Source organism: Paenibacillus sp. Mc5Re-14, from assembly GCF_001049835.1.
Classification (GTDB): Bacteria; Bacillota; Bacilli; order Paenibacillales; family Paenibacillaceae; genus Paenibacillus; species Paenibacillus polymyxa_C.
Map to the genome: position 1 here is coordinate 4,436,952 of NZ_CVPD01000001.1, position 115,343 is coordinate 4,552,294.

Consider the following 115,343-nt stretch of genomic DNA (forward strand, 5'->3'; position numbering starts at 1 on the left):
ACAGAAATCGGAGCCACCGGGTTTGTACCGTTTTTATCCGAGCGTACGGTCGTACAGTATGATGCCAAAAAGGAAGGCAAGCGACTGGAGCGTTGGCGCAAGATTGTGAAGGAAGCGGCTGAGCAAAGCCATCGTAACCGAGTTCCGGAAATTAGCGCACCCCTGACGTGGAAAGAACTTCTGGCTTCTTTTGCTGGGTATGATTTGATATGTTATTGTTATGAAAAAGAGCAGGGTCGGCAGCTACGGGATGTAATCCAGCCTTTCGCAGGACAATGGGCGTCCACAGACAAGCCGCGTGTGCTGGTAGTTGTGGGCCCGGAAGGCGGCTTTACTGAAGCGGAAAGCCTAGAGGCCGAGCAGGCCGGGGCACAGTCTACAGGACTGGGAAGACGTATTTTGCGTGCGGAGACCGCAGGTATGGTTGCATTGGCATGCATTTTATATGAGACAGGAGAAATGGGAGGGGTTTAATATGCCATCAGTGGCATTTTACACATTAGGTTGTAAGGTAAACTTTTATGATACAGAAGCGATCTGGCAGCTGTTCAAAAAAGAAGGTTATGAGCAGGTGGATTTTGACGAGCAGACCGCTGATGTCTATTTAATTAATACATGTACGGTTACGAACACCGGTGATAAAAAAAGCCGTCAGATCATTCGTCGCGCGATTCGCCGAAATCCAGATGCCATTGTGGCAGTGACGGGCTGTTACGCTCAAACTTCTCCAGCTGAAATTATGGATATTCCAGGTGTTGATCTTGTTATTGGTACGCAGGACCGAGATAAGATTATTCCGTTTGTAAAGGAGATCCAAGAGTCGCGTCAACCCGTAAACGCGGTGCGTAATATAATGAAGACCCGTGTGTTTGAGGAAATGGATGTACCTGATTTTGCTCATCATACCCGCGCGTTTCTAAAAATTCAGGATGGCTGCAATAACTTCTGCACCTTCTGTATTATCCCGTGGTCGCGGGGCTTATCCCGCAGCCGTGATGCGGCGAGCATTATCACACAGGCGCGTCAACTGGTGCACGCAGGCTACAAGGAAATCGTACTCACGGGTATCCATACGGGTGGTTATGGCGACGATATGGATAATTATGACCTATCCGATCTGCTGTGGGACCTGGAGAAAGTGGAAGGGCTGGAACGTATTCGTATCAGCTCGATTGAAGCCAGCCAGATTGATGAAAAAATGCTGGACGTGCTGAAACGCTCCAATAAGCTGGTTCGCCATTTCCACATACCGCTTCAAGCAGGGGACGATACCGTGCTGAAACGGATGCGCCGCAAGTACACGACAGAAGAGTTTTATAACAAAATGCTTATGATTCGAAAAGCAATGCCAGATGTAGCGATTACAACAGATATAATTGTCGGCTTCCCTGGAGAAACGGACGAAATGTTCCGCAATGGCTATGAGCTGATGAAAAAAATCGGTTTCTCGGAAATGCACGTGTTCCCGTATTCCAAGCGTACTGGAACGCCTGCGGCGCGTATGGAGGATCAGGTTGACGAGGACGTGAAAAATGCACGTGTGCGTGAGCTGATTGAACTGTCTGAGCAAATGCAGCTGGCATATGCTGAGAAGTTTGTTGGTCAGGTGCTGGAAGTTATTCCTGAAGTAGCCCCTAAAGGGACAGAAGATAGCGGCATACTCTACGGTTATAGTGACAACTACATTCAACTGGTGTTTGAAGGTAATAAGGATCTGGTTGGTAAGGTGTGCCGCGTGAAGCTGACGAAGGCAGGCGTTAATGAAAGTGAAGGCCAATTGGTCCGCGTATTGGAGAATGGGCTGCAAACAGCTTTGTAAAACAAAAAGAGCCTGAACAGGCAATAGCGATGGCCAACAAGGATTTCGCCTTTCCTTACAGAGAGGACGGAATCCTTGTTGCGCAAGGAAAGGAGATTACAGGATGGCAGCAAGAAAGGAAATTTCCGCAGGTGGCGTAGTGTTCCGCAAACAGGAGGAGCAACTTGAAATTCAGCTGATTACTGACCGATATGGCAAGATATCTTTGGCTAAAGGCAAAATGGAACCAGGTGAAACAATCGAACAAACAGCTCTACGTGAAATTCGTGAGGAAACAGGGCTGAACGGGCGAATTATTCAGCATGTGGATATGATTGCTTATACGTATCAGCACCCTGAATATGGGGAAGTGGACAAGGAAGTTCATTATTATCTCGTAGAGGCACTGGATGGGAATTTACAGGCACAGATTGAAGAAATCAAAGGCGTCGCATGGCATACGCCCGAAGAAGCTTGGCGTCTTCAGCGCCAGGGTGGATATGACAACAATGATGTCATTCTAAGCAAGGCGCTGTCCATGTTAGGAATTAACGTTTAGTTCTATGGAGGGACATACGCTCCTCTATACGTGTCCATATAGGTAAATAACAGAGGGGCAAGGCAAGCAGAGAGCTGATGACGTTAAACAGGGTTTGGGCATGCGCTACCTTGGCACCGGGCTCGGTAGATATCCAGGTGGCGACCATATCCAGTCCAGGGATCAACGGCATAAAGAGCAATGCCCCGCCTACGTTCAACAGCACATGGGACCAGGCCACAAATTTTCCAGACACGCTGCCGCCAACAGCGGCAATCAGGGCAGTCACGCAGGTGCCTACATTGGAGCCAATGACGATGGCGATCCCTACATCGACTGGTAAGGCACCCGCAGCAGCCAGGCTAATCGCCATACCAATGACGGCTGCGCTGCTGTGAACCAGTGCGGTCAGGCAGGCACCCGCAGCGAAGGCCCACCACATGTTGGCTGCAGCATGATCAAGAAACCAGCGGAATAGTCCGGCCTGTTCAATCCAGGGGCCGACGGCTTGCATCACACGGATACCTGCCAGAATCAGCGAAAATCCGGCAAAGACGAGGCTGATAAATTGTACAGCCTGTGGGCGGCTGAGCCCATTGGAGCTGGGGGAAGCTCCGGCAGCTGCATACTGGCGGCCAGCGACCGTTTCTCCCCACAGAACGGCAGTGCCCCAGCAGAGCAGTGAACCGCATAGCAACGGAACAGCCAGCTTGCCGAGCTGGAGGCCCATCAGCTCGGTCGTCAGACAGGTGCCAATATTGGTGCCGAGAATGATACCGAGCGTGCGGCCGTAGGTCAACAGCCCGGCGTTGACCAGTCCGATCGTCAGCACCGTTACGGCGGTGCTGCTTTGCAGTAGGGCGGTAATGCCTGAGCTGAACAGCATTCCCCGCCAAGGGGAAACCGTAGCCCGGTTTAGCCAGCGGGTAAGGAAGGGGCCAGCCAAATGCCGAAGGGCAGCTTCCATCAGCTTCATTCCGCCTAAAAAAATAAGCAGCCCACCGCACAGTGGGAGTATAACATGTATGAACACGGGCATAGCCCCCTTTTCTAGGTGAAAATACTTATGTAACAGCCTATGATCTGTCAAGGACAGCCATGACAAGCATGGTTGAGCAGTTTTTCACGGAACAATAATTTTGAAGTATCTTCACAAGCTTTAAAAGCGTGACGTCGATATACAGGCGGGCAGTAGCGAAGCGGTTCATTTGAATCTAGAGAAGCGCCAGTGATCGTAAGAACAAATGAACCGCGGAGCTGCGTCCCATCGAACACCACACTTTTAAGGACTTTAAGTAATCCAAGAATAGGAGTGAAGGATTTTGCCTTCAGTAATATTAGAACGTAGCCGCAAAAAAAGGCTGGAGCAAGCACACCCTTGGGTGTTTAAAAATGAAATAGCCAAGATTGAGGGTGATCCAGAAGCAGGTGATTTGGTCAACATCCTTAACCATCAAGGTCGTTATTTGGCGACAGGTTACTATAATCCTGCTTCGCAAATTACAGTGCGTGTGATGTCCTATGAGCCGCTGGAAGTGATGGACCAAAGCTTCTTTGCCCAACGTTTCCGTAATTGTTTGGAGCATCGCGAACGCTTTGTGACTGGGGGGAACGCTTATCGCTTGGTGTACGGCGAGGCTGATTTTTTGCCTGGGCTGATTGTAGACCGTTTTGGCGATGTGTTGGTCGTTCAGCTGTTAACGCTTGGCATGGATCGGCGCAGGGAAGAAATCAGAGATGCACTTGTTGAAGTCATGGGGCCAGTTGGTATATATGAGCGTAGTGATGTATCCATCCGCGAGCTGGAAGGGTTGGAACAGACGAAGGGGCCTTTGTACGGCGATTGCCCGCGCCATGTGGTGGTGACGGAAAATGGCTTACAAATCAAGGTCGATATCGAAGAGGGCCAAAAGACTGGCTATTTCTTTGACCAGCGTGAAAATCGCGCAGCCATCGCGCCGTTGATGACAGGTTGGGGAGCGCGTAGCGGAATTACGTTACAAGAAGTAGCTGCAACCCCAGGTGATGACGCCACAACGGTCATGAAGCCTGTGAATAAAAGTGGTAAGGTGGTTGAATTCCCATTTTGGGACGGTGCAACTGTATTGGAATGTTTTTCACATACAGGTAGCTTTACGCTCAATGCGTGTAAACATGGTGCGAAAAAAGTAACTTGTCTGGATATTTCTGAACATGCGATTGAAAGTGCTCGGGATAATGTGAAGCTGAACGGTTTTGAGGATCGCGTCGAGTTTGTCGTCGACGATGCTTTTCAATATTTACGTAATCAGGTGAAAGGTGTAGAGGAGCGCACCGCGCGAGCGGGGGGCAAAGGAGATACATCCAAGCCGCTGACTGCGGGTGGCGGACGCACCTTTGACGTAGTTATTCTGGATCCGCCAGCTTTTGCCAAAACGAAGAGTGCTGTCAAAGGAGCTACACGTGGATATAAAGATATCAACCTTCATGGGATGAAGCTTGTCAATGAGGGCGGTTATTTGGTAACGGCGAGTTGTTCGTTCCATATGCGGCCAGAGCTGTTTTTGGACACGATTAAGGAAGCGGCTGCAGATGCCGGCAAAATCCTCCGACTGGTAGATTGGAGAGCGGCAGGGAAGGACCATCCTCAAATTTTAGGTGTGGAGGAAGGTCATTATTTGAAATTTGCCATCTTTGAAGTGCGCAGCCGGACACGGCTGTAGACTTCATACCCTTGTTAAAGTTAATCTATTTTTAGGCGATAAAGATAACTAGGTGAAACAAACTCATTTTTAGTATAAATCAGTCCTGTAGAGAAGGCTTGCACCAAGCCATCCTGCGGGACTGTTTGTTTTTGAGAAGGGCTCAATTGCTACAACATGGCAAACGTACGTTCTTTTCTCCTTTGCCTGATATGCTATACTGTTTAATAGAATGTTTTTGGTTGGAAAGGAGGCCGCATTATGTCGGTCCGCTTATTGATTGGCCGCTCTGGTAGTGGTAAAAGCACGTTAATCCGTAATGAAATGACGTCTATGTTACGCGAGGAGCCGCTAGGTAAGCCTATGCTGTTACTTGTGCCTGAGCAATCGTCATTTGCTTCAGAGCATGCGTTGCTTACAGAAGCCGGAAACGGTATTCAGGGGTCGGTGCGCGCCCAGGTGATGGGATTCCATCGTCTTGCCTATTTAGTCATGCAGGAAACAGGGGGTTCAGCCCTGGTGCCTGTAACAGAAGAAGGCAAGAAGATGCTTTTATATAAAATTATTCGTCGTCGCAAGGATGAACTGAGTTTGTTTAAGGATTCGGGAGACCAACTCGGTTTTGTGGATCGGTTGAATACGTTGTTTACAGAGTTAAAGCAGTACGGAAATGATGCTCGGTCTGTACCGGAACAACTGGAGAGAATGCATGCTGCGGGGGAGTCCGCCCCGATATTAAGAGGCAAGCTGAAGGATATCAGCCTAATCTATGAGGATTTTGAACGGGAGCTGACGCTTAAATATATCGATGGTGAAGATACGCTTCGCATGCTAACAGAACAGATTGCACAGTCTTCACTTATACGCGGAGCAGACATTTGGATGGATGGCTACCGAAGGTTTACACCGCATGAATATAAGGTGGTGGAGCAGCTTATGCTGCACGCCTCCTCGCTGACGGTGGCGTTGACCTGTAACCGCAGCTACGAAAGCGGCCAGCTTCCGCATGAGCTGGATTTGTTTCATCCTTCGGCGGCTACCTACGTCAAGCTTAAAGGAATGGCAGACGAGCTGATGATTGAAACGCAGACACATTTATTACGTCCCGATCCGATGCCGAGATTTAAGGAGCGTCCAGCGTTGGCGTATTTGGAGGCTAATTTCGAACATCGTACAGGGCTGCGGAATCAGGAACAGCGGATGCGGCTACAGCAGCTACGAGAGCAATGGGCAGATACACAACCGGAGGGCATAAAGCTGTATGCTGCGGCAAATCGCCGTGCCGAGCTGGAAGGAGCCGTACGCGAAATGCGCCGCTTGGCCCGTGAAGAGGGCGCGCGTTATCGGGAGATGGCCCTGTTTGTGCGTCATATTGAAGATTATGAGCCATGGGTGGAACCGATATTCAAGCAATATCAGGTCCCGGTATTTTTGGATCAGCGGAGAAGTATACTTCATCATCCCTTAGTGGAATTGATTCGGGCTTCACTGGATATCGTGCAGCGACGCTGGCGATATGAGGATGTATTTCGTGCGGTCAAAACAGACCTTCTATTGCCGCTGGACGGTCGAGTGAGCCGCGAGCAGATGGACCGTCTGGAAAACTATGTGCTGGCCTGTGGAATACAAGGCAGCCGTTGGACAGATGGCCGGGCATGGCAGGCTGTACCCAGTTTGTCGCTGGAGCTGGAGGAACAGGAACGGAACCGTCAACGGGATGAAACGCTGGATTTGATGGAGTTGTGCCGAGATGTGATTGTGACGCCTTTACATGCTTTTGAGAAGCGTATGGGTAAGGCACGAACGGCGCTTGAGAAGTGTGAAGCCGTGTATCTGTTGCTGGAGGATGCAGAAATTGGTCACAAGCTGAACGCCTTCATTCATCAGGCAGAGGAATCAGGAAATCCTGAGCAGGCGAAGGAGCACCGCCAGGTATGGGATGCGGTGCTTGAATTGCTGGATCAAATCGTCGAAATGATGGGTGATGAGAGACTGGATACTGCTTTGTTTGCGGGTGTGCTGGAAACGGGATTGGCTGAGTTCCGTATGGGGCTTGTTCCACCGGCTCTGGATCAGGTACTGGTCGGAAATACGGACCGTACACGTGTGTCCGGTATTCAACATGCCTTTGTGCTAGGGATGAACGAAGGAGTAATGCCGGCTGTGTTCCATGAGGATGGTGTGCTGAATGAGCAGGAACGTACGGCATTGAACGAACAAGGCGTAGACCTGGCACCAGATATGACAAGACGTCTGTTGGACGAACGCTTTCTCGCTTATACGGCCCTTACCTCAGCCGGTAAAAGCCTATGGATGAGCTATGCGGTGACTGATGAAGAAGGCAAGCCATTGCTGCCGTCAGAGTTAGTGCGACATGTGCGGCAACTGCTTCCTGGTCTGGATGAACGTCCACTGGCCGGATACCCTTTGCCTGGAGACGCTTGGACGACGCAATGGGAGTATGCTTCCCATCCGTCTGAGGCATTGCCGCAGCTCATTGCGCAATTACGGCATTGGCGGCGTGGCGGTGATATTTTATCTCCCTGGTGGGAGGTGTATAACTGGTATGCCAGCCAGCAGGGGCGTGAGAAGGACAAGCTGCGTCAGCTGTTGACCTCACTTTTTTACGAAAATCATGCCGAAATGCAGAAGGAAACGAGTCGCCGTCTATATGGCAGCAAGCTGCGCACCAGCGTATCTCGTATGGAACGTTTTGTCGCATGTCCATTTTCTCACTTTGCCTCTCACGGTCTTCGTTTGAAGGAACGTCAAATGTATCGTCTGAAGGCTCCGGATATCGGACAATTATTCCACGCAGCGCTTGGTGAGATGGCGATCAATCTGCGTGAACGCAATGTCAGCTGGGGAAGTCTCAGCACCGAGGAATGTCGCCAAGAGGCGGAAAGTACGGTGGAGCGTTTGGCACCTCGTCTGCAAGGCGAGATTTTAATGAGCTCCAAGCGGTATGGCTATATTTTGCGCAAGTTGAAAGACATCGTGAGCCGTGCTTCGCTAATTTTGGGTGAACATGCACGGAGAGGTAGCTTTGAGCCGATTGGGCTGGAGTTGGACTTCGGACCAGGTCAGCCGCTTCCTCCGTTAAGCTTCCGACTAGATAACGGCGTTGTGATGGAAATTGTCGGACGAATTGACCGTGTGGATGTGGCAGAAGGAGAAAAAGGATTACTTTTGCGTGTCATTGATTACAAGTCCAGCCAAAAGGATCTTAAGCTGCACGAGGTGTATTACGGCTTGTCCCTGCAAATGCTCACGTACCTGGATGTGCTGTTGAATGCGGCGGAGGAATGGTTGGGCGAGACTGCTTATCCGGCGGGTACACTGTATTTTCACGTCCACAATCCGATGCTGCAATCACCTAATGGCCTTAGCGCAGAACAGGCTCGTCAGGAGCTTTTGAAACGCTTTAAGATGAAGGGATTGTTGCTCGCGGATCGGGATGTAGTTGGGCAAATGGATACAGCATTGGACAAGGGATATTCCTCTATTTTACCTGTTGCGGTGAAAGCAGACGGCAGTTTTTATAGCAGTGCTTCCGTTGCTTCGCCTGAACAGTGGGATAGCCTGCTAGCTTCGGTGCGCAATAACATTCGGACAATTGGTACACGGATGACAGAGGGCGATGTGGCCATTGAACCTTATCGTATCCAGCAAGAGACGGCATGTACCTTCTGCTCTTTTAAGCCTGTTTGTCAATTTGATGACAGTCTGGAAGGCAGTGGTTACAATCAATGGGTTAAACCGGGTAAGGATCAGGTCTGGGATCTGCTCGGTCATACACAGGAAGGGAAAGGAGGAATGAAGCAATGATAAACACGTCAAACGCTAAAGGCTTGCCAAAGCCGGAAGGAAGCATGTGGAGCGATGATCAGTGGCGTGCCATTTCGGAGTCTGGTAACAACATGCTGGTCGCGGCAGCGGCGGGTTCTGGTAAAACAGCAGTGCTGGTAGAGCGCATTATTCGCAAAATTGTCGATCCCCAGCTCGGCTTCAGTGTGGATCGGTTACTGGTGGCGACCTTTACGAAGGCTGCAGCCGCTGAAATGCGTCAACGGATACGCGAAGCCCTGGAACGTGTGCTGGAACAGGAACCGGAAAGTGAACATGTGCGCCGACAGCTATCGTTGTTGAATCGGGCTTCAATAACGACGCTTCACTCTTTTTGTATGGAGGTCATCCGCAGGCATTATCAGGCCATTCCTCTTGATCCCGGCTTTCGGATTATGAATGAGCATGAAACAGAATTGCTGCGCCAAGAGCTATTAGAAGAACTGTTTGAGGAGAAATATGAGGCCCATGATGAAGGCAGCACATTCCGCAGATTGGTCGACTGGTTTAGTGGAGAACGCACCGATGATGCCATGTATGTGCTTGTTCAGCGGTTGTATGATTTTTCGCAAAGTCATCCTTGGCCGGAGCATTGGCTACGGGAGACGGCAGCAGCATTTCGTGTACAGGATGTAGCAGCTTTGGGGGAGACGCCCTGGGTTCGCAGTATTTTGGCGGATGCTGCACTTTCGTTGCGCGGAGCAGCGAGTTTGCTGGAACAGGCGTATGAAACAGCTATACAGCCTGGCGGTCCTGCACCCTATGCCATGACGCTGCAAGAAGATGCGGCGATGGTGAAGGAATTGCTGCAGGAGCTGGAGACACAGCCGTGGGCATCCTTGTATGATCATTTTCAGGCAGCGTCCTTTGGTAAGCTCAAGCCAGTCAAAAAAGATCAAACCGAGCCTGCATTGCAGGAACGGGTTAAGACGCTACGCGAGGCTGCTAAGAAAATGATTACAGATATGAAGGCTTCCCTGTTCGGTAGGAGAGCAGAAGCTTATTTGGAGGAACTGCATGCGACGGCTCCTCTGATGGACGAACTGGTGGAGACCGTGATTGCTTTCGGGGAACGATTTCAACAGCACAAGCAGTCAAAAGGACTGGTGGATTTCGGTGATTTGGAGCATTATTGTCTCAAAATATTAAGACATCCCGACTCCACTCCGTACAAGCTGCTCCCTTCCGATGCTGCACTTGAATACAAGGCACAGTTCGACGAGGTGTTGCTGGATGAGTATCAAGATACGAATACCGTACAGGAAGATATCGTTAGACTGGTATCACGCGAGGAACCGGGTAACCGTTTTATGGTGGGAGACGTGAAACAGAGTATTTATCGGTTTCGACTGGCCGAGCCAGGGCTGTTTTTGAATAAGTATCAACGGTACGGTATGCAGGAGCAGGAAGATGGCTTTTTGATTGATCTGGCGCGTAATTTTCGCAGTCGGGAGGAAGTTGTCGATGCGGTTAATTTGGTGTTCCGCCAGATTATGAGTGTGGATGTAGCGGAAATTGAATACGATGAACGAGCATGGCTGGTGCACGGCGCGTCTTATCCCGAGAAGACAGAGCAGGAAGCTGCGTCTGCATACGCACCTGAGCTGCTGTTAGTTGATAAAGGTGGACGTGGTCTTTCCGAGACTTTGGAGCTACCTGAAATGGGGGACGAATCGGCTTTACAGGAAGGTGAGCTGGCCGAGCTTGCGGAGCTCGAAACGGCACAGTTAGAGGCTCGTGCGATCGCGCAACGGATTAAGGAGCTGACTGGAGATACTGGACAACCACTGTTGATTTACGATAGGGGATTAAAAGCCATGCGTCCAGCAGTCTACGGTGATATTGTCATTTTGCTTCGTTCAGCAAGCGTATGGGCTCCCTTAATTGTCGAAGAACTGCGGCTTGAGGGCATTCCAGCCTCTGGAGAGCAGACGACAGGCTTTTTTAAGGCAACGGAAGTTGAAGTGATGTTGTCCCTCCTGCACATTATTGATAATCCGCAGCAGGACATCCCGCTTGCATCCGTGCTTCGTTCGCCAATTGTCGGCTTGACCGAAGATGAACTGGCACAAATTCGGCTAGAGAAGCCGGATGGATTATTTTATGATGCATTGCTGGCGGCAGCAGGGACTGAACAAGTCGAGCAGAGTGTAAAAGGGACCTCTGCTGACGTATTGGAGATGGATCTTTTCACTGAGGACTCGCTATCTCCACCCCACTCTGTCCATAGGGACGACGGCAATACGTTGTCTGCCCGACTACGTTCATTTTTGCGTAATTTGGACGCATGGCGGCAGGAAGCCAGACAAGGCAGCTTAAGTGCATTGATTTGGAATGTGCTGGAGGAAACAGGATATCTGGATTGGGTGGGTGGATTGCCTGGCGGCTCACAGCGTCAAAGCAACCTACGGGCCTTATATGACCGAGCGAGACAGTATGAGACTTCTACGTCCAACCGTGGCTTGTTCCGATTCCTGACCTTTATTTCCCGTCTGCGGGAGCGGGGCGGTGATTTAGGATCGATCAGTGGGGGGACTGAACCCGATCAGGCTGTCCGCATTATGACCATTCATAAAAGTAAAGGACTTGAATTTCCTGTCGTGTTTATTGCGGGGACGGCAAAAATGTTTAATCAGCAGGATCTGAATGCGCCGTTTCTAATGCACAAGGAGTTGGGATTTGGTCCTAAATATGTGGAGGAACAAAACCGTGTCAGCTACCCTACGCTGCCTAATTTAGCGATCCGTCGACGCTCACAGCTGGAGCTGTTGGCTGAAGAAATGCGTGTGCTATACGTAGCGCTTACGCGTCCGCGTGAAAAGCTGATTATGACCGGAACCGTGAAGGATCTCGCTTCCCGCGCAGCGGGTTGGGCACGTGCCAAGGAGCATACGGAAACAGTATTACCAGATTATATACTGGCGGCAGGTCGTAGCTATCTGGACTGGGTAGGTCCTGCATTGATTCGGCATCCTTCTGCGATTTCGCTGAGGGAAGCGGCAGGTGATCAGGATGGGTATTATCACAGACTGGAACACATGCCGGGGGCAGACTGGTCATTTAAAATCGTAGCCTCAGAAACACTTTCTGGCTCTCGTGTGAACACGGATCAAGAAGAAGAGGTATCGGCCGAAGAGCGCCAAAAGAAAACAGAAGCACTGAGAAATGTCGAGCTAATCGAATTGAACGAAGAGAGTGAGACGGATGTTGCTGCGGCTCTTTCCTGGACCTACCCGTATGAACGGGCGGGCAAGACAGCAGCCAATACATCGGTCACAGAGATGAAAAGATGGCTGGAGATGCAGGAGATTGGATCGGACGATTGGCTGAATCTATCTTCTATCTCCCAACAAGCAGACTTACCAGAAGATCGTGAAAATTCTGACACTGGGGGCAGTCAATTACACTTGCGCAGGCCTAAGTTTATGGGGAATCAGCGACTGACTCCTACGGAACGAGGGACGGTCTATCATACGTTGATGCTGCATCTGCCCTTAGATGGAGTAATGAGCGCTGAAATTATTGAGGAAACAAAGGCTCGTTTGCTGAATCAACGCATTTTACTGGATGTTCATGCAGAGGCGCTGGATACGGATAAAATATTAAGATTTTTCTCAAGTGAGCTGGGGAGCAGAATGTTGCGTTCATCCCGTATTCAGCGTGAGCTTCCGTTTACTTATACCATGCGGGCAACCGATTACTGGAATCACAGTTTACCTGTGATGCTGCCAGAACAGAAGACAGTTACGGAAGGCGGGCAGGACGATAAAGTGCTGATGAACGGGATCATTGATTGTCTGTTCGAAACTCCCGAAGGACTGGTGCTGCTGGATTATAAAACAGACCGGGTCTCCGAATATCGTACGCTGTCACATTTAACGGACCAATATCGTTTTCAATTGGAGCTGTATGCCCGTGTGACTGAAGAGATTACAGGCAATAAGGTTGCTGAGAAATGGTTGTATTTTATAGAAGCTGAAGAGAGTGTGCGGTTGTAGTTATATATAGATAGGGAGAGGGGGAATAGCATGCGGATTTTGCATACAGGTGATTGGCATTTGGGTCGCACGTTGGAAGGGCGAAGCCGCCTGAAGGAGCAGGAGGCGTTTTTGGAAGAATTGGTGAGAATGGCTGACGACCAGCAGGCTGATTTGATTATGATGGCTGGAGATGTGTACGACTCAGTCAATCCTTCGGCCGCTGCAGAGCAATTGTTTTATGAAGCATCTGCGCGTCTTACGGCTGGAGGAAGACCGCTAGTCGTCATTGCCGGCAATCATGATCAGCCGGAAAGGGTAGCCTCGGTCACCCCGCTGGTGAGCGGGCGTGGAATTACATTGCTGGGACTGCCTCATGGGGAAGCAGTACGCGTTCGTACACCGCGAACGGGCGAAATGGCATGTATTGCAGCCTTGCCTTATCCCTCCGAGTCTCGTTTGAATGAGCTATTGTCTGAAGACGGTGATGAAACCATATTACGCGAGGCATATAGCCGCCGTGTAGGGATGCTGATGTCGCAGTTGGGTACAGCGTTTCAGCCCGATACCGTTAATTTGTCGATGAGCCATATTTATGTGCTTGGCGGGCTGGAGTCGGATTCGGAACGCCCGATTCAGGTCGGGGGAGCTTATACCGTAGATCCGTCTGCTTTGAGCATTGGAGCGCAGTATACGGCTCTGGGTCATTTGCATCGTCCCCAATATGTGAAGGGCGATGGGCTGATGCGTTATAGTGGCTCTCCGCTGGCTTATAGCTTTTCCGAAGCTGGACAAGCCAAATCGGTTTCGTTAATTGACGTGATTGCCGGCAAGCCAGCACAGGTTGAGGAATTGTATATTACCAGTGGACGCCCATTAGTGAGGTGGCGAGCACGGGGAGGTCTGGAAGAGGTATATCGCTGGCTGGATAAAGGACTGGATGCTGATGCCTTTATTGACCTGGAAATTACGCTGGATGAAGCGATGTCAATGGGAGATATTCAACGGTTGCGCAAAAGCCGTGAAGGCATCATTCATATTCGCCCCGTGTACCCAGAAATGGCTGCGGCACAGTTGGAACAGCAACGTTCAGAACTGCCGGTTCATGAGCTGTTCCGGGCGTTTTACCAACGACAGACGGGCGGAGCACAGCCGGATGACGGATTAGTACAGTTGTTTCTGGAATTGGTAGAACAGGATGATGCAAGAGACCAAGCTGAGGAGGATGAGGTATGAAGCCGATCCTTCTGAAACTGGCAGGATTGCAAAGCTACCGGGAGTCGCAAGAAATTCGCTTTGACGATTTGACTAAAACGGGACTGTTCGGAATTTTTGGTCCAACGGGTAGTGGTAAATCAACGTTGCTGGATGCCATTACGTTGGCTATGTACGGTAAAGTGGAGCGGGCGGTGAATGGTACACAAGGCATTATGAATCATGCCGAGGATACGTTGTCTGTAGCATTTACGTTTGAATTAATGTCAGCTCAAGGACCTCGCCGTTACCGTGTAGAACGACGTTTCAAACGTGCAGGAGGCGTATCGGTTAATAATACGCTTAGCCGTTTTATTGCGTATACAGAAGACGGCGAGGAAGTGCTTGCCGACAAGGTACAGGATGTGACACGCTGTGTGGAGGAGTATATCGGCCTGAAAATGGACGATTTTACGCGCGCTGTCGTATTACCGCAGGGGAAGTTTGCGGAGTTTTTATCCTTAAAGGGCAGTGAACGCAGACAGATGCTGCAGCGTTTGTTCCATCTGGAGAAGTACGGAGATCAACTTGCACAGAAGCTGAGCCGCCGTGTGAAGGACAACGACATCGCCCTGAAATCGTTGGAAGCGGAGCAGCAAGGGCTGGGAGATGCGAGTGCTGAAGCGCTTGAGCTTGTAAAACTGCGTTTTAAAGAAGCGATTGACCATGCAGAGGCTTCGCGCCGCGAGCTAGAGCGTGTTTCACGGGAGGCGGAGGCGCTGAACAAAACACGGGAACTGGTCATTGAGCTTCGCCAAAGAGTGAACGAACTGGAGGAGATGGCAAGACAGGAACCAGGCATTGCTTTGCTGGAGCGCAAGCTGCGGCAAGCATCTGCAGCGGAGGCGTTGCTACCTGCACTGACGGATTGGAAAGAAGCCGTTGCCGAAGCAGAAAAACGACAGAAGAATGCTGAACAAATGGCAGTCCTAGCTGCCTCCGCAGCGGAGGCGGCGCTTGTATCTGTGCAAGCAGATGAGCAGGCTCGGCAAGCACTTAGTGCGGAAGAACCAAAGCTGTTGCTTCGGATCGACCAACTGGAGCAGGCACTTCAACTGGAACGTGATACGGAAGTGCTGCGGACTGAACGGGAACGTTTGGCGGTCGAGCTGGCTCATAGCGAACAAACCCTTGCTGAGCATGCCGCAGGTCTCGTAAAGGAACAAGAGTTACAGACACGAGGTTTGAAGCGGCAGCAGGAGCTTCAACAGGAGTTGAAGCAAAATGAAGTGCGGGCAGATGAGCGGCGTATGCTGCAAGAGGCTGTGCAGCGGCTGCAACAGCTGGAGACAGCGAATGAGCAATGGCGTGAAGCTGAACAGGAGTATTCCACTCAGGAGAAACGGCTTGCGCTAGCAGACGAACGTTTAAAGCTAATGGAGCAGGAGACACAGGAGACGGAGGCACGGCGTTCTATTCTTGCTGCACAAGTGGCTGAAGGCATTGAGGCGTTGCTGGCGCTGGAGGCGGAAATTACAGCCGACGTGTCGGCACTGGCTGCCGAGGAGGAGCAGCTGCGTCACGAGCTCCGTGCCGAGGAGCTCGGACGTCTCGCGCAGCACCTCGCTGCCGAGCTGCGTGAAGGAGAACCATGCGCAGTGTGTGGTTCTCTACATCACCCCGCGCCTGCCACTGTTGCGGCCCATGGCGCGGATTCCTCCGCGCCGGATGAGCTGCATCGCCTGCGGCTCAGCCTACAGGAGCTGCGTCTCACGCTGCGCCAGCAGTTGCACGAGCAGCGTAGCCTGCTTGCGCAGCCCGCCGCCGCAGACAGCGGCGCTGCCGCCACAGGCGAGCCTTTTACGCCTGCGGCTGCTATGCCTCGCGGTGTCGCCGTATGGGCGGAGCGCTGTACAGCGCTGGAGCGTGCTGCCGCTGAGCTGGCAGCTCGTGCGCATACGCTGCCTGCCGAGGCACAGGCACTGCGTGAGGCGGACGCCGCCGGACAGCAGCGGCGTATCCGTGCAGCCGCCGAGCAGGAGGCGGCGGTTGCAGCACTGGCGCAGGCGCGCAGCAAGCGTGAGGTATGCACCACACGCAGCGAAGGGCTGCGCGCCAAATGGGCGGCGCAGCTGCCGGATGTCGGCCCGGACCAAGCTGCGGAGCGTTGTCGCGCTATGCAGGAGCGCGACCGGCGTGCGGAAGAGTTGCGATCCCGGCTAGAGACAAGCGTGACCTTCCTCGAAGAAAAGGCAGCGCGTGTACATCAGATACAGCAAAGCATCATCGAGGAAGACAAAATTATTATTGCCCGTCGTACAGGGCTCCAAAGTAAAGATGATTTGCTGCGTGAAAAGCTAGAACAGCTACGGAAGTGGGTTGGAGAAGGCCAAGCAGCCTCATTGCTGGAAGAAGCGACCTCACGCTTGTTGGGACTGAAAAACGGAGCCGAAGCCGCTGCACGTCGCCGTACCGAAGCGGAAGAACGTAAGCAGCAGGCCGTTCATGCTTCACTGATAGCGCGGCAGGCCTCCGACTCGGCAGAAGAAAGACGGCAGACGGCAGAATCCCGTTGGGGTATCCGTCTGGAAGCTTCCTCTTTTGCTACGGAAGCAGAGGTCATGGAATGCTGCTTGGGACCGGAAGAAGCTGCACGTTATGAGCGTGAAGTGAGTTTGCACCGAGAACGGGAGAAGGAGCTGTCTTCCCGCTTAAAGCATGTCGAAGAGCAGTTGAATGGAGCAACAGTAACAGAGGAACAGTGGGAAACGACCACTGCGAGGCTGCGTGATTGCCGTGCACGCGACGAAGAGGCGCTTCAGAATCGCGCCAAGGCTGAGCGTGATTTAGAGGACTTGCAGCGTCGGCACGTCCGCTGGATGGAGCTGGAGTCCAATCGTTTGCATCTGCGTAGTGAGGCGGAAAAAATGTCCAAGCTCCAGTCTGTTTTTCGAGGTAATGCCTTCGTTGAATATATTGCCGAAGAGCAGCTCATGCAGGTCAGCCAATCTGCTTCACGCCGCCTGCGTTTTCTGACTAAGCAGCGCTATGCGCTAGAAGTAGATTCCAGCGGTGGTTTTGTTATTAGTGATGATGCCAACGGTGGAGTCAAACGTCCGGTATCGACCTTGTCCGGCGGCGAAACGTTCCTGACCTCTTTGTCGCTTGCGCTTGCGCTGTCAGCTCAAATTCAATTGCGAGGCCAATACCCTCTTCAATTTTTCTTTCTGGATGAAGGCTTTGGAACGTTGGACCCTGAACTGCTTGACACAGTGATTACCTCGCTAGAAAAGCTGCATCACGATCAATTATCTGTTGGTGTGATTAGTCATGTGCCTGAATTGCGGGCCCGGCTCCCACGCAAGCTAGTTGTTCTTCCCGCAGAGCAGGCTGGTGGAGGCTCTCGTGTGGTTATGGAAACATTTTGAAGCAATGTGATACGGATCACAGATACAGTTTCAAACTGTTGTTATAATACAGCTAAGCCGACAAGTTAATCATACAGCACCCCGGCGGACGTATGCTGCGGAAGAAATCTTCCCGTCATACGTCCGTTCAGAGGGGCTCTGCCAAGAGCTCCCGGGGTGCTTCTTTTTTTTGTAAGCCGGAATTCGCCCAATTTGATGTAGCACATAGCCCGTTTTTGAATAACATACGGTATACATGCAAGAGCCTAGGAGGAAACAACCATGGAAAAAAGCATGACAACCGAAAATGTTACAGCATCGCAACAGATGAATGCTAAAACACTATGTCAACAGCATATGCATCGTTATGTATGCGTATGGGTAAAGGACGGGACAATGTATGACGGAATTGTAGAGCATGTGGATGATGAAAAGATATACTTAGCTGTTCCTATGGGTGGAGAAGAAATGGAGAATGTTAATCTCCCCTATCCGCCTAACAATTGTGGATGCGGCTCTCGTGCTTATGGCGGCTATGCATCTTATCCTCCATACCCTCCGTATCCTTATCCGTACCCTTACCCGGTCCCAGTACCCGCCTATGCGTACGGATTCCCATATGGACGTCGCCGCTTTAATCGTTTGATTCTGCCGCTTGCTGCGTTGACAGCGATTAGCTTACTGCCTTACTACTAATCCGATCTCCTTCGTTGCCTAACCATCGTATACTCTCTCCCGCCTACAGCTCTTGTACAGTACAAGTGGCTAGATAGGCGTATCCATACATCATCACTAAGTAAGGCTGTTTCTTCCAGTATGAAGAAACAGCCTCTTTTTCACATCTACCGTCTCAATATGCAAATGAGCTATAAGGTTACAGCCTTTGGCGAGGTTACAATGATTTATGGATGACAACTGTATGGGTACAGTTTAATGAAAAGAGGTATCCTGTTTATCTATAAACCATGTTAACATCAAGCATGTACAGAAACATAAGAAGGAATAAGCATGTAAAAGGATGTACAGAACAGACAGGAGGATATCGTGAAAAAATATGTTTCAATTTTATTAGATATAGAGCTTAAAATTCGCGAGGGACAATATAGATCTGGTTACAAGCTACCATCGGTCCGTGATGCTTCGGAGCTATACAAGTGCAGCAAAAGTACAATTCTGCGAGCTTATGCTGAACTTGAAAGGAAGCATGCCATTTATTCCATACCGCAAAGCGGATACTATGTAGTGGAAAATCCCAGCGACGTACACCATAGCGATATTTCAGACTGCGTTGATTTTGCTTCAGCATCCCCGGATTTAAATGTTTTTCCCTATCTGGATTTTCAGCATTGTCTAAATCAGGCTATTGATACCTACAAATATCATCTGTTCACTTACGGGGATTCGCAAGGATTGGAAACATTACGACATACGCTCGTCTCCCATTTGGCTGATACTCAGGTATTTGCAAAAACAGATCGGATTATCGTTACTTCAGGTGTTCAACAGGCATTAGAGATACTCGCAAAAATGTCGTTTCCCAATGGCAAAGAAAAGATTTTGGTCGAGCAGCCCAGCTACGATATTTATTTGCGTTTTTTGGAGGAAGAGAGCATACCCGTCAATACGATTGCACGGACAGCGGAAGGTCTGGATTTTCATGAGTTGGAGAATCAATTTAAGCAGGAGAACATCAAATTTTTTTATACGATGTCAAGGTATCATAATCCTCTAGGTATCTCATATAACATGGGGGAACGAAAAACGATAGCTGCCTTGGCCGCCAAATATGATGTGTACATCGTAGAAGATGACTATATGGCTGATTTGGGAGTTGATCATCTTGTTGATCCCATTTATGCATACGATCAGACAGAGCATACTATTTACTTGAAAAGCTTCTCCAAAATCATTTTCCCTGGCTTGCGATTAGGGGTTGCGGTACTGCCAGAAAGCCTATTAAGGACGTTCAGTAGCTATAAAAGATATGTTGACACATCGATTTTGTCTCAGGCAGCACTTGATATCTATATTAAAAATGGAATGTATGAACGCCATAAACACACGATATCCAAACTATATTCGGAGCGCGTTCGTATTTTGAACAAGGCGGTGGAGCGATACAATCAGACCGGGTACATCCAAACTCCAGCTGCAACCTCAGGCGTTTATACGCAGTTTAAGCTGCCGAGGACGGTGAATTTGGAACGTTTGGTACACAGCCTTAACGTCAGAAACATCAAGGTTGTAGCTGGCAAAGGCTTTTATTTATCAAGCTACAGGGAACAAGAAAAATTTTTGCGCATAAGTATCTCGCGTGCACAGCCAGACCAAATTGATCAAGGGGTTAAATCTATAATAGAGGAAGTTAGTAAGGGAAACTGGTATTAAGCCCCATTTTCCGTTATGATACATATAGAAACACAGGCATAACCAATTATGATTGGTTATGCCTGTGTTTGGTGTGGAAAATACATAACTTTGAATGCCGACAGCAAGGACTGCTTGTGTATAATTGCTGATGATCGGCTCACTGCCAAAGGAGGGTTTTGAATGGACGATCTGTTTTTGAAAATTGTAGATGGAAGTATCCCCAGCAAAAAGGTGTTGGAAACCGACAATGTGCTCGCATTTCATGACATCCAGCCTGCGGCGCCAGTACACGTGCTCATTATTCCAAAAAAATACATTCCTTCAATGAATGCTGTAACAGAGGAGGATCTTCCTCTTATCGCGGAGATCCATCGTGTTGCGGTTGAGGTTGCGAAAAAGTTAGGGATTGCTGAGTCTGGTTATCGGTTGATTAACAACTGTGGCCCGGATAGTGGACAAGCGGTAGGGCATCTGCATTATCACTTGCTGGGCGGCGCCAAATTAGGTGCCTTGACAGGTATTTCGGACTCGCATTCTTAAAAATGACAGAGCTAGTCTTTTCAGTAATGCGGAACTGACGGGAAAAAAGGTTCCTTCTATGTACTCATTTTTTCTTATAGGTTGACACCTGGTTTCCGTTTCACCTATAATAAAATTTGATGAACCGTGTTATTGCTCTTGGACGGTCTGGTCGGAGGGAGGGAAAACTGGTGTCTGAAACTAAAGTTCGCAAAAACGAGACAATTGATGCTGCACTTCGTCGCTTTAAACGTTCCATTGCTAAGGATGGCGTATTGGCTGAGGTGAAGAAACGCAAGCATTATGAAAAGCCAAGCGTAAAGCGCAAGAAAAAGTCCGAGGCTGCTCGTAAGAGAAAGTTCTAGGAGGATCTAAGTAATCATGAATTTGAGCGAACGATTGAACGAAGATATGAAGCAAGCAATGAAGAGTAAGGACAAGTTCAAACTCTCCACCATTCGAATGGTTCGTTCTACGATTAAAAATCTTGAAATAGATTTGAAACGGAATTTGGACGACAACGAAGTGCTTGATATTCTGAGTCGTGAGATCAAACAGCGAAAAGATGCCCTCCATGAGTTTGAAAAAGCCGGTCGTGATGAACTTGCGACAAGCACTAAAGCAGAAATAGAGATCATCGCTCAGTACCTTCCTGAACAACTTTCTGAAGAAGAAATTAAAGTTATTGTACAGCAGACCATCCAGGAAACCGGTGCTTCTTCGAAAGCCGAGATGGGGAAAGTAATGACGGCCTTGATGCCTAAGGTAAAAGGTCGTGCTGACGGTAAGCTCGTGAACCAAGCGGTTCAGCAATTTCTGCAATAAACCTGCGACAAACAGGAAAACACAACACCCTCTGTTCACAGAGGGTGTTATTTCTATACGTGTGATGCCTGCCGAAATAGAATGGTAGAAGACGTCTTTATGAAGGCGTTTTCTATGATTGTGTGAAACGTGATGCCTGTTAGGGGCGTAAAGTATTTGACAGGCGTCAGGATTAGCAATATACCCAATAATTTCACATTAAATCCTGAAAACTGTATAGTTTGTCTAACAAAGTTTGGTATGCTGTAACAAGGAGAGATCGAAAGGGGGGAAAGAAATGCATAGAGAACATCACCACTCCAGCCGCAAATTGATCTTTTTAACGTTGTGGATTATGATATCCGTTCTGTGGTTACCCTTAGTTTATTCTGGATCAGCGGCGGCTCAAACAAAGGGTGGAGCTGTGTTTGTTATACCAGTTGATCAGGAAATTGAACAGGGTCTGGGCAAATTTATGGAGCGTGGATTTGCAGAAGCAGTTGATTCTAAAGCAGGTCTGATTTTACTGGATATTAACACACCTGGCGGACGGGTAGATACAGCGGAAAAGCTGGGCAAACTGATTAAAGACAGTCCTATTCCGACCGTAGCCTATATAAAGGGTGAAGCGGCCTCAGCGGGTAGCTATATTGCGTTGAGTGCTAACAAGATTGCTATGAAACCGGGGAGTATTATCGGAGCAGCGGCGTTAGTAGACGGCAGGGGGAATGCTATTACAGACCCCAAAACGATAGCTTGGTGGAAGAGTAGCATGGCATCTGCCGCAGAAGCTGGCGGACGCAATCCTGATATCGCTAGAGGCATGGTCGACTCCAAAACGACTGTATCTATCCCGGAGATGAACTTTAATAAGGAAAATGGCCAGATCATTTCTTTAACCAGTGAGGAAGCGCTGAAATTGGGGTATGCGGATCACATTGCATCTTCGGAACAAGAAGTTATACAGTGGATGGGCTACAGTACAGATGATGTAATCCATGTGGAGCGCACATGGGCTGAAAAAGCAGCCGAGATATTGACCAATCCGATCGTGCAGACCTTGCTTTTATTTATTGGTATCGCGGGTGTAGTTATTGAGCTGCTTGTACCTGGCTTTGGTGTGCCGGGAATTTTGGGCGTACTTGGATTTGGTTTGTATTTCTTTGGTAATTATATTGCTGGCTTTGCAGGTTCGGAGACGTGGCTGTTGTTCATTATCGGTCTGGCACTGCTTATCCTTGAAATGTTCATACCAAGCTTTGGCATTCTGGGTATTTTGGGTTCCATCAGCCTTGTCGCGGGTGTAGTCCGTGCAGCATACAACATGCAGCATGCGTTTATATCTTTGGGGATTGCTTTTGCAGGGGCTGTTGCCGTGGTGGCGATCATCGCAGTTGTCTTTAAGGACCGAGGGATATGGAACCGTTTTATACTTCAGGAACGTTTAACGGCTGACCAAGGGTTTTCTTCGGTTGTGAATCGGGAAACGTTACTAGGTCAGAGGGGTGTCAGTCTGACCCCATTACGTCCAGCTGGAACGGTGCTAATCGCTGATGAGCGAGTGGATGTTGTAACGAATGGAGAGTTTATCGCCCCGGATATGCCGATTATCGTATCTAAAGTAGAAGGCGGGCGAATTGTGGTCAAGGCAGACGCAAGTGTCTAAGCAAGCTAACAACGAAGAATTAGATTAATGGAGGATGATGCGAGTGTTCGAATCGGGTATTGTCAGCATTTTGCTGATTGCCGTAGTAGCGATTATTGTATTGAGCGTGTTTTTTAGTTTCTTCCCGGTGATGCTGTGGATTTCGGCGTTGGCTTCGGGTGTTCGGATCGGTATCATTACGCTGGTAGCTATGCGGTTGCGGCGTGTCACGCCAAGCCGAATTGTCAATCCCCTCATTAAGGCTACCAAAGCTGGTCTAGGCTTGAATATCAATCAGCTGGAAAGTCATTTTCTCGCAGGGGGGAATGTTGACCGAGTGATCAATGCGTTGATTGCCGCGCAGCGGGCTAATATTCCGCTTGAATTTGAACGTGCGGCTGCGATTGATCTTGCGGGACGGGATGTTCTGCAAGCGGTCCAAATGAGCGTTAATCCGCGTGTTATTGAGACGCCTATTGTTGCTGCGGTCGCCAAGGATGGTATCGAAGTGAAAGTTAAAGCTCGTGTTACGGTGCGTGCCAACATTGATCGGCTCGTCGGCGGTGCCGGAGAAGAAACGATTATCGCTCGGGTTGGTGAAGGTATCGTAACAACGGTTGGTTCCAGTAACTCGCATAAAGACGTGCTGGAAAATCCAGATTCCATTTCGAGAACCGTGTTGTCCAAAGGTTTGGATGCAGGGACAGCATTTGAGATTCTATCGATTGATATTGCAGACGTTGATGTAGGTAAAAATATCGGTGCCTTCCTGCAAACAGAGCAGGCGGAAGCTGACAAACGTATTGCGCAGGCAAAAGCCGAAGAGCGGCGTGCGATGGCTGTAGCACAGGAACAGGAAATGAAGGCACGTGTCGTAGAAATGAGAGCACGCGTGGTGGAATCCGAATCCGAAGTGCCTCTGGCAATGGCTGAAGCGCTACGTAGCGGTAAACTTGGCGTCATGGACTATATGAATTTAAAAAATATTGAGGCAGATACGCAAATGCGTAGTTCCTTAGGCAAACCGAATGAGAACTCGGGGAATGATAACAAAAGCCGGGATTAACTAACGGGACGTAGCCTATGAATTAGGCAGTTAGGCGGTGAGTGATGAACTTTATCAGCTGGATCTTTGACCATTTGTATATCTTGATCGTGATTGGCTTTGCGCTGGTGTCCTTCTTGGGGAAAAGCATTCAAGGCGGGGATCGGAAATCTCCCCGGCGGCAAGGTATGCCTACTTTTGGTGGTGATCATGGTTCGCGCGGGTCCTCGCCCTCGCCCAGACCTTTCACAACGGAACCTGAGCAAGAGCGACGTCAGCAAGATGTTACTGGAGAATTGCAACGTCAATTTCCTAATGAGCGACGTGCGGTGATCGAAGCTCGTCGTATAGAAGAAGTAGGAGACGGGCTGGAAAAGGCAGAACGGATGGACCAAGATTCATTAGATAACGGTACGACTTTAGAGGATCGAATTCGTATTATGGAAGAAGAGCGAAGGATGGTTTTAGCCCGTCTCGATCGTATATCCAATGCGAAAGATTCGGAGGAAATTACAGATGGGCTAGAGCAAACTTCGCAAGAGAGTGGTACAGTGAATGCAACTGACCTACGCAGAGGTGTGATTTGGGCAGAGATATTAGGGCCTCCGCGTTCCAAGCGTTACATGGGTGGAGGAAGACGTTAAAATAATTGTAGATCCGTCACGGCTTTGGCTGTGGCGGATCTTTTTTTACGATGTTTTTAGCGATACATAAACATGCTGGAATAAAAAAAGACTTAACGGCAAATGCTCTAATTACCTGACAGCGAATGTGAAGATCTCATATATGCTACATTTTTCTCACATTTACTGTCATCTAAAAAGACGGCATTTTGTCTAATTTGGAATCTGATTTGTGAAAATATATTCGTGAAAAATGATCAAATGTAACAATGTGAACGAAGCTTACCAAAAGTAGTTTTCATTTTTTCTTTTTTATATATAATGTTCACAACGATAGAACTTATGAAAATTTACCCCATATTTAGCTAAAATTTGATTTATATCGAGGTGATATTACAGGGTTATACAAAAAGTAAAAATTTATGTTTAGGAGGATGGGATGGATGGGGAATAGCTTGTTCAGAAAGAAGAATATTGATCAGCTGATCGCCGCTACACGGGGAGAAAAGGCGCTTAAAAGGGAATTAGGTGCGTTCGATTTAACAATGCTTGGGATTGGAGCCATTATTGGAACGGGGATTTTTGTTTTGACAGGTACGGGAGCAGTTACGGCTGGACCGGGCTTGGTATTGTCTTTTGTGATCGCGGGGCTCGCTTGTTTATTCGCCGCACTGGCTTATGCCGAGTTTGCTTCCACTGTTCCAGTATCCGGTTCTGTTTACACTTTTACATATGCTACGATGGGAGAGCTATTGGCTTTTATAATCGGATGGGATTTAATTTTGGAATATATGTTGGCCGCCAGCGCTGTTTCTGCAGGTTGGTCGGGTTATTTTGTATCCTTTTTGAAAGGAATTGGTCTTCATATCCCGATTGAATTCACTGCTGCGCCAGGAGCTTTAAAAGACCAAACTACTTATTTTAATCTTCCAGCTTTTTTAATTTTGATGGCTATCACGTTCTTGCTTTATTTTGGGATAAAAGAATCCAAACGAATTAACAATATCATGGTTATTGTTAAAATTGTTGTCGTTTTATTGTTTATCATTGTGGCTATTAAATATGTAAAGCCAGACAACTGGACACCGTTTATGCCATTTGGGTTCAGTGGGGTGTTTGGAGCCGCAGCCCTTGTGTTTTTTGCTTTCATTGGCTTTGATGCCGTTTCATCAGCCGCTGAAGAAACCAAAAATCCAGCTCGTGATTTACCGCGTGGCATTATTTTCTCACTTGCTATTTGTACGCTTTTGTACGTGATCGTTAGCGCGATTATGACAGGTATTGTGCCGTATATGCAATTTGAAGGTATCTCCCATCCTGTGTCATTGGTTTTGCAGGTTGCCGGTCAGAACTGGGTGGCGGGTATTGTGGATATTGGAGCCATCTTGGGGATGACAACGGTCATGCTGGTAATGCTATATGGTCAAACCCGTATTATGTTTGCGATGTCACGTGACGGCTTAGTTCCTAAGGTATTGTCAAAGGTTCATTCCAAATATAAAACGCCCTATATTAACACCTTGTTTTTTGGTACTTTATCTGCATTAATGGGTGGGTTGATCCCGCTGGATGAGTTAGCAAGCTTGGTGAACATTGGAACCTTATCAGCATTTATTCTGATTTCGGTCGCTGTCATAGTGATGAGAAAAACACAACCCGATTTGCCAAGAGCTTTCCGATGTCCTGGGGTTCCATTTATTCCAATTCTGGCTATCATTTCATGTGGGGTGCTTATTCTTAATCTGAATGGTCAAACGTTTATTCGTTTTATCATTTGGCTTGTTATTGGTATTGCCGTTTACTTTTTATACTCCAGAAAAAACTCGCTTTTGAATCAGGATTCCGAAAACTAACCATTTCATACTGTGAAATTAAAAAGACAACCTTGTTTTGATATGAAAACGAGATTGTCTTTTTTTTTATGTGAATTTTAGAAATTACGGTCTTTTTTCTCTTTAATATTGCAGTTGCTACGAATTGTAAGTTTAGCCTCATAAATGCGATGACTGGATCATAAAATGTACAGTACAGATATCTGTGACGCTGGTGTAACAGCGTCCAGTGACGGTTGAGACATAGGATGAAACCGAATGGTAATAACAAGCGATTAAAAAAAGCAGCATAGCTGCCATCAAAATAATTATTTGCCGTTGGATAACAGTTATTTTGATGACAGGAAAGGAGATTTCGCCGTATGAGCCGGATGAGCCGCAAACTGCGAAAGTGGGCCAGCGAGACGTTGGAGCTTCCGCAGGACATTCTATTTGATCTGCCGCGGTTAACCCTCATCGGCAGCCGCCAGCTTTATGTAGAGAATCACCGGGGTGTGGTGGATTTCACGCCAGATCAACTCGTACTTGCACTTGCTCAAGGCAGACTAAGAGTGTCAGGCCATGATCTAATCATTACGTCTATCCTGCCAGACCAGGTAAGTGTAGAGGGACATATTACGGATATTCAAATGGAAGGAACGGAGGAAGGCTCGTGAAACATCCCGCTTTAGCAAAGCTGCGTGGCACGGTTACCCTAGCTGTCGAGGGCGAAAGTGTGGAAGCTTTCATTAATTTACTCACTGATCATCATATACCTGTTTGGAACGTGCGGCCAATGGGTACTAGACATGCAGAAATGAACCTTCTGCTGCCGCACGTCTTCCTGTTGCGTCCGCTTTTGAGAAGGACAGGCTGCAAAATGCATGTTCTCAAGCGTCAAGGACTTCCCTTCACTGCAGTACGACTCGCCAAACGTAAATTTTTTCTCGCAGGACTGGCCTTGTTCTGGATAGGCCTCCTGCTGATGTCATCGCTCATCTGGGACATTGAAGTGAAGGGGAATGATAAGCTCCCAACGGAATCTATTCTGAAAGCAGCCCGACAGGAGGGGCTTTATCCGTTTCAATGGAGCTTTCGTCTTTCCAGCCAGGACAAGCTTTCACGCGCACTCATGCAGAAGCTTCCAGAGGCATCCTGGATCGGTGTGGAAAGGCAGGGGACCTTAGTGACAATTCAGGTTGTTGAAGCTTCACAGCCTACTCCCCCGTCGCTCTACAGTCCACGTCATCTTATCAGCAAGGCGGACGCGGTGGTCACTGAAATTTTTGCCGAGCAGGGTCGTCCTGTTGTGCATAAAAATACGCGGGTCAAAAAAGGAGCTATTCTCATTTCAGGAACGCTTGGAGATGAGGAGAATCAGCAACAGGTCGTAGCCAAAGGAGAGATTAAGGGGCTTGTGTGGCATGAATATGAAATTAGTAGTCCCATGGTACGACGCAGCAGCACATATACAGGTAATAGTCACGATCGCTTGTATCTGGTGCTAGGCAACCGTGCGATACAATTGTGGGGCTATGGAAAAATACCTTATTCTACACATAAAACAACCGTTGAGCATGATCCGCTAACATGGCGTTCTTACAAACTTCCGATGGGTTGGATGAATGAAAGTGTGAGGGAGACAAAGATACAAGAGCAGAAGTTAACGGAAACAGAAGCCAAAATGTCAGGAATAGAAGGCGCACGCGCGGATATTTTAGCTAAATACGGCAAAGGAACGAAAATAATGAGCCAAAAAATTTTGCATGAGAAGAGAGAGAATGGTAAAGTTTATATGAAAGTACTTTTTGAAGTGGAACAGGATATTGCGGAAGAACTTCCGTTAGTTCATAACCAAGGAGAATGAGGCTATTTGGCAGAACAACAACGCAGCATACAAATTGCATTGAACAGTGCGGGAGAAGGTCAGGCGTTATTCGGCCCGCAGGATTCCTTTTTAAAATTGATCGAAGCAGCTATTCCAGCAAAAATAGCATCTCGTGAGGCAGAAATTAATGTTTTTGGTGATGCTCACGAAGTAGAAGTGCTCGAACAATTGTTCGATGTTTTGCTCCAGTTAATTCGTAATGGGTATATACTGACCGAAAGGGATGTCCATTATGCGATTGAGCTGGCAAAAGATCTGCGCGCTGATCAGTTGCTTGATTTGTTCAAGGGAGAAATTACGACGACGTTTCGGGGCAAACCGATTCGTGTCAAAACAATTGGACAGAAGCACTATGTAACCACGATTAAGAAACGCGATATTGTATTTGGGATTGGCCCAGCGGGTACTGGTAAAACCTATCTGGCTGTAGTGCTGGCCGTAGCTGCTCTGAAGGAAGGTTCAGTCAAGCGTATTGTACTGACTCGTCCTGCGGTGGAAGCTGGTGAGAACTTGGGCTTTTTGCCTGGAGATTTACAGGAAAAGGTTGATCCATATTTACGCCCGCTGTATGATGCCCTATACGATGTGATGGGGCCAGAACAGACGGCGAAAGCGCTAGAGCGCGGGTTGATTGAAATTGCGCCACTGGCTTATATGCGGGGTCGTACGCTGGATGACTCATTTATTATTTTGGATGAAGCCCAAAACACTACACCGGAGCAAATGAAAATGTTTTTGACTCGACTTGGCTTTGGTTCCAAAATGGTTATTACCGGCGATGTTACGCAAATTGATTTACCTCGTGGCAAAAAATCCGGTCTGATTGAAGCGAATGCGATTTTAAAAGGGATTGACGAAATAGGCTTTGTCCAGTTTGCGGAAGAGGATGTTGTTCGTCATTCCCTGGTTCAAAAAATCATCGTCGCTTATGACCGTGTTGCTGAAAATCAAGCATAAGCCCTTAAGCACGAGTATAGTGTGTATGATCAGAAAACGAATACAATGAGCAGCATAGCTGCCTTGAAAAAGATGATGGAGAGGGATTGTTTTAGATGACCTCGAAGGAATTATCTAAAGGAAAAACGTTCCAGCATAGAATGAATGGATGGAAGTATAGCGTGGCGACACGCTATCTTCTGTTTTTATTTTTGGTGGTTCTTTTTTATGTGGGTTTTGCATCCAAGCTGCTTCCCGAACGCTATGACATCCGGGTGAATCAACCGAGTGAAAAGGAAATTGTCGCTCCAATGCAGCTTCCTAACAGTAAGGCGACTTTGAAGGCCCAAGAGGAATCTGCTGAGCGCGTGCAGCCTATGTATACCATTGTACCGATCCGCAACGATAACCTGATTACCGGTATTTTGGATCGAATTGAACGGCTAAATCAGGATGATCAGGTCTCCAGAGCGGACAAGATTTCGATTTATAAGGATGAGATTCCTCAACGTGCACGGGAATTCGTGCAAAATTTTGTGAACAACAGCCGTAATGCGGATGCCTATCCAGATAAGTTGCTGGATGAGGTACTGGAAAAAACGAAAGAGCAAACGTACCGAATCCCAGAGGAGACATACATCAAAATTCCGCGACTTACATCTGAGGATATTACCGAAATGCGGCCCGTAGCCCGTGAGATTGTGACAGGGTTGATGAATGATCAAATTACGGATGCCCAGACTGCCCGAGCCAAGGTAGCTGAGCGCGTGAGTACAAGCTCGCTTACCAAACGTACCTCCCGGGAGGTTGTTCAGGAACTTGCAAGGCTTGTGATTACAGCCAACAAGTTTTATGATGATACAGCTACGAAGGACGCTAAAGTACAGGCTCGTGAAGATACACCGACAGTTTACATTAAACAGGGTGAAGTGCTCGTTAAAAAGGGTGAGATTATTACCCAGGAAATCTATACACTGCTTGATGAGAACGAGCTGCTCAAGGATAAAATCAACTATTGGCCACAATTCGGCCTGCTGATGTTGTCTATGATGCTGGCATTGGGTCTGTTTATGTATATTCGTCAATTTCAATCACGAACACGAAACTTCAAGTATAATAATGCACAGTTGCTCATGCTGGTGTTAATCTTTGTGATTACAGTGGGGGCGATGCTGTTAATTTCTATACTGCAGACTAGTGAACGATCCTATCTCGGTTATCTGGCGCCTATCGCTCTTGGAGCTATGCTTGTAACGCTGTTGCTTGACATGTCGCTGGCATTCGTATGTGCCGTTATATTCAGTATATTGGCAAGTGTTATTTTGAATGTCCGTCAGGGACAGATTTTTGATTTTAATTTTGGATTTTTTGCCCTTGTGGTCTGTCTGGCGTCGATTTTTTCCACCCACCGGGCCAGCCAGCGTTCAACGCTGTTCAAGGGAGCTATCATGGTATGCCTGTTCGGGGCTCTGGCTGTTTTTTCTCTGGCTCTGATTGACCAAGGGAACTGGACTCAAACAACGACACTCTATGGGGTAGCCTTCGCCTTTGCAGGCGGTCTGGTTACAGCGATCCTTGTTATAGGGCTAATGCCATTTTTTGAATCCACCTTTGGCATCTTGTCTGCACTGAAGCTTGTTGAATTGTCAAATCCCAATCACCCATTGCTCCGCAAGCTGCTTACCGAGACTCCTGGCACATATCATCATAGCGTAATGGTAGGTAATCTGTCGGAGGCCGCAGCGGAGGCTATAGGAGCAAATGGGTTGTTGTGCCGGGTTGGTTCGTATTATCATGACATTGGTAAAACCAAAAGGCCTTCGTACTTCATTGAAAATCAAAATGGGATGGAAAATCCGCATGATACAATAGAGCCCAAGCTGAGTAAATCCATCATTATAGCCCATGCTCGTGACGGTGTGGAAATGCAATTGGATTACAAGCTACCCAAGCCGATTCGTGATATAGCCGAACAACACCACGGAACGACATTCCTGCATTATTTTTACCACAAGGCATTGCGTGAGGCGGAAGAGCGGGGAGTGGAGCCTGACTTCACGGAGGATGATTTCCGTTATCCGGGACCGAAGGCTCAGTCGAAAGAGGCTGCTGTAGTAGGAATTGCTGATAGCGTGGAAGCAGCAGTTCGTTCCTTGCGAAAACCTACGGTGGAGCAGGTAGAATCTATGATTGAGAAAATTATTAAGAGCCGTCTTGATGATCACCAGTTTAACGCCTGTGAACTGACCATGAGGGAGCTTGATATCGTGGCCCAAACTCTCAAGGAAACAGTAATGGGGATTTTTCATTCCCGTATTGAATATCCAGAGGAAAGACCTAAGCCCGAAAGTGGAAAAGCTTAGTATTACTTGTGCATGAAGCACAGCTAAAGCATTAGAATTAAAAGGAGCGGTTGGCATGGGTCTTCAATTAGCTTGGAATAATGAACAAAACGATATGGTAATTAACGAATCGTTGATCACGCTGCTGAACACCTTATTAGAGCAGGCAGGCAAAGCGGAAGGGGTTACAGACGGTGAGGTTGCCCTTACTTTCGTGAATGATGATCAAATTCATGAGTTGAACAGGGATTATCGCGGTATTGATCGTCCCACTGATGTGTTGTCTTTTGCTATGAAGGAAACACTGGATGAAGAGCTTGAAATTATCTACGAACCGACGGAAGATAATCCATTAAATGATGTACCGGATGTTCTGGGGGATATTATTATCTCTGTACAGACAGCGCAAGCTCAAAGCGAAGAGTATGGACATTCAATTGAGCGTGAAATCGGGTTTTTGTTTGTCCACGGTTTTCTGCATCTGTTAGGTTATGATCATCAGGACGATGCAAGTGAGGCTGAAATGATGGGTAAGCAGGAAGCTGTGCTGGCTCAAGTGGGGTTGACACGGTAATGAGACGTCAGCCTTGGAGAATGACCTTTCGCTATGCCGCAGAAGGCGTGATATACGCCCTGCGTACGCAAGTAAATATGCGGATACATGTGGTTGTGGCGCTTCTTGTCATTGTAGCAGGTCTAACTCTGCGCATCTCCCGGCTCGACTGGTTATTCGTGTGCTTGGCCATTGCCATAGTCATTGTAGCCGAACTGATCAACACCGCTGTTGAAGCAGCGGTGGATCTAATCTCACCTGATATTCATCCGCTGGCCAAAGCGGCTAAAGACACCGCCGCCGGAGCCGTGCTCCTGGCAGCGGTTTTTGCTGTAATTATTGGCATATTTGTATTTTATAGACCCTTGTTGACGTTAATGAGTCAGCTGCTTTAATGAAAAATAAAATTTAGGTGCTTAATCGCGCTGGAGGAAATAAAATGGCTAAGAAACACTTTAAATCCGGCTTTGTCGCAATTGTTGGCAGACCCAATGTCGGAAAATCAACATTGATGAACCATGTCATTGGGCAGAAGATTGCCATCATGTCAGACAAGCCCCAAACGACACGGAATAAAATTCACGGCGTATATACCACAGAGGACTCACAAATTGTATTTTTGGATACACCGGGGATTCACAAGCGCCAGTCAAAGCTAGGCGATTATATGAATCAGACCGCTTTTAATACGTTGGGTGAAGTAGAGGCGGTACTTTTTCTTATTGATGCTGCTGAAGGTTTAGGCGGAGGCGACCGTTTTATTGCGGAACAGCTTAAACAAGTAAAAACACCAGTTATATTGGTATTGAATAAAATTGACCGTATAGAGCCGGAAGCGTTGTTGCCCCTAATTGAGCAGTATCGCAAGTTGTATGACTTTGCGGAAATTGTACCGATCTCGGCCAAAATGGGTAATAATGTAAATACCCTGTTGGATCAGGTTCAAAAATACTTGCCAGAAGGTCCGCAATATTACCCTGATGACCAAATTACCGACCATCCAGAGCAGTTTGTCATTGCTGAGCTGGTACGGGAAAAGATTTTGCACATGACACGTGAGGAAGTACCTCATTCTATTGCGGTTATGATTGAAGATATGAAAGTGCAGGAGAATGGTGTAGTGCATATTATGGCGGTTATTTTTGTAGAGCGTGATTCCCAAAAGGGAATCATTATCGGCAAACAGGGAGCCATGCTCAAAGAGGTAGGCAAACAAGCCCGTCAAGATATCCAAAACTTGCTAGGCTCCAAAATTTTCCTGGAACTTTGGGTTAAGGTCAAAAAAGACTGGCGTAACCAGGAACGTGTCCTTCGTGACTTGGGCTTCCATCGCGACGCCTAAAAGTAGATATCATATCTACGATCACTTTGGTTGTCAAAGGATTATACAGACTAAAATTGATATTAATCAATATGTATAGCTGTTGTAGGCATCATAAAAAAGCCGTCCGACTCTACCACTGACGTATGAATTAAATCTTTCGGTCATTCCAAGCGCCGCTCTTGTGCGGCGCTTAACTTCTCGTTATACCTACCCTTTTCTTCCAGTGATGAAATAAGGAGTGCTTTTAAAAGAGTTATTATAACTGCGTACACGTTGTAGCGGAGCGAAGGATTTGAATCTGAAGAAGCGTCAGCGTTCGCCTTTACCCCTGAATTTACTCCTTTTCTCATTGGATAAAATAAATTCAGGGGTAACAGCGATCGTAAGATCAAATCATTTGCGAAGCGGTGTCCAGACCGTACACAGTAGCCTTTTTCAACGTAATCCATTTATTTCATCGCATACTTCCCCTCTCTTCGCATCATCCTATTTTTGAGATGCAGACGTCATTTCCGAAGAAAGGATGAATACGATTGCGAGATTTTTCGTGGAAGTATTTTGCGATGACTGGAGATGTCGGTGCGTATCTGTTATATAGGGAGAGCGCCATGACAAGGGAGCAAGACACGGATGAAGGAGAGTCGGACGAGCATGAAGAAGCCCGTGAATAGTGCGAACCACTGGCTTCTTCGCGAATGTTTGGGGGAAGAAGCATGCTTTACAGGATGGAAGGAATCGTCATCCGCAGCATGGATTACGGTGAGGGGAACAAAATTATTACGCTTTGCACCGAAAGCGGAGGCAAAGTAGGTGTGCTAGTCAGAGGCGCGAAAAAATCCAAAAGCCGTCATGCCGCTTTAACGCAGCCGTTTACGTACGGTGAATTTGTTTTTTTTCGCAACACTGGCTTAGGCACGTTGAATGCCGGTGAAATTATCCAATCCCACCATACACTGCGCGAGGATATTACAAAGGCTGCTTACGCTTCCTATGCTTGTGAATTGCTCGATCGGGTATTACAGGATGAGGAAACAGGTGCATTTTGGTTTAAGCAGCTTAAAGCCTGCTTGGAGGCACTGGAGAGTGGCAAAGATCCGCTGATCGTCATGAGTATTTATGAATTTAAAATATTGCAGGCGGCCGGATATGCACCTCAGCTTGATGCTTGTATTTCAAGCGGTCAACAATGTGCTGATGAGGATATGTTTATCAGTCCGAGGTTAGGTGGGGTTTTGTGTCGGGGTTACAAGCATTTTGATCCGGCTGCGTTAAGTGTTGCTCCGCGTACATTGAAGTTGCTGCGCTTGTTCGCCCAAATAGATTTGAATCGACTCGGCAATATCGACGTGAAGGACTCCACCAAGCTGGAGATCAAACATGTCATGCGTCAGTTCATGGATATGCAGTTGGAGGTCAAGCTGAAATCCCGTAATTTCCTGGATCAGCTTGACAAGTACGACATGTGAAATGTGGTGTTCTCTTGACTGTATCACTGAAAACGTGTAATATCCTACTATATATCTCCTTTGGGAGCAGATGCATTGAACGAGAAAGTAACGAGACGTATTCTCTGTAGTTAGCGAGTTGGGGATGGTGTAAGCCCGGCGGGAATTGTTCGTGAACATGGCACTCGGGAGCGTCTGAATGGACACGGAAAAGAGGATTACGATCTGACTGGTGATGTAGGGTCGCAATCAAGTAGGGTGGAACCGCGGGAGTTAGCTCTCGTCCCTACGTCTGTACAGGCGTAGAGGCGGGGGCTTTTTGCTGTCTCTAGCAAGGCTTATGGAATAAATTAGCCCTGTACATATGAGTTTAAGGATTAGAAATCACCAACATTTTAGGGAATTGGAAAGGAAGCGTGTGCCCATGAATTTTCAGCAGATGATTTTAACGCTGCAACAATTTTGGTCTGAACACAACTGTATTATTGTACAGCCTTATGATACGGAAAAAGGGGCAGGCACGATGAACCCGATGACGTATTTACGTTCAATTGGACCTGAGCCGTGGAACGTAGCTTACGTTGAGCCTTCTCGCCGTCCGTCTGACGGACGTTATGGTGAGAACCCGAATCGCCTGTATCAGCATCATCAGTTTCAAGTGGTTTTGAAGCCTTCACCTGATAACATTCAGGAGTTGTATCTGGAGAGTTTGAGCCGTTTGGGCATTAACCCACTGGAGCATGATATTCGTTTTGTTGAAGACAACTGGGAAGCTCCGACGCTGGGAGCCTGGGGATTAGGTTGGGAAGTATGGCTGGACGGTATGGAAATTACCCAATTCACGTACTTCCAGCAAGTGGGCGGTATTGATGCCAGTCCGGTTGCGGTTGAAATTACGTACGGTATGGAGCGTCTTGCTTCCTACATCCAGGACAAAGAAAATGTGTTTGATTTGGAATGGGTTAATGGAATCTCGTACGGTGATGTTTTCCACCAACCAGAATTTGAGCATTCCAAATATACGTTCGAAGTATCTGATGTCAAAATGCTATTTACTCTTTTTAACATGTATGAAGAAGAGGCGAATAAAGCGATGGCGCAGCATCTTGTATTTCCAGCCTATGATTATGTGCTGAAATGCTCTCACACGTTCAACTTGCTGGACGCTCGCGGAGCCATCAGTGTAACGGAACGGACAGGTTTTATTATACGAGTGCGTAATTTGGCGCGCCAGGTCGCTGCGACCTATCTGGAGGAGCGCGAGAAGCTGGGCTTCCCGCTGTTGAAGAAAGGAGGTGCGGCAAATGTCTAAGGATCTATTGTTTGAGATCGGGCTGGAAGAAGTGCCTGCACGTTTTATCCCAAATGCGATTCAGCAGTTGAAGGAACGTATGACGGCGTGGCTGGACAGCTCGCGTATTGCTTACAGTGCTGTAGAGGCTTATGCTACACCTCGTCGTTTGGCGGTACTTGTTAAGGAAGTAGCGGAGAAGCAGGAAGATATTAACGAAGAAGTTAAAGGACCTTCCCGCAAAATCGCACTTGATGAAGCCGGTAACTGGAGTAAGGCTGCTCTAGGCTTTGCCCGTAGCCAAGGTGTTGATCCTGAACAGTTCACGTTCAAAGAACTTGGAGGCGTGGAATATATTTACGCGACCAAGAGCAGCATAGGTGTACCAACGGCAGATGTGCTGTCCGAAGGGTTACTACACATTTTACATGCCATGACATTCCCTAAATTTATGCGCTGGGCAAGTTATGATTTTAAATTTGTTCGTCCAATCCGCTGGTTGGTAGCCTTGTTTGGTAGCGATATTGTTAATTTGGAGATTGCTGGCGTACAGTCAGGGAATGTGACAAGAGGACATCGCTTCCTTGGACAGGAGGCCGTTGTAGAAAGTCCAGCGGACTATGTTGAAGTACTTCGCAAGCAGCATGTCATTGTCGACATTGAAGAACGTCAGTCGCTTATTGTGAAGCAGATTGAAGCACTTGCAGCCGAAAAAGATTGGACGATTGCGGTCAAGGATGATTTGCTGGAAGAAGTGCTGTATTTGGTGGAAACTCCAACAGTACTGTTCGGTGGCTTTGACCCTGCGTTCTTGAACATTCCGAAGGATGTACTGATTACTTCCATGCGTGAACACCAACGCTATTTCCCAGTGCTGGATCGCACAGGAAAGCTGCTGCCATACTTTGTTACGGTACGTAATGGTGGCAGTCAATCGCTGGAAGTCATTGCAAAAGGAAACGAAAAAGTATTGCGCGCGCGGTTGTCTGATGCCAAATTCTTCTATGAAGAAGATCAGAAGCTGGAAATTAAGGATGCCCTCTCCAAGCTGGAAAGTATCGTTTTCCACGAAGAACTGGGAACAGTTGGAGACAAAGTGCGTCGAATTCGCCGCATTGCTGATGCTCTGGCAGAGAAGCTACGTGTTTCCCCAGATACACAGGAATCGGTTAGCCGAGCAGCAGATATTTGTAAATTTGACCTTGTAACACAAATGGTCTATGAGTTTCCGGAATTGCAAGGGGTTATGGGCGAGGATTATGCCCGTAAGGCTGGAGAGAAGGAAGAAGTGGCAAGAGCGGTGTTTGAGCATTACCAGCCGCGATTCGCAGGAGAAACGGTTCCTTCAACGAACGCTGGAGCGATTGTAAGTATCGCAGACAAGATAGATACCATTACAGGCTGCTTCTCCATCGGTATTATTCCGACAGGTTCACAGGACCCTTACGCGCTTCGTCGCCAGGCAGCAGGTATCGTGCAGATCCTGTTGGATCGTAAGCTTTCGGCTACGTTGTCTGATGTGTTCAATATCGCGCTTGATGTGCACAGCAACTTTGGAAATATGAAACGTTCCGCAGATGAAATACGTAAAGAATTACATGAGTTTTTCGGATTACGCGTGAAGAAACTATTGTCCGAGACACTTCGTTATGACGTTGTAGATGCTGTGCTTTCAGCTGGATATGACGATGTTGCTTCTGTGGTTAACCGCGGGGCTGCATTAATGACTGCTGTACAAACGGGTGATGTCTTCAAGGCAACAGTTGAGTCTTTTAATCGCGTAGGTAATTTGGCTGCTAAAGCAGTTCACAAGTCAGTGAATACGGGTGAATTTACGGAACAGGGCGAGAAAAACCTATACGAAGCATGGTATGGCGCCTATGAGTCTTATTGTACAGCCTTACAGGAAGGTGATGCGACACAAGCATTGGCGCTTGCTTCATCCATTACTCCTGCGGTGACGGCGTTCTTTGACTCCGTTATGGTTATGGCTGAGGATGATGCTGTACGTAATAATCGTTTGGCATTGCTGGCTGCTATTGACTCAGAATTGAAGCGTTTTGCTGATTTTTCCAAGCTTGTAGTTTAAACGTCGGTTGTGGTAGTATGAACAACTTGAAAAAATGGGTATAAATATACGGAACGGTGTAAGAGTGATCTTGCAGCCGTTCCGTATTTTACTCGAATGCGGATACGAGATGGGGGATGCTCATGGGAGGGTCCGGAAATTTCCCGGATGTACGGATCGTTGTTGACGGGGACGCTTGTCCTGTTAAAAGTGAAATTGCAGAGACAGCTTCCCGTTTTCATATTGACGTTATTATGGTATCTTCGTATGATCATCTCATTCAGGGTAGCAAAGGCGTAAGCGTTGTTAAAGTAGACCGAAGCGACCAGAGTGCCGATCTCTATATTGCCAATCATATCCGTCGCGGAGATATTGTAACAACCAACGATTATGGTCTTGCTGCACTCGCCTTGGCAAAAGGTTGTGAAGTGATGTCTTTTCGCGGAACGATTTATCGAAACGATTCGATAGACTTCATGCTGGACCGACGCCACACTTCTGCCAAAGAACGGAAAAAAGGACGTTATGGAAAAGGTCCTAAACCGTTTACATTAGAGGATCGTGAAGTTTTTCAACATAAACTGACAAAACTTTTACTTTGCTTGCAGGAGAATGAGTAACGGTATCGAATTATATTTACGTGCTAAAGAGATGAAGGTGGTTAATATGAGTGCCGGACAAGGTAACATACCGGACGATATCATCGAGTCAGTTTTACAACATCATGATATTGTAGATACGGTAAGCAAGTACGTGCATTTGACCAAACAGGGGAAATATATGAAAGGCCTCTGTCCTTTTCATTCCGAAAAAACCCCTTCATTCACCGTGACACCGGATCGTCAGATTTTTTACTGCTACGGCTGCGGCGCGGGAGGCAATGCCATCAAGTTTATGATGGAAATCGAAGGACTATCCTTTCCCGAAGCTGTCAGGACAATGGCAGAAGAAAGTCATATTCCGCTCGGCGAATGGCAGGGACGTGATTCATCGCATCAGCATCCTGAGTTGGACAGGCTGTTGCAAGCGTATGAACTAACTTCTAAGATGTACCATTTTTTGCTTAAAAATACGGAGCACGGCAAACCAGCCATGGAATATTTGCGTTCACGGGGATTCAGTGACAAGATCATTGACCAATTCCAAATTGGCTATGCACCCAACCGATGGGATACGATCGTTCAGTTTCTAGAGAAGCGTTCTTTTGATCCTGTCGAGATGGAAAAGGGAGGACTCATTTCTCCCCGACATGAGGGTGATGGATATGTAGATCGATTCAGAGATCGTATCATGTTTCCCATTTGGAATCGAAACGGAAAAGTTATTGCCTTTGCAGGCCGTATACTTGGCGAGGGGCAGCCGAAGTATTTGAACTCGCCGGAGACCAAGCTATTTAACAAAAGCCGAACGCTGTACAATCTCCATCATGCTAAGACCTCAATTCGCAAGCTTCGTCAAAGTGTTCTTTTTGAAGGCTATGGCGATGTCATCTCGGCATGGGAAGCTGGCGTACAAAATGGAGTGGCTGCCATGGGGACTGCTCTAACGGAGCATCATGCTACGATGTTAAAGGGACTGTGCGACGAGGTTATTATTTGTTATGATGGTGACCGGGCAGGACAAGCGGCAGCGCTTAAAAATTTTCCGCTGTTGGAAAATGCGGGACTTCACGTAAAAGTAGCGTTGGTCAGCGATGGTATGGACCCGGATGATTTTATCCGGCAATACGGCGCTGAACGTTTCCAGCGCCAAATTATCGAAAGTGCTGTTTCAACGGTGAAATTTAAGCTTATATATCTGAAAAAAAACCATATACTGCAAGAGGAAGAAGGAAGAATTGCGTATTCCCGCGAAGCATTAAATGTCATTGCACCTCTGTCATCCCCGACTGAGCGGGAAGTGTATCTGCGCGAAGTATCTGCCGAAGTCAAGGTGGATTTTGAAACCTTAAAGCAAGAATGCAATTTACTCCGTCAATCCCTGCAAAAAAAACAGAACTTTGGGGATAATAACGAAAATGGGTGGAATAATGGTAGGCATAAAAAAGGGCAGGTCTCTACGCCCAATCTGTTGCCGGCTTACCATGTGGCTGAACGCAGGCTGCTTCACTGGATGATGCAGGATTTAGAAGCTGCAGAGTATGTAGAAAAGCATCTGGGGGACGCCTTTAATATTGAGGATCATGCAGCAATTGCTGCTTATCTATATGCCTATTACGCGCAAGGGAAGTTACCGGATACAAGCCGTTTTATTTCGTCTTTGCAAGACGACCGACTGGAGAAGAACGTAAGTTCGATCATGATGATGGATGCTCCAGGCGTATGGGCACCGCACATTTTGGATGATTATATTCGTCAAGTGCGAAAATTTCCATTGCAGGAGCAACTGGATTTGAAGAGGGAAGAAATGAGAACCGCTGAGCGCTCAGGTGATTTTTTGCGTGCAGCACAAATTGCAAGCGAGATTATAGCCCTAGAGAGACAATGAACACACAGAGGTCGGATGTTTCTAGGAGGAGGGAGTCGAAAGATGGCGAATGATCAGCATACTGAACTGGAGACGGAATTAACACTGGATCAGGTTAAAGATCAACTGATTGAGTTGGGTAAAAAAAGTTCCTCTCTGAACTACAAAGATATCATGGAAAAACTGTCGCCGTTTGATCAGGACCCCGAGCAAATGGATGAGTTTTATGAGCAGCTGGGTGACTTGGGGATTGAGGTTGTGAATGATAACGACGAAGAAGTTACCAGATTGCGTCAAAATGACGACCCGGAAAACAATGACGGGGATGATTTTAATTTCGATGACGATCTGAGCCTGCCTCCCGGTATTAAAATTAATGACCCGGTCCGGATGTACTTGAAGGAAATTGGTCGTGTACCGCTGCTTTCTGCTGATGATGAGGTGGAGCTTGCCAAACGGATCAATAACGGCGATGAAGAAGCTAAGCGTCGGTTGGCTGAAGCAAACTTGCGTCTGGTTGTAAGTATTGCCAAACGTTATGTTGGTCGCGGCATGCTTTTCCTGGATCTAATTCAAGAAGGTAATATGGGTTTGATTAAGGCAGTAGAAAAATTTGATTACGAAAAAGGCTTTAAATTCAGTACGTACGCAACCTGGTGGATTCGTCAGGCGATTACGCGCGCAATTGCCGATCAGGCGAGAACGATCCGTATTCCAGTGCATATGGTGGAAACGATCAACAAGCTGATTCGCGTATCGCGTCAACTGTTGCAAGAGCTGGGGCGTGAACCTACGCCGGAAGAAGTGGCTGCCGAGATGGAGCTAAGCGTGGAAAAAGTACGGGAAATTATGAAAATTGCCCAAGAACCGGTTTCATTGGAAACACCAATTGGTGAAGAGGATGACTCACATCTAGGGGATTTCATTGAGGATCAGGAAGCATTGGCGCCTGCAGATGCAGCTGCCTATGAGCTTCTGAAGGAACAACTCGAGGATGTACTGGATACGTTGACCGAACGGGAAGAGAATGTTTTGCGTCTCCGTTTTGGTTTGGACGACGGAAGAACCAGAACTCTTGAAGAAGTGGGTAAAGTGTTCGGTGTTACACGTGAACGTATTCGTCAGATTGAGGCCAAAGCGCTGCGTAAGTTGCGCCATCCAAGCCGCAGTAAGCGACTGAAGGATTTCCTCGAATAGAAGCGTAACATTGCGGACCTTCTGCGGCTTGAAGCGCGCAGAAGGTCTTTTTTTATCTCATGGCAGCCTTGGTGGAGGGGAAGAAGCTTGGACCAGGAGAAAAAACGGACAATACTGTTACATGAAATTGAGCATTGGCGGCAAAGTCGGCTGCTCCCTGAGCAATATTGCGATTTTCTGTCCAACCTGTATCGGGAAGATGAAAATCCGGCACAAAGCCAGAATCGTAACAACACCGGGCTGCTTACATATCTTCGACATGGGCATGGGATCGCCTGGCTTCTTGGTTTTGTCATTATTTCCTGCATTTGTTTGATCGGTTTTTATTTTACCGCTTTTCCGTTAGCAATGCAAATATGCTCGGCAAGTGCAGTTACTGCGATTTGCTATGGGATGGCCGCGGTTTGGCGGTCTTCCGAAAAGAGTATGAGTGCAATGTTGAGCACTTTAGGCAGTGCAATTATGCTGGGTTCAGGTGTCTGGATCATTCAGCTTCACCAAGGTGAAGCTAAGGTTTGGTTTTTAGTGCTGGTGGGTCTATGCGGTTTGATATGGTGTCTTGTGGGATTAACTTTGCGCATCAGCTTGCTTCATTACTGTGGTCTTGCTGGGCTGCTTTTAGTGTATGCGGTCCTTATAGGCCGCTATTGGCCTACAGCTACTTTAGCGATGCTTGAGGTATTTTGGATTTTACACGCAGTATTGTTGATTGGGTTAAGCTGGTGGGTACATCGCCGCTTTCCACGTTTCGCGTTGGTTTATTTTGCTATAGGCCTGACCCTAATGTTTATGGCGGAAGCAGACACGATCGTCCTGCGCCATCAAGCAGCAGGGGAAGTGATTTTTTTTAGCATATTGAAGTTGGCTTTTGTTGTAGGAATTTTATTTTGGACTCGAAAAAAATGGATTACGTGGGTGACGTCATGAAACTTTCTCAGCGATTACAATATATTTTGGAACAAATTCCTGCCGGTAGCAGACTGGCTGATATTGGCTCGGATCACGGACTACTCCCTGTGGCTGCAGTGCGCTCCGGCAGAGTATCGCAAGCTGTAGCGGGTGAGGTCAACGATGGACCATTGCGTGCGGCTCAAAAGCAGGTGGCTGAAGCAGGTCTTACAGATCGCATTGCGGTTAGAAAAGGGGACGGCTTGGCTGTAATCAAGGCCAATGAGGTAGATATTATTACGATAGCGGGTATGGGCGGAGCCTTGATCGCTTCTATTTTGGAGCAAGGAAAAGACAAGCTTGTTTCAGTGAAACAGCTTGTTTTACAGCCCAACGTGGGCGAGGATATTTTAAGGCGCTGGCTAATCAAGCATCAATGGGTATTAACAAATGAACATATTATGGAAGAAGATGGTAAAATATATGAAGTGCTGACGGCAGTACCTGCTTCAGAAAGTTCACTGAAACAGGATGACCTGTATCGGCCATGGGAACTTTCTGGTAGTTCGCTGGTACTGACAGAGGATTTGCTGATACAACTTGGACCGTTATTGGTCAAAGCACCAAATGAAATCTTTTTTTCGAAATGGCAATTGGAGATTCGCAAGCTTCAGGATGTGCTGGCACAAGTGGCTCGGTCAGATCAGGAATCTGCGCAGCATAAGCAGGAGCAATTGCGCAAGCAAATTGAACAGCTGGAGGAGGTACTTGCATGTTTGCCAAAGGACAGACAGTAATTAGCTACATGGAGCAATTGGCTCCGAAATACTTGGCAGTTCCAGACGATAGAATTGGGCTTCAACTGGGTAGTCTGCAAAAGGAAATAAAAAGCATTTTAGTAGCCCTGGATGTCAATGATGAGGTTGTTGAAGAAGCGATCCGCATAAAAGCTGATCTCATTATTGCGCATCATGCGATTATATTCCGCCCACTTAAAGCTTTGAACACGGACCAGCCTGCAGGCAGATTGTATGAAAAGCTGATCAAGAATGATATTGCTGTCTACATCAGTCATACGAATCTAGATACGGCTGAGGACGGCATGAATGATTGGATGGCAGAAGCACTGGGGATTCAAAGTGAAGGTACGCTGGAGGATGTTCACACCGAGCAATTATTCAAGCTTGTCGTTTTCGTACCCAAAACACATCATCAACGTGTACTTGATGCCGTACTGAATGCGGGAGCTGGACATATCGGCAACTACAGCCATTGTAGCTTTAACATTGATGGTTATGGAACTTTTGTACCAGGTGAAGGTACACAGCCGTTTTTGGGTGAGCCAGGTAAAATGGAACGTAGTGAAGAGGTTCGTATTGAGACCATTGTACCGCAGGGTGTACGCAATAAAGTTGTCCAAGCGATGCTGAAGGCTCATCCTTATGAAGAGGTGGCTTATGACCTGTACCCTATGGATTTGAAAGGCCGTACCTTTGGTTTGGGACGAGTAGGCAAGCTCAAGGAAGCCCGCACGTTACGGGAGTTTGTAGATGTTGTGAAAAAAGGTCTCAACGTTGAGTATGTACGTGTGGTGGGTGACTTGGACCGTATGATCAAAAAAGCAGCCGTGCTTGGGGGCTCTGGCAGCCGTTATGTGAATAAGTCGCTTTTTAAAGGCGCTGACGTATTAGTGACGGGGGATATCGACTATCACACGGCTCACGATGCCCTGATGGCAGGCATTGCTATTATTGACCCTGGACATAACGCAGAAAAGATTATGAAGCCTAAAACCGCAGATTGGATGCGTAGACGCTTGGCCGAAGATCGATACTCAACGGAAGTATATGTATCTGAAGTGAACACCGAGCCTTTTCAATTTTTGTAAAACCTTCACATCTATGAGAAAATAAAGGAGAACTATTGCATTTTTTCGTAGGGAGAGGTTGTATGCGAAAGTTGATAGCCGATTCTGTGATTCATGCCTATCCAGGGATGGTTGCAGTTGTTACTTCCCGCTATGAGGGAGTAAATAATGTCATGGCCTCAGGCTGGCATACATATATCGGATCATCACCGGGCATGTATGGCATTTCATTGAGGAAGGAAACGTATTCTTACGGACTGATTAAGAAAAGCGGAGGCTTTGGTGTTCAGTTTTTGCCTGCGCACAGATCGGAATGGATTCAGGCTGTAGGTACCTTTAGTGGTAAAGATGTAGATAAATTTCAGCAGTTTGGGATTGCATATGAGGACGGAATTTCAGTGGATGTGCCTATATTGCTGGAAGCGTATCTCGCTTATGAGTGTAAAGTCGTGGATATTCATACCTATGGAGATCATGATTGGATCGTCGGTGAAATACTGCAGACCTACCGGGATGATGAACTATTCCTCGATGAGGACGTTCCTGATTTTAGTAAGCTTTCAATTCCGTTATACGTGGGAAGGTCCGCTTATTACGTGGCAGATAATTCATTACAGAGAAAGGTACATCCTTTTTATTTGAGCAAGTAAAGAGAGAACTCTATAATTTACAATATTTTCAGGGTTGTATCATGCACGTGTTCCCTGTATACTATGTAATGTTGTTCGGAAAGTTTGACAGACAATCGCTGGTGGCATAAGCCACGAGAGGAAAGTCCGGGCTCCATAGGGCAGGATGCTGGATAACGTCCAGTCAGCGCGAGTTGAAGGATAGTGCCACAGAAATGGACCGCCGATGGCCGCTTGCGGCACAGGCAAGGATGGAACCGAGGTGTAAGAGACCCCGAGGAACGCTGGTGACTTCGTTCCTGGTAAACCCCATCTGGAGCAAGACCTAAAGGGACACAGCTTCTTCGCGAAGCAGCCTTAGCCCGAGGCGTGTCTAGGTTGGTCGCTGGAGCTGGATAGCAATGTTCGGCCTAGATAGATGATTGTCGCTTTTAGTGGGAGGGTAGTTCCCGTCTGTACCACGAATAGCACAGAACCCGGCTTACGGAAAACTTTCCCCACTGCAACACCTTAAAATGTATGAATTTATTTTTTGTTAATGACCTGTTTGCATGAGAAAATTTTAATCCAAATGTATTTATTACATTAAAAAGGGTGCTTCATATTCCTGTGGGAATCATGAAGCACCCTTTTTAATTTGCAGCCGGATTACGCAGTCCGCTATATCTATGGAATGAAGCCCCCAACATAGTCAATGGGGGCTTTATTGTATTTACACTCTCCTGACGCAAAAACGTGCAAGGACGAGGCATGTAGTCAGCGTAGCGTGCATTTGAAGCTGGAGATTAACGTACGCTTTTTACCACATTTTTCTCCATATACAGCTTCAGTGCCCGATCCAATCGGTCAACTGCTTTTGGAAGCAAGGCAGGATCGGTATGCGTGAAGTTGATTCGCATATGGTTACTGCCGCTTAAGTCAGCATAGAAGACTTGTCCAGGGACAAATGCGACCCCTTCCTGAATCGCGAGTTGCAGCAACTGATCAGAACGGAAGCCTTCAGGTAAGGTAACCCACATAAACATGCCACCAAGTGCATCATTCCAAGTGATTCCTTCCCATTGACGTTCTCTCATTAACGATGTAAGACGCAACATCCGAGTGTGATACTCAGCGGACACCGTACGTATATGTCCCTCCAAATCAAAGAAGTCCAACAGCTCATTCAAAGCACGCTGGTCAATACTGCTGGAGTGCAGATCGGCAGATTGTTTGGCATTTGCGGTCTTAACGACGATGGCTTGATCGGCTACCAACCATCCAGAGCGAACACCTGGAGCGACAGTTTTAGAGAATGTAGAAGTGTACATTACATGACCATCGCCACCTAGCTGTTGATCAATAGAAAATAGGGATGGGAAGTTAAGGTTTTCATCAAATTTGAGCCGTCCGTAAGGATCGTCTTCGAAAATCAAAGTTCCGTATTTACGGCATAGCTCAACAACGCCTGTTCTGCGTTCCATACTCCATACACTTCCTGCTGGGTTGGAGAAGGTAGGGATGACATACACGAATTTTGGCTGATGCTGTTTGATCTTGGCCTCAAGATCATCTAATTGCATACCGTTAGCGTCTGTATTTACACTTACAATGTTAGCGCCATAGGAATTGAATACCTGAAGAGCTGCCAAATAAGTAGGGGACTCCACCAATACTGTATCCTGCGGATCAAGCAACACACGTGAAACTAGATCAATGGTCTGCTGCGAGCCTGTTGTCATGAGGATGTTATCTCTGGTGACGGAGATGCCTTGGGATGACATGATTGCTGCCAGACGTTCCCGTAGAGGAATGTATCCCTCGGTTAGGCCGTATTGAAGTGCGGTAGTACCGCCGAGGCGGAATACCCGCTCATAGGCTTTAGCAACCGCTTCGACGGGAAAGAAGGCATCGGCCGGAAGGCCACCTGCGAGAGATAAAACATCTGTTCCCTGTGTCAGCTTCAAAATGTCCCTTACCATGGACGAGCCCTGAGTACGAGCCATACCCGAAAATTTGTATTCCAATCCAATCATCTCCTGTGTTCTATACTGTGCTAAGAAATTTGTTGTATTATATCGATAATGAAGTATAACAGTAAACGTCTAAATGTAACAGTTGATTTTTGGAGGGAAGGGTTCCGATGCATATTGATCTCAGCCGCAACAGCAGTGTCAAGTTATATTTACAGATTACCAAAACATTAGCGGATCGCATTCAGTCAGGGCTACTACCTCAGGGTACCAAGCTTCCCTCTATCCGTCATCTGTCCAGTCTGCTTGCGGTGAGCCCTGTAACTGTAAGCAAGGCGTATGCCGAGCTGGAGTCCATGAATCTGGTTACGTGTACACAGGGAAAAGGTTGCTATGTGGCGGAAGCTTCAGTACCGATTTATCATGAGGGGACGCAGGATTTGTCTTGGCAGATGTCGTTGATCGATTATTTGCCGCGTGCACAGTTATGGAGAAACTTTAACCATAGCCGAAAGGCTACCTATTCTTTTCATATAGCGGCAATACAGCCGGAGCTTCTTCCCACGCGCGAAATCATCGCAGATACTCACCGTTTATCCTCTGAAAATTCCGATGTAATGGCTGCATATGGAACTTTTGAAGGTGATTTAGAACTAAGAGAAGTGTTCGCAGACCACTTGAGTGAACGCGGTATACCTATAGTGGCAGAGCAACTGCTTGTGACCAGCGGAGCTCAACAGGGGATTGACCTGGTGGCGCGTACGTTTGTTGGCCCGGGAGATGTGGTCTACATGGAAGCTCCTACCTATACTGGGGCCATTGATGTGTTCACTAGTCGTGGTGCCAAAGTAATTATGATTCCGATGGACGAGGAGGGTATGCGGATTGATATTTTGACACGTCTCTGTGATACCCATCCCCCAAAATTGATCTATACCATACCTACCTTTCATAATCCTACCGGCGTAACTTTGACGATGGCCAGACGCACGCAATTACTGGATCTGGCTCAAAGTTATCACTGTCTCATTGTTGAGGATGATCCATTTTCCGATCTGTATTACAAAACTAAACCCCCACTCTCTATCAAGGCGCATGATCAGTCAGGGCATGTTGTCTATATCAAAAGTTTCAGCAAAACCGTTGCTCCTGGTTGCCGCATAGCTTGTGTAGCGGCAACTGGGAGTGTAATGGATCGTTTGGTGGCTGCCAAGTCAACTACGGATTTAGGAAGTCCTCTATTAACGCAAAAAACACTGCTACCTTTTCTCAGGAATCGACTTGACCAGCATTTTGTTTCATTGCGAGAACAAATTCGGGATCGTCTAACTGTCGCATTGAATACACTCCAGCGCTATGCTCCGCCAGAAGTTACCTGGTATGCTCCTGAAGGTGGTCTCAATGTATGGATTAAACTTCCCTCTATGGTGGATATTCCAGAATTGGAGCGGGTAGCTGACCGTGAAGGCATTTCCTTTTTGCCTGGTGCGGTGTGCTATGCAGGCGGTATGGATAGTAATCATATCCGTATTTCTTTTTCGTATACGGACAAGGAAACACTTAAATCAGGTCTGCGCAAGCTATGTAATTTGTTGGGCGATATTCTTGATCATTCGGTCATTGTGGAACGAAAGCCTATTTTATAAGGGATAATTGTATTAGGGGTTAAACATCCAAGCACAGCATATGCCTCCTTAATATGCTGTACTAATTCACCGAAAGGAGTTGCACATTATGAGTCATTGTCATTACGACCCGATCGTGTGCCCGCCGATCCAATTTGTAAATCATCAATTTTACCCACAGGTGGTACCTGTTGTTCATCCGATTGAGATCATCAATCAGGCGCATGTTATACCTGTGCCCCACCACGTATTTCCGGTGGTTGTCAAGGATCCTGGTGACCCATGCTGTCATACACGCAGTCATGGAAAGCGACCTGTCCGTACCAGTTCTAAGCGTTAAGAAAGCCTAAAAAAGCAGCCATGGAGCAACATGGCTGCTTTTTCCAAAAGGGGTATCCTAGGCTTCCAGTTTCTTTAATATGGATTTCAACTTGTCACTGAAATGCTGTGGATAGAATTGCAGGGGAACATAGGGACGCTGTGCTGCTTTCAATGCTTTATACACGTCGATTTGACCATACCCAAAATATTTGTCATGCCCTGGTGTGCCCAAATCAATTACGCTGTCTCTCATTAAATCCATTACCTCTTTATTGGTTAGATCAGGGTTAACGGATCGAATCAGGGCAGCTAACGCTGATACATGTGGACTGGCCATTGAAGTACCCGATAGTGCAGCATATTGATTCCCAGGATACGTACTGGCAATACTGGCACCTGGAGCCATGACGTCCACATAATCGCCGTAGTTAGAAAAGGATGCGCGGTGCATAGAAGAGTCTGTAGCGGAAACGGCAAATACTTCAGGGTACGCTGCTGGATAACCGGGTCGCTCTGTATTATCATTGCCTGTGGCTGCAACTAATACAACATCTTTGTCATAGGCATATTTGATCGCATCATGTAAAAATGAAGCTTGTGCATAGTTGCCCAGACTCAAATTGATGACCTTGGCCCCGTGATCAGCTGCCCATATAATACCTTCTGCAACCGAGTAAGTTGTACCGGAGCCAGATTGGTCAAGTACCTTGATCGGCATGATCTTGTTGTACCACGTCATACCGGCGACTCCCTCACCATTATTTACGAGCGCAGAAATGATGCCCGCGACATGCGTTCCGTGACCGACGTCATCATAAGGCTTTTCAGACGGGTTTACCACGTTATGCCCAGAAAGAATTTGACCTTTTAGATCAGGGTGGTCCAAATCCACTCCTGTATCTACAACCGCGACAATTACATCTTTGCTGCCTTTGCTTAGTTTCCAGCCTCTGTTGGTTTCGGTAGCAGGCAGGTTCCATTGATAGCGAGAAAAGAGCAGATCATTAGGAATAGAGCTGTCGGCATTGATAGGTGCTTTCTCATTGGTCAGATACATATAGTGAGGCTCAGCATAAAGCGGGTTCCACTTTTGTGAAAAGTATTGCTTTAGCTCTTTAAAGTTCATTTTATCCGAATGAAATACATAAGTATAACCAAGCTTACGGCCTGGTTCACAGTGCAAATCTGCTGCAATTTCCTTCAATTGTCGTGAATCAGGATTGTGACGGAAGCGAACGACAATTTCGTTTTCAAAATAATGGCTTGCATTTTCGTTGTCGTGACCCGTTTTGACCGTGATATCGTGCAATGTGTCGGGATGTACGGATTCGATTTTGTAGCTACCTTCTTTTGGATAGGGAATTAAACGCAAATTTTTGCGCTGATGCTTCTCCACGTCACGCAATACTTGCTGACTGACCAGGGCAGCAACGCCGCATGTTCCATCAGCCGATGGTTCAGCCATGATGAAATATTTACCGCCCTCAACTTGAAAAGCAGCCGATTCATAGGATTTATTTTGCATGACGGAACGACGAGCCGCAGCCAAGCTGCTTTGAATTTGAGGGTGGTTCAGCAGACTTGTCTGTGCTTTGTTGCCTGTGTAGGTGTTAGTCTTTCCGTCCCTAATGTGAATCCACTGGAGCGTATGAAGATGACTGTGTGATTGCTGCAATGTGTGGGTGAACTGTCTTTTCTGATTGGCAGTTTTACCATTCAGCTCCCGCATTACGTATTGAATATCTTGTCTTGCGTCCATCCGTGTGAGGGTATCCGTAGCGGATAGGTCCAAAGCCAACATTCCTTTTTTAAGCTGCTTCTCCTGCTGTGGTACCATCTTGGTCGTATATTCGGGCTGTGGTGTTTGGCGGTGATCGCGTGAAGGTAGCATCAGTGTGATCAGAAGCACCCCGGCAGCTGCTCCGAGCAGGGGTTTTAACCATTTTGGCCGAGACATGAAACCGTCCTCCTTGAGTATTCATAAATTTATGGTTTAGCGTGAGGAGATTGGCATGTTTTTATACCTTTCAATGCTTATTTGTGGTAGGATAAATACTGAAAATTACAGCTCTTTCGGTTAGAAGGGACTATTTTCGGGTAACCAAATTGATGAACAAGCAACAAATAAGGGGGAGCTGCCTTGATGTCAGCAGTCAACGTACAAAAATTATGTGAGTCGGCGCAGGAAAGACTGAAAACTGCCGTGAAACGTGTGGAAACATTCCTCAATGAGCATGCTCTGCCGCAACTGGCTGTGGATGGTAATGAGGAGTCCGTACTTTTTTACAAAGGTTTTTTGTCGGATCTCCGCCATGTCCTTGTTTTTTCCGAAGTATCCTATGAAAAGCTGGGTGTGGCTTTGCGCCGTGCCAACTTTGACGTCGATTTTGCGGAAAAGGCATTGTATAACGTATACCATGACTGCGTGAACAGCTTTTTTTATCCCAAAAATGAATCTTACGCAGAGGACGGACGCTATGCTTATACGGGACAAGATGCTATCCGCTTCCGTAAAACGCCAGTGCCAGCCGCCCGCGAAGTGATCATGGACATTACGAAAAACTTTGAAGAATTGCGTGATGATCTGACTTATTATGAAAGTGATTATTTGACACAGCGCCGGATGCAGACTCGTCGTACTCATGCCTAAAGCATTCAATCCAAGAAATTCATTTCTAATCAAAAACTAAAACAAGACAAGCAAGCCGCTTTCACTTGTTCCTGCCAGTTTGGAGGAGGCGAGGGGAAGCGGCTTTTTTCGTATGTCACCAACTGCCATATGCCATGAACGCATAGGTGCAGGGGAGCGGGGGGACAATGAATCCGAGGTGATGATCATGAGCCAAGAGGCCAAGCCAATCGTAAAGTGCAGCGTAGCCAATTGCCATTATTGGGGAGAAAACAACTTTTGCAAGGCAGATTTGATCATGATTGAAGTAGACGGTCATGCCGGAAAAAAATTCAAAGAAGAGTATGCGGGGGAAAGCTTTAGTTCAGATGAACGTGATAAGGCTGCAACGTCTGCTGCAACCTGTTGCCACACCTTTAAGCCGAAGTCTCTGTAAATGTATAACGCGATTCATTTCCATTTGGAGGTGCAGTTATTATGGAAGATCATGAAAACGATAAGCATAAGAATGAAGAGCATGTTAGCCGTGAACGTGTAGATTATCCTCGTCATGTTCAGGAACGCTCTGCCAAGCGCCGCCATCATCGTGAGGAATATGCAGCAGAGGTTGCTCCTGGCTCGCCAGTTGTGACCAGACATGAGAACAACGGTAAAGAGCAGGTTATTAACAATAGTGGTCGTATTTCCGGCTATATTGGGCTGGCTGCAGGTATCGCATCATTGTTTATGTGGTCTATTGTGCTGGGACCCATTGCAGCAGTTTTAGGATTTTTTGCTTATGTAAATGGCAGTAAAACAACCGGTATTTGGTCGATTGGTCTTGGCGCACTAGCAACATTGAGTTATTTTGCTTTTATCCCATTTGTGCGCTAACCCTGTTGGTTAAAGGTTCCGGTATCTTAGCTCCGCTGTCTTTTCGACAGAAACGGAGCTTTTTTTCATTAAAAAGTATGGAAGTACATAGTAAAAAGTTGTATCATAGCAATAACGACAAGCTATTTGGGATATAACAACTATAGAAAGTTGGGAACACCACATGCAAATTGATCCGCGCGTGTCCAAATCCATGTTAGACATGCAGCTGTTAAATAATATGAGTGCTACGACCCAGACGGGTACAGAGGATGCTTTTTCTGGATTGCTGGAACAAGTAGGTCAGCTGGAAACAGATAATGCTGTCACTCGAGAAAATTCAGGCGATGTTACCAGAGATGAAAACGGTTTGCTCTGGCTTCAACTGGGACCATCGAGAGGAACGACTTCGTCATTGGCAGTCTATCCTGCTTCTTCCAATACGGCAACGGATGGACCTACAAAAGCTACAGCGTATGATAGTTTGATTAATGAGGCAAGTCAGAAATACGGCGTCCCGGTAGCTTTGATTAAAGCAGTTATTGATACGGAATCTTCATTTAATCCATCGGTTACTTCTTCGGCTGGAGCCAAAGGACTTATGCAGTTGATGGACGCTACAGCTCAAGGTTTGGGAGTTAGTGACCCCTATGATCCTGCACAAAATATTGATGCTGGCGTACGCTATTTGTCTTACCAGATTAAACGTTTTAACGGACAGGAAAATATGGCGCTGGCTGCGTACAATGCAGGTCCCGGACGGGTACAGCGGCTTGGCGTAAGTAGTGATGAGCAGTTGATGTCTGTACTGGACAAGCTTCCGGTAGAAACGCAAAGATATATTTCCAAAATTCAGAATGCACGTGAAAAATATACCATCTAAGCCCTATAGCTTATAGCATAAAAGTGCGTAATTTCAATTCGATTAGGTCCGCAGACAGGATCAATATGGGGAAAGGGTGTCGCTGTAATGAAGCGGCCTTTCCCTGTTTTGGTCTTTTTTTGTTGTGGCAGTTGTGGGGCAGAAAGGAGAGTTTGATGAAATATTTTGATTATGCCGCGACAACTCCGCCTTTTGCAGAGGTGATTACAACCGTTGCCGAGGTAATGAGACGCCATTATGGCAATCCGTCTTCCATGCATCGGTATGGAGAGGATGCGGATAAGTTGATCAAGCGCTCGCGCGAAGTATGCGCTGCAGCTTTGGGAGTATCTCCTACGGAGATTGTCTTTACATCCGGGGCAACGGAAAGCAACAATCTTGCCGTTAAGGGAGCGGCTTTGCACTATCAGACCAGAGGCAAGCATATCGTGACTGTGTCGACAGAGCACCCGTCTGTGTACGAAGCTTGCAAACAGCTGACAAATTTGGGTTTTGAAGTTACTTTTTTACCTGTGGATGAGGAAGGTCATGTGAGTGCCGAACAGGTTTGCGCAGCTGTTCGTAAAGATACGATTTTAGTCAGTATCATGCATGTCAATAATGAGACGGGAAGGGTGCAACCGTTGCAAGATATCGGAGCTACACTGAAGAAGCGCTTCCCCCGTGTCCTATTTCATGTTGACGGTGTACAGGGGTTTGGAAAGTTGCTGGTTGATATCCGGGGCTGGCAGGCTGATCTGTACAGCCTTTCGGCGCATAAGCTGCGTGGACCCAAAGGTGCTGGATTGCTATTCGTCCGGGAAGGCGTAGAGCTTTTCCCATTGCTTAGTGGTGGCTCTCAGGAGCAAGGGGTTCGTGCGGGTACCGAAAATGTACCACTGCTTGTCGGTATGTCCAAGGCTGTACGGCTGGCGGGCGAACGACAAGCAGAGACTGCACGGCGCATGATCGAGTGGAGAGAACGGGTGGCCGAAGAAGTGAAAACAATCCCACAACTGCGGCTGAACAGTGGGAAAGAAGCGCCGCATATTGTCCACTTTTCGTATCCGGGCATGAAGGCCGAGGTACTGCTGCATACGCTGGAGCAATTGGGTGTGGCAGTGTCCACCAAATCGGCTTGCTCTTCAAAATTAGCCGAGCCTAGCCGGGTACTGTTGGCGATGGGCCGCAATGAGGCAGAAGCAGCCGGCGGCATACGTATCAGCTTTGGTGATGAACATACGGAACAGGATATCGACGAGCTCATACTTGCGCTTCGACAGGCTGTAGCCAAGCTGGAATCCCTTGAAAGGTGGAAACGTTAAAATGCACTATGATATGCTTTTACTTCGCTTCGGCGAATTTACATTAAAAGGGAAGAATCGGGCTCGTTTTGAGAAGGCTGTACTGAAACACGTAAAGCTGCTGCTTAAGCCTTTTCCAGGTGCTTCGTTGCGCAAGGAATTTGGACGGATTTATGTAGTTCTCGGAGGAGAGCCTTATGAACAGATCATTCAAGTGTTGCAAAAGGTGTTTGGCATCACGACGATTAGTCCTGTCAAAATGGCTCCTGTTGAGCTGGATGCTATCATTGAGACGGCTGTAGCTTTAATGCATGAGCTGAACGTAGACGAGGGAACGACATTCAAGGTAAATGCCCGCAGGGTATGGAAGGAATTCCCCCATTCTTCACAAGAGTTGAATCATTTAATTGGTTCTCCTATTTTGCGGACGTTTCAGGCATTGAAGGTCGACGTGCGTCAACCTGATATTGAGCTACGTGTGGAGGTAAGAGAGCAGGCGGCATATATTTTTAGTGATGTTATTATGGCTGTAGGGGGCTTTCCGTTAGGAACCAACGGCAAAGCTATGCTGCTGCTGTCCGGTGGAATTGACAGTCCGGTAGCAGGATGGTCATCCATGCGTAGAGGCTTGGAAATCGAATGTGTACATTTTTATAGCTATCCGTTTACAAGTGAGCGTGCGAAAGAAAAGGTTATTGATTTGGCAAAAGTATTAGCAGGCTATGCAGGCCGAATCAAAATCCACCTCGTACCGTTTACAGAGGTGCAGACGGCCTTTACACGCACTGGGCAGGATAATTTAATTATTACGCTAATGAGACGGTCTATGCTGCGAATTGCAACGATGCTGGCAGAGCGTGAAGGAGCATTGGCACTCGTGACGGGCGACAGTCTGGGCCAAGTTGCTAGTCAAACGCTATCCAGCATGAATGTGATTGGTCGTTCGACGGAACTCCCCTTGCTGCGACCTCTCGTCATGATGGATAAGCAGGAGATTACAGAAATCGCTAAGCAAATTGGCACCTACGATTTATCCATTCTCCCATATGAGGATTGTTGTACATTGTTTGTTCCTAAATCTCCCACCACCAATCCGAATTTGTGGGTAGTTCAGAAGATTGAAGCCTCTATTCGGGATTTAAATGCTTTGATCGATCAGGCTGTAGCTACAACGGAAACGGTTGTCCTTGAGGCAGGTGGAGCTGTAGAGGGGCGTAAAGAGGAAGTTATACAGGAAGATTGGTTTTAATAAAAAGGCAGACCCGCAACAATATTGGGGTCTGCCTTTTTATTTGGGTGGGGTCTTTTTTGAAACCTCTTTTAGACGGCTTTTTCTCGACGGGATACTGCTCTGCGATTTTGAAGATATCCTGTGAGCAAAATGCCAGCCATAACGGTGGCAATAAACAAGATACGCAGCGCCGGATGCTCCGTAAAGTATGGTGCCAGCTTACGTTCTTCAGTGATCATATTAGAGGCCGTATAACCAAGCACCGCCGATCCTAAATAGATAATCCAGGGGAATTTATTGATCAGCTTGATAAAAAGAGTGCTTCCCCATACAACGATCGGCACACTGATTAACAGGCCCAGCACTACAAGTAGCAAATGCTGCTGGGCCGCGCCAGCAACAGCAATAACGTTGTCCAGACCCATTGCTGCATCGGCGACAATAATGGTGCGGATAGCCCCCCATAGAGTTGTTCCTGCTTTAACTTCGGCATGATCCTCTTGGTCCACGAGCAACTTATACGCGATCCAGACTAGCATCACACCCCCGATGAGTAACAACCACGGTACTTGAAGTAACCAGAGGACCACAATAGTGGCTGCTATGCGGATGAGCAGGGCACCCCCGGTGCCGTATAGTATCGCTTTTTTTTGCGTTGCAGGAGACAGCTTTCTGGCGGCAAGCCCAATTACAATCGCATTATCTCCTGCGAGCAGAAGGTCAATAAATATCACATTAAGAAGTAGCCAAAAGAACTGAAGTACGGACATGTCAATCGTTCTCATCTCCCTGATTAAACATCCTCAAAACATTGCATGTTGTTTATGTTAATACCCGTTTTTCGGAAATACGATTCATTATATTGCTGTTTGTTATTGAATTCAAGGTTTATACTCAATCAAATTGCCATTAGTTATTACTAAATTATGACTTATTCGAAAAGCTTGCAAGCATAGCCTCGTCCAATTTCGCATACATGTAGGATGGGGGTGTTTGTACATATGGAGCATGTCATTTTGCTATTGAAAATATTAATGATTAATTTGGTGCTAAGCGGTGATAATGCAGTTGTTATAGCCATGGCGAGCAAAAACTTGCCTGCAAGGCAGCGAAGTCAAGCGATATGGTGGGGGGCAGTCGGTGCGGTCCTGCTGCGCTGTGTGTTGACTTTTGTAGCTGTCATTTTGCTGGGCATACCCTTTATTCAGGCGGCGGGCGGTTTACTTCTGTTATGGATTGCATTTAAGCTGCTGTATGAGAATGATGATCATGTAGGAGTAAGAGCGGAAACAACCATATGGAAGGCAATACAAGTGATACTATTAGCAGACTTTGTGATGAGTCTAGATAACGTATTAGCTATTGCAGCTCTAGCCAATGGGGACATTGCTATTATAGTCATTGGTATTGCAATTAGTATTCCGATTGTCGTCTGGGGCAGCAACGTGATAGCAATCTGGCTTCATCGGTTCCCGATCCTTGTTCTGCTGGGATCTGCTATCCTGGCCTTTACGGCGGGAGAAATGCTACTGCGTGATCCCAAATTGGGCATATGGTTAGCAGACTTGGGTGAGGTTATACATGCATGGTTACCGGTCTTGTTGGCAGCAGCAGTTGTCATTGCAGGAATATATCGGCAACTACGGCCCCGTCATATTTGAACGTAGTTTTTTTGGAAAACATCGGCTAAACTAGACATAGGGTTTTGCAGATGCCGGGGATTCAGCTCGGTTTTTGTAAAAATTCTATATTCATAAAAGTGCACTTAGAAACAACTACATTTAATGACTCAAAAACAAATCCAGCAAACAAAGGAGACCACGATGAATTCCGGAAAAGAGCGTATGATCGGAGTAGGCATTGTTGCCGTAGGACTGATTATTTTGTTGGGGAAATTGGGGATGTTCTCCTTCTTGGGACGCAACCTTTGGCCCTTGCTGATTTTAATACCTGGAATCGTGCTACATGCAATGTATATGATGCGTAAAGTATCACCCTTTATGTTGCTGCCGGCAGGGATTTTGTCGGTATATGGCTTCCTCTTTTTTCTCTGCAATACTTGGGGATGGCATTTAATGGGCTACTTATGGCCTTTGTTTCTTCTAGGTGTGGCGATTGGATTATGGGAGTATGCCATTAATGATATTTCGCTTTCTCGTAATGTATATACAGGGAGCGTACTATTAGGCTTGATATCGGTGCTATTATTGATTATTACCTTGCTAAGTACAGGTATCATGTATATTATTGCCGTTTTACTGATCGGAGCTGGAATCTGGTTGGTCATAAACAACCGTAGCAAACGCAACTGGTAAACCGACAAGCTGTGCAAATTTCATGGCGGTAAATTACGGAACGGGCAATAATGTCTTGCTTTATGACATATTTCTACTATAATATAATGGATATGAAAAGAGCGTCGGAATGATTTCTGACGCTTATTTTAAGGTTTTCACGCGAATCGGAGAGAGAAGCTGTCTGTATAAAGCCTGAAACATATAGAAGGCTGGCAGGGAGTGGGCCTAAAGAACGATTGTTAGCCTTGAATGAGCATTGCTTCAGGATAGAGACACTATTTTGATATACGGAAAGGATATGGATACAAACCATGCATGCAAGAGAGAACATTCGCAATATTGCGATTATTGCCCACGTTGACCACGGAAAAACGACACTTGTCGATAAGTTGCTTCAACAGTCCGGAACATTTAGAGAACACGAGGCTGTTCAGGAGCGCGCCATGGACTCCAACGATCTGGAACGTGAACGCGGTATTACGATTTTGGCTAAAAATACAGCTATCACTTACAAAGATTACCTGATTAACATTGTAGATACACCGGGACACGCCGACTTTGGTGGTGAAGTGGAACGGATTATGAAAATGGTTGACGGCGTTTTGCTGGTCGTTGATGCTTACGAAGGCTGCATGCCGCAAACGAAATTCGTACTGCGTAAAGCGCTGGAACAAAATTTGACGCCTATCGTTGTAGTAAATAAAATTGACCGTCCGGCAGCTCGTCCGGCAGAAGTCATTGACGAAGTACTGGATCTGTTCATCGAGCTGGGTGCAAATGATGAGCAATTAGAATTCCCTGTTGTGTACGCTTCAGCACTGAACGGAACTTCCAGCATGGATGCTGAAAAGCAAGATGACAACATGCAAGCATTGTATGAAACAGTGGTAGAGCATATTCCAGCTCCAACTGAGAAAGTAGATGAGCCTCTTCAATTCCTCGTAACACTGATGGACTATAACGAATACCTGGGCCGAATTGCAGTAGGTCGGGTGAACCGCGGTATCATCAAGCAGGGACAAGCGGTCACAGTTATCCAGCGTGATGGCAGCAGTAAATCAGCGCGTATTGAGAAGTTGTTCGGCTTCCAAGGACTGAAACGGATTGAAACCGATCAAGCAGGCGCGGGTGACATTGTGGCGATTGCGGGGATTAAGGACATCAACATTGGTGAAACCATTGCCGATCCAAATCATCCTGAAGCATTGCCTGTACTGAAAATTGATGAGCCTACACTGCAAATGACCTTCTTGGTTAACAACAGTCCATTCGCAGGTCGCGATGGTAAGTGGGTAACATCCCGTAAATTGCGTGAGCGTCTTCTGAAAGAACTCGAAACAGATGTCAGCTTACGTGTCGATGAAACGGATAGCCCGGATGCCTTTATTGTATCTGGACGTGGTGAATTGCATTTGGGAATCCTGATTGAAAACATGCGTCGTGAAGGTTACGAACTGCAAGTGTCCAAACCGGAAGTTATCGTTAAGGAAATTGACGGTAAAAAAATGGAGCCAATCGAACGTCTTCTCATCGATATTCCAGAAGAAAGCATGGGCGCAGTTATGGAAAGTCTGGGCTCCCGTAAAGCCGAAATGGTCAACATGATTAATAACGGTACTGGACAGGTTCGCTTGGAATTCCTGATCCCTGCACGTGGTTTGATCGGTTACACTACAAACTTCCTGACTTTGACTCGTGGCTACGGTGTAATGAACCATGCATTTGACAGCTATGGACCATTTGTTGGCGGTCAAGTGGGTGGACGTCATCAAGGTGTACTCGTGTCCACGGAAAACGGCACCTCTACATTTTATGGTATGCTGGGCGTAGAAGATCGCGGTATTTTGTTCTTGGAGCCAGGGACTGAAATTTATGAGGGTATGATCGTTGGTGAGCACACACGTGATAACGACATTGTCGTTAACATCTGTAAGGAAAAACAATTGACGAACGTTCGCTCCGCAACAAAAGATGATACGGTTAAATTGAAAACACCTGTTATCTTCTCTCTGGAGCAGGCGCTTGAATACCTGAATGATGATGAGTATTGTGAAATCACTCCAAAATCCATTCGTTTGCGTAAAAAGATCCTGAACAAAGGTGAGCGCGAGCGTGCGGAGAAACAACGTAAAACAGCACAAGCAAATATGTAATTCATAGGATTGGTCTTCGGCCACAGCGGCGACGCCCGGAAACGGGATGCGCCGCTGTATGTGTTTTAGGATTGTAAACTTGGAGAAAGCTATATTTCTCAAAACGCAGGAAAAGGTGTTGAAGCATGAGTAATCTTTCGAATGGATTGCCTCCCCGGACACAAAGCGGGAAAAAATCCGCCAAACCGAAAAAAACGAAAAAGAAAAAAAGCTTTTTCAGATCGTTTATGAAGTTTGTCTTATTTCTACTCATTATAGGTATCTTGGCAGCAGGTGGTTATACCTACTATATTTACAATCAGGTAGAGGAAGTTTTGGATACTGGAATCAACAAGGAAGTGCCCAAAACGCAATTGGCTGAGGCTAAGCCTTTGACTATCTTATTGCTTGGAACCGACTATCGCCCTGACCATCCGACTTATTTGTCAGACGTTATTATGGTAGCTACATTGAACCCTAATACAAAATCGTCTACCATTGTGTCCTTGCCTCGTGATACGCGTCTAGAAATGGATGGGTATAAGCCACGCAAGCTGAATGAGTATTATCCGGTGTTTAAGGCTAGAGAGAAAGAGTCTGGCGAAGTTGCTGAAGAGCAAATGAAGAAGATGATCGGCAAATATTTAAACATTAATATTGATTATGTAACGGTTATTAACTTCCAGGGCTTTAGAGATGTTGTAGATAATCTAGGTGGCGTAGATGTGACGGTTGATAAAAATATGTGTTACCGAGACCGTGCTGATGGTACCGATATTAACCTGACAGCTGGGGCCAAGCATTTGAATGGTGACCAAGCTCTTGATTTTGTTCGCTACCGCAAGTCGAATTGTCGTCCGAGAACAGCTGAATCTGACGACTTTGATCGCAATCGTCGACAAAATCAGGTGCTTCATTCCCTAATTGACCAAATGCAAACCTTTAACGCTTTGACCAAGTTTAGTGCAATTATTAAATCGGTTGATAAGAATATGATGACTGATATCGAGTCACAGCAAATGAAAAATATTGTACAAACCTATTGGAATATTTCCAAGCAAAATGTAAAATACAATCCTGTAGCAGGAACATGGCGTAGTCCTTATGTGTACATTGATGAGCAACAGCTCGATTTAGCCAAACAAGCGCTACAAGAGGAATTATCCAAAAAAGCAAGCGACAGCACTGAAGCTTCTTCCAATTCCTGAGTATGTATCTTTTTCCCCGCTTATGTTATACTCGCAGCGAGTAAAGCTCTTATATAGCATAAGGGGGTTGAGGTATGTCTAAATGTAAAGTGAACCCAGTCTAGGTCCAGTGAGCAATCACTGGGCCTTTTGTGTCTAATTTTAAAAATGTACAGGCTCTGAGGCTATCTTCAGCTACACTTTTCGTTGCATTATGCTGCTTTGGGGTTCTTTTTTCAGGGAATCAGCAAGTATTGGGTAGCCGGTGAATAGGTATAGGTATGAAACATGAGATTGTCCACGCCGCTTTGGAGGGGATTTAATGAAGAAAATTTTTGTGCTGGATACGAATGTGCTGCTGCATGATCCGAAAGCCATTTTTACCTTCAAAGAACATGAAGTTGTTATTCCAGCTGTTGTTCTGGAAGAAATCGACTCCAAAAAACGCAACGCGGATGAGATTGGACGGAATGCCCGTAATGTATCGCGATTGTTGGACGGGTTGAGAGAAGTGGGGCATCTTCACAGTGGCGTTCCACTTCCCCAAGGGGGAAGGCTTAAGGTTGAGTTAAACCACCGGAGTTTTTTGAAAGTTCAGGAGATGTTCGGGGAGGTTTCGAACGATAACCGGATTTTGGCAGTCGCCTTAAATTATCACTTGGAAGAACAGGAGCAGTCTGAACCGCGTTCAGTGGTGTTGGTTAGTAAAGACGTATTAGTCAGAATCAAGGCAGATGTATTGGGGCTGCTGACTGAAGACTACCTATCCGATAGAACAGGCGATCCAAGTGAGTTGTACCCCGGATACTCGGCGATACAGGTGCATCCGTCCATCATAGATGAATTTTACTCTAACCGTTTTTTACCAATCAAACCACTGAAGCTACCTTATACGCTGTATCCACATGAATTTGTTATTTTGAAAGATGAAATGGGCACTGGAAAATCAGCACTGTTGAAAGTAAATCAGGAGGCAGAGCGATTAGAACCTTTGTACTTAAGTAACGAATCGGTGTGGGGAATCAGCGCGCGTAATGCTCAGCAGCGAATGGCATTGGAACTTTTGCTTAATGACGATATCCCACTTGTGACCATTACTGGAAAAGCAGGTACAGGCAAAACGCTGCTGGCGCTAGCGGCGGGGTTACTTAAAGTAGAGGATGAGCATCGATTTAAGAAACTGTTAATTGCTCGACCTGTTGTTCCTATGGGCAAGGATATCGGTTATTTACCGGGAGAAAAAGATGAAAAGCTTCGCCCCTGGATGCAACCAATCTACGACAATCTAGAGTATCTGTTTGATGCCAAAAAATCAGGCGATATCGACAAAATTTTGATGGGCTTGGGCAGTATTCAGGTGGAGGCGCTCACTTATATTCGCGGACGTTCGATACCTGGGCAATTTATTATTGTCGATGAGGCGCAAAACTTATCCCGACATGAGATCAAAACGATTGTTTCTCGGGTAGGTGAGGGGAGTAAAATCATTCTGATGGGAGATCCGGAGCAGATTGATCACCCTTACCTGGATGCAGCCAGTAATGGCTTGACATATGTGGTGGAGCGTTTTAAGCAAGAAGGGATTAGCGGGCATATTATGCTGGAAAAAGGAGAACGCTCCAAGCTCGCGCAGTTGGCAGCTGATCTGTTATAACTTTTGATCGTTATTACAAATAATTAAGACCTCGGGAACATCCCGAGGTCTTTTGTTTTTACTTAAAGCTTAATTCGAGCTTAACTTCAAGAACGCCTTTTAAAGCATGTACTTCTGTGGCTTTGACATATGAAATAAGCTGCTGTGGGTAGAAGCCGAGATCAAAATCTTCTTCCAGCTTGTTGCGAGTCGTGTCCGGCAGTTCCAGCCCGTTAAATATCAGTCGATCTACATGAAATAGAATTGCATTTTTCGGTTCATTCTCTACCGTATAGTGACCTTCTACCCTCAATTTCATCGTTCCTTGTTGACCTTCTACCACAATCCGATCCTGCACAAAGGAGAAATTGAAGTGATTAAACAATTCATTCTCTGACTTTAAAAAGCGGTTAAATTCCTCTTCACGAATGCTTATTGTGATGATTTTTCCATTTGTAACCATGGCCCCTTGCTGTTGTTGAATGAATTGGGGCAGATCCTGCATCGCTTGAGCTAATGCTTTAAAGTGTTTATTTACCTCGTATACCCCTACATTCTCCCAGTAAGCTGTCATTTCGCCAATTAGCTTGCGTAGGGTTTCAGGGCTATCACTGGCGTTAACGCCGTCATCTACACGCGACTGGAGTTGGAGAATCCGTTTACGTTGTGCCAGTAGGTTTGTTTTAACCGTCTCCAGTTCCGTAGTTGCTTGAGCGACTTGCTGCTCTGTTTTGCGCATAAATTGATAATTGGATTCGTATTCCTGAAGCACATCCTGATCGTGACTAATTAATAATAAGTAATAATCGTACAGAGAGAGAAGTTGCTTTATACTTTTAGCCCCTAGCACTACACTCAGCAGCTTGTCCCTTTCTCCCATATAATAAGATCGCAGTACAGAACCTGCACGTTTCCGTTGTAAGTTCATTTGCTCCTGTTGATCAGCTAGACTACTACGCAGTTCCTGCTGACGCTGTAAAAGAGCCTGCTGCTCCTGACTAATTCGCTCGATTTCATGGTCGATCTCCACGATAGACAGACTATCTTGTAAAATCTGATTTTCTTCAGGAGTGGGAGCGGCCAAAGTAGGACCTACATATATGGTAGTCAGCGTCATAATGAGGGCCAGCAGGGTGCAGATCGCGATTTTTATTCGTTTATTCATTTAGTTTCCCCTTTTATGTATTCCAGAAAAAGACTAATGGTAATGTATATGATCCTTTTTTATTCTTTAACCATTCATTTTATTGTACAGCAGTCAGAGCATGCTTGAAACCCGAAACTGTTTACTTCACGTATGAGTTCTGGCAGAAATGGAAATACAATTTAGTATCAAATAGATTCTATGAACTCTACGAGAGGCATAGGAATGAATAAACAGCTTTTATACCCTATTCAAATACCGGCAAGATCGGTTCATGAAGACGGTTATTTCAGGATGTTGTTAGGAGGGCTAGAGGCATGACTGCAATAAGACAAGATGCATGGAGTGCGGAAGATGACTTGATATTGGCGGAGGTGACATTGCGGCATATCCGGGAAGGTGGAACACAGCTCGCTGCGTTTGAGGAGGTTGGACAAAAAATAGGTAGAACCTCTGCAGCATGCGGCTTTCGTTGGAATAGCTGCGTGCGCAAACGTTACGATGAAGCGATTGGCATTGCCAAAGCACAGCGCCAGAAGCGCAGTTATATTCGTAAGCAGAGCCCGGTAGGTGTATCGCAGGTGGCGGCCTTTGCCACGCTCGATCCAGTCGAAGGGGGATACAGAACAGATGGAACGAGTGAAGATACGTTATCTATTGATGCAGTAATTCGCTTCTTGCGTCAATGGAAGGGATCTATGCAGGAGACGAATCGGCAGATTAAGATGCTGGAGAAAGATTTGCGGGAAAAGGAAGAAGAATTAAATCAGCTTCGCTCCATTAATGACCGGTTGTCCAAAGAAGTGAATGATGTGCAGACCGACTATCGTGTTGTAAATGATGATTATAAAGCTCTGATTCAGATTATGGACCGTGCCCGGCGATTAGCTTTAATCACTGAAGATGAGGAAGAGCTTAAATCCAGGTTCAAAATGGACGCTAATGGGAATCTAGAGCGCATTGAGTAGCAAGATTACAATAGCTATCTAAATAAAACGTCAACTATCGCTTGGCCGTAGTTGGCGTTTTTTGTTATTTCATTGGAGTGCATATGATATAGTAGAAAAAAAGATGGAAGCGAGACGATACAAAGTGATTGATATTATTGGAGCGGGTTCGCTGGGATTGCTGTTTGCCGGGAGATTATCGGCTACGGGTGCTACAGTAAGGCTGTGGACACGAACACTTGAACAGGCACACATCATTGCTCGTGAAGGGATCACTGTGCTTGATAATGAGGGGCAGGTGGTTGTTCATGTGGCGGGGGACCAATTAAAGGTAGCGCCATTGGCAGATTGGCAACGGTTAAATTCACAGGCTCCGGCACGATGGATTATGTTTTTGACCAAACAGGGGGCGATAGGAGAAGTACTGGAACAGATCCAGCCTGTGGCTCAAACGGAAACAGATCCAGGGATTATTTGTTTGCAGAATGGAATCGGTCATATAGAACGCATCAGGCAGGCGTGGCCTAAAGCTGTAATATACCCTGCTGTGACAACCGAAGGAGCCAAGAAACAGGGGGCAGCATCCATTGTGCATGCAGGATCGGGCGTGACTGAAATTGGATTTTCGGAGGAAGGAGAGGGGGAGCACAACAATCAATTCAAACAATGTGTGCTAAATCGGCTGCTTGCAGCAGGATTTGACGTTTGCTTGTCGAAAGAAATCGAGAAAGGGATTTATCGCAAGTTGTTGATTAACGCTGTGATCAATCCACTGACAGCCGTATGGCGAGTTCGAAATGGCGAGCTGCTATCGGAGCCTGTTCGAATACATATGATGCGTAAACTATATGATGAAGGCATTCAAGTGTATGAAGCTCATGGTATCCGCTGGGAAAGTTCATGGTGGGATCAAATTATGGATGTTTGCCGGGCAACGGCAGAGAATCACTCATCTATGCTAGCTGATGTACTTGCACAGTCCATGACCGAAGTTGCTTCCATTAACGGGCAACTGGTGCAGATGGCAAATCGAGCTGGGATTAGTGCACCAACTCATGAGGTATTGTGGCAATTAATTGAAGGAATGCGGCTAAAAGAGGGGTGATCAGTTGAGTCTTATACAAGGTACTATTATCACTTTCAGTATTCTACCCTTTTTTCCGTTTTTGATCGTGTTTGCGGTATGTCGCTACATTCTTAAAATGGAAAAGAAGAAATCATTGCTTACTTCTATGGATATTACCACTTTTTTTCTGATATTTTCCGTCGCAGCACTCTTTAATGTCCTATTTACATCCCGATTCGGTTTTTATTTGATTCTACTGCTGTTGTTACTGGCATTGGGTTTAATTGGAGGAGCTCAAAACCGAATAAAAGGAAAGGTTGATGGTAAAAGATTATGTAGAGCGGTCTGGAGATTAACTTTTATGGCGATGACATTAGCGTATACTTTGTTGACTGTTGTTGGTATATTTAAAAATATATTCAATTCTATGTGATGAAATATGACATGAAATGCTGAAAAAATATGAATTAATCATGTTTTTTTGAAAAAAAAAGCTCAATTTGAAGAAATGTAATGTAGATTTTTTTGACCGCTGGTTGTATAATCTATAAACATATACCACTTTAGAACTAGGGGGAAAACGCTAGATGAAAAGGAAAAGCTTTTTAGTCCTTTTGACACTCGTTCTTGCAGTTGGCGCACTGCTCGCAGGTTGCGGCGGCAAGAATGATACCAATGGTAAGGGCGCACAAGAAAACACCTCGACTACGCCGGCCCCGGCCGACAAGCAAATTTTGCGCGTTAACCTTTCTTCCGAGCCGCCAACCTTCGATCCGGCACAAGCTCAGGATAGTCAAACCAACGCGGTTCTGAAAACTTTGTATGAAGGTCTCGTACGTATGGGTCCTGACGGCAAAGAAATCCCTGGCGTTGCTGAATCTTGGAAAATCTCCGATGACGGCAAAACCTACACGTTCAAGCTTCGTGATACTGCAAAATGGAGTAATGGCGACCCAGTCAAAGCAAGTGACTTCGTATTCGCTTGGCAACGGGTATTGGACCCTTCGACGGCTCCTGCACCTCCATATGCTTACCAATTGTACTATATCAAAAATGCTGAGGGCTACAACCTGAGCACTTCGAAATCTTATAAAGGAACAAAAATTACAGACTTTAAAGATGTAGGTGTCAAAGCTGTTGATGACCATACATTGCAAGTAGAACTGGAACACCCAACTCCTTACTTCCTGGGATTGACTTCTTTCTACACTTTCTATCCTGTAAATCCTTCTATTAAAGGTAATGACAAGTGGGCAGTTCAGAAAGATAGCATGATTACTAACGGACCTTTCACATTAACGGCTTGGGATAGCGGTCAAAAGATCGAAGTTTCCAAGAACGAAAACTACTGGGGTAAAGACGAAATCAAGTTGAGCAAGATTACAATGTCCCTTGTAAATAGTGGTGCAACTGAACTGGCTTCGTACAGAAGTGGACAACTTGATTATTCAGGTATGCCAAACGGCGAAATCCCTACTGATCAAATTACAGCTGTGAAAAACGAATTACCTAATGAATTTAAGGCTAAAGGAATTGCAAGTACGTACTACTATCTGTTTAATGTAACAGAAAAACCATTTAATAATGCTAAAATCCGTAAAGCGTTTGCGATGGCTATTCAACGCCAACCGATCGTTGAACGTGTAACAATGGGCGGTCAAATTCCTGCTTACGGCTTTGTACCTCCAGGCATCAAAGGAGTTTCTCAAGAATTCCGTAGTGAGCATAAAGATGATTTCTTCAAAGAAGATTTCACTGAAGCGAAAAAATTGCTTCAAGAAGGTATGAAAGAAGAAGGAATGACTACGCTTCCTACAGTAACAATGCTGTACAACTCCAGTGAAAGTCACCAAAAGATTGCTTTGGCAGTAGCTGATATGTGGAAGAAAAACCTTGGTGTAGATGTTAAAACTCAAAATCAAGAGTGGGGCGTATTTATCCAAACACGTAACAAGCTGAATTTCCAAATCGCTCGTGGTGGTTGGTCTGCTGACTATAATGATCCGATGACATTCCTGGATATGTGGACAACAGGCAATGGTAACAACAACTCAGGTTACGCTAACCCTGCTTATGATGAATTGATTAAAGCTGCCAAAACAGAAACTGATCCAGCTAAACGTATGGAAGATTTCGCGAAGGCAGAGAAAATTCTGGTTCAAGATGATATGGTAATGCTTCCGATCTATTACTATTCAAATGTTTCTTTAACGAAACAGAATGTAAAAGACATCGCGCTTGACTTTAGTGGAGCAATTGATTTCACAAGAGCGTATATTACACAGTAACTGAAGCTTAATTCTGAAGTTTGATAGTTACTTCGGGATATATATGTGGATTGAACCATATATATCCCGTTTTTTTTGTGTGTCCTAGTCTTTTCCATCATCATGTAACCATGCAAATAAGTAGATTGGACAGTCCAATTCTATTTCGATAAAATCGAATGGTGTCGAAAAAAATTTATGGGGGGTGTAAACGGGCAATGACGCGTTATTTGATCAGTAAATTCTTTTATATGTTGCTGTCTTTGTTCATTCTGATCTCTGCGACGTTTTTTCTCATGAAAGCAATTCCGGGTAACCCCTTCATGAGTGAAAAAGCGACTTCTCCTGAGATTCAAGCCCGGTTAATGGAACAATATGGGTTGGATAAGCCTGTATATGTCCAATATTTTAAATACTTAGGTGATATTGCTTCAGGTGATTTTGGTATTTCTATGAAAAAACTGAATCAAAGTGTAACTGACATTATCGGACAAACGTTTACGGTTTCCCTCAAACTCGGTTTTGTTGCCATAATCGTGTCGATAATTGTCGGTATCTTGCTAGGAATGCTAGCAGCTTTGTATCATCGTAGGCTCATAGATAACGTCGCTATGGTATTAGCTATTATGGGGATTGCGGTTCCCAGCTTCGTTCTGGCATCGTTAATTCAATTTTTCTTTGCTCAACAGTTAGGCTGGTTTAATGTTATGGGCTTTGAAGGCCCGATGGATTACTTCTTGCCAGTTGCGGCTCTATCTGCTTCACCGATTGCGTTTATCGCTCGACTAACGCGTTCCAGTATGCTGGAAGTGCTTCATGCAGATTACATTAAGACTGCCAAGGCTAAAGGCTTGAAACCCATTACAATTATGTTCAAACACGTTATACGTAATGCCATTCTGCCGGTTGTTACCTATGTAGGACCAATGACAGCCAATATTATTACGGGTTCGGTTGTTATTGAACGAATCTTCGGGATTGGCGGTATCGGTAAGGTGTTCGTAGATAGTATTACAACCCGTGATTATACGATGATTATGGGAGTTACTATTTTTTACGGTATTTTGCTGATGGTGGCACGTTTTATTACGGATATTGCATATGGATTTATTGATCCGCGGATTAAGCTTACTGGCGGGAAGGAGGGATAACTTTATGTCTGTTAAAGATAATGCTGTGAACTTGGATAAACTTCAGGTGAAACCGGAAGATTTCCAGAGGGTCGGAGCGGATGAAAAGCAGTCTGAAGTTATTCAGCGTGAAAGCTTATCCGCTTGGCGAGATGCTTGGGAGCGACTTCGTAAAAATAAATTGGCTATGACGAGCTTAAGCGTTTTGGTTCTCATTGTGCTTGCTTCAATTATTGGTCCGATGCTGTCGCCATACGATGACCGCACGAATGATTTGTTGAGCACCAATCTTCCTCCATCGGCGGAACATTGGTTCGGAACAGATGATCTGGGGCGTGATATGTTTGTACGTACTTGGATGGGCGCACGGATTTCATTGATTATTGGTTTGGCTGCTGCAATGATTGACTTGATGATTGGTGTAATTTATGGTGGAATTATGGGTTACTTTGGTGGCCGCGTTGATGAAATCATGAATAAATTTTCTGAAATCTTGTATTCCATTCCTTACTTGCTTGTTACAATTCTATTGCTGGTTGTACTGGAGCCAAGTATCACCACAATTATTATTGCGCTCTGTGTAACCGGGTGGATTAACATGTCGTGGATTGTACGTGGTGAAATGCTGCAACTTAAAAACCGAGAATTCGTACTTGCTTCCCGTTCAATGGGTGCTGGTGCAGGTCGTTTGTTGTTCCGTCACTTGTTGCCTAATGCAGTAGGACCAATCATTGTCACATTGACCTTGACGGTTCCAAGTGCTATTTTCTCCGAGGCATTCCTGAGCTTCCTTGGATTAGGGGTACAGGCTCCTCAGGCGTCGCTGGGTTCAATGATTGAATCAGCTCTGACAGGGTGGATGTATTATCCGTGGCGGATGCTTTTCCCAGCAGGTTTGATCAGTTTGATTATGCTTGCGTTCAACCTTTTTGGCGACGGCTTGCGTGATGCGCTTGATCCGAAGTTGAAGAAATAGGAGGTGAGATCATGGTGAGTAGCAACAATTTAATTGAGGTTGAAGGTCTTAAAAAGTATTTTAATGTTGGCAAAAACCGTGTGCTCAAAGCGGTGGACAACCTGAATTTCTATATTCGTGAGGGTGAAACGCTGGGTATGGTTGGCGAATCCGGTTGTGGTAAATCTACAGCGGGTCGTACTATTTTGCGCTTGTATGAACCTACAGCAGGTAGCGTACGTTTTAACGGCACAGATATTTACAAATTATCACCGGGTAAAATGAAAGCAATGCGTCGTGATATGCAGATGATCTTTCAAGATCCGTATGCATCATTGAACCCGCGTTTTACTGTGTCTGATATTATTGGTGAGGCACTGGATATTCACAATATGGCAGGTAGCCGTGCAGAACGTAAAAAACGGATTGAGGAGTTGCTTGATCTGGTTGGTTTGAACCCTGACCATGCAACACGCTATCCACATGAGTTTTCTGGTGGCCAACGTCAACGGATCGGTATTGCCCGTGCATTGGCTGTTAATCCTAAGTTCATCATTTGTGATGAGCCGATTTCAGCGCTTGACGTATCCATTCAGGCTCAAGTTGTCAACCTGTTAAAAGAGCTTCAAGAACGTCTGGGCCTGACGTACCTGTTCATTGCGCATGATCTGTCGATGGTCAAGCACATTAGTGATCGGGTAGCTGTAATGTATAGAGGCAGAATGGTAGAGCTTGCTGAAAGCTCTGAATTATATGCCAATCCGATTCATCCATATACGAAAATGCTTTTGTCGGCGATTCCACTTCCTGACCCGGAAGTCGAAGCCAACAAAAAACGAATTATTATGCCTGACGATCAAGGCGGACCGATTCATAACGCGTCCGATAATAAGGCAGGGGCTTATAACCTGGAAAATGCCACGCTTATCGAAGTGTCTAAAGGACATTTTGTAGCTGAACCTTACGCTTGATCTTGTTCTATATACCAACCGCCGAGTTATTCGGCGGTTTTTTTTTTATAGGAAGCTTTGACGTGGACATGGGCTTTCGGTACAATCAAGCAGTAAGGTTTTAGTGGAGACAGGAGGCAGACCCATGCAAATAGTTCCGGAAACGCTTCGCGGAGGGTCGGCTTTGGCAGAAGACTACATACAGGGTACAGGACGCGCAAGCGATTTGTATGAATATGATATTCTGCACGCCGATGCTTATGCCCAACGGGCGAAGTGGCTGGATAAGACGGAGCATCTGCGAATAAACCGTAAGGATGTCGTAGCATGTCTTCGTATATACAATGAGCAACACAACTCGCATGAGGCGGTTCATGCTTCATTGGACCGTTTGGAAAGTCCAGATGCTTTAGTAGTCGTTGGCGGACAGCAAAGTGGACTATTCACAGGTCCGATGCTGGTCATTTACAAAGCTGCTACGATTATTAAAGCAGCTAGAGAAGCTGAGGAACGGCTTGGACGTCCGGTTATTCCGATTTTCTGGATTGCTGGTGAAGATCATGACTGGGACGAGGTCAATCATACATACGTAATGGCAAAAGACCCGCAAGCAGTTAAAATCAAGCTGAATAAGCAGCCTGAACACCGTTCTTCAGTTAGTGCCATTAAAGTTGATACGGTTGAGTGGATGCAAGCGATGGCGGATATAGAGCAAAGCTTGCCAGATTCAGAACATAAGACCGATATTATGCGCATGATTGAGCAAGGTTTGACAGAGTCATATGGACTAAGTGAGGCCTTTGCCAGGCTGATGGGTCGTTTGTTTGGTGCCTATGGATTGGTGCTCATGGATTCTGCAGATCCTTTACTGCGCAAGCTGGAGACATCCGTTTTTAGACGGTTGGTTCAGCACAATGATGAGTTGGAGACAGCGTATAAGACAACCGCTACGCGGATCGTGGACTATGGTTATCATTTACAAGCGGATGTGCATGAAGGTGGTGCGAACCTTTTTTACATTCATGAAGAGGAACGCCTGCTACTTTTCAAAAAAGCTGGTTTATTCACAGATCGACGCGGTTTGGTGGCATTTACAGCGGATGAACTGCTTGAAGAAATAGATAGACACCCCGAACTTTTTAGTAACAATGTACTAACCCGTCCGCTCATGCAGGATTCACTGTTCCCGGTACTGGGATCTGTGCTGGGTCTAGGAGAAATTGCCTACTGGGCAATTACACGAGATGCTTTCGGAGTGCTCGGGATGCAGATGCCGATACTGCTGCCCCGTATGTCTTTTACATTACTGGAGCCGGGCGTGGAAAAGCATATGCTTAAGTACGAACTAACTTTTGGTCAAGTTAGAGACGGGCTTGAGGAACGGAAAAAGCAATGGATTACCACTCAAGATCAGCTTGGAATGCAGGATCAGTTTTCCGAGGCTAAGGATGCTTTTATCCGTATGTATAAACCGCTTATACAGCAGACAGGAATGATAGAGAAAGGTTTGCTACAGCTCGGAGAAACCAACTGCGAGAAAATTCTGGGGCAGATTGACTATCTGGAGGCAAAGGTGCAGGAAGCGCTGCTTCGGCAAAATGGAACAGCACTTCGCCATTGGGATCATATCGAATGGTCGCTTTTCCCATTTGGACAGCCGCAGGAGCGCGCGTATACCATCTATCATTTTCTGAACCGTTACGGTCTCGACCTGATGGATATGATTATGAACGTACCTTTGGATTTGTCGGGGACGCATCGTGTGATTTATGTATAATGATCATAAACGAATTTAACTAATATTTAGGAGGAAATAACGTATGACTTCCCATTCTCTGCAAAATAGCATTATTCACGATCTTAAATTGGCCCCTGAAGGTCATTTGAAAATTGATTGGGTAGAAGCCCATATGCCGGTATTGAACCGCATACGTCAACAATTCGAGCAAGAACAGCCTTTTGCCGGTCTGAAGGTAACGATTTGTTTACATCTGGAGGCCAAAACGGCTTATCTGGCTAAAGTGGTACAAGCAGGTGGGGCACAGGTCACCATTACGGGTAGTAACCCTTTGTCGACACAAGATGATGTTTGCGCCGCATTAGTTGAAGATGGCGTTACGGTATTGGCTAAATACAACCCAGATCCAGAGGAATTCAAGAATTTGCAAATCAAGGCACTGGAAACTAAGCCAGATCTCATTATAGATGACGGTGGCGACCTGGTTACTCTGTTGCAATCTGAACGGCCTGATCTGATTTCAACGATTCGTGGAGGAGCAGAGGAGACCACTACAGGGATTATTCGTTTGAAGGCTTTGGAAAAAGAAGGGCAGCTTCACTTTCCGATGGTGGCTGTAAATGATGCTTACTGTAAATATTTGTTCGACAACCGCTATGGTACGGGTCAGTCAGCTTTCGATGGTATTATTCGTACGACTAATCTGGTTGTGGCAGGAAGTACAGTGGTTGTGGTGGGTTATGGATGGTGTGGCAAAGGGGTTGCAATGCGTGCAAAAGGGCTGGGAGCCAACGTTGTTGTAACTGAAGTTGATCCAATCAAGGCTGTAGAAGCCCATATGGATGGTTTTCATGTATTGCCAATGGTGGAAGCTGCCAAACTGGGTGACTTCTTCATTACAGTAACTGGAAATAAAGCTGTAATTACAGGGGAGCACTTTGATGTTATGAAGGATGGAGCTGTGCTGTGTAACGCAGGGCATTTTGATGTGGAGGTTAGTAAGCCTGAGCTTGCCAAACGCTCCGAATCCATTCGCACGGTGCGTCGCAATATCGAGGAATACCGCTTTAAAGATGGACGTAAAATGTATTTGCTCGCAGAAGGGCGCCTTGTGAATCTGGCTGCCGCTGACGGTCATCCTGCAGAAATTATGGATACCACATTTGCGCTTCAGGCACTCGGCTTGAAATATGTGAATGATCGTTACAACGAGCTGGGCAAAGCCGTGATTAATGTACCTTATGAAATTGATGAGCAAGTGGCTCGATTCAAGCTTGATAGTCTGGGAATCAAGATTGACACATTAACAGAAGACCAAAAGGTCTATCTGGACAGCTGGAACGCGTAATCTATTTTTGGTCACGGTGTCTACTGCAGAAGCGGTACATTTTTAATGCAAGTGCTTGTATAGGTTGACACAATGGATAGAGAATAAGCCCTTTATTCCGTGTTGTTTCGAAACCTGATGCATATTGTCGGGGGTTCGACTTCATGGGATAAGGGGCTTTTTGGCATCTTATGACGCAGGGCTACAATAACAGACATCGTGCCATGTATCTAGAAATTATCACTTTTTCGTCATGAAAAAGAGGTCTTTGATTTTTTAAAGCGAATCTATTATGCTTAGGTGGTGGAAAGTGGGCCAAAGTGGGAGAATGGGGTAAGGGGTGACGAAACCAATGTTTATGGGGGAGTTCCAACATAGCATTGATGATAAGGGACGGCTTACTGTCCCGGCCAAGTTTCGTGAACTTCTTGGTGCCTCGTTCGTGGTTACCCGCGGGCTGGATCAATGCCTCTTCGTGTATCCCATGGGTGAGTGGGCTGTTATGGAGAAAAAACTTAAAGCACTGCCTTTGATGAAGGCTGATGCGCGGGCGTTTACTCGGTTTTTTTTCTCGGGGGCGACTGAATGCGAATTGGACAAACAGGGCAGGGTAAATTTACCGGGGAATTTGTGCGAATACGCCAAGCTTACAAAAGAGTGCGTCGTATTGGGAGTGTCCACCCGGGTAGAGATTTGGAGCAAGCACACTTGGGAGCAATATTTCAACCAATCAGAAGAAGCATTTAACGACATTGCTGAGAAATTGGTTGATTTCAACTTTGAATTGTATTTTAGGAGGTCAGCCGTTTGTTTCACCACATTACCGTACTCAAGGAAGAAGCAACACAGGCACTAAACATCAGGCAGGACGGGATTTATGTGGACTGCACGTTGGGAGGGGCAGGACACAGTTCCGTCATTGCATCACAGCTTGGCCCTGAGGGGAGGCTTATTGCCTTTGATCAGGACGACTGGGCATTGAACAATGCACGAGAGAAGCTGTCAGCCTATGAAGGAAAGATTTCATTAGTGAAATCCAACTTCCGCCACTTGCAGGACAAGCTGGCCGAACTGGGATTGCCCGAAAAAGACGGCGTCCCGCAGGTCCAGGGTATTTTGTTCGACCTGGGTGTATCCTCGCCCCAGTTCGATGAGGGGGAGCGGGGATTCAGTTACAATCATGATGCACCGCTTGATATGCGGATGGATCAGAGCAGTTCGCTTACGGCATACGAAATTGTTAATGAATGGCCGGAAGCGGAGATTGCACGGATCCTGTTTCAATATGGAGAAGAGAAGTTCTCCAGGCGGATCGCGAAGATCATGGTTGAACGTAGAATGAACAAGCCTATTCACACAACGGGGGAACTTGTCGATATTATCAAAGAAGGAATTCCGGCTGCGGCACGCAGAACCGGGGGACATCCGGCTAAACGCAGTTTTCAGGCTTTGCGGATTGCTGTGAATGATGAGCTGGGTGCACTGGAAGATACTTTGCATCAGGCAGTAAGATGTCTGGCTCCAGGGGGCAGAATTTCGGTTATTACGTTTCATTCCTTGGAGGATCGGATATGCAAGCATATTTTCAAGGAGTATTTGGCGAAAAGCATCTATCCGTCTGATTTGCCGATTCTGGATGACAAAATGGTAGGCGATCTAAAGCTGGTGAATCGTAAGCCGATTGTGGCATCAGAACAGGAATTGGAGCTTAATCCACGATCCCGGTCAGCCAAGCTGAGAGTTGCCGAAAAATTGTAAATTTAATGGAGAAGGAGAGGCGACATGGCTTATACACGCGGTAATTTGGCTGTAAAAGAAAGAGCCCGTCAGGAACAGGTTCAGCAACAACGGTATCGTGAGACCACCAAAGTCGTTACACGCCGCAGAGAGCTGCCGATTCGAGAAAAGCTGCTGTATCTATTGACACTTGTAGCATGCATTGTCATTGCGGGGACGTTGATTGGCAGATATGCTCACATTTATCAAATTAATTATGCGATTAATACAGCCAGCAAGGACATTTCCAAATTACAGACCAATATCGCCCAATTGAAGATTCAGAAGGAACGTCTGGAGAATCAGATTGTGCCGACTGCGAAGGAACAGGGATATATCGAACCAACAAGAGAGCCCATTCGTGTGGAAAAGCAGGCTGCCAAATAGTTAAGAGCATAGCATCAAGCTATGCTCTGACGTATATTTTTTTGCAGAGAGGTTTGAGCTATGGTCAAAAGAATAAAGCTTCGCACACTGCTGATAGGGGGATGTATTACCCTCTTTTTTCTTGTTCTGCTACTTAAGGTATTTTGGATTCAAGTCGTGAGCGGGGAATATTGGCATAATCAGGTAGTTACACAGATAGAAAGAGACCAGGTGATTCAGCCCAAGCGTGGAACCATAATGGACCGTAAAGGAAATGTACTAGCTACGGATGCACCGGCTTACACGGTGGTTGTCAACCCTAGCATCATTCAGGAGTATGATCTGGAGAATGAGGTTGTAGCCAAGCTGCATCAGCTACTTAAAACGCCCGAGGATGAGCTGAGAAGACATCTATCTGCAAAGGATAAAGAGGGTAACTATTTAAAAAACCGTGAGATTCGTAATGGAGGCTGGAAGGTAGACCCTGAGGTGAAAACACAGGTCGATACGTTCAAAGAGTATTTGAAGGATAAGTATGAGGTAGTTGGAGCTGTGGACACTGTTCAGGAATCCAAACGCTATTATCCGGAAAATAAGCTGGCTTCTCATATCCTTGGCTATCAACGAAAAGATGGTACTGCAGGTATGGGGTTGGAAGCTTATTACAATAAAGAGCTCTCTGGCACGGCTGGAAAGCTTCTGTATCAGCGGGATCGAAAGGGAGTTCCTCTTCAGGGATCGGAAAGTGTCTACGAGCCGGCACAAAATGGTAAAAATTTAAAGCTGACGGTTGACGATACGATTCAGTATTATATAGAGGATGCCATGCAAGAAGCTATTGCAAAATATAATCCCAAAACGATGACTGTGGTAGCGGCCGATCCTAAAACAATGGATGTTCTCGGGATGGCGACTTATCCGAATTTTAATCCCAATACATATGGGAGTACGCCTTTGGAAAATTTCCGTAATAATGCTACTCAGTCTATCTACGAACCGGGCTCCACGTTTAAGATAGTAACCTTGGCTGCTGCGGTCCAAGAAAAGGTATTTAATCCGAATGAGACCTATCAATCTGGTATGATTCGCGTCGGAGGCTGGGATATTCGTGACGTAAGCCGTAACTGGGGAACGTTAACCTATCTTCAAGGGGTCAAGCGTTCGAGTAACGTAGGTTTCGTCCATTTGGGACTTAATAAGTTGGGTGGCGAGAGGCTGAAGAAATATATCAATAACTTTGGATTCGGTATGAAAACAGGCATCGATCTTCCAAGTGAGTCTACCGGAGCTATTACATTCCATACCCAGTACAAATCCGAAGTCGCGACGGCTGCATATGGACACGGACGTGTTCAGGTAACGCCAATTCAGCAGGTGGCAGCGATCTCGGCAATTGCTAACGGTGGGAAGTTGATGCAGCCTCATCTGGTGAAGGAAATTATAAACCCAGATACAGGCGAAGTGCAGACGATTCAACCGAAGGAAGTCCGCCAAGTGATTACTCAGGAATCTGCAGCTCAGACAAGCAGCTATCTGGAGCAGGTCGTGTCTGACCAAGAAATTGGTACGGGACGTCTTGCTTATATCGACGGGTACCGTGTTGCTGGTAAAACAGGGACGGCGACGAAAGTCGTCGGAAAAGTTTACGATCATTCGAAGGATGTAGTGTCTTTTATTGGTTTTGCACCAGTAAATGATCCGAAAATAGCTGTCTTGGTTGTTATGGATGAACCTAACAAATCGGTAGGCGGCGGTACAGCAGCAGCACCTGTGTTTAAAAAAATCGTGTCCCAATCGCTGCAATATATGGGGGTTCCCAAAACAGGAACCAAAACGAATAAATCAGGTGAATCTGCAGTAAAAACGGTGAATTTGCCAACGATACCACAATTAACAGGCCAAGTGAAGAAGGATGCGCAAAATGCATTGCTCAAACAGGGGATTGCTTACGAAACGGTAGGTAAAGGCTCCAAAATTGTTCGTCAGTATCCTGAAGCAGGCGTCAAAATGAAACCGGGACAGCGCATTTATTTGCTGACTGAGGATAGTGCTAACATGACGATTCCCGATTTTACAGGTGTCTCGTTGCGTGACACACTTCAAGTTCTGACGCTTATGAAGGTTGGTGTTCAGGTAAGCGGTGAAGGGTATGTTGTCTCTCAAAAGGCACAAATGGTAAATGGCAAGCGGGTCGTCAGTGTTACGCTTCAGCCGGCCAAAGAAACAGTGACCGGAGTGAAGCCGGAGGAAACACAGGATTCGACCACTGGAGTTGCAGCTAACGAGACAGGCAATGCAACGAAAACGGAGGCCGATACTAAAACCAAAACCGATACTACTGCGGGTACTGAAACAAATGCGGGAACTCCTAAGGGAGGGATATCTGCTGTAGCAGATGAGAAAAGTGCTGCCGCGATTAAAGGCGAAGATAACTGATAGCTTGTTCTAATGTCCGTTCTTTTGAATATTCATGAGGTAAGACATGTCATGAGTATTTGAGGAACGGAGGGGGCGCGTTTGAAAAAGTCTAACGTGACCATGCGGCGTAGGCTGGTATGGGGGCTACTGGGATTGTTCGTACTGTTTGCGGCCTTGTCGATCCGGCTCGCCTATGTTCAATTGGGTAAAGGAGGCGAGCTCTCAGCCAAGGCTGAGGATTCGTGGCGCCGCAATATTCCTTTTGCCGCCAAGCGTGGCGAAATTTTGGATCGGCAGGGTACTGCGCTGACCTATAATGTCAGTTCACCGACTGTCATGGCGATACCAGTACAGATTAAGGAGCCGGAAGAAACGGCACGCAGGCTGGCGCCCTTGCTAGATATGAGTGAGGATAAAGTGCTCAAGCTGATTACCAAACGAACAGCAAGCCAAAAACTTCAGCCCGGCGGACGAAAAATTACGATGGAGAAAGCCCAGAAAATTCGTGATTTGAAGCTGCCGGGTATCGTTGTTGCTGAAGACAACAAACGTTATTATCCTTATGGTGATCTAGCGGCTCATATTCTTGGATTTACCGGAATTGATAATCAAGGGCTGACAGGTGTAGAGAAGCAGCAAAACAGCAAGCTTCGAGGAATCGATGGAAGCATCGCGTATTTATCAGACGCAGGTGGCCGCCTGATGCCTGGTTCTTCTGAAAAGTACATTGAACCGAAGGATGGACTGAATTTACAATTAACCATTGATAAATCGGTGCAATCCATTATGGAACGGGAGCTTGACCAAGCCATGGTCAAATTTCAGGCGAAGTCCGCGCTGTCTATTGCGATGAACCCCAAGACGGGTGAAATATTAGGCATGGCTGGACGACCAAGCTATGAGCCAGCGCTTTACAAGCAATATGCGCCTGAAATTTATAATCGAAATCTGCCAATTTGGATGACATATGAACCTGGTTCTACTTTTAAAATTATTACACTGGCCGCTGCCTTGGAAGAAAAGAAGGTTAATCTTAAAAATGACCGTTTCTTTGATCCGGGATATATTGAAGTCGGTGGAGCACGCCTGCGTTGTTGGAAAAAAGGTGGGCATGGCAGCCAGACCTTTCTTCAAGTGGTAGAAAATTCATGCAATCCGGGTTTTGTAACGTTGGGACAACGTCTGGGCAAAGAAACACTGTTCAAGTACATTCGCAATTTCGGCTTCGGCAGCAAAACAGGAATTGACATGATCGGTGAGGGCAATGGCATTTTGTTCAAGCTACCTCAGGTCGGACCTGTAGAGCTGGCTACTACGGCCTTTGGTCAAGGGGTATCTGTCACTCCGATTCAGCAGGTTACGGCTGTGTCGGCAGCAATCAATGGTGGCAATCTTTATAAGCCTCACATCACAAAAGGCTGGATTCAGCCCGAAACCGGAAAGGTTCTAGAAAAAGTGGAGCCGGAACTGGTGCGTAGAGTTGTTTCAGAGGATACCTCTCGACAGGTAAGGGAAGCGCTGGAAAGTGTTGTAGCTAAAGGTACAGGTCGTCCTGCCTTTATTGAGGGTTACCGGGTTGGAGGTAAAACGGGTACAGCACAAAAGGTGATTAACGGACGTTATTCTTCCTCGGAGCATATTGTATCCTTTATTGGTTTTGCTCCGGCGGATGATCCGCAAATCGTCGTCTATACTGCTGTCGATAACCCGAAAGGGATTCAATTCGGCGGTGTGGTTGCTGCGCCAATCGTGCAAAATATTTTAAAGGATGCACTGATTGCCTTGAAAATACCACCTCGTACCAATCAAATTGCCAAAGAGTACAAGTATGGGGAAAAACCGATCGAAACGGTACCTGATCTGGTAGGTGCCACTGCAGCTGATTTATACGAAGATATGAATATGAACTTTATGCTCGTGAAATCTGGGTCAGGCAAGACGGTCATAAGTCAGGCACCGAAGCCAGGCTCTCGATTGGAACGAGGATCAACGATCCGTATATATATGGGGGATTGATAGGTTCTTTTTATACCATACTAGAATAACGAGAGAGCAATGGAGGAATGTAAGATGCAGCTTCAACAATTGGCTTCACTGCTGGCCGTCTCCCGAGTGGTGGGTGACGGTACAGTGGATTGCCGAGGAATCGGGGCGGATTCACGTCGTGTACAACCGGGAGACTTATTTCTGTGCTTACCCGGTTTTACAGTAGATGGACATGACTATGCTGGGCAGGCCGTTGCGTCCGGAGCGGCGGCTTTGGTCGTAGAGAGAGAACTGGATGTGCCTGTTCCGCAGCTTGTTGTTAAGGATGCGCGACATGCCATGGCGGTTTTGGCGGATTATATGTTTGATTCACCAAGCCGCCGTATGCGCATGATCGGCATAACCGGAACGAACGGGAAAACAACGATAACGTACCTGATTGAAAAAATTATGCAGGACGCCGGGGTGAACACCGGGCTGATTGGTACCATTCAAATGCGTTACAACGGCCAGTCTTATCCGATGTCCGGCACTACGCCTGAAGCAGTAGAACTGCAACGTTATCTCGGGAATATGGCAGAGCAAGGGGTTCAATGCTGTGTCATGGAGGTATCCTCACATGCTTTGGAGCAGGGCCGTGTCAAAGGAACAGATTTTCGTACCGCTATATTTACAAACCTGACGCAGGACCATCTAGACTATCACAACACGATGGAGGAGTACCGCGCTGCCAAGGGACTTTTGTTCTCCAGACTGGGAAATGCCTTCTCGCGTGATACATCCTATAGTAAATATGCTGTTCTGAATGCAGACGATCCAGCCTCTTCCTATTTGCAGGCTCAAACTGCGGCTCAAGTGATTACCTACGGCGTGGAAAAGGATTCGGATGTACAAGCGTCTCGTATCACTATAAGTGCCAAGGGAACCTCCTTCCATGTATCCACTTTTAAAGGAGAAACTGACATTGAGCTTCGAATGGTAGGCAAGTTTAATGTGTACAACGCACTAGCAGCCATTTCAGCTGCTTTGCTGGAAGGTATCTCACTGGTAGATATCAAGCGGAGCCTGGAATCTATCGCAGGCGTGGATGGGCGCGTAGAGCCTGTTGATGCGGGTCAACCCTTTGCTGTAATTGTTGATTATGCCCATACGCCAGACGGATTGGAAAATGTCCTTCGCACCGTAAAGGAATTTGCGACTGGTAAAGTATGGTGTGTGTTTGGTTGCGGCGGAGATCGAGATCGTACAAAACGTCCGTTGATGGGAAAAATTGCTGCACGATACAGCGATCATTCGTTTATTACTTCCGACAATCCGCGAACAGAAGACCCCATAGTGATTTTGAAAGACATCGAACAAGGGTTGATTGATGAAGGTGTACCTGCCGAACGTTATGAACTGATCGTGGATCGCAGAACTGCAATTCATAAAGCTGTTGAAATGGCAAGCCCTGACGATGTAGTATTGATTGCGGGAAAAGGTCATGAGACTTACCAGTTGATTGGAAAAACGGTGCATGAATTCGATGATCGCATCGTAGCCAAAGAAGCGATAAGGGGTTTATCCAAGTGATGAAAAGAACAATCGGTCAGATTGCATCCATGTGTGGAGGAACACTTCACGCAGAGGCGGACGCCGAACGGATGGTTGAGGGCGTTTTTACAGACTCACGCAGGCCGCAGAGTCTGGGACTGTTCGTTCCACTCGTGGGTGAACGATTTGATGGACATCATTATGTTCAGCAGATCGTAAGCGAGAGAGGGGCAACAGCATATTTATGGCAAAAGGATCATGGAGCACCTCCGACTGTCAATGCTATTGAGGTCGAGGATACATTAGAAGCCCTTCAGCATCTAGCAGCTGTATACTTGCGCGAAACTGGCGTTTCTGTCGTTGGAATCACGGGAAGCAACGGCAAGACGACGACAAAAGATATTGTAAATGCTCTATTAGGCACGACTTTTAAAGTACACAAAACCGAAGGAAATTATAACAATCATATCGGGTTGCCTTTAACAGTACTGTCCATGCCGCAGAATACAGATATCCTGATTCTGGAGATGGGCATGAGTGGACGCGGGGAAATCCGTCTGCTGGCTAATATTGCCCAACCAGATGTAGCTGTCATAACTAACATTGGCGAATCGCATTTACTTCAGCTTGGTTCTCGCACTGAAATTGCTCGTGCAAAGCTGGAAATCGCAAGTGGGATTAAACCCGGTGGATTGCTTATCTATAATGGGGATGAACCACTACTTCCACAAGTGTTGGCGGAGCCTGAAACGGTCAAGCCTGAAGGATTAAAATTATTCACGTTCGGGTTAGCTGCGGACAATGATGATTATCCAACTGAAATCACTTCGGATGGAGAAGGTAGCTTATTCATAACAGCCCAATCCGGCCAAGAGGCTTTCCGGCTTCCCTTGCTCGGACAGCACAATGTTGTAAACGGATTGGCAGCGCTGGCGGTAGCACGTCATTTCAATGTGGATGCAGACCATATACGTAAAGGGTTGTCGTCTTTAAAGCTGACGGGCATGCGCATTGAGGTCGTGAAGTGTTCGGATGGACTTACGGTGCTAAATGACGCTTACAATGCCAGTCCTGCTTCAATGAAGGCTGCAATTCAGACGTTGTCTGCATATAAAACGGGTGGACGTAAAATTGCCGTGCTTGGTGACATGCTGGAGCTGGGCGTTGAGGAAAAGCAATTTCATGAAGAAATTGGGCGTTTTGCTGCAAAGCATAACATAGAGGCACTGTTTACCTATGGTGCATTAGGCGCTTCGATTGCGCAGGGTGCGCAAGGGACAATGCCAACTGCTAACGTACATGCTTATACAGATAAGCAAAAGCTGATCCAGCATTTGCGATCTTATCTCCATGCCGATGATATTGTGCTGGTTAAGGCATCCAGAGGGATGCGATTAGAAGAAATTGTGGATGCGCTGAAAAACGGTCCGCTACAGAACTGATGTTGACGAGAGGGAGACTCCCATGGATATTCAATTATTACTGCTGACGATCGTCGTATCGTTTATACTGGCGGTCATTGCCGCTCCACTGCTCATTCCGCTGCTGCGGCGAATGAAATTCGGCCAGCAGGTCCGGGATGACGGGCCACAAAGCCATCTTAAAAAGATAGGTACGCCTACAATGGGCGGTATCGTAATCTTGCTGGCTTTTACGCTGACCTTTCTAAAGTTTTCAGCTATTAAAAATACGGACTTTTACGTTCTGCTGGTTGCTACGCTCGGTTTTGGGCTGATCGGCTTTTTGGACGACTATATTAAAATCGTATTCAAACGCTCGCTCGGTCTGACTGCGCGTCAAAAGCTGTTCGGGCAGTTATTGTTTGGCGCGATTATGTGCTGGCTTCTGATTAGCAATGATCACAGCACGGCAATTGGCATCCCGGGCACCTCATGGTCATTTGATTGGGGCGGTTGGTTCTATTATCCGTTCATTATTATCATGATGCTGGCGATCAGCAACGCTGTCAATTTTACAGATGGGCTGGACGGGCTGCTGTCTGGTACAAGTGCGATTGCATTTGCTGCTTATGCCATTGTGGCGATTCAAGCAACCTCGCTTCCAGCTGCAGTTTGCGCAGCGGCCATGATTGGCGCTGTACTTGGTTTTCTCGTATATAATGCTCATCCTGCCAAGGTATTTATGGGTGACACAGGCTCGCTGGGAATCGGCGGAGCCATTGGTGCCATTGCCATCGTTACAAAAAGCGAAATTTTGTTCCTCATCATCGGTGGTGTATTCGTGATTGAAATGCTGTCCGTGGTCTTGCAGGTAGCTTCCTTTAAAACCCGTGGCAAGCGTATTTTCAAAATGAGCCCGATTCATCATCATTTCGAGCTGTCCGGCTGGTCCGAATGGCGCGTAGTTATTACATTCTGGGCTGTAGGACTGCTGTTGGCAGGACTTGGACTTTATCTCAACAAGGGGTTGTAGACAAATGAATCATCCAGACGCATACCGAGATCAGGAAGTTGTCATTATCGGTCTGGCCAAAAGCGGCGTACAAGTTGCCAAGGTGCTACATCAGGCCGGGGCCAAGCTCACAGTCAATGATAAAAAAGATAGGGAACAATGTCCCGAAGCTTCTGAATTAGAGGCTTTGGGAATTTCCGTTTTATGCGGGGGTCACCCGGAAGGGCTGATTCATCCTGGAGTGAAGCTGGTTGTCAAAAATCCAGGAATTCCTTACACGGCCCCTCCCGTACAGAAAGCTGTCGAGCTCGGCATTGAGGTCGTGACCGAGGTTGAAGTCGCCTACCATCTATGCAAAGCTCCGATTATCGGAATTACTGGCTCCAACGGCAAGACGACCACGACCACTTGGGTGGGCAAGTTGTTGGAGGCATCCGGCATGAATCCGATCGTGGCTGGTAATATCGGTACGCCATTATGCGAGGCGGCTGTGGACGCCAAGTCGGACGAGTGGATGGTTGTGGAGCTGAGCAGCTTTCAGTTAAAAGGAACAAAGGATTTCAAGCCCGCAGTAGCCTGCTTGCTCAATGTAGCTGAGACCCATTTGGATTACCACGGAGGCATGGAGGACTACGTTGCATCGAAGGCACGTCTATTTGCCAATCAAACAGCGTCGGATACCGCGGTGGTGAACTGGGATGATCCCGTCTGCCGGGAGCTTGTGCCCTATATTCAAGCGAAGCTGCTTCCTTTCTCAATGACGGAACGTTTGCAGGAAGGGGTGTTCGCTGACCCGCCATACATACCGGATGTGACGGATGATATTGAAAGAAACATCGTATACCGTGATGGAAATGGGGTACTGCATCCCATTATAGGCGTGACCGATATTGGGCTTCCGGGTCGTTTTAACGTAGAAAATGCTCTAGCTGCTTGTGCAATCGCCATTGCCGCAGGAGCAGAACCAGCAAAATTAGCGAAACCATTAAGCGCTTTTCGCGGTGTAGAACATCGGCTTGAATATGTTTTAGAACACGGTGGAGTAGCTTTTTACAACAATTCCAAAGCAACCAATTCGAAAGCGACAATGATGGCCTTATCTTCCTTTAAGCAACCCATCGTACTCATTGCCGGAGGATTGGATCGTGGCTCTGATTATGCGGAGCTTGTACCGTCCTTGCAGGAAGGTGTGAAAGCCGTTGTGCTCTTGGGGGAGACACGGCATAAGCTGGCAGATCGGGCTCGTCAGGCTGGAATAGAGCATGTCAAGGTCGTCGATAATGGGGAGGATGCCGCCGCTACGCTCGTGGAGGCTGTAAACAAGGCAGCTGAATTTGCTGAGACGGGAGATGTGGTATTACTCTCACCCGCTTGTGCAAGTTGGGATATGTTCCAATCCTATGAAGAGCGTGGACGTATTTTTAAAGAGGCGGCGCATAAATTGTAAGTAGGGGGGTTGGATAAGCCCCTACTTTTATGCAAGGGGTGGCCTCCTGATGAAACAATCTCGTCCGGCGCCAGATATATGGCTTTTCGTCTGTATTGTAAGCTTGTTAGCCATCGGCATGGTTATGGTATACAGCGCGGGCGCCGTCCTCGCTTTTCACGAGTACGGGGACTCCTACTATTTTGTTAAACGACAATTGCTGTTTGCGGGGCTCGGCCTTGTAGCCATGTACTTTACTGCCCGAACGGACTATCGGATTTGGCAGAAATATGCCAAGGTCGTATTGTTGATCTGTCTGGCTCTACTGGTTGCCGTTTTAATCCCTGGCATTGGTGTAGTAAGAGGCGGAGCACGAAGCTGGCTCGGTATTAGCTCTTTTGGCATACAGCCTTCCGAGTTTATGAAGCTGGGTATGATTCTTTTTCTCTCTCAATGGCTCAGTCGTCCTGACTATGATATTAGCTCTTTTACGCGCGGGCTGTTGCCTCCGCTTGGGCTCATGGGACTGGCCTTTGGGCTCATCATGCTCCAGCCTGATTTGGGCACAGGCACGGTAATGATGGGAGCATCCATGCTGATCGTATTTACGGCAGGCGCGCGTATGAAGCATCTTGGTCTACTGGCCTTGTCGGGGGCAGCGGGGTTTGCTGCACTGATTGCAGCTGCCCCTTATCGACTCCAGCGTATTACCGCATTTCTGGACCCTTGGTCTGATCCACTTGGCGCGGGTTATCAAATTATTCAATCGCTATATGCTATTGGTCCTGGCGGATTGGCAGGCTTGGGGCTCGGCATGAGTCGGCAAAAATATAGCTACGTTCCTGAGCCACAGACGGACTTTATCTTTTCCATACTGGCGGAGGAGCTTGGTTTTATCGGTGGAATGACGGTGCTGGGGCTTTTTTTGGTCCTTGTTTGGAGAGGGATGCGTGTGGCTATTACCATCCCGGACACCTATGGCAGTTTGCTTGCGGTAGGTATTGTCGGAATGGTGGCGGTACAGGTCGTTATTAATATTGGTGTTGTTATCGGTCTAATGCCGGTGACAGGAATAACACTGCCCTTAATCAGCTATGGAGGTTCTTCATTGACCTTAATGCTAACTGCTCTGGGCATTTTATTAAATTTATCACGTTATGCGAGGTGAACGTTTATGCGCGTCGTGTTGAGCGGCGGCGGTACTGGAGGGCATATTTATCCAGCACTTGCCGTAGCCAGACAGTGCGAAGAAATAGATCCAGACGCTGAATTTTTATACATTGGCGGTCAACGAGGACTTGAAAGTAAATTGGTTCCTCAGGAAAAAATCCCATTTGAGGCTATTGATATCACAGGATTTCGTCGCAGCTTGTCTGTGGAAAATATAAAAACAATCATGCGCTTTTTCAAAGGAGTTCGCAGGTCCAAAGCATTATTAAAGAAATTTAAGCCAGATATCGTTATTGGTACCGGGGGGTATGTATGCGGCCCTGTCGTTTATGCAGCTTCCAAGTTGGGAATACCCAGCATTATTCATGAACAAAATGCGATTCCTGGATTGACCAATGCATTTCTGAGTCGCTATGTGGATACAGTGGCTGTTAGCTTTGAAGGCTCGGAAGGAGCTTTTCCTAAAGCTAAAAATGTACTTTACACTGGGAACCCGCGTGCTACAACAGTTCGTTTGGCTAACCGGGATCGAGGATTTGCTACGATAGGGGTTCCGATGAACAGCTCGGTGGTCCTGGTGGTTGGCGGCAGCAGAGGGGCGAAGGCCATTAATGATGCCATGATTGCAATGGTTCCGCAACTTTCGCAACTGAAAGACGTCCATTTTGTATATGTGACCGGCGAATCTTACTATGAGCAAACGCTGGACAGCATACGAAATCAGATCGGCTCATTGCCCAATCATCTACACGTGCTTCCCTATATTCACAATATGCCTGAGGTACTGGCTTGTACCTCTTTAATTGTTAATCGCGCAGGTGCGTCCTTCTTGGCAGAGATTACATCGCTCGGCATTCCGTCCGTTCTGATTCCATCACCCAATGTGACGAATAACCACCAGGAGGCTAATGCTCGTACACTTGAAAAGGCAGGGGCTTCTGTCATGATCACAGAAAAGGAATTGAGTGGCCCGGCTCTGTTTCAATCTATAGCGGAAATTATGAAGGATGAGGCAAGGCGGAGCCGGATGGCGGAGTTGGCATCTGCGCTTGGTAAGCCTGACTCAGCAGATATTTTAGTAAAAGAAATGGAGCGTCTTGCCCATAAAAGGTAGTCCGCAGCGCAGATTTGGGCGGTTGTCACACACCGGACGGTATTTACATAGGATACCCTATAGATTGTGACCATCACCCAGGCTGCCGGTTTTTAGGTGAGAGCCTTATAACGATGCGGGGCAAGCAACAAGGAGGTTTCAGTACAATGCAGCAATGGATGCCATTATTAGCGGAGCATGATATCGGAAAAGTGCTGGAGCATGAACCGCTGTCCAAATATACGACCTGGAAGATCGGAGGCCCTGCGGATGCTCTTGTGATCCCGGATACCAAAGAGCAATTGGCAAGGATTTTGAAGCTGGCTAGCGAGCACGGAATTCCCTGGATGCAGTTGGGGCGGGGCTCCAACATGCTCGTCTCTGACAAAGGGATTCGGGGACTGGTGATCAAGCTGGGACCAGGCTTTGATTATGTTCGTTTTGAGGATGAACAGATCGTTGCTGGTGGAGGCGTTTCACTGGTCAAACTATGTGTTATGGCTAGCAAGCAGGGTCTGTCAGGCCTTGAGTTTGCTGGGGGGATTCCAGGATCGGTCGGTGGGGCTGTCTACATGAACGCCGGTGCCCACGGGTCTGATGTGTCACAAATATTCCAGTCCGCTGAGATTGTGCTGGATACAGGGGAATTGGCTGTGTACAATGCCGAGGATATGCATTTTAGCTATCGTCACTCCGTGCTGCATGAGCAACGTGGAATGGTGACAGAGGCAGTGTTCCAGATGAAGCGAGGGGACCGAGAGGAAATCTCAGCAGCGCTTGCGGCTTTTAAAGACCGCCGTAGGCTGACCCAGCCGCTACAGTTAGCTTGTGCAGGAAGCGTGTTCCGTAATCCACCAGGAGACTATGCTGCCCGGCTTATTGAAAGCGCAGGTCTTAAAGGTTTGAAAGCGGGAGGCGCTGAGGTATCTGTACAACATGCTAATTTCATTGTAAATACCGGTCAAGCGACAGCAGAGGACGTGCTTACCCTAATGAAGCATATTCAAAGTACAATATCATCTCAAACCGGCATCAAGCTAGTTCCGGAGGTTTTCGTAGTGGGTGAGCGGTAAACTCGGAGGTGATACATTGGACAAATTGGTGATTGAGGGAGGCCGTCCCCTGTCAGGCACCATACGTATCCATGGGGCGAAAAATGCGGCACTACCTATTCTTGCAGCAAGCTTGCTTGCACAAGGTAAGGTGGAAATTCGGAATGTCCCCCATCTTTTAGACATTAAGGTCATGCTGCATATCCTAGAAAGACTTGGTTGCACATGCCGACATGAAGAGGAAACGGTATATGTGGATACATCGTCCGTCCGAACGTTCCAAATTCCTGAGGATTTGATGAAGCAAATGCGGTCATCTATCTTTCTAATGGGGCCGCTGCTCGCCAGATACGGAGAAGTTTCCATTTACCAGCCCGGAGGCTGCGCCATAGGCGAGCGCAAAATTGATCTTCACCTGGAGGGCTTAAAAGCCCTTGGCGCAGAGATCGAGGAGAAAGACGAGCAAATTACATTTCGAGCCCGCAAGCTGATCGGCTCGGACATCCACATGGATTTTCCGAGCGTAGGGGCAACAGAAAATATTATGATGGCTGCCGCGCTGGCCGAAGGACGAACAACGATTACCAATGCAGCGAGGGAACCAGAGATTCAGGATCTTCAAAACTTTCTGAATGCCATGGGAGCCCATATTATTGGTGCTGGAACAGATACAATTACAATTACGGGGGTCAGTCAACTCAATCCTTGTACGTATGAGGTCATTCCTGACCGCATAGTAGCTGGAACGATTATGATCGCAGCGGCAGCTACACGAGGTAGTGTGTCATTGACACACTGCAATCCTTCCCACTTGTCTGCGCTGATTCACGTCCTTAGGCGGGCTGGTGTTCAAATCGGCATCTTGAATGATATAATGACCGTAAGTTGTATGAGCCGTCCTAAAGCAGTGGAGAGGATCGTTACCTCACCTTATCCGTCATTTCCGACGGATTTGCAATCTCAGGTCATGGTTTTGCTTTCTTTGGCGGACGGTTTCAGTGTCATGAAAGAGACTGTCTTTGAAAGCCGATTTAAGCATGTAGATGAACTGAATGTAATGGGTGCTGATATTACGGTCGATGCGAATGCTGCTTTTATAAGAGGGGTTTCTCGTTTGTACGGGGCTACAGTAGAGGCTACTGATCTGCGGGCAGGGGCTGCACTGGTTATAGCCGGTCTAGCCGCTCAAGGACGTACCATTGTCGAGCAGGTTCACCACATTGACAGAGGGTATGACCGGATCGAACGTCTTTTCCAGGGATTGGGTGCCCGAATGAGCCGTCAGTCTCCGGTGCCTGAGCAACTGGATTTCGTAAATTAATGCCTGTAATGTCCCTCCGTTAACGGGGGGACAAAAGGCTTTTGTGGAGAGAAGCTATGCCAAATGCTCAAATACCTGTTCTTAAAAAGAACAGAACGAAAAAAAGAACAAGCCGGAAGATTGCTATTCTTCTCATTTTGTTGTTTATTGTACTGCTCGCTGTTCTCTTTTTCCGTTCTTCGTTGAGTCAGGTTTCTGAAATTCGTTTTGATGGTAATGTATTTTCGACCCGGGAGCAACTTCTCAATCGAAGTGGTCTCGCTGTCGGAGATCAATATTTCGGAGTCAGTTCATCCGACGTCTCTGAGAAGCTGCGGGAAATTCAGTCAATTCAGCAAGTCACAGTGGACAAGCAGTTTCCGGGTATCATTACGATTCACATTAAAGAGTTTGCTACGGTAGCTTACGAGTTGCAAAGCGACGGTAGCCTGCGTGCTATTCTAGCAAATGGGACAAGCGTGGGCGTAGGAAGCAGTGGGATAGCGGTTGAAAAGCCTATTTTGACTAAATGGAAATCAGATGATCCTTACAAAGCGAAGCTGTGTGATGCTTTATCACGCATTCCGGGAGAATGGACAGCTGATATTTCGGAAATCATTCCCGCACCGATTCCTTCTTTTCCAGACCGTATAAAAATGTACACGCGTTCCCAATTTGAGGTTATTACAACCGTTTCATTGTTGAACTCTAAAATCAGCTATTTGAACCAGGTGCTAGAAACAGAAGATCCTGGTGTGATCACAATGCTGGAGGCGGATTCCTACGTTCCATTCAAACCCGATACGAGCGAAGAGGGCCAAGAAAAAGATACTACTCAGTGATGTGAAAAAATGCTAGAATTGATTTTATGGGTAATAGACTTGCCTCCTTCTTTTTTCTTCAAATTTTTATGTGACTGCAACCATAAATTGGCTTCTAAAAAATTTGTAGAAAAAAGAGGGAAAGCATGGAGTATGTTGAATATGTACAGAGTGTGTTTAAAGAACGAAATTCATTTTGGAGTCAGGAGGTGCCACAGACTTGAGCAACAATGACATCATTGTTAGTTTGGACATCGGTACATCCAAAGTTCGGGCTATTATTGGGGAAATGAATAATGGAACCTTTAATATTATTGGAGTTGGATCTGCCGACTCGGAAGGGATTCGCAAAGGTGCAATTGTAGACATTGATCAAACCGTGCAATCAATCCGTAACGCCGTGGATCACGCAGAACGCATGGTTGGTATTCAAATAACAGAAGTGTATGTGGGGATTTCAGGCAACCATATTGGTCTGCAAAATAGTCATGGCGTAGTAGCCGTGTCCAACGAGGACCGTGAAATCGGCGAGGAGGACATTGAACGTGTACTGAAGGCAGCAGAAGTAATTGCCGTACCACCGGAGAGAGAAATTATTGACGTGGTAGCCAAGCAGTATGTCGTAGATGGCCTTGAAGGAATTCAGGACCCTCGTGGTATGATCGGTGTTCGTCTCGAAGTAGAGGCTACGATAGTTACTGGAGGCAAGACCCCAATACATAATCTGTTGCGCTGCGTTGAGAAAGCCGGCCTGAGGATTAAAGATCTCGTCTTGTTGCCTCTTGGAGCTGGACAGTTGTCTCTTTCGAAGGATGAAAAGGTGATGGGTTCCGTGCTGGTGGATATTGGTGCAGGTTCTACGAATGTGGCCATTTTCCAGGAAGGAACGATTGTTGCTACATCAACACTCCCCATCGGCGGAGAATTTGTAACCAATGATATTGCCTACGGACTGAGAACCCTTACCGATCAAGCTGAAAAAGTAAAACTCAAATACGGCTGCGCTTGGTATGATGATGCAGCAGCCGATGTCGTCTTTAAAGTGACCCGTATCGGCAGTAATGTAGATAAGGAGTTCAACCAACAGGATTTGGCTGCTATTATTGAGCCGAGAGTACAGGAAATTTTTCAACTCATTCAGGCGGAAGTTAAGCGCTTGGGTTACACAGAGCTTCCGGGGGGTTATATACTTACCGGAGGCACCGTCTCCATGCCTGGTGTACTTCAGGTGGCACAAAGCGAACTGGCCGCTTCCGTAAGGATCGCTGTACCTGATTTTATCGGTGTAAGGGATCCGGGATATACGAGCGGAGTTGGTATTTTGCATAATGCTATCCGTTACTATCGCGGGAGATCGACTAGTGTTAGCAACAGTGGCGGTAGTACCAAGAAGCCGACTAGCCGAACCAAGAGCAGCAGTCCCGTTGCGGAAGGCGAGCAAAAGCAGGGGTTGATTGAACGCTTAAAAAATATGTTCAGTGAATTTATATAACGTTCATTGCTAATTATGCCAATCATGGACGGGCCATCCATGCACATTGAGGGGGAGATGGAATAGTATGTTGGAATTTGATTTTGAAATGGAGAGCTTGGCTCAAATTAAAGTGATCGGCGTCGGAGGCGGCGGCAGCAATGCAGTTAACCGAATGATCGAAAATGGAGTTCAGGGTGTAGAGTTCATTACTGTCAATACAGATGCCCAGGCGCTTCACTTGGCGAAGTCTGAGCACAAGCTTCAAATTGGCGATAAGCTCACTCGCGGTCTGGGTGCCGGGGCTAACCCTGATGTGGGTAAAAAAGCGGCTGAAGAGTCGCGTGAGCTTATTATGAATACGCTCAAAGGCGCGGATATGGTATTCGTAACTGCGGGAATGGGTGGCGGTACAGGAACCGGAGCGGCCCCTGTCATTGCTGAAATTGCTAAGGAATGCGGTGCGCTGACTGTAGGCGTGGTAACCCGACCATTCACATTTGAAGGGCGTAAACGCTCCAATCAAGCTGAACTTGGCATTGAGGGATTGAAAGAAAAAGTAGACACCTTGATTGTAATCCCGAATGATCGCTTGCTTGAAATTGTGGACAAGAAAACCCCAATGCTGGAAGCATTCCGTGAAGCGGATAATGTTCTGCGTCAGGCCGTACAAGGTATTTCGGATTTGATCGCTGTACCGGGTCTGATCAACCTTGACTTCGCTGACGTAAAAACGATCATGACGGAGCGTGGCTCCGCGTTGATGGGGATTGGCGAAGCAACGGGTGAAAATCGTGCGGCTGAAGCAGCGCGTAAGGCTATCATGAGTCCGTTGCTGGAGACATCCATAGAAGGTGCGCGTGGTGTCATTATGAACATCACTGGCGGCACCAATTTGTCTCTATACGAGGTCAATGAGGCGGCTGAAATTGTAACATCAGCTTCCGATCCGGAAGTGAATATGATTTTCGGTGCCATCATTGATGAAGACTTGAAAGAAGAGATTAAGGTTACCGTCATCGCCACTGGTTTTGAAGGTAAGCCGAGCCATCCAGCACCGGGACGTAGACCAGCAGCTAACCCAGCGGCTTCCGAAGCAACGGAAAAGTCCTCTCCTAACTTGCGTCCATTCGGTAACACTCAAAGCAGTGACCAATTGGATATTCCGACATTCTTACGTAACCGTTCACGCAATAATAATAACGATAACTAGTTTGAATTTAGAAAGCCCGCATCCTCCTTGGAGATGCGGGCTTCTTTCTGTTTTCTCCGCATTCCACACGGCCAGTGCTTCTCCTCTTTCCGACAAAATTAGTCGGACACCGTCCCCACCGTTAGACAGACTTTGAAGCGTATGACTACTATACTTAAGCCTATCCTGCAAAATGCTGGGCGGGTGAATCCTTGGTTGTTTATATCGATTTGATTTTCTTGGCCAATTTGTTTATTGATGCTGTGTTGCTAATGGCCACCGCCTGGATGAGAAAGATCCGACCCGTGTGGTGGCGATTGATGACTTCAGCTGGAATTGGCGCAATGTACGTGGTCATGATGTTTGTGCCGGAGCTGTCATTTTTGTTTACGTTTCTAATCAAGCTGGCCTTATCGGTCATTATGCTGCTGGTGGCCTTTGGTTTTGGCAGCATGCAAAAGTATCTTCGTACAATGGGTGCCTTTTACATGATCAATTTTGTAGCAGCAGGTGGCATTTTGGGGATGCATTATTTTCTCCAGAATACGGGGGATTTGTTTAATGGCATCTGGTATACCGCATCAGGTGGAATGTCTTTTGAATTAAAAATCGCATTCTGGTTTATTTTATGCGCATTTGGCGGAGTGATGCTCTTCTTTCGTATTGTGCAGTCCTCAAAGCAGCGTACAGAAAGGATGAGTGGCTTTTTGGGGCAAGTACAGGTGTGGATTGGGCAGGATCATATTGAGTGTACAGGCTTGTTGGATACAGGTAACCAACTGCATGATCCTTTGACCCGAACCCCAGTAATGGTGATGGAGGCGGCTTTGTGGGAATCGTATTTACCCGCCTCTTGGCTCCAAAAATGTTCTGAGGGTAATGCTGATCAACTAGTGATGGATCTGGGGGAGGAATCGTTCAGCTGGCAGGATCGTGTTCGTCTCGTCCCTTATCGTGGAATTAACCGAAGTCATTCCTTTATGCTCGCACTCAAACCAGATCGAGTAGAGGTGGTGATGAATGGGGTTCATTTTGTACATCATCGAGTGCTGATTGGCTTAGACGGGGGGAAGTTGTCGGCAGAGGGCAAATATCGTGCCATCATCCACCCAGAAGTGACGGTACACGAAGAAGGGGAGGCTGATACAAACCTAAAACGAGAAGCATATGCTAGAGACCATTTTACAGAATCAGGATAATGAAGAAGAGCGTAGGACAAGGTTTAAAGACGAGGAGAAACATTCAATGCTGGAATGGACGGAGCTCAGTAAGACTTAACTTGTACTATTTTCAAAAGGGGGAGAATGATATGAGGGAGCAAATGAATTTAAAAATGAAATTTAGGCTAGCATGGCAACTGCAATATTATCGTATTTTATTTTTATTCGGGCTGAAAAGTGAAGAAATTTATTATATTGGCGGTAGCGAGGCGCTCCCCCCTCCATTGACAAGAGACGAGGAAGAGTATTTGCTTGGAAAGCTTTCTTCTGGAGATGCAGCAGTACGGTCGATGCTAATCGAGAGAAATTTGCGGTTAGTTGTGTATATTGCCCGTAAATTTGAGAATACGGGCATCAACATTGAGGATCTCGTATCCATCGGTGCTATTGGGCTGATCAAAGCGGTGAACACTTTTGATCCGGAGAAGAAAATCAAACTTGCCACCTATGCATCCCGATGCATTGAGAATGAGATTTTAATGTATTTGCGTCGCAATAGCAAAACGAGAACGGAGGTTTCTTTTGATGAGCCTCTGAATATCGATTGGGATGGTAATGAGTTGTTGCTTTCCGATGTGATGGGAACGGAAAATGATACCATTTATCGTAATATTGAGGAGCAAGTAGACCGTAAATTATTGCATAAGGCACTGGATAAGCTGACGGATCGAGAGCGTTTGATTATGGAACTTCGCTTCGGTTTACAAGACGGAGAAGAGAAGACACAGAAGGATGTTGCTGACCTGTTGGGTATATCGCAATCGTATATTTCGCGTCTGGAAAAACGAATTATAAAGCGCTTACGAAAGGAATTTAATAAAATGGTATAATGCTTGGAGATATCCGGAAGCGATGGAAACGGCGAATAAAAAAATGCCCTCAGGAGATAATGTACATTAATGTTGCTCCTTGGGAGGTAAGACACGATGACCCGAAACAAAGTGGAAATTTGCGGTGTGGATACCGCTAAACTGCCGGTATTAACCAATGCAGAAATGCGCGAGCTGTTCACATCACTTCAGCAAAATAATGAACGATCAGCCAGAGAAAAATTGGTCAACGGCAATCTCCGGCTCGTCCTGAGTGTGATTCAGCGTTTTAACAATCGGGGGGAGTTTGTGGACGATTTGTTCCAGGTAGGATGCATCGGCCTGATGAAGGCGATTGATAATTTTGACCTTTCGCAAAACGTAAAGTTCTCCACTTATGCGGTGCCGATGATCATCGGAGAGATCCGCCGTTATTTGCGGGATAACAACCCGATCCGTGTGTCCCGTTCGTTGCGGGATATTGCATATAAGGCGCTTCAGGTGCGGGACAGTCTGACAAATCTGAACTCGCGGGAACCAACGATTTTTGAAATATCAGAAGTGCTAAATGTGCCTAAAGAAGATGTTGTGTTCGCATTGGATGCGATTCAGGATCCAGTTTCGCTGTTCGAGCCGATATATCACGACGGGGGCGACCCAATCTATGTGATGGATCAGATCAGTGATGACAGAAATAAAGACGTCTCATGGATTGAGGAAATCGCTCTCCGGGAAGCGATGCATCGCCTGGGCCAGCGTGAAAAGATGATATTGTCTATGCGTTTTTATGAAGGAAAGACGCAAATGGAGGTTGCCGACGAAATCGGTATCTCTCAAGCCCAGGTTTCGAGATTAGAGAAGTCGGCTATACAGCAAATGCAAAAACATGTAAAGTCCTAAAGAAATGAATGCTGGAATGATTCAGTGACAAAAACGATCCCGTGTGGATCGTTTTTGCGTTTGCAGGACATTTTTTGGGCTCTTCCACTCATATAGTGAAATAAAGGATGTGATGCGTGTGAATGCACCGGAAACGTCAGTAAGAGCCATGAAAATTTCCGAGTTTCAAACCAAGGATGTCATTAACATTGTAGATGGACGACGTCTGGGACAAATCAGTGATCTGGAGATTGACGTACGACAAGGGAAAATTGAAGCTATTGTGGTTCCGGGCAGCAGTCGATTCATGGGCTGGTTTGGAGGGGGAAGCGAATTGGTTATTCCGTGGCGCAACATTGTGAAAATTGGTTCGGATGTTGTGCTTGTTCGACTGGAGGGATTGCATGAGCCACCGGATGAAAGGGAGGAAAAGCTGTATATCGAACGTCAGGAGCGGAATGACCGACGGGTCTTTTGAACAGGAGGGACACGTAATTTAGTATGTTGTGAAGACACAGCGGCGGCTTTTTGGTACACTGGGCAGTAGAGGTGAGAACAAAATGGAACCGTTTATAGTGAATACCGAGGCTAAAGGGACTACGCCCATGCAAGATGGCAGACGTCCCGTGCCGGAGTTGTTATATATTCAATCTTGGGAGCGGCAGGTTCAGGGATTAACAGCGGGGTTTACAGGGCGTCATGGCGGTGTCAGTGAAGCGCCATACGATAGTCTGAACTGTGCGTTTCATGTAGGGGATGACCCCGAGAAAGTCATTCGCAACCGCCGATTAATTGCTGAGCAGCTTGGTTTTGCTGCTGAAGCGTGGACGTGCGGCGAGCAGGTCCACGGTAATCATGTTGCTGTTGTCCAGGCTGCTGATCGTGGGCGAGGCTTTATGGATCGTGCATCAGCTTTTCAGGACACAGATGGACTTTTGACGAATATACCAGGCATTTTGCTGACGTCCTTTTATGCGGACTGTGTCCCCCTATATTTTTGTGATCCCGTGCATCGTGTGATTGGGTTGGCGCATGCAGGCTGGAAGGGAACAGTGGCGGAGATTGCGTTGAAAATGGTACAGACCATGCAAACTGAATATGGATCTCAGCCGTCCGATATACTAGCAGCTATTGGTCCTTCCATTGGTCCTGAATCCTATGAGGTAGATGAGCATGTGATGAGCCAAATTCGGGTTTTAGAGCATGATTGCCCGGGTAATGATAAATGGGAAGGTTCTGTTTATTTCCCCTTAACGGGCGGAAAAACACTACTTGACTTGAAACAATGCAATCGACACATTATGATGAAAGCAGGAATATTGCCGAGCCATATCGAATGTACTACCTTGTGCACGAGTAGCCGTAGCGATTTGTTTTTTTCATATCGTAAGGAAGGCGGCGTTACAGGAAGAATGGCGAGTTGGATTGGTCTGGAAGAGAGGTGAGTCCTCCCGTGTCTTTGGAGGAACGAATTAAAGAAGTTAACGCCCGTATCGAAGCGGCATGTGCCCGTAGCGGACGTTCGCGTGATGAAGTAAATGTGATCGCTGTCACGAAATATGTTTCGGCGGCGGCAATGGCATCCGTATTGGATAACGACTTGGAGCATGTGGGCGAAAATCGCTGGCAGGATGCTGCAGATAAATGGAGCAAGTTGGGTGACCGGGGAACGTGGCATTTTATTGGTCATCTCCAAACGAATAAGGTTAAAGATGTAATTGGAAAATTTAAATTTATACATTCGCTTGATCGCTTATCGCTCGCTCAGGAATTGGATAAGAAGGCAGCCGCTTTGGGACTGCGAGTCAAAGCTTTTGTACAAGTCAATATTTCTGGGGAAATTTCAAAATACGGCTTATCCCCCGAGGCGGTCGCCCCTTTCTTGGAACAAATTCGCGAGTTGGAACATGTGGACGTAATCGGCTTGATGACCATGGCTCCTCATGAGGAAGACCCAGAACATACTCGACCTGTGTTTCGAGGATTGCGTGAACTGCGTGATCGGTTAAATGGACAAGCCTTGACTAGAGAACCTATCGTTCACTTGTCTATGGGGATGTCCAATGATTTTGAAGTGGCGGTTGAAGAAGGAGCGACCTGGTTGCGGCTTGGTTCCGTACTGGTCGGACGAGAGGAGGATTTTCAGTGGGCGTAATGAATAAGTTCATGAACTTTCTGGGGCTTCAGGAAGAAGAGGAAGTTATAGAGCGAGAGGTTATGAATACGCCGGAAGATCAAGAAATTGAAACCCCAAGCTTTGATAAACGTAAGAACCAGAAGGGCACGAATGTTGTCAGCATCCATTCACAGAAAAATGTGAAAGTTGTTCTATATGAGCCGCGTTCTTACGATGAAGCACAGGAAATCGCCGACCATATCCGTTCACATCGCACCGTCGTAGTTAACTTGCAACGAATTCGCAAGGATCAGGCGCTACGTATCATTGATTTTTTGAGTGGCACTGTGTATGCACTGAGTGGCGGCATTTCGAAGGTCGGTAACAATATTTTTCTGTGCACACCGGATACGGTTGAAATTCAAGGCTCCATTACGGAGATACTGGCTGACACTGAACAAGAACTTAACAGAATGAGGTGAGCTTTTCTTGATCGAGGTAATTTACTGGTTATTTCAGATTTATTCGTACATGATCATTGCATATGTCCTGCTGTCATGGCTTCCTAATGCCAGAGAGAGTGTGATCGGTGATTTACTTGCCAGGTTTGTGGAGCCGTATTTGTCTCCTTTTCGCAGGTTTATACCGCCAATCTTCGGGATGATTGATATTTCACCTATCGTAGCGCTGATTGCTTTGCGTTTTGCATCGTACGGTTTGATTTCTTTAATTGGCAATTTCGTCTAGGAGGATTTATGCGAACTGAGATTTATGAGCATTTTCACCCGGATGAACGGGATTATGTGGATCGTGCTTCCGAATGGATCAGTCATGCGGGAGCTTATCATGAGCAGAAGCTGACTGATTTTTTGGATCCGCGACAACAGTACATATTGGAGACACTTGCTTCGAAGGAAGACAAGGTCACGATTAGGGTAGATGGCGGATATACGGCTTCGGAACGAAAGCGGGCGCTGATTGCGCCCGATTATTCGTATTTGGACGATGAGGAAATGGGAATTCAGGTCCTTTCCATCTCTTCTGATGATCATAAAATTAATACCCTTGAGCACGGCGATTATCTAGGTGCCATTTTGGGGCTTGGGATCAAGCGTGGAAAAATCGGGGACATTCACGTGCTGGATGATGGGTGTCATGTGTTGGTGGCATCAGAGATCGGAGATTTTATAACCATGCATTTGCAGCAGGTACATCGTGTTCATGTTTGGACAGAACTGTTGCCAGTAGCAAGTCTCCGAACGAAGGAAGTTGCATTAGAGGCGATGGATCTGACGGTCGCTTCTTTGCGTCTGGACGGGGTTGCCAGTGACGTCTACAAATTGAGTCGCAGTAAAATATTAACACCGATTCGAGCGGGACGATGTCGGGTAAACTGGAAGGTGGAGGAGAATCCATCTACTTCACTTAAGGTTGGGGACGTTATTTCCATGCAGGGATTTGGGCGTTTCAAAGTGCTTGAAACAGACGGGATGACAAAAAAGGGTAGATTCCGTGTCAAAATTGGTAAGTTTGTATAGCTGTAGGCAGGATTCATGAGCTTTCTGTCGAAAGAATTAACCTATAGCGAAGAACTGGAACGATTTTGCTCTGTACAGTATTCACAAAACGGGGTATGATGACCGATAGATGATAATGAGCGTCGTGACGCGGAAAATGAATTTTTTGTCAATCTTATAGGAGGTGGACGGCATGCCATTAACGCCATTGGATATACATAATAAGGAATTTGCCCGCCGGCTTCGCGGTTATGATGAGGATCAGGTTAATGAATTTTTGGATCAGGTGATCAAGGATTACGAGGGCGTTATTCGTGAAAATAAAGAACTGAGCACCCAGTTGCTGAACGTACAGGAGAAGCTCGATCATTTTGCGACGATTGAGGATACACTGAGTAAGACAATTATTGTCGCGCAGGAAGCAGCTGATGAAGTTCGCAACAACGCCAAGAAAGAATCTCAACTGATCGTGAAGGAAGCGGAAAAAAATGCGGATCGTATTGTGAACGAAGCATTGTCCAAATCCCGCAAAATCGCGTTGGAGGTTGAAGAACTGAAGAAACAGGCTTCAATTTACCGAGCACGGTTTCGTACATTGGTGGAAGCACAGCTTGACTTGTTAAGCCAAGATGGCTGGGAAGCACTTGAAAACCGGGAACGCGAAGTGCTGGAACGCGAGCGTGAAATGAAAGAAATTTACTGATTTTGATTTCTGACAAACTTTTCATTAGGTCTTGTTAGGGTTGACTTTTTTCTTTAAACAGGCTATAACTGTAAATACTATACTGAATTCAACGATTATCCGTCTATTGGTTGATGGTTGTTATTCAAAGGCAACGATGTTGCTGGTTTAATATTCGATGAATTTAACATGTTTAATTCGTTGATGGGAACGAGTACGTCATGATTTGTCCCTCAGAGAGTTGGCCTTCCGGTGCAAGCCAACGTTCAGAACATGACCGAAGATCCTCCCGGAGAAGTGAGCTGAAGCGCTTAAATTTATGGCGTGTGTAAGCAATCACCGTTTGCCATGCGTTATAATGGCGCCCTGCTGAAGTTGAGTAGGGCTCAGAGAGTCGTGACAAGATCGTCTTCTTTAGACTGGTCTAATTACGGAATCAGGGTGGTAACGCGAGCACAGTCTCGTCCCTTTTACAGGGATGGGGCTTTTTTTGTTGCTTTTTTTAAGTGCGCTAGAACAATTAATGATGAGCAGAGAGGAAGTATGACGTTATGAACAGAGTGGATGTTAAAGAAAAAGCACGGTCACGTGACCTACGCATCCTGAGCAAATGGAAACAGGAGGACACGTTCCGTAAATCCATTACCAATCGTGAAGGAAAGCCTAATTTTGTGTTTTATGAGGGCCCACCAACAGCTAACGGCAAACCACACATCGGTCATGTGCTGGGTCGCGTAATTAAGGATTTCGTCGGCCGCTATCAGACCATGAAGGGATACCGCGTTGTACGTAAGGCGGGTTGGGATACGCATGGCCTGCCGGTAGAACTGGGTGTGCAAAAGCAACTGGGGATCTCTCACAAGCCTGAAATTGAAGAATACGGTGTTGAGAAATTTATTAAAAAATGTAAAGCGAGCGTGTTTGAATACGAGCAGCAGTGGCGCGATTTAACCGAAGCGATCGGATACTGGACAGACCTCGATCACCCATACATTACCTTGGACAATAACTATATCGAGAGTGTATGGAACATTTTGGCGACGATTCATGAGAAAGATCTGCTGTATCGTGGTCATCGTGTGAGTCCGTACTGCCCGGATTGTCAGACAACACTAAGTTCCCATGAAGTAGCACAGGGCTACAAAGATGTAAAGGATCTGAGTGCCACGGCCAAATTCAAGCTGCATAGCAGTGGTGAATATGTATTGGCCTGGACGACAACACCTTGGACCTTGCCGAGTCACGTGGCGCTCGCCGTCAACCCTGAGCTGGAATACGCACGTGTGAAGCAGGAAGATGGGGTATACATCGTTGCTAAAAATCTTGTTGAGACCGTAATTAAAGGTGATCATGAAGTGATTGGCACGCTATCGGGTTCAGAACTGGTAGGCCAAACCTATACCCCGCCATTTACTTATTTTCAGGTAGAGAAAGGTAACCAAATTCTGGGTGCCAAGTTCGTAACAGATTCCAGCGGTACAGGTATCGTTCATATGGCCCCGGCACATGGTGAGGATGACTATCGCGTATGTCGTGAAAATGGCGTTGGTTTTATCAACGTAGTGGATCTCCAAGGTAACTATGTAGCTGAAATCACTGATTTTGCAGGCCGTTTTGTGAAAGATTGTGATGTAGATATTGTGAAAATGCTGTCCGAAAAAGGGTTGCTGTACAGCAAGGAAAAATACGAGCATAGCTATCCGTTCTGCTGGCGCTGCGATACTCCATTATTGTACTATGCGATGGACAGCTGGTTTATCAAAACAACTGCGATCAAGGATCAACTGATTGCCAACAACAGCGAAGTTGAATGGTACCCGGGCCATGTACGCGAAGGACGCTTCGGTAAGTTTTTGGAGGAACTGGTGGATTGGAACATCAGTCGCGATCGCTATTGGGGTACACCGCTCAATATCTGGGTTTGTGAGGAAACTGGAGAACAGTTCGCACCTCATAGTATTGCTGAATTGAGAGAACGTGCAATTGGGGATGTACCAGCGGATATCGAGCTACACAAACCTTATGTAGATGATATCAAGGTTCGTAGCCAATGCGGTAAATACGAAATGACTCGCACACCGGAAGTCATCGATGTATGGTTCGATAGCGGCTCTATGCCGTTTGCACAGCATCACTATCCTTTTGAGAATAATGAAACGTTTGAGCAGCAATTTCCGGCAGATATGATCTGTGAAGGGATTGACCAGACTCGTGGCTGGTTCTATAGCTTGCTTGCGGTTTCGACGATGTTGACTGGCAAAGCTCCTTACAAAGCTGTCATGGCAACAGGCCATGTACTGGATGAGCAGGGGCAGAAAATGTCCAAATCGAAGGGTAATGTTATTGATCCGTGGGAAGTGATTGATGAGTACGGAACAGATGCTTTCCGCTGGGCATTACTGTCCGATAGTGCACCATGGAATAGCAAACGTTTTTCCAAAGGCATTGTAGGCGAGGCTAAATCGAAACTGGTAGATACGCTTGTCAATACACACGCATTTCTGACTCTGTATGCGGATATTGATGGATTTGATCCGGCACAGCATCCATTCAAGCCATCGGCACACAAGTTGGATCGCTGGATTTTATCCCGTCTAAACAGCCTAATCTTGGTTGTGGATAAAGCATTGTCTGTAAATGACTTCCTGAACTCCTCCAAAGCGATTGAGTCGTTTGTGGATGAGCTGAGTAACTGGTATATCCGTCGTTCACGTGATCGTTTCTGGGGTAACGGGCTTACAGAAGATAAGCTGGATGCGTATCGAACATTGACTGAGGTGTTGTTAACGACGGCGAAGCTGCTGGCACCGTTCACACCGCTGCTTGCTGAGGATATTTACCTCAACCTGAGCAATGGGGAAAGTGTTCATTTGGATGACTATCCGTCTGCCAATGAATCCTTAATTGATCTGGAACTGGAACGAGATATGGAAACAGCACGTCGCGTCGTTGAATTAGCACGTAATGTCCGTAACGAAACGGGTTTGAAAACACGTCAACCGTTGTCTGAATTGATTCTGTCTATGGATCAGGATTTTGACCTGAGCGGCTATGAAGAAATCATTAAAGATGAGATCAATGTGAAGCATATTCATGTTGAGACGGATGATAGCGGATTTGTTGATTTTACATTGAAGCTGAATTTGAAAGTAGCAGGCAAGAAATACGGCAAAAATGTCGGATTCCTACAAAACCTTTTCAAAGGAATGTCTGCTGAGGATACTCGTTCTGTTGTAGAAAAAGGAGTGCTGAACGTAGCTTCTCCAGAAGGGGAAGAGTTGCAAGTTACAGCTGAGGAATTGCTGGTGGAGAAAAAAGCGAAAGAAGGCTTCGCTTCTGCTTCTGGCTATGGCTTAACGGTAGCGCTGAACACAGACATTACACCTGAGCTTGAGCAAGAGGGTTGGGTACGTGAAGTGGTTCGCGCGGTACAAGACTACCGCAAAAAGCTGGATCTGCCGATTGAAAAGTATGTAGCATTGACGTTGGATGTAGACAGCGACTTGCGTCAGGCGATCGAAAGCTTCGACTCTGTGTTGCGTGAGAACGTATTGGTAACCACGGTGACATTTGGTCAAGCTGAACCAGCGGAACATGTAGAAGTGAACGGCAAAACCATCGGCGTTCATATTGGGGAATAATTACAAGCCCCCTGTCCCATAATACAATAACAGGCAGCATATAAAAACGAGCCTAAGCATCGGAAACGGGTTTCCTCCGTTACGTGCTTCGGCTCGTTTGCTGCTTTCGGGGCAGCTATGGGAAAAGGGGGATTGTGCATATGACAGCACGGTCAAGGCGCAGACAGGGAAGGAGTCTCCGAGGGATGAACGGAGAAGGGGCCGCCATAGCCTCAGAAAAGGGAATAGCAGGTGAACAGGCAGAGAAACTAAGTCGTGTGGAAAAGCTGGTGCAAGCTGTGTCAGAGCAGATGGAACGAACACGTATTGCAGATTATGCTTTGCTGCTGAATAAGCCTTGGCGATTGCTTTGGCTAAACCTAATATCAGGTGTTTCCCGAGGGATCGGCATTGCGCTAGGGTTTACTTTTTTTGCTGCTACCATTATTTATGTGCTTCAAGTGCTCGGAGCGTTGAATTTGCCGATTATCGGTGATTATATCGCTGATATTGTACGGATCGTACAGCGACAATTAGAGCTTACTACCTACTAGGCGTTTCACTTTAAAGCTTACGATTCGTCCTCGTGCAAATCTGGCTCCAGCAGACCTTCACCCTCGCCATCTTCTATATAACGCTGATAAATAGAACTACGGACAATGGATACATTTCTGCCATAAATGTCAGTAGCGACAAAGCTTTCATATGGCTCTACGAAGCCCATATTATCATCGCCGGCTTCGATTTCCATATCATCATAGCGATGGATTTCTCCACTTTCCGCCATGGCCGGAGTGTTAGAGGTCCCCCAATTTTCAACGATCTGCCAAGCATCTTCACCGTCAAAGCCGTTTTGTTCTTCACGCTCATCCAGGCTTGTTCTACCGAACGCGGGAGCGAGAAATTCTTCCTCCACCGGACGGTTGTTGGATACTTCTGTTTCAGGACTGAATTCTTTGCAATAAATGGTATAGGGAACAGCGAGCAGACGTTCATAGGGAATGGGCTTACCGCTGGCGGCGCAAATGCCATAGGTTCCCTTGTCCATAGCCATCAAGGCTGATTTGATACGTTCCAATTGAAACTCGTCATGCTCCAGCAAGGAAATATCTTTAGCTCGCTCATAGGTTTCGGTAGCCAGATCGCCTGGATGGTTATCAATGGGAGAAAGCTCACCGGTTTGATCACGTTGAGAATCGCCGAGTCCATAATGGTCGTTGCTTTGCAACCGATGCTCAATTTCCTTTTTGCGTTCCAGCAGTTCGTTACGCAAGCCTTGTAATTGTTGCTCCGTCAATGGGGACATGGAATCCTCTCCTTGTTCTAGATTTACGTGCATGCGTTGTGTCAGGTATGCTCCTTGTAGTGTGCACCGGGAAGACCTCTTTTACATAGGAAATTCTAATCAAATGTGATCGAGTTCATTCCATTCAAGGACTGTGCTCGAAAGCCTGCAGGACTCGTGGACGATCTGAGAAGGCTTATGCTACAATAAATGGGTTCGACAACGGATATAAGCGGATCGGAGTGACGAAGGACTGTGATTTATTTTGGTATTGCGCTAATTATTTTTTTGATTGATCAGGGAGTCAAATATTTGGTGGCTACGCGGATGGAATTGTACGAGCAAATACCAGTCATCGGCAATTTCTTTTTAATTACCTCCCATCGTAATCGCGGAGCCGCTTTTGGGATTTTGGAAGGGCAACGCTGGCTTTTTATCGTGATCACAATTGTAGTAGTGATCGGTATCGTATGGTACCTAAGAAAAACAGTCAGAGCTGGGCAAAAACTACTTCCTGTTGCGCTAAGTTTGGTGCTTGGGGGAGCGGTTGGTAATTTTTTGGATCGGGCTATTTCTGGAGAAGTGGTTGATTTTGCACAGTTCAATTTTGGAAGCTACACATTCCCGATTTTTAATGTGGCAGATTCGGCAATTGTCATCGGTGTTGCACTGATTATTTTGGATACATTGCTGGAATCGCGTCGGGAAAAAGGGAATGGCAATGATAGCGTTGAAGGGAAGTCATAGCATGAACGAAGTGAATGAAAATGGCGAAGCCATAGGTCTGTCTTATGAGGACGAACTGGAGGGTGAATCTCTGGAATGGACGGCAGATTCAGGGAATGTCAAAACACGTATAGACAAATACATCGCCGAAGAAATGAAGGAAGTATCTCGTTCTCAAATTCAGCTGTGGATCGGGAATGGTCGCGTACTGGTGAACGGTACGGCGGTCAAAGCGAACTACAAGCTGGCTGAAGGAGATCATATTGTATTATCGGTACCTGAGCCAGAAAGTGTAGATATTATGCCGGAAAATATTCCGCTAGATGTTGTATACGAGGATTCGGACGTTATTGTCATTAACAAGCAACGTGGTCTAGTGGTGCATCCTGCACCAGGACACTCCTCGGGAACACTGGTCAACGCACTGATGTACCACTGCCATGACCTTTCCGGCATTAACGGGGAATTACGTCCCGGTATTGTTCACCGTATTGATAAGGATACATCAGGACTGCTGATGGCGGCTAAAAATGATCAGGCCCACGCATCACTTGCAGCACAGCTTAAGGATCATAGCGTGACTCGGAAATATATTGCATTGGTCCACGGTCATTTGAGCCACGATCAGGGAACCGTAGATGCTCCGATCGGTCGTGATTCAGGTGATCGTAAAATGTTCACGGTGACGGAACGCAACAGCAAGCATGCAGTTACCCATTTTCTCGTTATTGAACGGTTGGGGGATTATACCCTGCTTGAACTTCAATTGGAGACAGGACGCACACACCAAATTCGTGTTCACATGAAATTCATTGGACATCCATTGGTTGGCGACCCTATGTATGGGCGCAGTAAAGGGATTCGTATGGATGGCCAAGCGCTGCATGCGGCGGTTCTGGGATTTAAGCATCCAACCACGGGAGAATACTTGGAATTTAGCAGACCGATCCCTCCTGATATGGAGGACATATTAACGTCCTTGCGTAGTCGCTAAAACAACGATGAACTGCTTTTCTATTCAAAAACTTGAATAAATCATTAATTTAGACCGCCTAAATGGCGGTTTTTTTATTGTGAGACAAGGAATGGGTAAAAACAACTATGGATAATTATACAGATATGATGTATATTTATTAAAGTGCTTCCGGTGGTTCCGGTTGAACGGGTGTTGACACGAGATTTTCAATCTGTCATACTTCTTGTAGTTGCGATGAACTTTGTCCAAGAGATGGTTAGCCATCTCGCACTATAAGAAGCAGGACAAAGGAAATCCTGAATAGCACCTTTAAATCAGTCCCGTGAGGCTGGCAAGGTAACGTGAATGGATCACTGATCAGTGCATCCGCTGCGGCGGTATGTCTTCAGTGTGTCCGACAGATCGGAGAACAGTGGAAGACTGTTCATACGAGACTCCTTGCCAAACTTGGGCAAGGAGTCTTTTTTGTATCCGACACGGGACCAGGTCTGAAGGGAACATCACCTGAGGAGGCTGGAAGCATGAGTAATGAAACACATGTACTTATGGATGAAATTGCGATTCGTCGGGCATTAACGCGGATTGCACATGAAATTTTGGAGAAAAACAAGGGTATCGACGATTGCGTGCTAGTAGGTATTCGAACACGCGGAGTTCATCTGGCGCAGCGCTTGGCTGAAAAAATTGCTGAGATTGAAGGCGCACCGATTCCATGGGGAGAGCTGGATGTTACAGCCTACCGGGATGACCGGAGCAGCGTTGCCGAGGCTAAAGGAAATGGAAAAGAGCTTTTGATGAATCCTGCTGACGTATCGGTTCATGATAAGAAAGTCATTCTCTTTGACGATGTGCTGTACACAGGCCGCACCATTCGAGCGGCGATGGATGCATTGATGGACTGCGGACGACCGCAAATGATCCAGCTGGCTGTGCTAGCAGATCGCGGACACCGTGAGCTTCCGATTCGTCCGGATTACATCGGCAAGAACATCCCGACCTCCAAATCTGAGGAAATCGTAGTTGCACTTCAGGAGACGGACGGTAAGGACGAAGTGACGATCATTCAGAACCGGGGGGAATAGGTATGATCACAACAGCCAGTCAACTTAGAGAACGTAGCCTGCTCGGATTAAAAGAACTTAGCCGAAATGAAATTGAGTCGATTCTGGATCGTGCTCATTATTGGGAATCACAGCCGCAAAAGCTGATTCCAGTCCTACAGTCACGCTTCGCAGCCAACATGTTTTTTGAAAATAGTACACGCACACGCTTTTCTTTTGAAATGGCGGAGAAGCGGCTCGGCGCTCAGGTTTTGAACTTTTCCGCTGCGGCTTCCAGTGTGGAAAAAGGGGAGTCCATTTACGATACTGTACGTACGCTCGAATCCATGGGCATTGATGCTGGAGTCATCCGGTTAAAGCCAGCCGGAGTGCTGCAAGAGCTTGCTGAGAAGGTTAGTGTTCCGCTGGTTAATGCGGGAGACGGCAACAATGAGCATCCAACGCAGGCTTTGCTGGATCTCTACACCATGCGCAAAACTTTCGGTGAGCTTAAAGGCTTGAGAGTATCCATCATAGGAGACATTTTGCACAGCCGTGTAGCTCGCTCGAATCTGTGGGCCTTGCAAAAATTCGGAGCCAAGGTTAGCTTCTGTGCACCGGACAATATGCAGGCACCTGAGCTTGCAACGTACGCACCTTATGTGCCGATGCAAGAAGCTTTGCAGGCAGACGTGGTCATGATGCTGCGAGTCCAGCTTGAACGGCATGCTGAAGGGATGTTGCGCTCAGCGGATGAGTACCGAGAGCAGTACGGTCTGACAGAAGAAAGAGCAGCGAGCCTTAAGTCCGGAACAATTATCATGCACCCGGCTCCAGTGAATCGGAATGTGGAGATCGACAGTGCAGTTGTGGAAAGCGAGCAATCACGAATTTTTCCGCAAATGGCCAACGGGGTTCCGATCCGCATGGCGGTTATGGAACGGGCAATGAAGCTGTAGCAGCTGTCAGTAGGATCGTAGGAAAAAGTTGCAAAAAACCTGAGCGGAGGAATATTTCAGATGAAACAATTAATTATGAATGCAAGCGTATTGAACGAGCAGGGCGAGACGGAATTAAAATCCATCCTAATCGCTGACGGAAAAATTTTGGCTATCGCAAATGCGGAAGCCGGAGTTAGCCTCATTATGGAAGAAGGGGCATCTGGACAAGAGCTCGAAGTCGAAAAAATCGACGCCCAGGGAAAGCTGGTCATCCCCGGTCTAATCGACATGCATGTGCATCTGAGAGAACCTGGCTTTGAATATAAAGAAACAATTGAAACAGGCAGCCGCGCTGCGGTGAAAGGTGGATTTACCACGATTGCCTGCATGCCAAACACACGTCCAGTGACAGACAATGTAGACACGGTTCAGCTAGTGCTGAAAAAGGGTAAGGAAGCTGGGCTCGCCAAGGTACTTCCTTACGCAGCCATCACGAAAAACGAACTGGGACGTGAGCTGACAGATTTTGAAGCGCTCAAAGCAGCAGGTGCCATCGGCTTTACTGATGACGGAGTCGGAGTGCAAAGTGCACAAATGATGAAGGATGCCATGTCACGAGCCAAAGCGCTGGATATGCCGGTCATTGCACACTGTGAAGATAACACGCTGGTTGTAGGAGCAGCAGTGACAGACGGTGAATTTGCCAAGCGTCACGGGCTCAAAGGCATACCCAACGAATCTGAGGCTATCCATGTTGGACGTGACATCCTGCTATCCGAGGCAACCGGGGCACATTATCATGTATGCCATGTAAGTACAGAGCAATCGGTGCGCTTGATCCGCCATGCCAAATCCTTTGGCATCAAGGTCACTGCTGAGGTATGCCCGCATCACTTGGTACTTTCCGATGAAGATATTCCTGGACTGGATGCCAACTGGAAAATGAATCCACCGCTTCGCTCCCCGCGTGATGTGCAGGCATGCATCGAAGGGTTGCAGGACGGCACAATTGATATCATCGTAACTGACCATGCAGCACACAGCGAGGAAGAGAAGGCAAAAGGGATGGAGCTGGCGCCATTTGGAATCGTCGGATTTGAAACAGCCTTTCCGCTGTTGTACACCAAATTCGTAGCTACCGGAAAATGGACGCTGGACTTTCTAGTACGCCGCATGACGGCTGACCCAGCGCGTGTCTTCCGCCTTGATACGGGACGTCTGGAAGAGGGAGCACCCGCTGACCTGACCATGATTGATCTGGAGCAGGAGCAGGCAGTTGATCCACAAACGTTTGCCAGCAAAGGACGCAACACTCCTTTTACAGGCTGGAAGCTCAAAGGCTGGCCGGTGAAAACTTGGGTAGACGGCAAACTGGTATGGTCTGCTGACGAAGCAAAATAATACACAACTAATTAAAAAAATAGAACCTTATAGCAGGAAACAAAATAGAGGAGTGAGACGGGATGCAGGCAAGATTGTTACTTCAGGACGGCACGCTGTTTACAGGCACATCATTTGGTGCGGAAGGTGAAAAAACAGGCGAAGTCGTTTTCAACACAGGGATTACAGGCTATCAAGAGGTGCTGACGGATCCCTCTTATTGCGGACAAATCGTAACCATGACTTACCCGCTAATTGGAAATTACGGAATTACTCGTGATGATTTTGAATCAGTACGGCCTTATGTACACGGCTTTGCTGTTCGACATTACGAGCCGGCGCCAAGTAACTGGCGTGCTCAATACAGCGTGGGCGATTTGCTGAAGGAATATGGCATCATTGGTATTAGCGACATCGACACCCGCATGCTCACCCGGATTATTCGCCATCACGGCACAATGAAGGGCATTTTGACGACTGGTTCCCAGCCGTTGGAAGAACTAAAAGAAATGATGTCCGACATGACCATAGAAGAACTGCGTAATCAGGTTCCTTTGACTTCTACTCCTCATCCGTACAGCAGCCCTGGCAACGGAGAACGGATTGTATTGATTGACTATGGTGCTAAAAGCGGCATCCTGCGCGAACTGAATAAACGAGACTGTGATGTGGTTGTCGTTCCACATGATACGACGGCCGAGGAAATTCGCCGCTTGGATCCGGACGGTATTCAGCTGTCCAACGGTCCTGGAGATCCAAAAGACGTACCGCATGCTGTACGTACGGTGGCTGAATTGCTAGGGGAATACCCGATTTTCGGAATTTGCTTGGGACACCAGTTGTTCGCCTTGGCTTCGGGAGCAGATACGGAAAAGCTGAAATTCGGACATCGCGGTGGTAACCACCCGGTGAAAGAACTGGAGAGCGGACGCTGCTTCATCACATCACAAAATCATGGCTACACAGTGAATGAGGAATCGATCCAAGGAACAGAACTTGAAGTGACGCATATTAACAACAACGATAAAACGATTGAGGGTCTTAAACATACTAAGTATCCCGCGTTTTCGGTGCAATACCATCCAGAGGCTGCGCCTGGTCCTTACGATAATGGCTACCTGTTTGACCGCTTCCTGGAAATGATCCGTGAACACAAAAGAAATCAACCAAAGCAACCGCGTCAGGCTGCTATCGCCGCCGCAGTGAGAGGAGAGCGCTAATATGCCGAAAAATACAGAACTTAAAAAAATACTCGTGATCGGTTCCGGTCCTATCGTCATTGGTCAGGCAGCAGAATTCGATTACGCTGGTACACAAGCTTGTCAAGCGCTCAAAGAAGAAGGCGTCGAGGTAGTACTGATCAACAGTAACCCGGCAACCATCATGACAGACACCAATATGGCAGATAAAGTATACATCGAGCCGATTACACTTGATTTTGTAACACAGATTATCCGCCAGGAACGTCCGGATGGTCTCCTTCCTACGCTGGGAGGACAGACAGGTTTGAATATGGCAGTGGAACTGGCTCGCGCTGGGGTGTTGGAACGCGAAAATGTTAAGCTGCTCGGAACTCAACTGAATTCAATTGAAAAAGCTGAAGATCGGGACTTGTTCCGCGACTTGATGCGTGAGTTGGAACAGCCAGTACCGGAGAGCGTAATTGTAACAACACTGGAAGAGTCATTGGAATTTGCTAACGAAATCGGTTACCCCATTATCGTTCGTCCGGCTTATACGCTGGGAGGTACAGGCGGTGGGATTTGCGCCACAGAAGAAGAATTACGTGAAACAGTCAGCTCTGGCTTACGCTACAGTCCAATCGGGCAATGCTTAGTGGAAAAAAGTATCGCAGGTATGAAGGAAGTCGAGTATGAAGTTATGCGTGACGGCAATGACAACTGTATCGTTGTCTGTAATATGGAAAACTTTGATCCGGTCGGCGTGCACACTGGGGACAGTATCGTCGTAGCGCCAAGTCAAACGCTGTCAGATCGCGAGTATCAGATGCTGCGCTCTGCTTCTCTGAAAATTATCCGCGCCCTCAATATCGAAGGCGGCTGTAATGTACAGTTTGCGCTGGATCCGCACAGCTATCAATACTACGTGATTGAGGTCAACCCACGGGTGAGTCGTTCCTCGGCACTGGCTTCCAAGGCGACAGGATATCCGATTGCCAAAATGGCGGCCAAAATTGCACTAGGCTACACACTGGATGAAATTGTGAATCCAGTAACGGGACAAACGTATGCTTGCTTTGAGCCGACATTGGATTACATCGTGAGTAAAATACCACGCTGGCCATTTGACAAGTTCATTTCTGCCAACCGCAAGCTTGGCACACAAATGAAAGCAACCGGTGAAGTCATGGCCATCGGACGTACATTTGAAGAATCTATCCATAAAGCGGTCCGTTCTCTGGAAATTGGGGTACATCGCCTGCATCTAAAGGGCGCCGATCAACTATCTGATGAGGTACTCAAAGAGCGTCTGGCTAAAGCAGATGATGAGCGCTTGTTCCTGGTAGCCGAGGCATTCCGTCGTGGCTGGAAACAACAGGACATTCAGGATGTAACCAAAATTGATTGGTGGTTCCTCGATAAGGTAGAAGGAATTGTTAAGTTCGAATCCATTATCGCTGGAGAGTCTGAGCTGTCCTCGGAAACACTTTATCAGGCCAAACGAAAAGGTTTTACCGACCGCTCCATTGCCGAGATTCGCAGTATGGGTCAACAGAAGAGTATGACAACCGAGTCTGAGGTTCGTGAATTCCGTCTAAATCAAAACCTGCGTCCTGTCTACAAAATGGTAGATACGTGCGCAGCCGAGTTTGAAGCCACAACTCCGTACTACTACTCCTCTTATGAGGTGGAAAACGAAGTGATTCCATCCAACAAAGAGAAAGTTATCGTACTCGGCTCAGGACCCATTCGGATCGGGCAAGGGATTGAATTTGACTACTCCACCGTGCACGCGGTATGGGCTATCCAAAAAGCAGGTTACGAAGCCGTAATTATCAATAACAATCCGGAGACCGTCTCTACAGACTTCAACACGTCGGACCGTCTCTACTTTGAGCCACTTTTCTTCGAAGATGTAATGAATGTCATTGAGCAGGAAAAACCGATTGGTGTCATCGTCCAGTTCGGCGGTCAAACGGCGATTAACCTTGCAGCTCCACTTAGCGCAGCAGGCGTGAATATTCTGGGTACGAGTCTGGAAAGTATCGATGAAGCAGAAGACCGGAAAAAGTTTGAACAGCTGCTGTCTCGCCTTGCTATCGCCCAGCCTAAAGGCAACACGGTCACGTCGGTAGATGAAGCGGTAGGAACTGCCCAAGCATTGGGGTATCCGGTTCTGGTACGTCCATCCTACGTCCTGGGCGGGCGTGCTATGGAAATTGTGTACTCAGATACGGAATTGCTGCGGTACATG

General features: G+C 46.8%; 97 protein-coding genes, 1 other RNA gene, 1 pseudogene and 1 other annotated feature (2 of these 100 cut by a window edge). Of the genes and pseudogenes, 93 read left to right on the forward strand and 6 right to left on the reverse strand.

Annotated elements, in window-relative coordinates; genetic code table 11:
• The 3 genes from BN1546_RS20360 to BN1546_RS20370 form a co-directional block, all read left to right on the forward strand.
• On the forward strand, positions 1-474 hold the 3' portion of the coding sequence (locus BN1546_RS20360; RefSeq protein WP_090738718.1) for a 16S rRNA (uracil(1498)-N(3))-methyltransferase. The gene continues 291 nt to the left of window position 1, outside the view; only the last 474 of its 765 coding nucleotides appear in the window; its start codon lies beyond the left edge, outside the window; the stop codon is at positions 472-474.
• 1 nt (position 475) lies between these two features.
• The gene (mtaB, locus tag BN1546_RS20365; protein WP_013372164.1) at positions 476-1,819 is read left to right on the forward strand and encodes a tRNA (N(6)-L-threonylcarbamoyladenosine(37)-C(2))-methylthiotransferase MtaB; all 1,344 of its coding nucleotides are present in this window, start codon (positions 476-478) and stop codon (positions 1,817-1,819) included.
• Between the two features lie 103 nt (positions 1,820-1,922).
• Complete coding sequence (locus tag BN1546_RS20370; RefSeq protein WP_058829904.1) at positions 1,923-2,357, forward strand: NUDIX hydrolase; 435 nt, start codon at positions 1,923-1,925, stop codon at positions 2,355-2,357.
• Here the strand turns inward: BN1546_RS20370 and BN1546_RS20375 are convergent.
• A complete protein-coding gene (locus BN1546_RS20375; RefSeq protein ID WP_013372162.1) occupies positions 2,347-3,369 on the reverse strand; it encodes a Na/Pi cotransporter family protein in 1,023 nt (340 codons plus the stop codon). The genes BN1546_RS20370 and BN1546_RS20375 overlap by 11 nt on opposite strands.
• A 289-nt stretch (positions 3,370-3,658) precedes the next feature.
• Here BN1546_RS20375 and BN1546_RS20380 point away from each other — a divergent pair, with 289 nt between their 5' ends.
• The 33 genes from BN1546_RS20380 (at position 3,659) to rnpB (ending at position 45,651) form a co-directional block, all read left to right on the forward strand.
• Positions 3,659-5,038 carry a class I SAM-dependent rRNA methyltransferase gene (locus BN1546_RS20380; RefSeq protein WP_040103303.1) on the forward strand — a complete coding sequence of 460 codons (1,380 nt, stop codon included), beginning with the start codon at positions 3,659-3,661 and terminating at the stop codon, positions 5,036-5,038.
• Positions 5,039-5,278: 240 nt separating this feature from the next.
• A complete protein-coding gene (addB, locus tag BN1546_RS20385) occupies positions 5,279-8,845 on the forward strand; it encodes a helicase-exonuclease AddAB subunit AddB (RefSeq protein WP_090738719.1) in 3,567 nt (1,188 codons plus the stop codon).
• Complete coding sequence (gene addA / locus BN1546_RS20390) at positions 8,842-12,861, forward strand: helicase-exonuclease AddAB subunit AddA (RefSeq protein ID WP_090738720.1); 4,020 nt, start codon at positions 8,842-8,844, stop codon at positions 12,859-12,861. The genes addB and addA overlap by 4 nt, the downstream gene beginning before the upstream one ends.
• Positions 12,862-12,891: 30 nt before the next feature.
• Positions 12,892-14,076 carry an exonuclease SbcCD subunit D gene (locus BN1546_RS20395; RefSeq protein ID WP_090738721.1) on the forward strand — a complete coding sequence of 395 codons (1,185 nt, stop codon included), beginning with the start codon at positions 12,892-12,894 and terminating at the stop codon, positions 14,074-14,076.
• Positions 14,073-17,462 carry an AAA family ATPase gene (locus BN1546_RS20400; RefSeq protein ID WP_090738722.1) on the forward strand — a complete coding sequence of 1,130 codons (3,390 nt, stop codon included), beginning with the start codon at positions 14,073-14,075 and terminating at the stop codon, positions 17,460-17,462. The genes BN1546_RS20395 and BN1546_RS20400 overlap by 4 nt, the downstream gene beginning before the upstream one ends.
• 261 nt (positions 17,463-17,723) lie before the next feature.
• Positions 17,724-18,137 carry a hypothetical protein gene (locus tag BN1546_RS20405; RefSeq protein WP_058829899.1) on the forward strand — a complete coding sequence of 138 codons (414 nt, stop codon included), beginning with the start codon at positions 17,724-17,726 and terminating at the stop codon, positions 18,135-18,137.
• A 348-nt stretch (positions 18,138-18,485) separates the two neighbouring features.
• Positions 18,486-19,829, forward strand: a complete 1,344-nt coding sequence (locus BN1546_RS20410; protein WP_090738723.1) for an aminotransferase-like domain-containing protein — start codon at positions 18,486-18,488, stop codon at positions 19,827-19,829.
• Between the two features lie 162 nt (positions 19,830-19,991).
• Positions 19,992-20,351, forward strand: a complete 360-nt coding sequence (locus BN1546_RS20415; protein ID WP_013372152.1) for a histidine triad nucleotide-binding protein — start codon at positions 19,992-19,994, stop codon at positions 20,349-20,351.
• A gap of 170 nt (positions 20,352-20,521) precedes the next feature.
• Positions 20,522-20,695: a 30S ribosomal protein S21 gene (gene rpsU, locus BN1546_RS20420; protein ID WP_005547957.1), complete on the forward strand. Its 174-nt coding sequence runs from the start codon at positions 20,522-20,524 to the stop codon at positions 20,693-20,695.
• Positions 20,696-20,711: 16 nt separating this feature from the next.
• A complete protein-coding gene (locus BN1546_RS20425; RefSeq protein ID WP_013372151.1) occupies positions 20,712-21,155 on the forward strand; it encodes a GatB/YqeY domain-containing protein in 444 nt (147 codons plus the stop codon).
• Positions 21,156-21,432: 277 nt separating this feature from the next.
• Entirely contained in the window at positions 21,433-22,800 is a 1,368-nt protein-coding gene (locus BN1546_RS20430; protein WP_058829897.1) for an NfeD family protein, read from the forward strand.
• Between the two features lie 43 nt (positions 22,801-22,843).
• Positions 22,844-23,845, forward strand: a complete 1,002-nt coding sequence (gene floA / locus BN1546_RS20435) for a flotillin-like protein FloA (protein ID WP_016324559.1) — start codon at positions 22,844-22,846, stop codon at positions 23,843-23,845.
• Between the two features lie 44 nt (positions 23,846-23,889).
• Positions 23,890-24,468, forward strand: coding sequence for a hypothetical protein (locus tag BN1546_RS20440; RefSeq protein ID WP_058829896.1), 579 nt, complete (start codon positions 23,890-23,892; stop codon positions 24,466-24,468).
• A 422-nt stretch (positions 24,469-24,890) separates the two neighbouring features.
• Positions 24,891-26,300: an amino acid permease gene (locus BN1546_RS20445; RefSeq protein ID WP_058829895.1), complete on the forward strand. Its 1,410-nt coding sequence runs from the start codon at positions 24,891-24,893 to the stop codon at positions 26,298-26,300.
• Between the two features lie 341 nt (positions 26,301-26,641).
• The gene (gene yqfC, locus BN1546_RS20450) at positions 26,642-26,935 is read left to right on the forward strand and encodes a sporulation protein YqfC (protein ID WP_013372145.1); all 294 of its coding nucleotides are present in this window, start codon (positions 26,642-26,644) and stop codon (positions 26,933-26,935) included.
• Positions 26,932-28,125 carry a sporulation protein YqfD gene (gene yqfD / locus BN1546_RS20455; protein WP_090738724.1) on the forward strand — a complete coding sequence of 398 codons (1,194 nt, stop codon included), beginning with the start codon at positions 26,932-26,934 and terminating at the stop codon, positions 28,123-28,125. The genes yqfC and yqfD overlap by 4 nt, the downstream gene beginning before the upstream one ends.
• Positions 28,126-28,131: 6 nt before the next feature.
• Positions 28,132-29,103 carry a PhoH family protein gene (locus BN1546_RS20460; protein ID WP_013372143.1) on the forward strand — a complete coding sequence of 324 codons (972 nt, stop codon included), beginning with the start codon at positions 28,132-28,134 and terminating at the stop codon, positions 29,101-29,103.
• Between the two features lie 95 nt (positions 29,104-29,198).
• On the forward strand, positions 29,199-31,445 hold the full coding sequence (locus BN1546_RS20465) for an HD family phosphohydrolase (RefSeq protein WP_090738725.1): 2,247 nt from the start codon (positions 29,199-29,201) through the stop codon (positions 31,443-31,445).
• Positions 31,446-31,500: 55 nt separating this feature from the next.
• Positions 31,501-31,998 carry an rRNA maturation RNase YbeY gene (gene ybeY, locus BN1546_RS20470; protein ID WP_013372141.1) on the forward strand — a complete coding sequence of 166 codons (498 nt, stop codon included), beginning with the start codon at positions 31,501-31,503 and terminating at the stop codon, positions 31,996-31,998.
• Positions 31,998-32,372, forward strand: a complete 375-nt coding sequence (locus BN1546_RS20475) for a diacylglycerol kinase family protein (protein ID WP_016324558.1) — start codon at positions 31,998-32,000, stop codon at positions 32,370-32,372. The genes ybeY and BN1546_RS20475 overlap by 1 nt, the downstream gene beginning before the upstream one ends.
• 44 nt (positions 32,373-32,416) lie before the next feature.
• Complete coding sequence (era, locus tag BN1546_RS20480; RefSeq protein WP_090738726.1) at positions 32,417-33,319, forward strand: GTPase Era; 903 nt, start codon at positions 32,417-32,419, stop codon at positions 33,317-33,319.
• 515 nt (positions 33,320-33,834) lie between these two features.
• Positions 33,835-33,972 (forward strand): YqzL family protein, encoded by a 138-nt coding sequence (locus BN1546_RS20485; RefSeq protein WP_080658633.1) that lies wholly within the window; start codon positions 33,835-33,837, stop codon positions 33,970-33,972.
• A 42-nt stretch (positions 33,973-34,014) separates the two neighbouring features.
• Positions 34,015-34,767: a DNA repair protein RecO gene (recO, locus tag BN1546_RS20490; RefSeq protein WP_016324557.1), complete on the forward strand. Its 753-nt coding sequence runs from the start codon at positions 34,015-34,017 to the stop codon at positions 34,765-34,767.
• Between the two features lie 403 nt (positions 34,768-35,170).
• A complete protein-coding gene (gene glyQ, locus BN1546_RS20495) occupies positions 35,171-36,058 on the forward strand; it encodes a glycine--tRNA ligase subunit alpha (protein ID WP_013372135.1) in 888 nt (295 codons plus the stop codon).
• On the forward strand, positions 36,051-38,126 hold the full coding sequence (glyS, locus tag BN1546_RS20500; RefSeq protein WP_025679643.1) for a glycine--tRNA ligase subunit beta: 2,076 nt from the start codon (positions 36,051-36,053) through the stop codon (positions 38,124-38,126). The genes glyQ and glyS overlap by 8 nt, the downstream gene beginning before the upstream one ends.
• A 122-nt stretch (positions 38,127-38,248) precedes the next feature.
• Positions 38,249-38,725 carry a YaiI/YqxD family protein gene (locus tag BN1546_RS20505; RefSeq protein ID WP_090738727.1) on the forward strand — a complete coding sequence of 159 codons (477 nt, stop codon included), beginning with the start codon at positions 38,249-38,251 and terminating at the stop codon, positions 38,723-38,725.
• Positions 38,718-40,592 carry a DNA primase gene (dnaG, locus tag BN1546_RS20510; RefSeq protein WP_016324556.1) on the forward strand — a complete coding sequence of 625 codons (1,875 nt, stop codon included), beginning with the start codon at positions 38,718-38,720 and terminating at the stop codon, positions 40,590-40,592. The genes BN1546_RS20505 and dnaG overlap by 8 nt, the downstream gene beginning before the upstream one ends.
• Before the next feature lie 42 nt (positions 40,593-40,634).
• Complete coding sequence (rpoD, locus tag BN1546_RS20515) at positions 40,635-41,768, forward strand: RNA polymerase sigma factor RpoD (RefSeq protein WP_007431230.1); 1,134 nt, start codon at positions 40,635-40,637, stop codon at positions 41,766-41,768.
• An 87-nt stretch (positions 41,769-41,855) separates the two neighbouring features.
• Positions 41,856-42,695 (forward strand): hypothetical protein, encoded by an 840-nt coding sequence (locus tag BN1546_RS20520; RefSeq protein WP_090738728.1) that lies wholly within the window; start codon positions 41,856-41,858, stop codon positions 42,693-42,695.
• Positions 42,692-43,453, forward strand: a complete 762-nt coding sequence (locus tag BN1546_RS20525; protein WP_090738729.1) for a tRNA (adenine(22)-N(1))-methyltransferase — start codon at positions 42,692-42,694, stop codon at positions 43,451-43,453. Before BN1546_RS20520 ends, BN1546_RS20525 begins: the two co-directional genes overlap by 4 nt.
• A complete protein-coding gene (locus tag BN1546_RS20530; RefSeq protein ID WP_090738730.1) occupies positions 43,429-44,544 on the forward strand; it encodes a Nif3-like dinuclear metal center hexameric protein in 1,116 nt (371 codons plus the stop codon). Before BN1546_RS20525 ends, BN1546_RS20530 begins: the two co-directional genes overlap by 25 nt.
• 62 nt (positions 44,545-44,606) lie before the next feature.
• Positions 44,607-45,173 carry a flavin reductase family protein gene (locus tag BN1546_RS20535; RefSeq protein WP_058711716.1) on the forward strand — a complete coding sequence of 189 codons (567 nt, stop codon included), beginning with the start codon at positions 44,607-44,609 and terminating at the stop codon, positions 45,171-45,173.
• A 79-nt stretch (positions 45,174-45,252) separates the two neighbouring features.
• An RNA gene (gene rnpB, locus BN1546_RS20540) (RNase P RNA component class A) lies at positions 45,253-45,651 on the forward strand.
• A 286-nt stretch (positions 45,652-45,937) separates the two neighbouring features.
• Here rnpB and BN1546_RS20545 read toward each other — a convergent pair.
• Positions 45,938-47,158, reverse strand: a complete 1,221-nt coding sequence (locus BN1546_RS20545) for an aminotransferase-like domain-containing protein (RefSeq protein WP_013372127.1) — start codon at positions 47,156-47,158, stop codon at positions 45,938-45,940.
• Positions 47,159-47,274: 116 nt separating this feature from the next.
• On the opposite strand from BN1546_RS20545, the gene BN1546_RS20550 reads away from it, so the two are divergent.
• Positions 47,275-48,750, forward strand: a complete 1,476-nt coding sequence (locus BN1546_RS20550; RefSeq protein ID WP_090738731.1) for a MocR-like pyridoxine biosynthesis transcription factor PdxR — start codon at positions 47,275-47,277, stop codon at positions 48,748-48,750.
• A gap of 88 nt (positions 48,751-48,838) precedes the next feature.
• Positions 48,839-49,069: a hypothetical protein gene (locus BN1546_RS20555; RefSeq protein ID WP_090738732.1), complete on the forward strand. Its 231-nt coding sequence runs from the start codon at positions 48,839-48,841 to the stop codon at positions 49,067-49,069.
• Between the two features lie 57 nt (positions 49,070-49,126).
• Here BN1546_RS20555 and BN1546_RS20560 read toward each other — a convergent pair whose 3' ends face one another.
• A complete protein-coding gene (locus tag BN1546_RS20560) occupies positions 49,127-51,007 on the reverse strand; it encodes a S8 family peptidase (protein ID WP_090738733.1) in 1,881 nt (626 codons plus the stop codon).
• A gap of 186 nt (positions 51,008-51,193) precedes the next feature.
• Between BN1546_RS20560 and BN1546_RS20565 the strand changes: the two genes are divergently transcribed.
• From BN1546_RS20565 to thiI, 6 genes are all read left to right on the forward strand, one after another.
• Positions 51,194-51,700 (forward strand): YpuI family protein, encoded by a 507-nt coding sequence (locus BN1546_RS20565; RefSeq protein ID WP_016821571.1) that lies wholly within the window; start codon positions 51,194-51,196, stop codon positions 51,698-51,700.
• A gap of 187 nt (positions 51,701-51,887) precedes the next feature.
• Complete coding sequence (locus tag BN1546_RS20570) at positions 51,888-52,115, forward strand: DUF1540 domain-containing protein (RefSeq protein WP_013372120.1); 228 nt, start codon at positions 51,888-51,890, stop codon at positions 52,113-52,115.
• 41 nt (positions 52,116-52,156) lie between these two features.
• Complete coding sequence (locus BN1546_RS20575) at positions 52,157-52,552, forward strand: hypothetical protein (protein ID WP_013372119.1); 396 nt, start codon at positions 52,157-52,159, stop codon at positions 52,550-52,552.
• Between the two features lie 163 nt (positions 52,553-52,715).
• Positions 52,716-53,414, forward strand: coding sequence for a lytic transglycosylase domain-containing protein (locus tag BN1546_RS20580; RefSeq protein ID WP_090738734.1), 699 nt, complete (start codon positions 52,716-52,718; stop codon positions 53,412-53,414).
• A gap of 155 nt (positions 53,415-53,569) precedes the next feature.
• Positions 53,570-54,718, forward strand: coding sequence for a cysteine desulfurase family protein (locus BN1546_RS20585; protein ID WP_090738735.1), 1,149 nt, complete (start codon positions 53,570-53,572; stop codon positions 54,716-54,718).
• Position 54,719: 1 nt separating this feature from the next.
• The gene (gene thiI / locus BN1546_RS20590; RefSeq protein ID WP_013372116.1) at positions 54,720-55,946 is read left to right on the forward strand and encodes a tRNA uracil 4-sulfurtransferase ThiI; all 1,227 of its coding nucleotides are present in this window, start codon (positions 54,720-54,722) and stop codon (positions 55,944-55,946) included.
• Positions 55,947-56,017: 71 nt separating this feature from the next.
• On the opposite strand, the gene BN1546_RS20595 is transcribed toward thiI, so the two are convergent.
• Positions 56,018-56,713, reverse strand: a complete 696-nt coding sequence (locus tag BN1546_RS20595; RefSeq protein ID WP_090738736.1) for a TerC family protein — start codon at positions 56,711-56,713, stop codon at positions 56,018-56,020.
• Positions 56,714-56,929: 216 nt separating this feature from the next.
• Here BN1546_RS20595 and BN1546_RS20600 point away from each other — a divergent pair, with 216 nt between their 5' ends.
• The 5 genes from BN1546_RS20600 (at position 56,930) to BN1546_RS20620 (ending at position 63,198) form a co-directional block, all read left to right on the forward strand.
• Entirely contained in the window at positions 56,930-57,589 is a 660-nt protein-coding gene (locus BN1546_RS20600) for a TerC family protein (protein WP_016324552.1), read from the forward strand.
• A gap of 162 nt (positions 57,590-57,751) precedes the next feature.
• Positions 57,752-58,243 carry a hypothetical protein gene (locus BN1546_RS20605; RefSeq protein ID WP_013372112.1) on the forward strand — a complete coding sequence of 164 codons (492 nt, stop codon included), beginning with the start codon at positions 57,752-57,754 and terminating at the stop codon, positions 58,241-58,243.
• Between the two features lie 293 nt (positions 58,244-58,536).
• Entirely contained in the window at positions 58,537-60,378 is a 1,842-nt protein-coding gene (gene typA, locus BN1546_RS20610) for a translational GTPase TypA (protein WP_013372111.1), read from the forward strand.
• Positions 60,379-60,503: 125 nt separating this feature from the next.
• Positions 60,504-61,565: an LCP family protein gene (locus BN1546_RS20615; protein WP_058829882.1), complete on the forward strand. Its 1,062-nt coding sequence runs from the start codon at positions 60,504-60,506 to the stop codon at positions 61,563-61,565.
• 301 nt (positions 61,566-61,866) lie between these two features.
• On the forward strand, positions 61,867-63,198 hold the full coding sequence (locus tag BN1546_RS20620; protein ID WP_013372109.1) for a PhoH family protein: 1,332 nt from the start codon (positions 61,867-61,869) through the stop codon (positions 63,196-63,198).
• 58 nt (positions 63,199-63,256) lie between these two features.
• On the opposite strand, the gene BN1546_RS20625 is transcribed toward BN1546_RS20620, so the two are convergent.
• Complete coding sequence (locus tag BN1546_RS20625) at positions 63,257-64,342, reverse strand: coiled-coil domain-containing protein (RefSeq protein WP_058829881.1); 1,086 nt, start codon at positions 64,340-64,342, stop codon at positions 63,257-63,259.
• Between the two features lie 296 nt (positions 64,343-64,638).
• Between BN1546_RS20625 and BN1546_RS20630 the strand changes: the two genes are divergently transcribed.
• The 37 genes and pseudogenes from BN1546_RS20630 to BN1546_RS20810 all read left to right on the forward strand — a co-directional run bounded on the left by BN1546_RS20630 (position 64,639) and on the right by BN1546_RS20810 (position 106,114).
• Positions 64,639-65,289: an RsfA family transcriptional regulator gene (locus tag BN1546_RS20630; protein ID WP_013372107.1), complete on the forward strand. Its 651-nt coding sequence runs from the start codon at positions 64,639-64,641 to the stop codon at positions 65,287-65,289.
• A 103-nt stretch (positions 65,290-65,392) separates the two neighbouring features.
• The gene (locus tag BN1546_RS20635) at positions 65,393-66,373 is read left to right on the forward strand and encodes a ketopantoate reductase family protein (RefSeq protein WP_090738737.1); all 981 of its coding nucleotides are present in this window, start codon (positions 65,393-65,395) and stop codon (positions 66,371-66,373) included.
• Positions 66,374-66,377: 4 nt separating this feature from the next.
• Complete coding sequence (locus BN1546_RS20640) at positions 66,378-66,767, forward strand: DUF3397 domain-containing protein (RefSeq protein WP_013372105.1); 390 nt, start codon at positions 66,378-66,380, stop codon at positions 66,765-66,767.
• Between the two features lie 154 nt (positions 66,768-66,921).
• Positions 66,922-68,622 (forward strand): peptide ABC transporter substrate-binding protein, encoded by a 1,701-nt coding sequence (locus BN1546_RS20645; protein WP_090738738.1) that lies wholly within the window; start codon positions 66,922-66,924, stop codon positions 68,620-68,622.
• 197 nt (positions 68,623-68,819) lie between these two features.
• Positions 68,820-69,752, forward strand: coding sequence for an ABC transporter permease (locus BN1546_RS20650; RefSeq protein WP_090738739.1), 933 nt, complete (start codon positions 68,820-68,822; stop codon positions 69,750-69,752).
• Between the two features lie 4 nt (positions 69,753-69,756).
• On the forward strand, positions 69,757-70,707 hold the full coding sequence (locus BN1546_RS20655; RefSeq protein WP_016821553.1) for an ABC transporter permease: 951 nt from the start codon (positions 69,757-69,759) through the stop codon (positions 70,705-70,707).
• An 11-nt stretch (positions 70,708-70,718) separates the two neighbouring features.
• Positions 70,719-71,657 (forward strand): ABC transporter ATP-binding protein, encoded by a 939-nt coding sequence (locus BN1546_RS20660; protein ID WP_016821552.1) that lies wholly within the window; start codon positions 70,719-70,721, stop codon positions 71,655-71,657.
• Positions 71,658-71,781: 124 nt separating this feature from the next.
• Entirely contained in the window at positions 71,782-73,413 is a 1,632-nt protein-coding gene (gene bshC, locus BN1546_RS20665; RefSeq protein WP_090738740.1) for a bacillithiol biosynthesis cysteine-adding enzyme BshC, read from the forward strand.
• Positions 73,414-73,456: 43 nt separating this feature from the next.
• The gene (locus BN1546_RS20670; protein ID WP_016821550.1) at positions 73,457-74,722 is read left to right on the forward strand and encodes an adenosylhomocysteinase; all 1,266 of its coding nucleotides are present in this window, start codon (positions 73,457-73,459) and stop codon (positions 74,720-74,722) included.
• A gap of 331 nt (positions 74,723-75,053) precedes the next feature.
• Positions 75,054-75,488, forward strand: a pseudogene (gene mraZ / locus BN1546_RS20675) (division/cell wall cluster transcriptional repressor MraZ); the annotation flags it as partial.
• Positions 75,489-75,508: 20 nt separating this feature from the next.
• The gene (gene rsmH / locus BN1546_RS20680) at positions 75,509-76,459 is read left to right on the forward strand and encodes a 16S rRNA (cytosine(1402)-N(4))-methyltransferase RsmH (protein WP_013372098.1); all 951 of its coding nucleotides are present in this window, start codon (positions 75,509-75,511) and stop codon (positions 76,457-76,459) included.
• A 24-nt stretch (positions 76,460-76,483) separates the two neighbouring features.
• Positions 76,484-76,864 carry a type VI secretion system membrane subunit TssM gene (locus BN1546_RS20685; RefSeq protein ID WP_013372097.1) on the forward strand — a complete coding sequence of 127 codons (381 nt, stop codon included), beginning with the start codon at positions 76,484-76,486 and terminating at the stop codon, positions 76,862-76,864.
• Between the two features lie 60 nt (positions 76,865-76,924).
• Positions 76,925-79,279 carry a penicillin-binding transpeptidase domain-containing protein gene (locus BN1546_RS20690; RefSeq protein ID WP_090738741.1) on the forward strand — a complete coding sequence of 785 codons (2,355 nt, stop codon included), beginning with the start codon at positions 76,925-76,927 and terminating at the stop codon, positions 79,277-79,279.
• 81 nt (positions 79,280-79,360) lie between these two features.
• Positions 79,361-81,277, forward strand: coding sequence for a stage V sporulation protein D (locus BN1546_RS20695; protein WP_058711727.1), 1,917 nt, complete (start codon positions 79,361-79,363; stop codon positions 81,275-81,277).
• 54 nt (positions 81,278-81,331) lie between these two features.
• Positions 81,332-82,819 (forward strand): UDP-N-acetylmuramoyl-L-alanyl-D-glutamate--2,6-diaminopimelate ligase, encoded by a 1,488-nt coding sequence (locus BN1546_RS20700; protein WP_090738742.1) that lies wholly within the window; start codon positions 81,332-81,334, stop codon positions 82,817-82,819.
• A complete protein-coding gene (murF, locus tag BN1546_RS20705; RefSeq protein WP_090738743.1) occupies positions 82,819-84,222 on the forward strand; it encodes a UDP-N-acetylmuramoyl-tripeptide--D-alanyl-D-alanine ligase in 1,404 nt (467 codons plus the stop codon). The genes BN1546_RS20700 and murF overlap by 1 nt, the downstream gene beginning before the upstream one ends.
• Positions 84,223-84,244: 22 nt before the next feature.
• Complete coding sequence (gene mraY / locus BN1546_RS20710) at positions 84,245-85,213, forward strand: phospho-N-acetylmuramoyl-pentapeptide-transferase (RefSeq protein ID WP_013372092.1); 969 nt, start codon at positions 84,245-84,247, stop codon at positions 85,211-85,213.
• Positions 85,214-85,217: 4 nt separating this feature from the next.
• Complete coding sequence (gene murD, locus BN1546_RS20715) at positions 85,218-86,639, forward strand: UDP-N-acetylmuramoyl-L-alanine--D-glutamate ligase (protein ID WP_090738744.1); 1,422 nt, start codon at positions 85,218-85,220, stop codon at positions 86,637-86,639.
• A gap of 49 nt (positions 86,640-86,688) precedes the next feature.
• Complete coding sequence (gene spoVE, locus BN1546_RS20720; RefSeq protein WP_013372090.1) at positions 86,689-87,786, forward strand: stage V sporulation protein E; 1,098 nt, start codon at positions 86,689-86,691, stop codon at positions 87,784-87,786.
• A gap of 6 nt (positions 87,787-87,792) precedes the next feature.
• Complete coding sequence (murG, locus tag BN1546_RS20725; protein ID WP_090738745.1) at positions 87,793-88,902, forward strand: undecaprenyldiphospho-muramoylpentapeptide beta-N-acetylglucosaminyltransferase; 1,110 nt, start codon at positions 87,793-87,795, stop codon at positions 88,900-88,902.
• Positions 88,903-89,048: 146 nt separating this feature from the next.
• On the forward strand, positions 89,049-89,954 hold the full coding sequence (murB, locus tag BN1546_RS20730) for a UDP-N-acetylmuramate dehydrogenase (protein WP_064962137.1): 906 nt from the start codon (positions 89,049-89,051) through the stop codon (positions 89,952-89,954).
• On the forward strand, positions 89,944-91,254 hold the full coding sequence (gene murA / locus BN1546_RS20735) for a UDP-N-acetylglucosamine 1-carboxyvinyltransferase (RefSeq protein WP_176702347.1): 1,311 nt from the start codon (positions 89,944-89,946) through the stop codon (positions 91,252-91,254). The genes murB and murA overlap by 11 nt, the downstream gene beginning before the upstream one ends.
• Positions 91,255-91,310: 56 nt before the next feature.
• Complete coding sequence (locus tag BN1546_RS20740; protein WP_013372086.1) at positions 91,311-92,075, forward strand: cell division protein FtsQ/DivIB; 765 nt, start codon at positions 91,311-91,313, stop codon at positions 92,073-92,075.
• A gap of 199 nt (positions 92,076-92,274) precedes the next feature.
• Positions 92,275-93,546 (forward strand): cell division protein FtsA, encoded by a 1,272-nt coding sequence (gene ftsA / locus BN1546_RS20745; RefSeq protein ID WP_040103330.1) that lies wholly within the window; start codon positions 92,275-92,277, stop codon positions 93,544-93,546.
• A 67-nt stretch (positions 93,547-93,613) separates the two neighbouring features.
• Complete coding sequence (ftsZ, locus tag BN1546_RS20750; RefSeq protein WP_090738746.1) at positions 93,614-94,738, forward strand: cell division protein FtsZ; 1,125 nt, start codon at positions 93,614-93,616, stop codon at positions 94,736-94,738.
• A gap of 191 nt (positions 94,739-94,929) precedes the next feature.
• Entirely contained in the window at positions 94,930-95,916 is a 987-nt protein-coding gene (gene spoIIGA / locus BN1546_RS20755) for a sigma-E processing peptidase SpoIIGA (RefSeq protein ID WP_090738747.1), read from the forward strand.
• A gap of 110 nt (positions 95,917-96,026) precedes the next feature.
• On the forward strand, positions 96,027-96,767 hold the full coding sequence (gene sigE, locus BN1546_RS20760; protein WP_013372081.1) for an RNA polymerase sporulation sigma factor SigE: 741 nt from the start codon (positions 96,027-96,029) through the stop codon (positions 96,765-96,767).
• A 96-nt stretch (positions 96,768-96,863) separates the two neighbouring features.
• Positions 96,864-97,646: an RNA polymerase sporulation sigma factor SigG gene (gene sigG, locus BN1546_RS20765; protein ID WP_013372080.1), complete on the forward strand. Its 783-nt coding sequence runs from the start codon at positions 96,864-96,866 to the stop codon at positions 97,644-97,646.
• A 118-nt stretch (positions 97,647-97,764) separates the two neighbouring features.
• Entirely contained in the window at positions 97,765-98,103 is a 339-nt protein-coding gene (locus BN1546_RS20770) for a YlmC/YmxH family sporulation protein (protein WP_013372079.1), read from the forward strand.
• 82 nt (positions 98,104-98,185) lie between these two features.
• On the forward strand, positions 98,186-99,070 hold the full coding sequence (pgeF, locus tag BN1546_RS20775) for a peptidoglycan editing factor PgeF (RefSeq protein ID WP_025676444.1): 885 nt from the start codon (positions 98,186-98,188) through the stop codon (positions 99,068-99,070).
• Positions 99,071-99,078: 8 nt separating this feature from the next.
• A complete protein-coding gene (locus BN1546_RS20780; protein ID WP_058829867.1) occupies positions 99,079-99,780 on the forward strand; it encodes a YggS family pyridoxal phosphate-dependent enzyme in 702 nt (233 codons plus the stop codon).
• Entirely contained in the window at positions 99,771-100,223 is a 453-nt protein-coding gene (locus BN1546_RS20785; protein ID WP_013372076.1) for a cell division protein SepF, read from the forward strand. The genes BN1546_RS20780 and BN1546_RS20785 overlap by 10 nt, the downstream gene beginning before the upstream one ends.
• Positions 100,224-100,230: 7 nt before the next feature.
• Positions 100,231-100,488 (forward strand): YggT family protein, encoded by a 258-nt coding sequence (locus BN1546_RS20790; protein WP_013372075.1) that lies wholly within the window; start codon positions 100,231-100,233, stop codon positions 100,486-100,488.
• Between the two features lie 8 nt (positions 100,489-100,496).
• Complete coding sequence (locus BN1546_RS20795) at positions 100,497-101,279, forward strand: YlmH family RNA-binding protein (protein WP_090738748.1); 783 nt, start codon at positions 100,497-100,499, stop codon at positions 101,277-101,279.
• A 172-nt stretch (positions 101,280-101,451) separates the two neighbouring features.
• On the forward strand, positions 101,452-101,961 hold the full coding sequence (locus BN1546_RS20800) for a DivIVA domain-containing protein (protein ID WP_013311075.1): 510 nt from the start codon (positions 101,452-101,454) through the stop codon (positions 101,959-101,961).
• 171 nt (positions 101,962-102,132) lie between these two features.
• Positions 102,133-102,412: a binding site (T-box leader), on the forward strand.
• 79 nt (positions 102,413-102,491) lie between these two features.
• Positions 102,492-105,581 (forward strand): isoleucine--tRNA ligase, encoded by a 3,090-nt coding sequence (gene ileS, locus BN1546_RS20805; RefSeq protein WP_025676449.1) that lies wholly within the window; start codon positions 102,492-102,494, stop codon positions 105,579-105,581.
• A 185-nt stretch (positions 105,582-105,766) separates the two neighbouring features.
• Positions 105,767-106,114 carry a DUF5665 domain-containing protein gene (locus tag BN1546_RS20810; protein WP_025676451.1) on the forward strand — a complete coding sequence of 116 codons (348 nt, stop codon included), beginning with the start codon at positions 105,767-105,769 and terminating at the stop codon, positions 106,112-106,114.
• A gap of 17 nt (positions 106,115-106,131) precedes the next feature.
• Here BN1546_RS20810 and BN1546_RS20815 read toward each other — a convergent pair whose 3' ends face one another.
• Positions 106,132-106,866, reverse strand: coding sequence for a TraR/DksA C4-type zinc finger protein (locus BN1546_RS20815; protein WP_025676453.1), 735 nt, complete (start codon positions 106,864-106,866; stop codon positions 106,132-106,134).
• 234 nt (positions 106,867-107,100) lie between these two features.
• On the opposite strand from BN1546_RS20815, the gene lspA reads away from it, so the two are divergent.
• The 7 genes from lspA to carB all read left to right on the forward strand — a co-directional run.
• Positions 107,101-107,592 (forward strand): signal peptidase II, encoded by a 492-nt coding sequence (lspA, locus tag BN1546_RS20820; protein WP_013372070.1) that lies wholly within the window; start codon positions 107,101-107,103, stop codon positions 107,590-107,592.
• Between the two features lies 1 nt (position 107,593).
• Positions 107,594-108,565, forward strand: a complete 972-nt coding sequence (locus tag BN1546_RS20825) for an RluA family pseudouridine synthase (RefSeq protein WP_090738749.1) — start codon at positions 107,594-107,596, stop codon at positions 108,563-108,565.
• A 503-nt stretch (positions 108,566-109,068) separates the two neighbouring features.
• Positions 109,069-109,629 (forward strand): bifunctional pyr operon transcriptional regulator/uracil phosphoribosyltransferase PyrR, encoded by a 561-nt coding sequence (pyrR, locus tag BN1546_RS20830; protein WP_013372067.1) that lies wholly within the window; start codon positions 109,069-109,071, stop codon positions 109,627-109,629.
• Between the two features lie 2 nt (positions 109,630-109,631).
• On the forward strand, positions 109,632-110,546 hold the full coding sequence (locus BN1546_RS20835; RefSeq protein WP_058711738.1) for an aspartate carbamoyltransferase catalytic subunit: 915 nt from the start codon (positions 109,632-109,634) through the stop codon (positions 110,544-110,546).
• 60 nt (positions 110,547-110,606) lie between these two features.
• Positions 110,607-111,929, forward strand: a complete 1,323-nt coding sequence (locus BN1546_RS20840) for a dihydroorotase (protein ID WP_090738750.1) — start codon at positions 110,607-110,609, stop codon at positions 111,927-111,929.
• 62 nt (positions 111,930-111,991) lie between these two features.
• Positions 111,992-113,128: a glutamine-hydrolyzing carbamoyl-phosphate synthase small subunit gene (gene carA / locus BN1546_RS20845; RefSeq protein WP_013372064.1), complete on the forward strand. Its 1,137-nt coding sequence runs from the start codon at positions 111,992-111,994 to the stop codon at positions 113,126-113,128.
• A gap of 1 nt (position 113,129) precedes the next feature.
• Positions 113,130-115,343, forward strand: the 5' portion of a protein-coding gene (carB, locus tag BN1546_RS20850; RefSeq protein ID WP_090738751.1) for a carbamoyl-phosphate synthase large subunit. 1,002 nt of this gene lie beyond the right edge of the window; only the first 2,214 of its 3,216 coding nucleotides appear in the window; it begins with the start codon at positions 113,130-113,132; its stop codon lies beyond the right edge, outside the window.

Excerpts from the sequence above, each read along its gene's own strand:
- mtaB (WP_013372164.1), top strand. The coding sequence starts at position 476 with ATGCCATCAGTGGCATTTTACACATTAGGTTGTAAGGTAAACTTTTAT.
- BN1546_RS20370 (WP_058829904.1), top strand. The coding sequence starts at position 1,923 with ATGGCAGCAAGAAAGGAAATTTCCGCAGGTGGCGTAGTGTTCCGCAAA.
- addB (WP_090738719.1), top strand. The coding sequence starts at position 5,279 with ATGTCGGTCCGCTTATTGATTGGCCGCTCTGGTAGTGGTAAAAGCACG.
- addA (WP_090738720.1), top strand. The coding sequence starts at position 8,842 with ATGATAAACACGTCAAACGCTAAAGGCTTGCCAAAGCCGGAAGGAAGC.
- BN1546_RS20395 (WP_090738721.1), top strand. The coding sequence starts at position 12,892 with ATGCGGATTTTGCATACAGGTGATTGGCATTTGGGTCGCACGTTGGAA.
- BN1546_RS20400 (WP_090738722.1), top strand. The coding sequence starts at position 14,073 with ATGAAGCCGATCCTTCTGAAACTGGCAGGATTGCAAAGCTACCGGGAG.
- BN1546_RS20405 (WP_058829899.1), top strand. The coding sequence starts at position 17,724 with ATGGAAAAAAGCATGACAACCGAAAATGTTACAGCATCGCAACAGATG.
- BN1546_RS20415 (WP_013372152.1), top strand. The coding sequence starts at position 19,992 with ATGGACGATCTGTTTTTGAAAATTGTAGATGGAAGTATCCCCAGCAAA.
- BN1546_RS20425 (WP_013372151.1), top strand. The coding sequence starts at position 20,712 with ATGAATTTGAGCGAACGATTGAACGAAGATATGAAGCAAGCAATGAAG.
- BN1546_RS20430 (WP_058829897.1), top strand. The coding sequence starts at position 21,433 with ATGCATAGAGAACATCACCACTCCAGCCGCAAATTGATCTTTTTAACG.
- BN1546_RS20440 (WP_058829896.1), top strand. The coding sequence starts at position 23,890 with ATGAACTTTATCAGCTGGATCTTTGACCATTTGTATATCTTGATCGTG.
- BN1546_RS20445 (WP_058829895.1), top strand. The coding sequence starts at position 24,891 with ATGGGGAATAGCTTGTTCAGAAAGAAGAATATTGATCAGCTGATCGCC.
- yqfC (WP_013372145.1), top strand. The coding sequence starts at position 26,642 with ATGAGCCGGATGAGCCGCAAACTGCGAAAGTGGGCCAGCGAGACGTTG.
- BN1546_RS20465 (WP_090738725.1), top strand. The coding sequence starts at position 29,199 with ATGACCTCGAAGGAATTATCTAAAGGAAAAACGTTCCAGCATAGAATG.
- ybeY (WP_013372141.1), top strand. The coding sequence starts at position 31,501 with ATGGGTCTTCAATTAGCTTGGAATAATGAACAAAACGATATGGTAATT.
- BN1546_RS20475 (WP_016324558.1), top strand. The coding sequence starts at position 31,998 with ATGAGACGTCAGCCTTGGAGAATGACCTTTCGCTATGCCGCAGAAGGC.
- era (WP_090738726.1), top strand. The coding sequence starts at position 32,417 with ATGGCTAAGAAACACTTTAAATCCGGCTTTGTCGCAATTGTTGGCAGA.
- recO (WP_016324557.1), top strand. The coding sequence starts at position 34,015 with ATGCTTTACAGGATGGAAGGAATCGTCATCCGCAGCATGGATTACGGT.
- glyQ (WP_013372135.1), top strand. The coding sequence starts at position 35,171 with ATGAATTTTCAGCAGATGATTTTAACGCTGCAACAATTTTGGTCTGAA.
- glyS (WP_025679643.1), top strand. The coding sequence starts at position 36,051 with ATGTCTAAGGATCTATTGTTTGAGATCGGGCTGGAAGAAGTGCCTGCA.
- BN1546_RS20505 (WP_090738727.1), top strand. The coding sequence starts at position 38,249 with ATGGGAGGGTCCGGAAATTTCCCGGATGTACGGATCGTTGTTGACGGG.
- dnaG (WP_016324556.1), top strand. The coding sequence starts at position 38,718 with ATGAGTAACGGTATCGAATTATATTTACGTGCTAAAGAGATGAAGGTG.
- rpoD (WP_007431230.1), top strand. The coding sequence starts at position 40,635 with ATGGCGAATGATCAGCATACTGAACTGGAGACGGAATTAACACTGGAT.
- BN1546_RS20525 (WP_090738729.1), top strand. The coding sequence starts at position 42,692 with ATGAAACTTTCTCAGCGATTACAATATATTTTGGAACAAATTCCTGCC.
- BN1546_RS20530 (WP_090738730.1), top strand. The coding sequence starts at position 43,429 with ATGTTTGCCAAAGGACAGACAGTAATTAGCTACATGGAGCAATTGGCT.
- BN1546_RS20535 (WP_058711716.1), top strand. The coding sequence starts at position 44,607 with ATGCGAAAGTTGATAGCCGATTCTGTGATTCATGCCTATCCAGGGATG.
- BN1546_RS20550 (WP_090738731.1), top strand. The coding sequence starts at position 47,275 with ATGCATATTGATCTCAGCCGCAACAGCAGTGTCAAGTTATATTTACAG.
- BN1546_RS20555 (WP_090738732.1), top strand. The coding sequence starts at position 48,839 with ATGAGTCATTGTCATTACGACCCGATCGTGTGCCCGCCGATCCAATTT.
- BN1546_RS20560 (WP_090738733.1), bottom strand. The coding sequence starts at position 51,007 with ATGTCTCGGCCAAAATGGTTAAAACCCCTGCTCGGAGCAGCTGCCGGG.
- BN1546_RS20565 (WP_016821571.1), top strand. The coding sequence starts at position 51,194 with ATGTCAGCAGTCAACGTACAAAAATTATGTGAGTCGGCGCAGGAAAGA.
- BN1546_RS20570 (WP_013372120.1), top strand. The coding sequence starts at position 51,888 with ATGAGCCAAGAGGCCAAGCCAATCGTAAAGTGCAGCGTAGCCAATTGC.
- BN1546_RS20575 (WP_013372119.1), top strand. The coding sequence starts at position 52,157 with ATGGAAGATCATGAAAACGATAAGCATAAGAATGAAGAGCATGTTAGC.
- BN1546_RS20580 (WP_090738734.1), top strand. The coding sequence starts at position 52,716 with ATGCAAATTGATCCGCGCGTGTCCAAATCCATGTTAGACATGCAGCTG.
- BN1546_RS20585 (WP_090738735.1), top strand. The coding sequence starts at position 53,570 with ATGAAATATTTTGATTATGCCGCGACAACTCCGCCTTTTGCAGAGGTG.
- thiI (WP_013372116.1), top strand. The coding sequence starts at position 54,720 with ATGCACTATGATATGCTTTTACTTCGCTTCGGCGAATTTACATTAAAA.
- BN1546_RS20595 (WP_090738736.1), bottom strand. The coding sequence starts at position 56,713 with ATGAGAACGATTGACATGTCCGTACTTCAGTTCTTTTGGCTACTTCTT.
- BN1546_RS20600 (WP_016324552.1), top strand. The coding sequence starts at position 56,930 with ATGGAGCATGTCATTTTGCTATTGAAAATATTAATGATTAATTTGGTG.
- BN1546_RS20605 (WP_013372112.1), top strand. The coding sequence starts at position 57,752 with ATGAATTCCGGAAAAGAGCGTATGATCGGAGTAGGCATTGTTGCCGTA.
- typA (WP_013372111.1), top strand. The coding sequence starts at position 58,537 with ATGCATGCAAGAGAGAACATTCGCAATATTGCGATTATTGCCCACGTT.
- BN1546_RS20615 (WP_058829882.1), top strand. The coding sequence starts at position 60,504 with ATGAGTAATCTTTCGAATGGATTGCCTCCCCGGACACAAAGCGGGAAA.
- BN1546_RS20620 (WP_013372109.1), top strand. The coding sequence starts at position 61,867 with ATGAAGAAAATTTTTGTGCTGGATACGAATGTGCTGCTGCATGATCCG.
- BN1546_RS20625 (WP_058829881.1), bottom strand. The coding sequence starts at position 64,342 with ATGAATAAACGAATAAAAATCGCGATCTGCACCCTGCTGGCCCTCATT.
- BN1546_RS20630 (WP_013372107.1), top strand. The coding sequence starts at position 64,639 with ATGACTGCAATAAGACAAGATGCATGGAGTGCGGAAGATGACTTGATA.
- BN1546_RS20635 (WP_090738737.1), top strand. The coding sequence starts at position 65,393 with ATGGAAGCGAGACGATACAAAGTGATTGATATTATTGGAGCGGGTTCG.
- BN1546_RS20645 (WP_090738738.1), top strand. The coding sequence starts at position 66,922 with ATGAAAAGGAAAAGCTTTTTAGTCCTTTTGACACTCGTTCTTGCAGTT.
- BN1546_RS20650 (WP_090738739.1), top strand. The coding sequence starts at position 68,820 with ATGACGCGTTATTTGATCAGTAAATTCTTTTATATGTTGCTGTCTTTG.
- BN1546_RS20655 (WP_016821553.1), top strand. The coding sequence starts at position 69,757 with ATGTCTGTTAAAGATAATGCTGTGAACTTGGATAAACTTCAGGTGAAA.
- BN1546_RS20660 (WP_016821552.1), top strand. The coding sequence starts at position 70,719 with ATGGTGAGTAGCAACAATTTAATTGAGGTTGAAGGTCTTAAAAAGTAT.
- bshC (WP_090738740.1), top strand. The coding sequence starts at position 71,782 with ATGCAAATAGTTCCGGAAACGCTTCGCGGAGGGTCGGCTTTGGCAGAA.
- BN1546_RS20670 (WP_016821550.1), top strand. The coding sequence starts at position 73,457 with ATGACTTCCCATTCTCTGCAAAATAGCATTATTCACGATCTTAAATTG.
- BN1546_RS20685 (WP_013372097.1), top strand. The coding sequence starts at position 76,484 with ATGGCTTATACACGCGGTAATTTGGCTGTAAAAGAAAGAGCCCGTCAG.
- BN1546_RS20690 (WP_090738741.1), top strand. The coding sequence starts at position 76,925 with ATGGTCAAAAGAATAAAGCTTCGCACACTGCTGATAGGGGGATGTATT.
- BN1546_RS20700 (WP_090738742.1), top strand. The coding sequence starts at position 81,332 with ATGCAGCTTCAACAATTGGCTTCACTGCTGGCCGTCTCCCGAGTGGTG.
- murF (WP_090738743.1), top strand. The coding sequence starts at position 82,819 with ATGAAAAGAACAATCGGTCAGATTGCATCCATGTGTGGAGGAACACTT.
- mraY (WP_013372092.1), top strand. The coding sequence starts at position 84,245 with ATGGATATTCAATTATTACTGCTGACGATCGTCGTATCGTTTATACTG.
- murD (WP_090738744.1), top strand. The coding sequence starts at position 85,218 with ATGAATCATCCAGACGCATACCGAGATCAGGAAGTTGTCATTATCGGT.
- spoVE (WP_013372090.1), top strand. The coding sequence starts at position 86,689 with ATGAAACAATCTCGTCCGGCGCCAGATATATGGCTTTTCGTCTGTATT.
- murG (WP_090738745.1), top strand. The coding sequence starts at position 87,793 with ATGCGCGTCGTGTTGAGCGGCGGCGGTACTGGAGGGCATATTTATCCA.
- murB (WP_064962137.1), top strand. The coding sequence starts at position 89,049 with ATGCAGCAATGGATGCCATTATTAGCGGAGCATGATATCGGAAAAGTG.
- BN1546_RS20740 (WP_013372086.1), top strand. The coding sequence starts at position 91,311 with ATGCCAAATGCTCAAATACCTGTTCTTAAAAAGAACAGAACGAAAAAA.
- ftsZ (WP_090738746.1), top strand. The coding sequence starts at position 93,614 with ATGTTGGAATTTGATTTTGAAATGGAGAGCTTGGCTCAAATTAAAGTG.
- sigE (WP_013372081.1), top strand. The coding sequence starts at position 96,027 with ATGAGGGAGCAAATGAATTTAAAAATGAAATTTAGGCTAGCATGGCAA.
- sigG (WP_013372080.1), top strand. The coding sequence starts at position 96,864 with ATGACCCGAAACAAAGTGGAAATTTGCGGTGTGGATACCGCTAAACTG.
- pgeF (WP_025676444.1), top strand. The coding sequence starts at position 98,186 with ATGGAACCGTTTATAGTGAATACCGAGGCTAAAGGGACTACGCCCATG.
- BN1546_RS20795 (WP_090738748.1), top strand. The coding sequence starts at position 100,497 with ATGCGAACTGAGATTTATGAGCATTTTCACCCGGATGAACGGGATTAT.
- BN1546_RS20800 (WP_013311075.1), top strand. The coding sequence starts at position 101,452 with ATGCCATTAACGCCATTGGATATACATAATAAGGAATTTGCCCGCCGG.
- ileS (WP_025676449.1), top strand. The coding sequence starts at position 102,492 with ATGAACAGAGTGGATGTTAAAGAAAAAGCACGGTCACGTGACCTACGC.
- BN1546_RS20810 (WP_025676451.1), top strand. The coding sequence starts at position 105,767 with ATGAACGGAGAAGGGGCCGCCATAGCCTCAGAAAAGGGAATAGCAGGT.
- BN1546_RS20815 (WP_025676453.1), bottom strand. The coding sequence starts at position 106,866 with ATGTCCCCATTGACGGAGCAACAATTACAAGGCTTGCGTAACGAACTG.
- BN1546_RS20825 (WP_090738749.1), top strand. The coding sequence starts at position 107,594 with ATGAACGAAGTGAATGAAAATGGCGAAGCCATAGGTCTGTCTTATGAG.
- pyrR (WP_013372067.1), top strand. The coding sequence starts at position 109,069 with ATGAGTAATGAAACACATGTACTTATGGATGAAATTGCGATTCGTCGG.
- BN1546_RS20835 (WP_058711738.1), top strand. The coding sequence starts at position 109,632 with ATGATCACAACAGCCAGTCAACTTAGAGAACGTAGCCTGCTCGGATTA.
- BN1546_RS20840 (WP_090738750.1), top strand. The coding sequence starts at position 110,607 with ATGAAACAATTAATTATGAATGCAAGCGTATTGAACGAGCAGGGCGAG.
- carA (WP_013372064.1), top strand. The coding sequence starts at position 111,992 with ATGCAGGCAAGATTGTTACTTCAGGACGGCACGCTGTTTACAGGCACA.